The organism is Acinetobacter sp. RF15B, assembly GCF_007558235.1.
Taxonomy (GTDB): domain Bacteria; phylum Pseudomonadota; class Gammaproteobacteria; order Pseudomonadales; family Moraxellaceae; genus Acinetobacter; species Acinetobacter lwoffii_C.
The window spans coordinates 1-115,343 of record NZ_VLSR01000004.1; the positions used below are offsets into that span (position 1 = coordinate 1).

Genomic DNA, 115,343 nt, shown 5'->3' on the forward strand with positions numbered 1-115,343 from the left:
ATTTGCGAGATTAAAACATTTCCGTGCTATTGCTACCCGATTTGATAAGCTTGCACGAAATTATCAGTCTATGATTTACATTGCTTGCATGTTTATTTGGTGTAAAGCCAAATGAGGACACGCCCTAGAACTTTTCAGCTCTTGGCCACACTGATATTCAATGACAGGCTTCAGGGCTTTCCGGGCCATACTGGTATCGCTACAGGCAGAACTCATCAGGGTAGCAGCAATCATTGGCCACAATAATTTTACTTTCATGTTCAATTCATTTAATTGAGCAAGTAAAGACAGCGTATGTCCTGTCTTTTGCAGGCTTTAGGTCTTAGGCGAGTGCATGAATCTTACTAATCCATTGAGTCTTTTCAGTCTCAGACATAAATGAAGCTTCAAAAGAATTAATCGCCAACTGTTTCAATTCCTCTTGGCTTAAATCCAGCGCTTCAGTAATGGCAATAAAATTATCATTCATATAGCCACCAAAATAGGATGGATCATCTGAATTGACAGTGACATGCACACCCTGCTGCAATAGACGACGGATATTATGCTGCTGCATATTCTCTACCACACAAAGCTTCAGGTTGGATAATGGACAAACCGTTAGTGGCATTTTTTCAGCGATCAGGCGCTGCATCAGTTCCGGATCTTCTTCTGAACGCACCCCATGGTCGATACGGTTGACTTTTAACAGATCCAAAGCCTCCCAGACATATTCTGCCGGCCCTTCTTCACCCGCATGCGCCACCACCAGAAAACCAGCTTCACGGGCTTTGGCAAAGACACGTTCAAATTTAGCAGGCGGATGCCCGACTTCACTGGAATCCAGCCCTACAGCAATGATTTGATCTTTATAAGCTAAAGCCTGCTCCAAAGTTTCAAATGCAGCCTCTTCACTTAAATGGCGTAAGAAACACATGATTAAATGTGAGGTGATCCCCAGCTTGGTTTTTGCATCCTCACAGGCTTTTTGCAAACCGTTGATTACCGTTGCAAAGGCAATACCACGGTCAGTATGGGTTTGCGGATCAAAGAATATTTCGCTATGCACCACATGATCTTCTGCACATTTTTCAAAATATGCCCAAGCCAGATCATAAAAATCCTGCTCATCAATCAGCACATTTGCGCCTGCATAATAAATATCTAAAAATGATTGTAAATTATGGAAATTATAAGCCTGTTTAACTTCCTCAACCGATTGATATGGAATGGCAACTTTATTACGTTGCGCAATTGCAAACATCAGCTCAGGTTCAAATGTTCCTTCAATATGCACATGCAGCTCCGCCTTAGGCAAAGCACGGATCAACTCAAGATGATTCATCACGATTCCTCATAAATCCCGAAAATAAAAAAGGGCGCAAACCGAGTTTACACCCTTTCCAAATATAGAAAAATTAACCGCCAAACATCGCAAATTTAATGGCCCACAGCACAGCGACAATCCATACCATATAAGGTACGGTCTTCGCTTGACCGGTCAGGAGCTTGATCAATGCATAGCTGATAAAACCCATTGCAATACCATCTGCAATTGAGTAGGTAAATGGCATAAATACAATGGTTAAAAATGCTGGTACTGCTTCTGTAATATCGTTCCAGTCAATATGTACGATGCCCTGAATCATCAATACACCCACAAACAATAAGGCAGGTGCAGTGGCAAATCCGGGCACTGATTGTGCCAATGGAGCAAAAAACAGACAGGCAATAAATAACAGGCCAACAATTACTGCGGTTAAGCCGGTACGACCACCCGCTGCGACACCTGCAGAAGACTCGATATAAGGGGTTGTAGACGATGTACCCAATGCAGCACCGGCAACAATGGCGGACGAGTCGGCAAATAATGCTTTTTTCAAACGTGGCAACTTGCCATCTTTTAGCAGGCCTGCGCGATGAGAAACGCCAACCAACGTACCAGTTGAGTCAAACAAGTCGACTAAAAAGAAGACAAAAATGACACCAATCAAGCTTGCGGTAAACAAGCCTTCAAAGTCCATTTGCATGAAGGTTGGAGTAATCGAAGGTACCGCACCTACAACGCCTTTAAACTCGCTTAAGCCCATTGCAGCAGAAATAGCAGTTAATACCAAAATACTGATGATAATTGAACCACGCACCTTAAAGTGATGCATGACTACCACCATCAGAAAACCAAATAAAGCCAGCAATACTGAAGGTTGCTTTAAATCTCCCAAACCGACCAGAGTAGCCGGATTATCAACAATGATTCCCGCATTCTTGAGGGCAATCAGCGCCAGAAATAGACCAATACCCCCACCAATCGCCAGTTTGAGCGACATTGGAATCGCATTTACAATTGCCTCTCGAATCTTGAACAGGCTGATCGCAATAAAGACCAGCCCCGAGACAAATACCGCACCCAATGCGGTTTGCCAAGGCACTCCCATTCCCAGACAGACAGAATAAGTAAAGAAGGCATTGAGTCCCATACCCGGTGCCAGTGCAATCGGATAGTTTGCGATTAAACCCATCACAAAACAGCCAATAGCCGCTGCAAGACAGGTTGCAACAAAGACAGCCCCATGATCCATCCCGGTTTCGGATAAAATCATTGGATTGACAATAATGATGTAACACATGGTTAAAAATGTAGTTACACCAGCCAGAACTTCTGTACGGAAACTGGTTTTGTTCTCACTCAGCTTAAACAAACGTTCCAGCATATTTTCTGAAGATGGATTAGGAGTCGCCATGACCTAGCCCCTATGAAGTAAATTTTATGCTTTGAGCATGCCGCCAGATTCATGAGATTTCATTAAATACCTCATTAATCTTAAAGATCTGTGAGCAATAAATATGCCAGCATTACTCTCTGACGGATCAAAATATTTCAACAGCAACAGTAGAAGGACCGCGCCATAAACACCCAAAAACAACTTAAACAAAAAAGCTGCATAACTTTTATGCAGCTTTTTCCTCATCCGGATCAGACATTTAAAAAGCTAAAAGCCGACCCAAATTTATATTTTTCAGATTATAACACATTGATTTCTTATTACTTCTTTGATTTTATAATTTATTAAAATTCAAACTATCCAGCTTAAGTCTTTTCTTAATTTTGTCTTATTTATTATTTATTTATTTTTAATTAGTTTAACTTTATTGTTTTAATAATGAATGAAAAATTCCGATCTAATCCCGATGACGATTAGAATCCAGTAATTTTTGTGAATGCTGAACCTCCTTTAAAATTTGATGGATTTCTGTATATTTTTTCAACTGTGCCTGCTGATGCACATAATAGCTCAGTAGACTGACAATGATTATAAAAATAGGAATCGTGCAAGTTTTCATTTTCTGTAACCACTTTGTTACCCGATCACAGCAATACTAACAAAAACCTAACAAATATGTGACTTAGTTTACATTTAACCCGATAAAGCGTGAGTTTTGCAACCCTGCTTTCAATTATTGGATTAAAATTTTACTGAATACTTATCTAATTAAGTTCGTTATTTCTATCTATTTCTCGTATTTCATACCATACATTAATAATATTAAAATGATGAAGATCAAATATTTATTTATATTTTAGAATTTAAATACCTGTAAAATCCATTCCAATATAAACCATTAAAACCCTATTCATTTTATCTGTATTGAGTCTCCAAAAAAATCCTTCAAATACAGTACATAATTTCCTATATTAATAATATTTATACAGTATTAAGGATATTGTTCTTGGCACTGTTTGATCTAACGATATTTAACAGCTTCCTATAAATCAGCTATTTATTTAACTTAAGCTCACTCCACTTGATACAAATACCGTTAAAGTAGAGTGAGCCGATTCTGAAATTAGCGATCTAATTGTTCATCACGTTTAAAGACCAATTCGCCTTTTAAAGAACTGTCCGCATCAAAATAATAACCTTCACTATTAAAAGCTTTAAGCTCTTCAATCCGTTCAATTTTATTTTCCAGAATAAAACGAGCCATGAGACCACGGGCTTTTTTAGCATAAAAACTAATGATCTTATATTTTCCATTTTTCTGATCTAGAAATACCGGCTTAATGATGTGTGCCTGAATCTGGCTTTCCTTGACGGACTTGTAATACTCATCTGAAGCAATATTGACCAATAACTCTGAATTGGCCGCTGCCAGATCAGCATTAATCTGATCAGTAATGATACTGCCCCAGAAGTCATACAGGTTATGACCGCGTGTGTTTGCCAGTTTGGTTCCCATTTCAAGACGATAAGGCATCATTAAATCTAGGGGGCGTAACAGGCCATATAACCCGGACAACATGCGTAAATGTATCTGGGCATGAGCAAGCTCGGCATCACTCAGATTATAAGCATCCAGGCCGGTGTAGACATCGCCTTTAAAGGCAAAAATCGCCTGTCGGGCATTCGACAAGTTAAAATCGGGCTGCCAGTCACGAAAACGCTCTACATTTAACTGGGCAATTTTTTCACTCACACTCATTAATGTGGCGATTTCTGAAGCAGATAACTTACGACTAAGGTCGACAAGCTCTTGTGAATGCTCAAGCAATCTTGGTATGGTAAAAGAATCTGTCGGTAAATTTGAAGCATAATCGAGGGTCTTTGAAGGAGAAATGAGTGCAAGCATGGTTAACCTGGTTAAAAAGTGATTAATCACACTATATCAGCCAACTTATTTTAATTCCAATGCATGTTTTTACTGACCACAATCGTTAAAATAAGCCACACTCCTGTAATGAATCGATTCTCCCATGTCCGAGCAAATTTTCCTTCAGGGTCCTGTGGGACAACTTGAAGTTTTTGTGGATTATCCTCAAGGTGAAGTGAAAGGATTCGCGGTTGTTTGCCACCCTCATCCATTGCAAGGTGGTACTCCACAGCACAAAGTTCCAGTTCTGTTAACACAAATGTATCTGGAACGCGGCTGTGTAGTTTATCGTCCAAGTTTCCGTGGCTCTGGTCAAAGTGAAGGTCTGCATGACGATGGCTATGGCGAAACGGATGATGTATTGGAAATTATCCGGTACGCACGTGAGCAGCACACTGGCCTACCCTTTTATGCAGGCGGTTTTAGCTTCGGTGCCCATGTTATTGCGAAAAGCTATGCTGCACTGCCTGTAGAGCTACAGCCAAGTCAAACCATTTTATGCGGCTTACCCACTGCAACTGTTGCAGGTATTCGTCACTATGAAACTCCGCATATTAAAGGAGATATTTTATTCATTCATGGCGAAGCGGATGATATTACCCTATTATCCGACATGATGGCATGGGCCAAACCACAACGTCATCTAGTGACGGTTTTACCCGGAGCAAACCATTTCTTTACCGGCTATCTCAAACAATTGCGGATCGCTATGGCCCGTTTTCTGACTTTAGGCTAATTTTAAAAAACCTCATATCAGATGAGGTTTTTTATATCTTTCCAGCATTTTATGATCCGGCTTCTCGATTAGTCTTTCCATTCAAAACCACTAAAGCCTTCCTGTTCTTTTAATGAAGCTTCTACAGCCTGCGCCAGCTGATTCATCAAGCTCCGCTCGGCAATACGCTCTAGCCAGTCCTGTTCCTCATCAGGATAGGATGCAATCTCACAAATAAAGTGTCCTTCACTGTCCTGGGTCTCACAGCTGACAGAAAGCGGCAGTTCATGATCTTCAACCGCAACCGCAACCTGCCCTCCACTTTGTGGCAAGGTCTGAAAACCATATTTACCCAGTTCACTAGCAAGCAATTGCGCGATGTATTGCTGAGTTTTATGATGATCCTGTAATTGCTGCTGACCTTGAGCATGGGCCATAAATTTTAATATTCGCATCACTACTTCCAAATGGCTTTTTTCTTGTATGGGTTTAGCATAAGCCAATATAAATAAAACAGCCAAGCAAAAGCTTGGCTGTTTTACACAAATTCAGAAATTATTCTGTTACGTCAATCGTCAGACCTGCTTGAGCAGTTAATTGAGTAAAGGTCGGGAAGCTGGTTGCCACCGTTTCAGTCCCAATAATCTTGATCACACCCGAATTACGCAGACCTGCAATCGAGAAGCTCATGGCAATGCGATGGTCATGATGTGATTCAATTTCCCCGCCTTCAAAGATAGCTGACCAGTCGCCTGACTTGCCTTTACCTTCGATAATGATGCCATCTTCTGTTGGCGTACAGTCAATCCCCATTGTTTGCAAACCATCAGCCATGACCTGGATACGGTCTGATTCTTTTACCCGTAGCTCAGCAGCACCCGTCAGGATAGTGCGGCCTTCAGCACAAGCTGCAGCGATGAATAGCGCAGGGAATTCATCAATCGCCAGAGGCACTTGATCTTCCGGAATATGAATTCCTTTTAAGGTACGTGTACCACGAATACGAATATCCGCAATCGGTTCACCGCCTGCGATACGTTCATTCTCAACAGTGATGTCCGCACCCATCTGTTTCAGAATTTCAATGATTCCGGTACGTGTCGGGTTAACTCCCACTGCTTCAAGAGTAATATCCGCATTTTCAGTAATAGCAGCACCCACCATAAAGAAAGCCGCAGAGGAAATATCGGAAGGTACTTGAATATCCGTACCGACAAGCTTTCCGCCACCTTGTAGGGAAATACGGTTAGCTTCGGTTTTTACTTCATAACCAAAAGCACGCAGCATACGCTCGGTATGGTCGCGCGTTGGTTCAGGCTCTGTGACTGCGGTTTCACCCTCTGCCCACAGACCTGCCAGCAAAATGCCGGATTTCACCTGTGCCGATGCCATTGGCAAGTCATACTGGATGCCTTTCAGGTTTTGGTTTCCGGTGATCGATACCGGCGGCGTACCGCGTTCACCTGTGGTTTGAATCTGGGCGCCCATTTCACGTAAAGGATTGGCAATACGCTCCATCGGACGTTTAGACAGCGATGCATCACCGGTCATGACTGAATCGAATTTTTGTGCAGCCAGTATCCCCGAAAGAAGACGCATCGAAGTACCCGAGTTCCCCATGTAGATTGCAGACTGCGGTGCTTTCAGACCGTGCATGCCCACCCCATGAATGGTCACTTCACCATTTTTAGGGCCTTCAATACTCACGCCCATATCACGGAATGCCTGCAAGGTTGCCAGTGCATCTTCGCCTTCCAGAAAACCAGTCACATGCGTGGTACCTTCTGCAATGGCACCAAACATGATAGAACGGTGTGACACAGATTTGTCACCAGGCACGCTAAATTTGCCCTGGAATTTTTTGGCACCCGGCTGAATGGTAAATTGTTGTGTCACTTTACTTTTCTCCATGAAAGGTTTCTTGACAAGCATATGATTGAAGTGCTGGCGCGCTGCCTGAGCATGTCCCAACAAACCCATTAATGTCTGGGAGTCTTCCTCTTCAATCAGTTTACGAATAATGGCGAGCTGTGCCTCAAAGCCATCCACGGCGTTGAGTATCGCTTTTTTATTGGCAAAAAAGATGTCATGCCACATCTGTGGGTCACTGGCGGCAATCCGCGAAAAATCCCGAAAGCCTCCCGCAGCATAACGAAAAATGTCTAAATTGTCTTCACGCTTGGCCAGCTGTTCGACCAAGTTAAAGGCCATTAAATGCGGCAAATGACTGGTATGAGCCAGCACTTCGTCATGCTTGTCCACATCCATACAAATAACTTCCGCATGAGCGGCCTGCCAAAGCTGAATCATTTTATCGACAGCCCAGTCTGCACTGGTCGGCAATGGCGTTAAAATGACCTTGTGGTTGGCAAATAAATCGACCTTCCCGGCATGTACACCGGTGTGCTCTGCACCTGCAATAGGATGCCCTGGCACAAAACCGGCTGGAAGCTGCTCACCATATACCGCCTTGGCAGCAGCGACTACATTGGCTTTAGTACTGCCAACATCTGTAATGATGACATTTTCAGCCAGATGAGGCTGAATGGTTTCCAGTACCTTTTGCGTAGCACGAACTGGCAAGGCCAAAACAACCAGATCTGCACCTTGAACTGCCTGTACCGGATCAGTATAACCCGCAGAAATCAGCCCCAGTACTTTGGCATCTTCTAGGGTTTTTTGTGAGCGTGTCGAAGCCACGATGTCATTCGCCAAATGCTCGGCACGAATGACCCGCGCCAGGCTTGAACCAATCAGTCCAAACCCGATAAATGCAACTTTTTCAAACAGTGGCTGCGACATGGTTTAAGCTTTAGCCTCTAAGCCGAGTACTTTGGCAAGTGCGCTCAGGAATTTGGCATTTTCTGCTTCGGTTCCAATCGATACACGCAAATGATTTTGAATCCCTACTGGGCGTACAATCACACCCTCTTTCAACAGGCTATTGAATATTTGTGCCGGATCAGCCTGTATATCAACCAGAATAAAGTTGGCGCGTGAAGGTACGTAGTTCAGACCTAAAGCCTGAAAACCTGCTTCAAGCTGAGCCATGCCCGCTTTGTTCGCTTCACGAGATTTTTCAATAAACGCTTCGTCTTTCAGGGCCGCAACAGCAGCGACCATCGCTAAATGGTTAACGTTAAATGGCTGACGAATACGGTTCAGATAATCCGTTACTTCAGCAGAAGCCAGAGCAAAACCTACCCGCAGTGCAGCCAAGCCATAGCACTTAGATAAAGTACGACTCACGATCAGGTTTGGATACTGTTTCAGGAATTTCAGACTATTGAAGTTTTCCGGGAAATATTCCACATAAGCTTCATCAAGCACGACGATGACCTTGGCAGGCACTTTTTGCATAAAGCTTTCAAATTCAGCTTCTTCAAACCAGGTGCCTGTCGGGTTATTCGGGTTTGCGATAAAGATCAGCTTGGTATTGTCTTTAATAGCCGCAGCCATCGCATCAAGATCGTGCGAAAAACCTTTTGCCGGGACTTCAATCGCTTCTGCATTAATCGCCTGGGTCACCAGGGCATAGACAGCAAATGCATGCTGGCTATACACCACAGAATCTTGTTCAGAGACAAAAGCTCGGGCAAAAATTTCTAACAGGTCATTTGAACCATTACCTAAAGTGATCTGGTCATGATTAAAACCAAACTGTGCCTTGATCTGGTCTTTTAAAATAAAACCGCCACCATCCGGATAACGGCCAATTTCAGCAATTTCAGCAGCGACAGCTTCTTTGACTTTATCTGAACAACCCAACGGGTTTTCATTAGAAGCCAGTTTCACGATGTCGGTGATACCCAATTCACGCTCAAGCTCACTGATTGGCTTGCCTGGTTGATATGGCTTTAATTTAGAGATGCCTTCATTGGCTGGGACAAATGACATTTTTGAATTCCGATTTACAGATGAAACAGTGACCAATACCCTCGCACTGGCCACAAATGGTTGACTTAAAGTACAGCTTGAGGATATGAACCTAATACCCGAACTTCTTTAACTAGTGGGCGAATTTCTGCAATTGCCGCTTTGACATTTTCCTGTTCAATATGTCCTTCCAGATCAATAAAGAACACATAGGCCCATTTTTCCGGAAGTGCCGGACGGGTTTCAATACTGGTCAGGCTGATATTGTGCTTGGCAAACGGAGTCAGAATTTCCAGCAATGCACCTGCACGGTCATGAGCAGACACCAGTAATGAGGTTTTATCATTACCACTTTGCGGTACTTTTTCACGGCCAATTACCAGGAAACGTGTGGTATTTTCCGGGTTGTCCTCAATATTGCCATGCATGATTTCAAGGCCATAAATATTTGCCGCAATCTCGGACGCAATTGCAGCCGAATGCCATTCATTGCGAATACGGCGTGCTGCTTCGGCATTTGAGCTTAAAGCCACACGCTCTACACCGGGATAATGCGCATCCAGCCACTTACGACATTGCGCCAAAGTCTGCTGATGGGCATAAATCTGCTTGATGCTATCTTTACGGGTATTTTCAGAAATCAGGAATTGATGATGGATTGGCAGTTCCACTTCGCCAATCACATTCAGGTTCGATGTTTTAAAGCAATCCAGCGTATGGTTCACTACACCTTCAGACGAGTTTTCAACTGGTACCAGACCATAATGGGCACCTCCCGCTTCCACTTCACGGAAAACTTCATCAATGGTCGGCAATGGACGCACCACCGCATCATGTCCAAAATGTTTAAGTACTGCCGAGTGCGTATATGTTCCTACCGGCCCCAAAAAGGCAATACTTTGTGGCGCTTCAAGGGCTAGACAGGCTGACATAATTTCACGGAACAGGCGTGCCATGGTGGTATCTGACAATGGACCTTCGTTACGCTCCATAACATTACGCAATACCTGCGCTTCACGTTCCGGACGGTAAAACAGTGGATTCTCTTCCAAAGCGAACTTTGCTTTCGCTACTGCTTCAGCCAAACGTGCACGGCGGTTAATCAATTGCTGGATTTGCTGATCAACAGAATCGATATCTTCACGAATGTTAGCCAAATCTAGAGAAGTCGTGGTGTCTTGATCGTCGTTGATCATTATTATATCGCCCTTCATAAACCTTATCTGTTCCAGTATAACAATAGTCAGCTGCAAATGTTACGCAATATAACTTTATTGGATTAAGTTTTAAAAACAGTCATTTGTTTTTAACCGCTTATCGGTTTTCGTCATATCTGGTAACACTCATGGCAGCCTTTTCACCGCATTTACATTATTAAATTGTAAATTTGGTCTGCCCATCTTAACTGATTTTAAGCAAGATGAAATATCACTATTTCTGAATCTTGATAACTTTTTTAAGCATAAGAAAATTAAAAATAAAGCAAACTCACCTCACCCATTCCTGCCCCAGTGACTTGCTGGACTGTTCACAATATTAAGCACATGCTCATCAAGGTATTTACCCATTTTTGCTTGATTTAGCTTAACTTTTTTACAGTAAAATACTGATCGCTTACAAAGCAGAGACGTTTTTTTAACCTTAAGTCGCTAGTCTGATTTGAAACGAGGATTGGGGTGTTTATCATGCCAAAAAGAATAGCTGTACTGGTGACGAACAATTTTGATGATCAGGAATATCTGGAACCTGTGGAAGCCTTACGCGCAGCCCAGCATAGTATCTGTAATATTGAACTACGTGCAGGCAAGGTGGTTTATGGCTTGCATGGTGGTCTAGCCGTCACTATTGACCGTAGTATTGAACAGATCAGTATTGATGATTTTGATGCCTTACTCATTCCCGGGGGTGAGTCTCCACTTGCACTGGCCCATGATGTTCGGGTGCTGCATTTTATTCAGGCTTTTAATCAGGCCAGAAAAACCATTTTTAGTCTGTGCGATGCTTCATTATTACTCAGTGAAGCCGATGTATTAAAAAACCGGATGATCACCAGTATTCGTGCCCATGCACTGCGCGTACAGTATGCAGGAGCAACTTATTATGATGCCGAACTGGTCAACGATAATAATCAGCTGATTTCATCACGGGTTCCCAACGACTTGCCCATTTTTATTCACGAATGCCTGAATGTACTTAAATCTTAAAACAATAATATATTGATACTTTCCAGATTTTCACATCCTGTTTTCCCCTTGAATTTTTAAATATTTCCCCTATAAAAAAAGAGTTCGTGTCGAACTCTTTTTTCACTTGAAACTCACCGTCCCAGCAGACCTCGTGCCACAATTTCCTTCATAATTTCATTGGTCCCCCCATAGATTCGCTGAATACGCGCATCCACAAAGAAACGGGAAATTGGATATTCCGTCATATAGCCATAACCACCGAACAACTGAAGCAGATTATCAGCCACTTTCATCTGCATATCGGTCGAGAAGCTTTTTAAGGCTGCTGCGGTTTCAACATCCAGTTTGCCCTGTATATAAAGCTCGACATTCTGATTATAGAATGCAGCAGTTGCCAGCTCATCAATTTTGGCCTGAGCCAGCACAAAACGGGTATTCTGGAACTGGGCAAGAGCCTGACCAAAAGCCTGACGCTCTTTGACATATTGTGTGGTGACATCAATAGAACCGCGTATTGCACCCAAGGCAGTTGCTGCAATGGCAGTACGTTCACGTGGCAATTCCTGCATTAAATAGGCAAAACCCTGACCTGGCTGGCCCAGCAACTGATCTTTGGGCACTTTGACCTGATCAAAGAACAGCTCTGAAGTATCCTGAGAGTGCAAACCAATTTTTTCCAGATTGGTGCCTTTTTTAAAGCCCTCCAGATGGGTATCGACTAATAGCAGTGAAACTCCTTTCGCACGTGCCTGCGGGTCGGTTTTTACCGCCAGCACCACCAGATCTGCATGTTGCCCGTTTGAAATAAAGGTTTTGGAACCATTTAATAAATAATGATCATCTTGCAAAATCGCATGCGTGCGTATGGCTTGCAAGTCTGAGCCGGCACCCGGTTCGGTCATCCCAATGGCACCCACCACTTCACCCGTCACCATTTTAGGTAACCAGTATTTTTTCTGTTCTTCTGATCCAATATGCAGAATATAAGGCGCAGCAATATCTGAATGACACGATAACCCAGTGGAAATTGCGCTATAGCCTGCCCGTGCAGACTCTTCGATCAGCATCAGGGAATAATGCGTCGGCACTCCATAACCGCCATACTCTTCCGGCACATCTACGCACAGGAAACCATTTTCGCCCATCGCATGCCAGACAGAACGCGGTATCATGCCTTCGCGCTCCCATTGCGCATAATGCGGAGCAACATGTTCATTCATAAAACGTTTAAAGTTATCGCGAAATAATTCCAGGTCAGCATCATAGGCCAGCATTCTTTTATCCTTATGGCGTTTATCATTATATCCCGAGCACAGACTAGCTATTTTTAAAGCCACTGTCATGTGCTGAAGCTGACTTTTTCCCAAACTCCTGAGTCAATAAGTTTTTCCCATAAAAAAAAGGAAGCCGTAGCTTCCTTTTCTATCCAGACAGCGCATTAATTTGCTTGTGGGCCGTCCTGTAGCATTTGTTTATCAATTTCAGCCGGATTTGCCAGCGCCCAATCCAGTTTTTCTTTATCCAGCTGGCCCACCCATTTTGCAACCATTAAAGTTGCCAGAGAGTTACCCACCAGGTTGGTCAAGGCACGTGCTTCAGACATAAAGCGGTCAATACCGAGGATTAAGGCCAGACCGGCAACTGGGATATGACCTACCGCAGACAGCGTTGCAGCCATAACAATAAAGCCGGAACCTGTGACCCCTGCTGCACCTTTTGATGAAATCAAGAGTACCAGCAGCAAAGTGATCTGATGTGAAAGATCCAGCTGGGTATTGGTCGCTTGCGCAATGAAGATTGCCGCCATGGTCAGGTAGATTGAGGTCCCGTCCAGGTTAAACGAATAACCTGTTGGAATAACCAGACCCACCACAGATTTTTCTGCACCTGCCAGCTCAAGTTTTTTCAGCATACGTGGCAGCACCGATTCTGAAGATGACGTTCCCAGAACAATGAGCAGCTCTTCACGGATCAGACGGATCATTTTCATGATGCTAAAGCCGCCAATACGTGCAATCGTACCTAGAATAATAAAGATAAACAGGAGACAGGTAATATAGAAGCAGATAATCAGCTGTGCCAGCTGCGCCAGTGAACTGATGCCGTATTTACCGATGGTAAAGGCCATCGCACCGAAAGCACCAATTGGAGCAAGCTTCATCACCATATTCACGATGTTAAAGAATACATGCGAGATCTGATCAATGAATTTCAGAACTGGCTTGCCTTGGGTGCCCAGCTTATGCAATGCAAAACCGAACATGATGGCAAATAACAGAACCTGTAAAATTTCGCCTTCTGCAAATGCACCCACGACTGTATTTGGAATAATATTCATCAGGAAGTCGATGGTAGACTGCGACTCACCTGAGGCTACATATTTACTAATCCCACTGCTATCAAGTGAGGCAGGATCAACGTTCATGCCCACACCCGGCTTGGCAATATTAATCACCAGCAGACCGATAACCAGTGCAATGGTCGATACGATTTCAAAGTAAAGTAAAGCAACCCCACCGGTTCTACCGACTGACTTCATACTTTCCATACCCGCGATACCACTCACGACCGTACAGAAAATCACGGGTGCAATGATCATTTTGATCAAACGAATAAATGCATCACCTAAAGGTTTTAGCTGCTCACCCAGGCCCGGAACATACTGTTCTACGCCATTGATGATTTGTGTACCACTTGGTGAAAAATGTCCTACCAAAATACCTGCGATAATGGCTACAATCACTTGGAAATAAAGTGATTTATAAATTGGTTGTTTCGCCATAACAAATCTACTTGAACGATGTTTCAATAAAAACAAACAAAAAAATGCACTTTTTTAAGCGCACGACCTGCCCCCTCTGGCAAAAGAGTGAAATTCAACCAAATATTCATTCAGTCAAAATAGCGTTTCACAATTGTGAAACGCCAATGCTCTCATCTGATGCTTAGCATCCGACGAAAGTATGAGAACGGGAGAAAGAGATTAAGAAAAATTAAACACACTCTAAGGATTGGTTAAATTTTACCGAATAATTAGCCTGAATGTGTAGAGGTAAATACACATTTGGTCACTTTTTGGGCGAGACCCAATTAGACCTTAGTCGATAGTGAACTATATATTCCGGTTTATCGTATACTGAAATCCATCTCTAGATGAGTTGACATATTCTTTATCTTAATGATCATTTTTCAGGGCATGCCGAGTAAGTTATGAATAGCAAAAGAAATATTTATAAAGATTTTGAACATCCTTTTGCCCAGTTTGTACGGATTATTGGGAAAGGAAAAAATGGCGCACGCTCTTTAAGTTATGAAGAAGCCTATCAGGCTTTTAGCATGATTTTGAAAGATGAAGTACTGGATGTTCAACTGGGAGCCTTCTTAATGTTGCTTCGGGTCAAAGAAGAATCGGTAGATGAGCTGGCCGGATTTGTAAAGGCCACTCGTGATCAGCTTCATTTTAAAGCCCTGGAAGTTGATCTGGACTGGTCCTCTTATGCAGGTAAGCGCAAGCATTATCCGTGGTTTATTCTGTCTGCCTTAACTTTGGCCAAACATGGCTACAAGATAGTCATGCATGGTGCTTCCGGGCATACAATGAACCGGATCTATACTGAGCAAGTCCTGACTTACTTAGGCTATCCAATCTGTCAGGATGATCAGGACGTGGAGCAACAGCTTCAGCAACAGCATTTTGCTTATCTTCCCCTCGAAGCTATTTCACCAATTCTGGCCGATTTAATCACATTACGTAATATTATGGGCCTACGCTCCCCGATTCATACTTTGGCACGCCTGATTAATCCCTTTAACGCCAAAGCCACTTTACAGGCCATTTTCCACCCGGCTTATCGCAGTTCACATCAACAGGCTGCATTTAAACTGGGCTATCAGAACAGTGCAGTCATTAAAGGTGAAGGGGGCGAGTTCGAACGCAATCCGGATGCCAGAACTTTAATCTGCGGGATTAAAAATGGCGAACTTTACGAGCATGAATTGCCCAAATTGACTGATAACCGCAGTCCAACTGAGGAAGAGCTGGATCTGGAGGTTTTCAAAGCAGTTTGGGAAGGCAGGCAGCAACATGACTATGGGGAAATGGCGGTGACTGAAACCATGGGGATTGCGCTCTATACCATGGGTGTATGTGATAGTTATGCGGCCGCTATGCAGCAAGCGAAAACTCTGTGGGCGCAGCGCCATCCACTATAAAGTTTTTCCTTAATTTAACGGCGAATCGGCTCGTATGCTAAGCCTCTGCTGTAATCTGAACCGGCTGACATAAAGTGTGATGCCAACGTATAGAAACAGCAGCAGGTTCGCCGGTAAGTTGATCTTTCGGCCGCCCCATTATTCAGCTCAAAATAAATTGTGAGTTGAAGATCCTGTTTATGACCTTCTCATGAATACTCTAACGAGCAAAGAACATCAGGTACGGCTTCCCCTTCAGCACACCCTGATAAATTCCAATCATCTTGACGAAACAATCAGCATTTTTTTATTCAGTATCCTCTGGCCGAAATTGCGGCTGCTTACAGGCAGCAAAATTTTGATACTCTAGCCTGATGCCGAGCAGCTCCTGCATAAGCTGTAAGGCAGTGCCCGTCCATTTCTGGATACAGACGACCTGGAGCAGGAAGAGCTGAATTATTATGACAATCATCTGAACTTTGAATTAGCTGATGAGATTAGCCAGTTTGAAGATGGGCAGCCGGTCAACATCTTGCATGGAAAGTTAAGTCTGGATTTCTGCGCCCATGAAAAAAGCATTGTGATGTTCACAATGCTTTTTTAGTTTTCAACACTTCTTTAAAATGTCGGGCCAGATTATACAAAACGGATCGGCTTGAATTCTGGTTCATTTTTGTGATGATCATCATCACATTGCTCACCTTCCTCTTTGGTCCCGCGGTCAATATAGCCACTACGTTCAGTTTCCGGCAGATGCTTAATTTCCCAGGCATAGACGGCTTGCATACAGGTCTGGCGCTGTTCTTCGGTTAATGCCACACCATTTGGCCATTTTCCAATCTCAATTGCTGTTCTCAGGCGCTCAACAATTTCAGGATTGAGTACGGCAAGCATTTGTTCAATATTCATGTTTAATCCTGCTTAAAATAATCAAAGTCCTGGTTCCAGCCCAGTTTGGTTCGACACGCATTATAGAAGTCATAACCTGGTGGATGCAGAAGATTCAGTTTAAATGGATGCTTACGAATATGGACGCTATCGTCAATATTCAAAGACACGCTGTGTTGTCCATCCGCACTTACCATCGGCAGTACGCGATTTTCACGAATTAGTAATTTCACTTCGCTATGCCCCCCCACCACAATCGGTCGGGAAGATAAAGTATGTGGATGCATGGGCACTAACACAATGGCATCCATACTTGGATTCAAAATGGGTCCACCACCAGACAAGGCATAAGCAGTTGAGCCGGTTGGAGTCGCTACGATCAAGCCATCACTGTGCTGACGGTAGACATACTGTCCATCAATATTCAGCTCAAAATCGATCATATGTACCGACTTACCCGAGTGTAAAACAATATCATTCAGGGCAATGGCATCGTAAATAATTTCGCCTTTGGAGCGGATTTCCACTTCTAGCAGAAAACGGCGTTCGGTCTGAAAATCCCCTTTTAACACCTGATCCAGCTTAAAGATCACTTCTGTAGGCTTGATATCAGTGAGAAAACCCAAACGTCCACGGTTTACTCCGATGACCGGGGTATTGTACTTGACCAGTGCACGTGCTGCATGCAGCAGTGAACCATCACCGCCTACCACAATCACCAGATCGACCACTTCACCCAGTAAGGCCCGGCTAACCGTTTGCGTATTCTGATAAGGCACCAGCTCAGCAGTGTCAGCATCAAATACCGGATGCAGACCGAGGTTCAGTAGATGATCATGGATAAGACATAAGGTTTCAACCACAGATGATTTATCAGGACGTCCTATTAACCCGATATTTCGAAATGTCTTATGGGAAATTTGCACCAGTATCGTCGCTCCATTACGAATCTTCGCTATCATAACATTAAGCCATACCCGGTTGACAATTTATAAAGCAGGCTGATTATGTCTTCGTTTCTTTGATATATATTTAAGATCCGTTGACACTTCATCTAACTGTGCAACCTTAAGAGAGATATCGCGCAAGATTTTTTAGCTGATATCAGTCCTGAGTTCAAAGATTTAGCCATTTTAAAGGCATGACCCCATAAACGAGATAGCAGCAAAAAATAGATTTGTCCTGAAAGGCCATAGCGAAGACGCTCTCGGCTTTCGTTATAAAACCTGGCAAGTCTCGTTATTTCTCTCATTTCATGCCTGGTGTGCTCGGTTTTAGTTACAGCACACTGCATGTATAAAGTGTCAACAGTCTCCAATTAAGGAGAAATTGTGGTTTTAGATTTTAATTTTAATCACAATACTTGAATAATTATTGCAAAATAATGAAAAGCTTCGCATGATTAGCACAATTTCACAGGATCTTATCATTATTTATGAAGTCTGAACGTGGCCTGGGTCTGCTCGCCTTACTCTTCTCCATTCTCGTCATTTCCGCCTTCGTTGCTTTTAGTATCTATTTGATTCGTCTAGATAATATAGTACGTGACAAGTTTGAAGGCCAGCGCTGGGATATTCCGGCCAAAGTATTTGCACGCCCGATGGAAGTTTATGTCAATGCGCCAGTCAGCCAGCAGGACGTACAGCAAGAATTAAAACTATTAGGTTATAAAAACTCTGACAGCTATGCCAAATCGGGCAGCTTTGTCAGTACGGGGAATATCTTATATGTACATACCCGTGGCTTTGATTTTGGTGACCGGGTTGAACCGGAACAAGTCCTAAAAGTCAGCTTCAATGGCGAACAGATCAGTGATGTCAGTGCAACCAAGCCTTCCAGCTCGGGAATTGCCCGTTTAGAACCTTTATTAATCGGTGGTATTTATCCGCAGCATAATGAAGACCGGGTTCTGATTAAGCTTAATAAGGTTCCTAAACCGCTGATTGAAGCACTCATTGCCACAGAAGACCGTAACTTCTACCATCATCATGGGGTGTCGCCGCGTGGTATTGCCCGTGCGGTGGTCAGCAATATTACCGGGGGTAAACGTCAGGGGGGTTCAACCCTGACCCAGCAACTGGTCAAGAACTTCTATCTCACCCCTGAACGCACCTTAAAGCGTAAGGTGAATGAAGCCTTTATGGCCATGCTGATTGAGTTGCACTACAGTAAAGATGAAATTCTGGAAGCCTATTTAAATGAAGTAAATCTGGGCCAAAACGGTAGTTATTCTATTAATGGTTACGGTCTGGCCTCACAGTTCTATTTTGGCCTTCCTCTACGTGAATTAAATATCTCCCAGCAAGCATTTCTGGTCGGTCTGGTCCAGGGCCCGAGTTTATATAACCCGTGGCGTAATCCAGAAGCTGCTAAAAAGCGTCGTGATATTGTCTTGAACAATATGCAGGTCATGGGTTATCTGACTCAGGAACAGTATGAAACTGAAACGGCACGTCCGCTGAATGTGATTGCCAAGCCGACCTTAGGTCCGGCGCGCTTCCCGGATTTTCTGGACATTATACGTCGTCAGCTACGTACAGATTATCAGGAAGCCGATCTGACCAATCAGGGCCTGCGGATTTTCACGACACTTGATCCACTGGCACAAACGCGCATTCAGGAGAGTTTCAAAAATACAGTAAGCAGTTTAAGTAAATCTAATCCGCGTCGCCTGAAAGATTTACAGGGCGCTGTTTTGGTGGCACATCCTGAAAATGGTGAGCTGGTCGCAGCTGTCGGGTCTACTCAGGATTTTACCGGCTTTAACCGTGCGCTGGATGCCAAGCGTCAGGTCGGTTCTTTATTGAAACCGGTTATTTATCTCACTGCTCTGGAGTCTAACCGCTATCACTGGGCCAGCCCGATTGAGGATAGCCAGCTCAGTATCCAAAGTGATGGCAAAGCCTGGACTCCTAAAAACTATAGTGGGCGTGAATATGGTGTGGTGCCGATGGTACAAGCCCTGTCTCAATCCTATAACCTGTCTACAGTACGTTTAGGACAAGAATTCGGTCTATCCTCCTTTATCAATCATCTGAAAAAATTTGGTGTGAGCTCGGATATTCCGTCTTATCCATCCATCTTTTTAGGTGCGGTCGATCTGTCACCGATGGAAGTGATGAACATTTATAGCAACTTCGCGACTGGCGGATTTAAATATCCGGTCAAAGCGATTCGTTCAGTGGTGGATGCCAATGGCAAATCTCTGGATCGCTATAGCCTGGATGTACAGCCGACGATTAATCCGGCATCGGCCTATGCGCTGAATTATGGCTTGCAGCAGGTTATGAATAGCGGGACTGGCCGTGCAGCCTATAACAGCCTGCCACGTAGCCTGAATCTGGCCGGAAAATCGGGAACCACCAACGACACACGTGACTCCTGGTTTGCAGGGTATTCCGGTAACTATATGGCTGTGGTCTGGTTGGGCTTAGATGATAACAAGACAACCGGTTTAACCGGTTCTTCAGGTGCCCTACCGGTTTGGACCAATGTGATGAAGCAGCTGCGTCAAAAACCGGTTAATCTGGCACAACCGAATGAGATTCAATGGCACTGGCTAGACCGCTATACAGGACAGTTATCTGCACAAGGTTGTGAAGGTGCCATGTATATTCCAATCTCCAGCCATGCCATACCGAATCAGGCTACGGCGTGTGGTATATCGCACTATGCCACTGAACCTTATACCATTGACTCAGAACCTGCTGAAACTGAAGAAATGGATGAAATCAGCCGCTATATACAAGAAACTGAAACAGAAATAGAACGTGATCTGTCTAGCGAAACCCGTATTATCTCGAGTGGAAGTTATAGTCAATAATTGAGCCTGTCATCATGTTAGATAAAGTCATTCCTGGTCTGCTCATTCTCGGTCTGGTGGGCTGCCAGACCATTTCCGAACCGGAGCAGCCTCTTACCCCGCCTAAGCCGGCACAGGAGCAGCCGAAAGTTGCCACACCGGATGGTGTGGTGATTCGTCCTTATGACCGCCCGGAAATTAAACGTCAGAAGATTATCCTTCCTGAGCAGAAACCACAGGCACAAAAATTTAATGATGGCCGCAATCTGCCTGCCTTTAAAAAGCTGATGCAACAAACCCAGCAAGCGTATAGCAAGCAGCAGTTTGCTCAGGCTGAAACCACTGTATTGCAAGCCCAGCGTCTGGCACCTCAAGCGCCTGAAACCTATCTCTATCTGGGAATGATTGCCAACCGCACCAACCAGCCCGCCCGCGCCGATGCTTTTGCTTTGCGTGGTCTGAGTTATGCCCAGTCCAAGGCCATGAAAAAGCAGCTCTGGCAAGTTCGCCTGAAAGCGGCTCAACAGCAGAAAAATAGCACAGCCATTCAGCAAGCCCGCCAGGCCCTCAGCAAATATTAGGGCCTGCCTTGTCAACTACTGAACGCTGTATGTGAATGTGTTATATATGGCGAATTCCGGCAATGCCATAAGCATGTTGAGCTTGTGCATAGCTCAGATCTTCCGCTTTCATCCCGCCAAGGGCAAATACCGGAATTTGTACCTGTTCTGCCATCTCCTTGAACTGTTCCCAGCCGAGTGCAGGGGTATCGGGATGTGTCGCTGTGGCCAGCACTGGACTGAGTAAAGCCGCCTCACAGCCAATCTGCTGCGCCTGGATTAATGCCTTCAAGTCATGACAGGCAGCAATATAGCGGTAACCACAGTGAAGCTCCCCTTTTTGCAAGGCCATTAATTGCGACTGTTTTAAATGAATGCTGCGAATGGTGTGCTGCTGTAATTCATTCAATTGCTCCCACATAGCCTGATTAACGATCAATTTAGATAGCTGCTCAATCGGCAGTTGTTGCAGTTGCATTACTCGCTCAGGACTGGCCTCTACCCGCCAATACAGCATTTGATTGGCCTCAAGATGATTTAAAACATTCAGGTTGTCAGAAATTTTTATTCTCTGTGGCCATTGCAGCTTTTGAATCATGGCCTGATTGGCTTTAGGAAAATTCAGCTGGCTGAGCTGTTCACGACGATACCAGCCCCAAGGTGCTTTGATGTGCGCCAACTGTTCAGATGACACCGAGCTATGGAAAATATGTAAATTGACAATGACATCTTCATATTCATGCAAAATAAAATCAAATGCATGCCAGACATCTAGATCAATTCCCACCTCTTCAAGAACCTCACGTCGACATGCCTCAAGCGGTGATTCACCTTGCTCTACTTTACCGCCTGGAAATTCAGACTTGTTCCCCTGATGTTGCTCGGCTTCACGCCAGCCAACCAGGATCTGATTTTGATAAAACAAGATTGCAATTGCGACATGAATGGTAGGTTTAGACATAATATGATGAACCATGAAAGTTTTACAGATTGTAAGCAAATTAGAGCTTTTTATAAATTATTCAATATTCCGTTGACAGACCAATTTGATAATGATTATCATTTAAACCAATCCAAAATACACCACGGAGTCGATGGAATGAATGCACCATTTAGCTTGTTTACTCGCAATACCGAAACTCACCATACCTTGCCCATGCTGCACTCAAATAATCTTTTTGCTCTTGGCCGTGAAATCCGAATCATGCATGCTGGTGAGGAATACCGTTTGCGTCTGACTCGCAACAACCGACTCATTCTTACGAAATAATTAGCATAGTTCAATAATAACCAACGTGGGAACAAGCAGTATGAATCAGCGCCTACTGCTTTTTTATTGGCATGACTTTAAATTCTGCGCCTGACCTGCAAAGCTTAATGACACTTTCAGCCCGCCCAAATCTGAGGCTGCATAATCTATTCTGGCCGCATGCAGCTGCATAATCTTTTGACAAATAGACAGGCCCAAGCCTGAACCTTGCGTTTGAGTGCCCAAGGCACGATAGAAACGCTCACCCAAACGTTCTATGACTTCAGCCGTCATGCCCTCACCTGAATTTTCGATCAGCAACTGGATCTGCTGTTGCTGGATATTGGTTCGAATGTCCACCTGTCCTTGGACTGGTGTGTAACGGATGGCATTATCCAGCAGATTGCGGATACAACTAAAAATGAGTTCTGCATTGGCTTCAATCACGGCATCTTCAAGCCATAAATTCCAATGGATGTTTTTTTCCTGAGCCACTGGTTGTAAGGCTTGCAAAGCATCCTGAACCAGAAGTTTAAGATTGACAGCCTGTTTGGGTAGTTGCTCTGCCCGCTCCGGATCGAGTCGTGCCAGCAAGAGCAGATTTTCCAGTACCAGCGTGCCGCGATTGACATCATTTTGGATCAGCTGCAAGGCATGAGCTAATGATGCATCATCCTGATATTGACGTTTCAGCACCTGTAAGCGCATCTGAATCGCAGAAAGTGGCGAACGCAGTTCATGGGAAGCATCTGCGGTAAAACGCTGTTCGGCAGTCAGTGATTTTTCCAGCCGGCCGAGCATGGCATTCAACTGACGTACAATCGGCTGCAGCTCCGTAATTTCAGGTTCCGGACGATGGATCGGGCTGAGGTCCTGAGCAGATTTGAATGCAATGGCCCGGGAAATTTTATTTAATGGCTTTAACTGACGTTTGATCGCAATATATAAAATTAACCATTGTAATAACCATAACACCAGCAAAATACCAAGAAAACTCAAAGTCGTTTGCCAGAGTTCTTCAAAGCGCACCGACAGCGGCTGTACTACCTTAACCTGCAAGCCGTCATCTTCAGCGTTAAGAATCCGAATAAAATGGCCTTGTTCATAAGCAAAGTGAAAGCCGTTTTTCTGCACAAGCGGTATTTCAGTTAATAGTTCATGCTCAACCGAAGTGGTAAGAATCTTCTGATCCAGTAATAACGCATACTGGATGTCAAACTGCTCACTTATTTCATCCACCTGGGTATCTTTCATCTGGGTCAGATCGCCCAATAGAAGCTCGGAAATCTGCTGCATCAGGTCATCATGCAGCTGGATCGCCTGATAACTGGAGATTCCCAAAGAGAGCAACCACGCCAACAGCCCCGCCAATATAGAACTGAACAGAGCGTGTTGAATCAATCGGGTTTGCAGGGAAATAGGCGCTGACATAATTATGTTTCCGGTTTATACATGCGATAACCCAAACCGCGAAGGGTTTTAATCATCTGGCTGCCGATTTTTTTACGCAACTGGTAAATAAATACTTCAATGGCATTGCTTTCAATTTCATCACCCCAGGCATAAAGCGACTCTTCCAGCTGTTCACGGGTGACAATATGTTCAGGCCGCTGCATCAGTTTATACAGAATCTGGAATTCCTTTGCCGTCAGGCTAATATTCTGACCGGCTTTGTGCAGGGTCTTGGCCTGAGTGTCGAGACTGAGATCCTGCCAGTGCAGAATATGATTCGGCGTTTGCTGCCGAAGTCTGAGCTGGGCGCGCACCCGGGCCGACAACTCTTCCAGACTAAAAGGTTTGACCAGATAATCATTGGCGCCTAAATCCAGCCCTTCTACCCGATCATCAATACTGTCTTTGGCGGTAATAAAAATCACCGGTGTATCCTGCTGTTTATTGCGCAAACTTTTCAGAATGTCGTCTCCATTAGCATTCGGCAGACCACGATCCAGTAAAATGCAGTCATACTGGTGCTGCTCAATCGCCAGAATCGCATGATCACCGCGCTCGACCCGGTCAATCACATAGCCATCCATCTCCAGCCAGGTCTGGATACTGTCTGCCTGAGAGGAGTCATCTTCCGCCAAAAGAATACGCATACTCTGCTCCATTTGCTTCCTTGTTCTATCTTGCCTTGAAAAAGTTCCAGACTCAAAAAAACCACATGCTTTTTGGTAACTTGCATGTGGTTTTTTGTTGCTGTGTTCAAGCTGGTTCCAGCAAATCAGGCGATATTAGAAACGAACCTGATCAACCTCAATTTCAACACGTTTGGCCGGTTTATAATCAATGTCAATTTCACCTGTGATGATTACCGGTGTTTTGGCTGAAATTGGTTTACCCTGCCAAAGTTCGTCATCAATCTCAACCGTAATGGTTCCGGTGCTGTCACGGAACTGGTATTTTTCATCACCGACTGCTTTGACCACATACCCTTTCAGCTGGACCTTGCTGTCATCTTTCATGGCCAGCGCCTGTTTGACCGTAGTCGATTGAGCAAAAGCGGCCTGATTCACAGCGGTGTCACTACTTGCTATCGTAGCGGTGGCAATAGAACCCATCAATGCAGCTGCCAGAACTGTATTTATCATCATTTTCATTGCAGTTACCTCTTTAAAGTTGCCTTATTTCGATGATGCTATTAAAACAGCCGAAGATGAATTGAATCTTAAGATGGCTTCATTTTTAAAATTAAGTTAAAGGCACGACTCTCAGGACTTCTTCCAGTGTGGTCACACCTTCCAGAATCTTACGCGCCCCGGCAATTCTGAGCGGCTCTACTCCTTCCTTTTTCGCCTGCTGACGCAACTGGTTCAGGTTCGCATCGGCCCCGATCAGCTGTTTGGTGGCCAAACTCAGTGGCATAAACTCATAAATCCCGATACGGCCTTTATAACCGGTATGGCGGCATTCTTCGCAGCCCACCGCCTTAAAGACAAATTCCGGCCGCGGCAAAGGATAATCCGTGGCCAGATGTTGCCATTCCTGCTCGTTCAGGAAGCTTTCCTGCTTGCAATGCGGGCAGAGTTTTCGTACCAGACGTTGAGCGAGAACACCCAAGATCGTTGCGGCGGTCAGAAAGGGTTGTACGCCCAGATCATGCAGACGGGTCAGACTCGACGGCGCATCATTGGTATGCAAGGTGGACAGCACCAAATGACCGGTCAGTGCCGCCTGAATCGCCATATTGGCAGTGTCCTGATCACGAATCTCCCCGACCATGATAATGTCAGGGTCCTGACGCATCAGTGCACGCACCCCGTCCGCAAAACCCAGATCGATGCCGTTATTGACCTGCATCTGGTTAAAGCTCGGTTCCAGCATCTCGATCGGGTCTTCAATGGTACAAACGTTGACCTGCTCCGTCGCCAGCTGCTTCAATGTTGAATATAAAGTGGTGGTTTTACCGGAACCCGTCGGCCCGGTCACCAGAATAATGCCATGACTGTGGTTGGTCAGATTATTCCAGTCATTGAGCAAATGCCCTTCAAAACCGAGTTGCTGAAAACTCCTGACCAGCACTTCCGGATCGAAAATACGCATTACCAGCTTTTCCCCAAAAGCTGTTGGTAAGGTCGACAGACGCAGTTCAGTTTCCTGTCCTTTGGGTGTCCGGGTTTTCAGGCGGCCATCCTGAGGCTTGCGTTTTTCCGCCACATTCATCCGTCCCAGAATTTTGATCCGGGAAATGACCGCGGTCAGTGTATTGGCCGGCATGTTATAAATGGTATGCAGTACACCATCGATCCGAAAACGAATCTTGCCCGTATCTTTGCGTGGTTCCATGTGAATATCACTGGCGCCCTGTTCAAAGGCAAATTGCAGCACCCAGTCCACCAGTTTGACAATATGCTGGTCATTGGCATCCGGGTTTTGTGAATCGCCCAGTTGTAATAAGGCTTCTACGCCTTTATTTTCCCGGTCATAGGCTGATGATTTCTGTGAGCCGCTAACTGCGCGACTGACCTGATAATATTCAGTAATATAACGTTGTAGCTGTTCCGGATTTAGCAGTACCCGTTGTATTTTTTTCGGGGAAATATTCTGCTCGAGATTCGACACCCATTCAGTTTTATAAGGCTGATCCGTGGCAATCAGGACTTTGTCTGCCTGAATCTCAACGGCCAGAATATGGTTACGCAGGGCATATTCCTGTGACATAACATGGGTCAATGCCTGTACGTCCGCTTTTAAAGGATCGATGATATAGAACATTAATCCGGTTTTTTCTGCCAACCACTGACATAGACGGTTTAATGTAAGGGTACTTTGAGGATGAGACTGATCGACCAGATTAAAATGCGCAATCCATTGCAAAGGATGCCATTTAATCTGTTCACGCTGGCGATGGGTGGTCTGAACCCGCATTCGGTCGCGTTCAGCTATTTTGCCATCTTTTAATAACTGGTCTAAGCACCAGCCTGTATCAATTTCAAAATCAAAGTTCATGTTTTATTGCTCCCCAAAGCAGTATTCACTATAACAAGTTTTTCTTGTTTTTCGCATTTTGTGTCTGCATGTCATGGTTGAGCGGCAGATTTTCACAGCAATTCTTCTTCACATCTGCTGATTATTTCAAAATATAATTTTTTCCTGCTTGTTCATAGTTTAGTTTATCGCCTATATTTCAAACAGATCGTCTTTTAAATGACTGAGACCAATATGGATTTTAGTGTGGTGCCTCTCAATAGCAGCGGTTCTTTTCAGGAACTGCTGACTATCCTCACTTCGGCGCTTGGTTGTGGTTTGCTGATTGGCCTGGAACGTGAGCGGCATAAACAGCGTGAACAGCACCCCAGCTTTGCCGGATTACGCTCTTTTGCCCTCTGTGCCTTGTTGGGTGCGCTGTGTTTTTTATTTGGCATGAATATTGGTCTGACAGGCGCCCTGTTAGTCGGTGGAATGGTCATGTTTTCCCTTCGAAACCAGCTGCAAGATCCCGGTATTACCACAGAACTGGCCTTTATGATGACCTATTTTATTGGAGCCATGTGCCTGTGGAATATTCCGCTGGCCGCAGGACTGGCGGTCTTGGTCACGATTATTCTGATGGCCAAACATTCCATGCATAATATTGCCGGACAATGGATTAGCGAAGCTGAATTTAGAGATGGCATACTCTTACTGGCACTCATTCTGATTGCTTTACCGCTGACACCTGATAAGCCCCTATGGGGCGAAGTCCTGAATCCGCATCTGATTTTAAGACTGTTGACTTTGATCTTAGTGGTACAGGCTCTTGCGCATATTGCGAAACGCCTATTGTCAAGTAAAAATGCCTTGATGCTGTCGTCTATTGCTTCGGGCTTCGTTTCTAGTACTGCGACTATTGCGCATTTGGGTTTACAGGTACGTAAAACTAAAGTGGATGCCAAATCGAATGCGGGTGCTGCACTGATGTCCTGTATTTCAACCCTAGTGCTACTGTTGGTTGTGGTAGGGGGTGTATCCTTGAGCTGGCTGAGAATTCTGTTCTTGCCTACCTTGGTCGCTGGGGCAATTCTGGCAGCCTGTGCATTTTTATTACTGCGCAAGGCTAAACCGAGTCCAAATCTGGAATCTTCGGACAGCCGGATGTTTAGCTTAAAGGAAGCAGTAATTATTGCGGTGACTTTAACCCTGATTCAGGCTGGAGTTTATGGACTGGAACAGCTGTTGGGAAATGCCGGCTTACTGGCCGGCACCTTGCTCGCCTCGCTGTTTGAAATTCATGCTGCCATGGCTGGTGTCACCGTTCAGGGAGATCCTTCAAATAGCCACTTGATTTATGCTCTGCTTTTGGGACTCGGTGCTCATGCACTGGCAAAATCGGTCAATGCAGCGCTGACTGGCGGTATTAAATTTGCCCTGTATTTTGTTCCGGTACAAATCCTGCATATGGCAGTGTTGATTGCTCTGATGTGGTGGATGGTTTTTTAATGCACCACCACAAACTCGATATTGAGAACCAATTGCTTAGGTTCTAAGTCATACAGGAGCTTATAGCTCCTGTATGACTATACAGCTTTGCTGAAAGTTAAACTTCACATCTAAGTCAGCAAACTTCATCCCATAAATCCGTTCTTCATCATCCTGATAGGCGGGCCTTGGGTCCAGAGATAATACCTCCTCCAGCTCTTGAAAAGTCTGGGGTAAGATTTTCTGAGCCGCCAGTAAAGCCTGCTTTTGCTGTTCTGCCTTATCACTCCAGATCACAACTTTACGGGCTGGTTCTTCCTGGGCATAACCACTTTGCGCATCAACCAACGCATCCGAATATTGAATATAAGGCTTAATATCAATAATTGGCGTCCCATCTAGCAGGTCACTGCCCGTAACATACACACGGACATTTTTACCCACTTTTTGCACGTCTTTCAGTTTTACAACCGATAAACCGAGTGCTGCAGGACGATACATGCTCCGGGTCGCAAATACCCCAATTTTTTTATTCCCTCCCAGACGCGGTGGCCGTACCTGCGGGCGAAACTGGCTATGCTGCTGGTTCTTGTTCGCATGAAACTGCCAGACCAGCCACAGATGACTAAATGCGTCAATTCCTTCAAATGCCAGCAAGTCATTATAAGGGCCAGTCATTTCAATATAACTCTCCACCTGAACCAGATTAGGCTGACGAGGAATACCAAATTTTTCTTTGTAAGGAGAACGCATATAGCCAATAATCGGCATTTTCAACCCAGTCATAATAACTTTTTCTGATAAGCTCAATTAAATATATTCAGTTTATCGAGAATGATTTTAGATTAGAATAGCAAGCTGTTCTAATTTGATAATTTATTGAGACCTTTAATGGCTGCTTTTAACGTCGAAAAGATTACTCACGTCCACCACTGGAATGATACTTTATTCTCTTTTAAAACGACTCGCGACACTGCACTGCGTTTTAAAAACGGTCAGTTTGTGATGATCGGCCTTGAAATGAACGGCAAGCCGTTAATGCGTGCATATTCGATTGCAAGCGCAAATTATGAAGAAGAGTTAGAGTTTTTCTCTATTAAAGTACCCGATGGCCCGCTGACCTCGATCCTGCAAAAAGTAAAAGTGGGAGATGAAATTCTGGTGTCTAAAAAGCCGACAGGTACACTGGTTCTGGATGACCTGAACCCGGGTAAAAACCTGTATCTGCTTTCTTCTGGTACAGGGCTTGCACCGTTCCTGGCAACGATTCGAGATCCTGAAACGTATGAGCGTTTTGAAAAAGTTATCGTGGTTCACGGAACCCGCTTCATTTCTGAACTGGCTTATCAGGACCTGATTCTGAACGAACTTCCGAACCATGAGTTCTTTGAAGAGCTGGGTATTCGTGAAAAACTGGTTTATTACCCAACCGTAACCCGTGAAGAATATCCGAACCAGGGCCGCGTAACGACTGCGATTGAAAGCGGTGAGCTGTTTGAAAAAATCGGGCTACCACGTTTCAATCCTGAAACTGACCGTGCGATGCTTTGCGGTAGCCCGGCCTTCCTTGATGATGTTGCCGCACTGCTAGACCAGCATGGCTTAAAAGAATCTCCTCGTATGGGTGTTCTAGGCGATTACGTAATTGAACGTGCTTTTGTTGAAAAATAAGATTTCGATTCTTTAGAAGCATACTCAAAAAAAACCGAGCTGTTTAGCTCGGTTTTTTCATACAGATTAAACCACTGTATAATTTTTTCTTTCATTGATCGCTTGTTTAACTATCTGATAGCCTGCAGTTAATCCTAAACTGGCCATAATGACTGCCACAATGATATCCGGCCATAAACTGCCTGTACCCAACACCCCAATTGCAGCCAGAATCACCGCGACATTACCAATCGCATCATTTCGGCTACACAGCCAGACTGATTTCATATTGGAGTCCCCATCACGAAAGGCATAGAGAATTACTGCGGTAGTGACATTGGCAATCAAGGCGGCCACTCCAATTACACCCATCGTAATAGCTTCAGGCGGAATACCCTGAAGATAGGCATAAATAACCTTGCCAATCACGACAATACCAAATAAGGCCATGGTCACTCCTTTTAGCAGCGCGACGGTTGCACGCCAATACAGACTTGCACCTAATACCGCAAGTGAAATGCCGTAATTGACCGCATCTCCAAAAAAGTCCAGCGCGTCTGCCCATAATGCCGATGAATGTGCATAGGTCCCACCTATCAGCTCCACCACGAACATGGCAAGGTTAATGAACAGGGCAATCCACAATGCCGTTCTAAATTTGCTGTTGGGCTTGGGAGGAGCAGGTTCATGACTACAGCTACAGGCCATTATAATCTCCAGTGTTTTTATCTAAAAAAATAGGTTAGATTAATTAGAAACTATGGAGTAACTCCAAGGTCAAGCCCGGGATAAAAATGTCTTTATATTTAATTTCAGAAGTCGCCCAAAAAGCTGGTTTCAGCACCGATACCGTTCGCTTTTATGAAAAAAAAGGCCTGATTCAGCCGAATTTTCGAGCAAGCAATCAGTATCGTTATTATACGGAAGATGCTCTTAAACGCTTAATTTTTATCAAGCGTTGTCGTGCCTTAGGTATGTCCCTAAAAGAGATCGAACATCTGATTCAACTAGAACAAAATCCGGATCAGGACTGCTGTGCAGTCAATCAGCTTATCGACCAGCATCTCTCAGATATTTCTAATAAAATCAAAGAGTTATATATATTTAAACAGCAATTGAAGGCACTGCGGGAAAGCTGTAATACCCCGACCACTATCGACCATTGCCAGATTTTAAAAATGCTGGAAGCAGGTGAAACTAGCTGAGTTTACTTTCCATTTTTAAGGTAATGACTGCTATATATTTAGCTCAAAATTCAAGCACCACTGGCCAATTCCGAGTTATTTACTAGGTTGAATCCTGTTTTTAGATGATTAGAATAAAGCCATACTTTTTCTATGTCTTTTGATCAAGCATGAGCATCACGACCGTTACAGAACTTCTCTCACCTGCTGGCTCACTCAAAAATATGCGCTACGCTTTTGCTTATGGTGCAGATGCAGTCTATGCAGGACAGCCGCGTTATAGTCTGCGTGTTCGTAACAATGAATTTGATCATGACAATCTTGCGATTGGCATTCAAGAAGCCCATGAACTGGGTAAGAAATTTTATGTGGTGGTCAACATCCAGCCTCATAACTCTAAACTGAAAAGTTTTATCCGTGACCTCGAACCTGTCGTAGCCATGCAGCCAGATGCTCTGATCATGTCGGATCCCGGTCTGATCATGCTGGTACGGGAACATTTTCCGCATATGGATATTCACCTGTCTGTGCAGGCCAATGCGGTGAACTGGGCAACCGTCAAATTCTGGAAGATGATGGGACTCACCCGTGTCATTCTGTCACGTGAACTGTCCATTGAAGAAATCGCAGAAATCAAACAGCAAGTTCCAGATATGGAAATTGAAGTTTTCGTTCATGGGGCATTATGCATGGCCTATTCAGGACGCTGCATGTTATCCGGTTACATGAACAAACGGGATGCCAATCAGGGTGCCTGCACCAATGCCTGCCGCTGGGAATATAAAGTACTGGATGCCAAGGAAGATGAAACTGGCGATGTCATTCCGGTGAAAAACCTGGATTCAGGCTGCTGCTCCAAAGATGCCGACGAAGCACATCTGCAGGCACAACACCAGTTCAATGAGCCAGTGCTGTTACAGCGCAACGAAGAAGAGATGTTTGCCGCCGAAGAAGATGAACACGGCACTTATTTCATGAATTCCAAAGATCTGCGTGCCGTACAACATGTCGAACGTCTCACCAAAATTGGTGTACATTCCTTAAAAATTGAAGGCCGGACCAAGTCTTATTTCTACTGTGCGCGTACTGCACAGATTTATCGTAAAGCGATTGATGATGCACTGGCAGGCAAACCCTTTGATCCATCACTGATGACTCAGCTTGAAGGTCTGGCGAATCGTGGTTATACCGAAGGTTTCCTGCGCCGTCATGTGCATAGCGAATATCAAAACTATGAGAATGGTTCGTCCAGTTTCGATCATCAGCAGTTCTGTGGCGAAGTGCTGGAACATAATGGTGACTACATCAAAATTGATGTAAAGAACCGTTTTGTGGTGGGTGATTCATTGGAACTGATGACTCCTCAAGGCAACATTACCTTTACTTTAACTGAGATGAAAGACAAAAAAGGTAATCTGATTGAAGATGCCAAAGGCTCAGGTCATATCGTCGAGATTCCGGCCCCAGCAGATGTAGATATGCAATATGCCCTGCTCATCCGTAATCTGCCCAGTTCGACTGTAGACATTTCAGCCTCTTCACTGGCGTATCGGGCGAGTTAAGCATGGCACTACTGATTACCGATAAATGTATCAATTGCGATATGTGTTTAGCAGAATGTCCGAATGAAGCGATTTATGAGGGTGACAAAGTCTATGAAATTGATGTCAACCGTTGTACCGAATGTGTCGGTTTTTACGAGCATCAGACCTGTGTGGATGTGTGCCCAATTGAATGCATCATTCCACATCCTGAACACCGTGAAACAGCGGAACAGTTGCTACAAAAGTTTAAGGGCTTAAACCTGTTTAATGCCTAATACAGATCACCTTGGGGAGAGCATAATAAGAAGGGTTATAAAACAAAAATAAAAAGATAAGAAACAGCCTAATGTGCTTGGGGACACATGCAGCTGATTCAATAATAAAAAGATAAAAAAAGGAACTCTGGAGTTAGCATCCAGAGTTCCAATAAAAAAGAACAATAACAATATTGTTCGTGATCTGGCACCGGGAACTTGGGGATTCCTGGTGCCATTTTCTTTATTGTCCTGAGCGTATCATATAATCGAAAGCAGACAGCGAGGCTTTTGCACCTTCACCAGTGGCAATGATAATCTGCTTGTAGGGAACTGTAGTACAGTCACCCGCAGCAAACACACCTTGCATGCTGGTTTCATTGCGCTCATTAATCACAATCTCACCGCGGTTACTTAGCTCAACTTTGCTGCCTTTCAGAAAGTCGGTATTTGGCAGCAAACCAATCTGTACGAAGATGCCCGCCAGTTCAACGACATGCTCTTCATCTGTAGCACGGTCCTTGTATTTCAGGCCGGTGACCTGTGAACCGTCTCCCAGCACTTCAGTAGACAGCGCATTCTTGATGACGCTGGTATTTGCCAGACTGTTTAACTTGTCCTGCAAAACCTGATCAGCACGCAGTTTGGTATCAAACTCAATCAGGGTGACATGCTCAACCAGACCTGCCAGATCAATCGCTGCTTCCACACCCGAGTTACCGCCACCAATCACAGCAACACGTTTGCCTTTAAACAGGGGGCCATCACAGTGCGGACAGTACGCCACGCCACGGGTCTTGTATTCCTGCTCTCCCGGAACATTCATCTCTCTCCAGCGTGCCCCTGTGGATAGCACTACAGTTTTTGAGGCAAGTTTTGCACCATTTTCAAGGGTGACTTCTACCAGACCATTAGAGGTTTCATCGGCACCTTTAATCGCAGAGACACGCTGCAGGTTCATGATGTCCACATCGTATTCACGTACATGGGCTTCCATTTCTGCCGCAAACTTTGGACCCTGGGTTTTCTGGACAGAGGTAAAGTTTTCAATATCCATGGTATCCATGACCTGACCGCCCATGCGTTCAGCCACGATCCCGGTACGAATGCCTTTACGGGCAGCATAAATTGCGGCGGTATTCCCCGCAGGTCCTCCACCAATCACCAGTACATCAAAGGCTTGTTTGGCATTCAGTTTTTCTGCATCTTTGGCTGCTGCATTGCTATCCAGTTTGGCAATGATTTCTTCCAGCGTCATACGACCCTGACCGATATGATTATTGTCCTGGAATACCATCGGCACTGCCATAATTTTGCGCTCTTCCACTTCATCCTGGAAGAAGGCTCCATCAATCATGGTGGCAGTGGTACCCGGGTTATAGATGGCAATCAGGTTGAGTGCCTGCACCACATCCGGACAGTTATGGCAGCTTAAAGAGACAAAGACATCGAAGTCAGACTGGATATTCAGGCTTTTAATATTAGCCAGCACCTCATCAGAGACTTTCGGGGCATAACCCGAGGTTTGTAACAATGCCAGAATCAGGGAAGTAAACTCATGGCCCATTGGCAAACCTGCAAAGAACACCCGTGGCTGATCACCGGCTTTGGCAATTCCAAAGCTGGGTACCCGCTTGTTCTGACCATCAAAACGGGCAGTCACCTGATCAGACAGAGCGGCGACTTCTTCTACCAGTTCTTTGATTTTGGCAGATTTATCCGATTGATCTAAAGTGGCCACCAGCTCAATAGGCGCTTCAAGGCGTTCAAGTAAGGTTTTGAGTTGGGCGGAAGTATTTTGATCCAACATTGCTAACATCTCCAAGGGAGTAAATCTTTATTTAATGACGCTATTTTAAGTCAAATAACAAAATAGAGGAAACAGTTTGTTTTTATATTAATGATCGTTTTTTTAGATCGAAATATCAGGATACGTTTTTTTCAGTTGAGTATGGAAGTTCTAGGTTTCGCATGATTCATTCCTAATAAAAAGACAAAAATGCCCCTGATACGGCGCATTCTTTACTTAGAACATTCGCTGTTCAATCTTTAAGGAACGGTTTTTGATGAGATGGGCCAAGAAAAATAAAATCAGGCTCAATAGGGCGGATAAAATCGCAACCGCAATAATAACGATATGAGCAAATTGACTCAGCTGCTCGGCCTGCTGTACCTGAGTAGACACACTCTTTGCCAGCGGTGTCAGACTTTTGCCATAAACCTGCTGTTGCATGGTCCAGATTTGCTCGGGTTTAAAACCATATTGCTCAAATTTGGCATCCTGCTTTTCTGCCTCAACCAGATTTAACACATAGGGTTTGGCCGCCGACAAATCTACGGGTTTATGCAATAGTGCAGTTTGGGCAAGTAAATAAGATTTTACTGGGCCTGCAATATCGGCATCTGTAAGATAACGTGCAATTTCACTGTCATTAAGATTGCTATCGTAATAGACCACCTGCTTATAGGCATCAGCACGATCACTTTTCAGGTCATGCTGCCAATAACTCAGACCTGACCAGATCAGAATAAAAGCAATCAGCCAGCCCACAAACTTCAGCACAAAGGACTGGAAACGCACAAAAAAGAAACGGAACTTTTTGAGCAAACCGATCACAAAAAATGCGCCAATAAAGGAAGCAAAAGTTTTGAGAATCAGCCAGCCAAACCAGCTCAGCAGACTAAAGAAATAATCCGGGCTATCCCCAATACTTGCTAAATTGGCATCTACACTGACCGGTAAATGCAATTGCTGAATCTGGGTAGTCAGACCAAAAAAGCCATAAACCAGTTCTTGCTGAAAGAACAGGCCAACCACTGAGGCGATAAATATAGTCGAGCTGGTTAGCCCTAACAGCATCAAATTACGTTGACGCTTTTTTAAAGCCACTACCCCTTGCTGGATGTCACGAGGTTTTAGCACATAGTCTTCTACGGGAGGCAAGCTCTACTCCTTCATAGATCAAAGCCTCACATCTGTTTTAGTCAGACTTTGATCCGCTGCTACTTGATTCAATCACCAATTGATTCAGATTATCCTGTAACGCCTTTAAACGCAGCGTAGCTTCGTTGCGTTTCTGTACACCTTCCTGTTGAATCTGAATCACATCATTCACAGTTTTAATGAGGGTGTTTTGCACATGTTCAAGCGTTTCAATATCAATCACCGAGCGTTGATTGGCTTTTGCGGTATCCACTGAGTTCTGGTGCAACAGGTCAGCATTACGGCGTAACAGTTCATTGGTCGCATCATCAATGGTATTGGCCAGCTGCACACTGTTCTTTTGCTCATTCAAGGAGATGGCCAGACTGATCTGGTTTTTCCAGGCTGGCAAGGTAATATTTTTAATGGCGTAAAATTTATCTACCAGCATCAGGTTATTGGACTGGATAATCCGGATCATCGGCAAGGTTTGCATGGCAGACTGTTGCAGGACCTGTAAATCACTAATGCGTTTTTCCAGATTATTGGCCAGATGATTCAGGTCATAAATCTTCTGGGTGGTATTCTGATCCTGTTCTAATGCAGTCAGTTGCGCGATTTCCTGCTGCAACTCCTGTTCACGTAAACGCCCGGCTGCAATATGAATCCCCAGCTGTTTATATTCATCCTGCACGCCATCAAACATTTTATCCAGCGTATCGACGCGTGATTTCAGGCCAGACTGAGAGGTTTCAATCTCCTTGACCAAAACATCAATCTGTTCTTTGGTAGTATTGAAATGAGTATCAAAATTACCTTTCACCCCTTTAAATTTGCTAATGATATTGCCCAGAAAACCTGAACTTTTCCTTTTATTTAAAATGCTGCTGGTATTGAGCTGCTGCGCCACTTGTACGACCTGATTCAGCTTTTGGCCAGTTGCATCCAGGTCTTTATTTTGCACCAGATTCAGCAGCTCATCGGTATAGCTCGAGGTTTTACTGGCAATATTCTTGCCATATTCAGCCACAGTGTTATGACTCATTTGCTGCAGCTCTTTACGTACTGCCAAAACTTCCTGAAAGTCTGCAGGCTGCAAGCCGAGCTCTCTGAGATTCATTTGCTGAAATTTTTCTTCGGCCAGTTCAGTAGAGCTTTCGGCAGGTAAATTTACTACATCAGATTTGGTCATGGTTCACCTTATATTGTTATGTATCCGAGGGCTTCTCGAGTGACTTTTTTAACGTTTTAATCAGCCGGTTGCGGCTATTATCAAGTTTTTCCAGATCGCTTGTCGAGTGTTTCATCTGGCTTTGTTTGACATGATATTGCCAAGCCGGGATCAGCACTTGCTGTGCTTCCTTAAACCGGTCTAGCAAAGTATAAGACAGCTGCTGGGAAAGCTGCATCTGGGTAATGGCAATATCATTACTACTTTGCAGCGTACGCAAAGTATGCACTTTTTTAGAAAGCCGTTCTGAAAAATTATCCAGAGGATGCTGGTTCTGCACAAACTGCGGATATTCTGACAAAAACTCTTCTGCTGCCAGAATATGTCTGGCCATCTGTTCACGCAAACCCAGCAACTGCTGAAAACGCGCCTGAGATTTCTGAATCTCGACCTGTAGCTTGGTACTCAAATGAGCGGCTTGATCCAGCAAGGCATCCAGTTTTTTATAATATTCAATCTGACTGGAACCATAATCCAGATCCACCCCCAACCATTTTTGCAGGGCATTAAATTTACGCTTTTTCAGATATTTTTTTGACTCAGAAAGCATCTGAATCAACTGCTCAATGGTTTGGCTCAGTTGCCGGGTTAAATGAGGATCAACCCCATTTAATAAAACAGATTGGGCCTGGATGAGCGGCTCTGCATAATGATTCAATTTATACTGATCATTCAGAAGAGGTACAAGTTCATTACGCTTGATCTTCAGCACCTGAGCAGGATCAATCGGCATGTCAGTCAAGGCTGGTAAAGCTTCAAATCTAGACATGAGCGTAGGTCTATCCTTTCTTAACAATGGGTATAGGGGGATATATTGAATGTAACAAAGAAAGAAGCAGAATTGTGTTTATTTATCCAGAAATTCGTTACAGCGCTTTAACTAAATTCATGTTTTATCTTTATTTTATTATGGTCTTATCAAGCTGGCACAGCGCGTCTACTTATCGTCAGCAAAGTAAAAAATATGTTTTAACTGCATCAAAACCAAGGCTTTTCTCCTTAAAAAATAAAACAGTTATAAAAAAGCCATATCACTATGGCTCTTTCTGCAACCCATCCAGAATTATAAAAAATCGCCTTCGCGTTCTGGCTGATACAGCACTTTTTCAATTTTCACTTTCATCATATGACCGTCGGGCTGTGGCCATTCAATGGTTTGCCCTTCAGCCAAACCTAAAATCGCAGTTCCTACAGGGGCAACCACATTAAGCTGACCTTTCTCACCTTTGAACTCGTGCGGGTAAACCAAGGTAATTTCTACAGACTCGGTAGATGGTGCAATCGTCAATAATACGCGAGCATGCATCGTAACGATATTGCTTGGAATCTCATCCGGCTTCATGACTTCTGCACGTGCCAGTTCATCTTCCAGCGACATCATGGTCTCGCTAAGCTTCATCTGATTATCCAACATCGTTTCCAGACGATGCAGGTCCTGTTCAGATATTATAATCACTGGTTTATCCATCTTAATTACCTTGTTAAACAAATAAGTGAAGAATCTATAAAATTGAAAAAAATATATTCAACGATTTTTTTAATAGTGATTTGAAATATATCTATCAAGTTCAGGACCACATAACAAGCATAATTATGTCGTCTCGAGCATTTTTTAAATCACCGGATTAAAAGCTTGCAGCCACTTCCCTAGTAGCAGGTTGAATTCTTCAGAAAAAGGAAAGTCCAATCACGTTTAAAAGATACAGGAAATAAAAAATTTTCCCTAATAAAAAAAGCCCCCTTGAGAAGGGGGGCTTTTCTCAAGTCAGACTTATTTTGCGTAAACAGGGAATTTCGCGCAAACAGCTGCAACTTTTTCTTTCACTGTATTAATCACAGCCTCGTCACCTTTGCTGTCCAGGATATCTGCAATCCAGCCAGCCAGGTCACGAACTTCTGCTTCACCGAAACCACGAGTAGTTACTGCAGGTGTACCAATACGGATACCTGAAGTTACGAATGGAGAACGTGGATCGTTTGGTACAGAGTTTTTGTTCACAGTAATGTGAGCTGCACCTAACCAGGCATCAGCATCTTTACCGGTGATGTCCTGTTTGATTAAAGATAACAAGAAGAGGTGATTTTCAGTACCACCAGATACTACATCATACCCACGTGCGATTAATACTTCAGCCATTGCTTTAGCATTTACCACAACCTGTTGTTGATATTCCTTGTATTCAGGTGCCATTGCTTCTTTAAAGCAAATCGCTTTAGCCGCTATCGCGTGAACTAAAGGACCACCTTGGTTCCCCGGGAATACCGCAGACTGTAGTTTTTTCTCGATTTCTTCATTGGCTTTTGCAAGGATTAAACCTGAGCGCGGGCCACGAAGTGTTTTATGCGTAGTCGTCGTAGTTACGTCAGCAATTTGTACCGGGCTTGGGTAAACACCAGCCGCAACCAGACCTGCAACATGCGCCATGTCGACAAACAGGTAAGCGCCAACTTTATCCGCGATTTCACGGAAACGCTGCCAGTCCACGATTTGGCTATATGCAGAGAAACCCGCCACGATCATGCGTGGTTTGTGTTCTACCGCCAAACGTTCAACTTCTTCGTAATCGATTTCGCCAGTTTCCGGGTTTAAACCGTATTGAATCGCGTTATATGTTTTACCAGAGAAGCTAACTTTTGCACCATGAGTCAAGTGACCACCGTGAGCCAGGCTCATACCCAAAACGGTGTCGCCCGGGTTAAGTAGTGCAAGGTAAACCGCAGAGTTGGCTTGTGAGCCGGCATGTGGCTGTACGTTAGCATAATCAGCACCAAAGAGTTCTTTAGCACGGTCAATGGCCAATTGTTCAATTACGTCTACATATTCGCAACCGCCATAGTAGCGTTTGCCTGGGTAGCCTTCCGCATATTTGTTAGTCAGTTTTGAACCTTGTGCTTCCATAACTGCTGGTGAGCAGTAGTTTTCTGAAGCGATTAGCTCAATATGAGCTTCTTGACGAGCATCTTCTTGCGAAATTGCTTGAGCTAATTCTGGATCAAAGTCAGCAATAGAGATATTGGCAAACATTAGCGAGGTCCTATTAATTTAGGGCTTTTAAGCCGTGCTAAGATTGGCGCGTATTGTAGCATGAAGTTTGAGATTTTCGATCATGAACTTTATGCAGTTTGCAATAAAAATGGCTCATACCTAAAAAACATGAGCCATTCAGATAAAAATAAGTTATTGAATTGGCATTAGAGATTTTACATCTGAAATAATACTAGGAATATTCAGTGCATAGACACTACTATGATCCCATTTAGTCGCATTTGACTCATCCGTAATATAACGTACTGAAGTTTGTTTCTGCATAGCGAGTGCAACTAAAACATCTGTTGCTGCTTTAGGAACGGTACTATCTGCTGAACCCTGATAAATAATCACTGGCGTAGAAACTTTAACAAGTAAAGGCTGAGAATCTTTTTCCAAAAAGTTCTTTACGACTGGAATACTCATAAAGTTAGTTTGAGTACGAGGATAATTATTTACTGAGTTATTATTTGCTTGTGCATAAGCATACATTGCTCTACCAAATTTCTGACCTAATACATCATAGCAATCAGTTTCTGCATTTTTCGCGATTTCATCGGTTGGCGTTTTAAAAATCTGGCTATATTGCAGATTCGGGTTCGGGTTACGCAAACCGGCAGTAATCAGTGCAGTAAAGGTATCTAAAGACGCTAAAGTTCCAATTTTTTTATCCAGATTTGTTTCTTGTCCTGCCTGTTGTTCACCTCCTGTCAAAATCAGATTGAAATTTGAAGCCGGTGCTAAAGCTACCGTACCTTTATAGGTCATCTTAGAAGCACGAGCTGCATATTGCGCAGCCCTGGCCACCTTGAGAATGCCCTACAGCAACCCATTGACTGGATGCTTGTGAACCTAAATAATTTCGTGCAGCCACCACCGCATCAGTAATAGAATAAGCTTCACTTTTCAGATTCAAGAAAGGATGATGTTCTTTTCCACTCGGCTCTCCCAAACCTTCATAGTCAGGTGCCACTACAATATAGCCAGCTTGGAGAAACCCGCCAATCATGGCTTTAATATAATCATTCAGCGCTTTGCGACTCGGCGCACACTGATCAGCTACACCGGTAGTTCCATGTGCCCATGCCACAATTGGCCAGCCTGTAGCTGGAGGTGTTCCCTGGGGTGTGAAAACTAATGCAGTAGCTTGTGTTTCCTTACCATTAATTCCTAACATCTTATAAGTCATGATCACACTTTCGTCAGCGATCCCGGAGAAATCTGTCTGAGTGTAGGCTACAGGTGTGGCCACGACTGGATTAACGATATTATTTACTGGAATAACAGGTTTGGACTCGTAAAAATGATCATTATCACTATCATCGTTACAAGCAGTTAAGGCTACACTTAATGTGAGAAGAGCACAGGTCAATACTTGACGTTTCATCGATCTTATCCTTATCGTATTTATTATCATCTCTAATGAGTTTTTCTGGTTTTATCTTTAACAAACGATAAAACCACATATAATTTCCCAACTTATCTAAACAATATCAAGCAAAGAATGCGTTAATTTTTCTATTAAATTCGCGCCAGTTTAGATTTATGATGAAATCAGCAAACTTTAAAATAGAGAGTTGCTCCTCTCCAGAACCATACAAATAGTCGTCATAAGTTAAAAAGTTTGCAATTAATACAGAAATAAAGCAATTCGATTGTCAGTTGCAAAATAATAATGTTAGATTTTACTCTCCTCTCTTTTCAGGAACATTTCCGACATGCAGGCCATTATTCTCGATACTGAAACCCACACCCTGAATGGTCAACCGATTGAAATCGCCTATGCGCCTGTAGAGATTGTAGACCATAAACTCAGTCTGGATAAAAGCCGACTGTTTGATCAGTTATATTCATGTGATGAGCCGATTTCTTTTGCAGCGATGGCTGTGCATCATATTTTACAATCTGATCTGGATGGACAGCCACATTACAGCAGCTTCGAGCTTCCAACAGAAACCACTTATATTATCGGGCATAATATTGATTACGATATTCGTGCTCTGGAAAAATGTGGTGTAGATTCATCCAATATTAAAGCTATTTGTACCCTTGCCCTTGCTCGTCGGGTCTGGCCAGAGGCAGAAGCCCACAATATTTCCGCACTCATTTATATGATTACCAAAGGTAGTGAGCGGGCCCGTGAGATGATTCGTAAAGCGCATCGCGCAGATATGGATATCATTCTTACCGCAAATATTCTGATGCATATTGTGCATCACCTGAAAATTAACAGTCTGGAAGAACTGTATGCCGCTTCAGAAGATGCCCGTATTCCGCGCAGCATTAATTTTGGTAAGCATCGGGGTACAGCGATTGCTGAATTACCAGCGGACTATGTGCAATGGTTATTACGCCAGGATGAACTCGATCCTTATTTGCGTAAAGCGCTGGAAAATGCAGCTGTGCTGACTTTATAACGATCAGCTCATCCTTAAAAGCGTAATATATCCTTAATATCATTGTAATTTTCACCTTCTATGCTGGTGCTTATTTAAGCAGAAGATAGATCAAGGATGTTACTTTTTAATAAGACTCAACGTGGGATGGATGTGTTACAGAATCGGTCCCTTCCCCTCACTGCACGTCAGCGCCAACTATTAGTGTTAATCGGTAGCCAAGCGTTTGACTCTTTAAATGAAGCTTCCAGACTGCATATTGCCCGGCCTGAATTATTGCTGCAGCTCTGTCAAATGGGCTTAATCACGCCGGCCGACAAGCAGGCTGTCACTCAACATCAGACCGGAACTCTTCCAGAAGCCGGGACAAAAGTAGGTTTGACAGAATCAGAGATTCATTACCGACCTTTAAGTCCTTCTCATTCCCGGGTGGCTAATGATCATGCTCTTCTATCGATAAATGAAGTGGCGACTTCTGATGACCCGATCGCCCCTTTAGAAAACTTGAATAAAAGCGCTGAAATTTTCCTTCCTGAACTACAGGCACTTTCATTTGAAGATCTGAAATATATGATGATGGATAGTTTGCAAAAACATTGTGGTTTAATGGCTAAAGAGCAAATTCAACATATTTTAAATGCTTCGAATATCCAGCATTTAAAACGCTGTCAGATGCGATGGATTACCACATTACAAGAAAGTCGAATCCATCCCCAAGAGTTAAATTATAAATTGCAGCAGATTAATTTGAGTTATCAAAAACTCCAGTCTACTGTTGATTAAGAATATGACAGGCTCCCCTATCATTTAGTCTTTTAATCTCTTAACTCATCCTTCAAAGCAATCAGATTTAAGTGAGACAAGAATATATATTTTTGATTTTATTTAGTAATTATTTTAAGAGCAAATTCAAATGCTCAAAACCCATACTTAAGCGTGATAGAAAAAACAGTTATTTACCCGCATATAACCAAGGTTTACATTCAGTTGGATCAGCTATATGCAATATTATCTAGAATTTGATGCCTTCGACAATCCAATGCAGCTCAGTAAAGTAGGAAACTGGGTCATCACTTTTATGAGTCCGCCTGAAGAAATAGAACATATCGCACTCGCTATTAGCTCTGTATTGCCACGGCAGCTCTGTGAGCACTTGCAACCACGCCGGGTGCTGATCCAGAAAAGCCAGATCAAGCATCATTGGCTAATACAGGGTATTGAATGTTTTGATAGCACGCTTCAGCAGGAACTCATCCTGCGTGCCGAACAGGCTACGGCACAACATATTCTAAGCACTATTTTAAAAGAATTTGAAAAATATGAGGTTAATGTCCAGCTTAAATCTTTTTAATTGAAGATTGATTAAAATCAAAGCGCGAATTTGAACCGCTGGATGGAATATGATTGTATAGGTTTTAAACTAAATACTGGCTCACCTGATTTCTGTAAAACCTTCTTATACCAAATAAAAAACTCACCCTTATAGTGAGTTTTTTATTTCATCCAAGGTGCTAAGCTTAGAGCTCTAACGCAAACTATTGGAGACATGAGATATGTACTCCATTTATTATTCAACTACACGGTAAATACAACTGGACTGCTGACTTTCAAATAATAGCTCAATACTTGGCAAAATCTTCTCGCCCTCTACCACAATATGATCAATTTTTTTAACCAGATCTGTAGGAGCTTGATAATCTGTAAGTGAGCGCAATAATGCTTTGGCATCAATAATTTTACTGTATTGATCTTTAACCTTGATATCTATCATCTTTGACATATTATTTCCCTCTTTTATTTTCCTAATGTTTTTATAACACACTCGAACTGGCTGTTAAGCCTAAAAATGTTAGCGAATTTGGCAATGTAAACTTATTTAAACAGGAAAAAGTATAGCGAATCATTCTTTTAAAATAGGTTAACTTGTATGACAAAAATTAAAAAAATCCAATTAAAAAAGCTCGCATTTCTGCGAGCTCTGTGTTGGATGGCTAGTGCTAGATTTATTGTTTAATGTTAGACATCAAACTCAACTAACTGTCATTGATCCGTCCAACTAATTGGTAGCGTCGTTTGTTTTTTGACCTACCGTGAAGTTAATATAACACTCTTTTTTAAGGCTACAATAGTCTTTTACACTTCACCAAAAACGGCAATACAAGATTTTAATTGTGAATTTTTAAAAACGGATTATTATATTTCTGGTCTATTTTAAAGTTTATTTCTGGCTCTTATTTACGCGATGCCAGACACAGAAGTATCAACTGATTAGTTGAGTACAACACTAGCTATTTATTTGAAAATAAATATTTTTTTAAAAAACTGATCCTCTTTCTATCATTTTCTTTGCTTATTCTTTACTGCTTTAATATTTTCATTTTTTATCCCTAAAAGACTGAATTGAACCTTTATTCTGAAAAAACCCTCTAATCATTTTAGCTTAGATACTTGCTTTGCGCGTCGAGAACAAACTCTTTAGTCCTGTGCTATTTTTAAACCCAATAAAAAGCCCAATATATAATTGGGCTTTTGCTTATTCATCAATTTCGATAGGTTCACCATTTTCAGGCCGTCTGTGCTGCTTCGCATCATCGGCAGGATCAACACTTGATCCATCTTTGGTAATCGTATTGTAGAGCTCATCTTCTTTTTTATCATCAATAAACTCTTCATCTTCAAAATTTAAAGGCTGTTCATCATCCTCGAAATTTAAAGGTCTTTCTTCCTGCTGAATATTTACAGGCATATTTTCATTTTCATCATTTATAGAGTTTTCATCTTCTTTCATGGCCTTTCATCCCTTATTAAAGTTGAAAAGATTATGCTCAAATAGTCAACAAAGTTATTCAATAGAGAAGCTTTAATATTTATGTAAGCTTATATAAAATTTCTTATTCTAAAAGATAACACTTCATCCTAAAAAATCATTTAAGGAGGGTTGTAATAGTAGAAGGATGAACCAGCTTAGCCACAAGCATCGTTACACTAATGTTAGTTTGATGGTCGATCACGATAGCAATTCGATTGGTGTAACCATCCGCTGTCACTGGCCGACCCAAGGCAATCATTCGCACAATTTCAGTATATGCCTTTGATTTAATGTCTGTTTGGCTTAATTTCTTTGCTTGCTCGTTGTATGGTCTGATCTGCCTTACAGGTTTTCATTGGAGTTGAATGCTGTGGTGTCTCATTTTCAGGAGTGTGAGCACAAGTTGTTCAAAGGGCACTGAAAAAAACAAACAATATCGGATTAAGCCTGTTCATCTATTTTGCATAAGTTCTGTACTTCATATAAAGGCAGGTAGAGCAATCAGAATCAAAACCATTGCAATATTTGTAAAACGTGGGGAAAATTAGAGGCGCTGCTATAAAAAACCTCAAGATGATGAAAACTCGTCACCTTAAATAATCCGCCCTTTGCTCGATAGAAATTTTATTGTTGTTTTTCTTTAAACTTGCAAGAAAAATACAATACAATACGTATCATTACACTTAAATATAATTCTTTTTTCATGCTAATTTATAAATTTAGAAAGCGCCTCGATCTGAATTTAAGAAAGTTAATACTTTTATTAGCGATTTTTAGTGTCTCTACACTTTTTATTATTTCTCTAATTATCAGCTATCAGATTGTCACAAACCAGCTGATCAGCAACTCACTGGCCTTAAACTCGAATTATGCCAATAAAGTATCTTTAAATACCAATAACTACTTTAAAAACATGCTACTTGAGCTTGAGTACAGCTCTAAAGTTTTAAGTCAAAAATTCGATAACCATGAACTGAGAGAGAGTGAAACCAACCGGTTAAAATATCAGTCTGACCATTATAATAGCGTGGTCATTAGTGATCCTCAGGGAAGACTGATTAACTATTCCCCAAATGTACTTAATATTGATAAAAATCAAATACAGAATACTCCTGGGGTGTTAAATTCCCTAAATAAAAAATCAGCCTATATTTCCTCACCTTATTATTCTGTTAAAAATAATATGATTGTATTCATTTCTCAGCCTATTTTTGATAGCTCAAATGCTTATAAGGGTTTTATTGGTTCAGCCATTTATCTCAGAGAGAAGAATATTATTAATAAAGTTTTAACAACAAATCATAATTATAAAAATAGTTATATTTATGTGATTAACCATAAAAATGAAATTATTTTTCATCCTGATGCGAATAGAATCGGGCAGACGGCAACAGGTAATACCGGCATAGACTATATGCATACCCATAAAAATGGTCAGATCCGTTTAATCAATAGTCAAGGCATAGATAATCTGGCTGGCTTTTCCCATATTCCGGTTACAGACTGGATTGTGGTATCGCAACAACCTACTCATGAATTGCTCAAACAGGCAAATTCGATACTTTATAAACTGGCAGCGGCCTTCTTTTTCTTCTATGTACTCATATTTTATATCGTCTGGAAATTATCGAATTATATTGCCTCACCTTTAAATCAACTGGCCAATATGGCAGGTTTATTAAATCAGCCTGAAATAAGCTCCAAAATTAAAGAGATCAAGCCTTGGTATTATGAGGTCACCAAATTTAAATTTTCCCTCTTGTCCAGTATGCGAAAATTTTCCCAGCAAATTACCCAGATGGATAATCATATTAATACCGATCCTTTAACCGGGCTGATGAACCGTCGTGGAATGAATGACTTTATTACCCAAAAAATAAATACCGCTACCCCTTTCTCGATACTTCTGATTGATGTCGATCATTTTAAAAAAGTGAATGATACCTATGGTCATGATCAGGGAGATATTGTTTTAAAGCAGGTTGCCAGTCTGATGCAACAAAAATTTCGGAAAGATGATCTGTGCTGTCGATATGGCGGTGAAGAATTTATCATTATTATACCAAACAGTAATCCGCAACAGGTTTATGAAAGTGCCGAGCGCTTCCGTAAAGAAGTCGAAGCGCATAAAATTGACAATATCGGCAATATAACGATTTCTATAGGGATTGCGTCCTGGCCACTTAGTTCTAATAATATGCAGGAAGTTTTTAAAATAGCTGATAACAATTTATATAAAGCTAAAAATGAGGGACGCAATTGTGTATATTTCTGATTTTATACGTTTGGTCTTTTCTCCTTCATAAATGGAAGATTTATTTATATCCAAATATTTATAATATGATCATCAGCATTGAACAATACCATGCTGATGATCATAGGATACTTAGTAGAAGGTTACTCTCTTTTTCGAAAAACGTTCGAGCTGCTTTAAGAAGCCTTCAAAATAATCTTTTTCTTTTTCCTCGCTGCGATAACCCGCATATAAAGTACGACGCAAACCTGCAGGTGCTACACAATCCAAACGACGTGAAGTTACCCAGCCCTTCTGCTCGTATTCATTGACCACCCAATCTGGCAACGCTGCAATACCCCGGCCGCTGGCCACCAGCTGAATAAGCATTTGGGTCAAATCCGTGGTACGGATCTGCTTGGGTAAAATATTGGCAGGAATAAAAAGACGCGACATGATGTCCAGACGGTGCTTATCGACAGGATAAGTCACCAGAGTTTCTTCAGCCAGCTCTTGTACCGTAATCTCTTTGGCGCGTACCAAGGGATGCGTATTGGAGAGCACCAGCCGGGATTCATATTCAAAAATTGGAAAGTATTCGATCCCTTTGAGTGCAATCGGATCGGCGGTAATCAGCAGATCAAACTCCCCGTTCTGTAATAATTCATGCGGATTCGCTTCAAAGCCCGAAGCAAAATCCAGATCGACGTCAGGATATTGCATACGGTATTGATTCAATAAAGGCATTAACCAGTCAAAACAGCTATGACATTCTGAAGAGAAAATGATTCTTCCGGTCTGCCCATGCACAATACGGCTAATATCACTCTGAGCAATTTGCACTTGTGGAAGAATTTCATCAGCCAGTTTCAGCAACCGCTGCCCAACATTAGAAAAACTCACAGGGCGACTACGGCGGTTAACCACTTCGACGCCAAACCATTGATCAAGCTCACGCAACTGATGCGATAGAGCCGATGGGGTTAGGCACAGGTCCCCAGCTGCTGCAACGAGCGACCCATGCTCTCGTAAAGCGGTCAGTGTTTTTAAATGTCGTAGTTCTAGCATGCGTAATACCCAAAATATAAAAATGGCTTATTCCATTCCGGAAATAACTGAGCCCTTCCGATCTGGTTTAATTTAAATCATCTTAAAATAAAATCAATGAATTTTTCTCACTTTAAATAATGGGATGATAGTTTTAATAAAATCTCTCCGGTTTTAAACAGCAGCTATCGCATGATCACACTAATCCCTACTCAGGGTTATCCCTACATCCATATTAAATATGCGCTGAAATTTACCCAAGGACCATACTGATTCGCCACAGAAAACCTCAATCCAAGCCTGATCTTTTTATAAAACAAGTTATTCATCTGAAGTGAAATATCCAGGCATCCCCCAAATGCATATATTGCCTAACGAGGTACATGACATGAACAGCCATTCTGCTTAGGGCAGCACACAGTAAAATAGAAGACTCAGGACAATTCTAGAATCATCCTGAGTATGGTGATTTCATTTTTTCATAGACTGGTCATCAGGCATCACGATTTTGTCTGGAATGATTCATCCAGCGATACAGTACCGGTAACAACACCAATGTCAGTAAAGTAGAGGAAATAATTCCGCCAATCACCACTGTCGCTAGCGGTCTTTGTACTTCGGCCCCTGTACCGGTAGCCAGTGCCATCGGCACAAAACCCAGTGAGGCAACACAGGCAGTCATCAGTACTGGTCTGAGCCTTAAGATTGCCCCCTGCCATACCGCTTCATGCAAGGAATATTGATCTCTTAATTCCTTGATAAAGGTCAACATGACCAGCCCATTCAACACTGCAACCCCAGAGAGGGCAATAAAGCCAATTCCTGCTGACATTGAAAGGGGAATATCGCGCAGCCATAAAAACAGTACGCCGCCTGTCAGAGCAAATGGAACACCGGTAAACACCAGCAGACTTTCCCTGACGTTGTGAAAGACGGCCATAAGTAAAATAAAAATCGTAATTAAGGCCAATGGAATTACGATTTGCATTCGGGCCTTGGCTGAAGCCAGATTTTCAAACTGTCCACCATATTCAATCCAGTAACCGCTGGGCAAATTGTATTCTTTGAGCCGGGCTTGCAGCTCAGAGACAAAAGAACCTAAATCACGGCCTTCAACATTTGTTGTGACCACAATTCGACGTTTACCATTTTCCCGACTGACCTGATTAATGCCTTCAATGGTCGAAACCTGTGCAATATCAGAGAGCACAATACTGCCCCCATTGGCAAGTTGTAAGGGCAATTGCGCAACAGCTGCGACATTACGCTCCTGATCACTCAGGCGGATGACAAAATCAAAGCGGCGGTCTCCTTCGAGAATCTCTCCGACACTGCGCCCGCCAATACTGGCAGCCACCACATCCTGAATAGATCTGACACTGAGTCCATATTGGGCAGCCAGAGCTTTATCAATTTCAATATTGAGTAAAGGCAGACCTGAGGTTTGCTCCACTTGCACTGCGCTACTGCCTGCAATCTGCTGAATAATTTTGGCGATTTTTTCAGCTTCGCTATTGAGCAGCTGCATATCATCACCAAAAACCTTCACTCCGACATCACTACGCACTCCGGAAATCAGCTCATTAAAACGCAGTTCAATCGGCTGAGAAAACTCGCTGTTATTTCCCGGTAGTGTGGCAAGATAAGCGACCATTCGAGTTCTCAGCTCATCAATGGTCTCTTTCGGATCAGGCCATTCTTCATGCGGGTTCAACATGATATAGCCATCGGAAATATTCGGTGGCATCACATCGGTGGCCACCTCAGCCGTACCGGTACGGGCAAATACCGTTTTAATTTCCGGAAAATTTTTCAGTAACAGTTTTTCGGTATTTTCCTGCATGCGCAAGGATTCTTCCAGCCCCGTACTAGGTGAGCGTAACTGCTGTACGGCAAAATCCCCTTCGCTTAATTGTGGTGCAAACTCGCTGCCAATTTTAGTAGCAAGCAAACCCGTCAGTACCAACAGGCAAATCGCAAAGGTCAACACCACGGCCTTATAGTGATAAGCACCATCCAGCACGTTTTGATAACGTGTCTTGAGCCAGATCATCCAGCGGCTTTCTGTTTCCTGAATATCTCCCTTCACCCATAGCGCCACTGCCGCAGGTACAAAAGTAATGGACAGGATGATGGCAGCCACCAGCGCCAATACCACCGTTAAAGCCATAGGATGAAACAGTTTTGCTTCTACACCACTTAAAGCAAAAATCGGCAGATAGACCACCAAAATGATTAACTGGCCAAAGATCAGGGGACGGCGTGCCTGTCGTGCCGCCAGAAAAACTTCCTTAAAGCGTTCACTTTGGCTAAGAGGACGTTTGAGCAGTTGCTGGGCATGGGCCAAACGGCGAATACAGTTTTCAACAATTACCACGGCTCCATCGACAATGATGCCAAAATCAAGAGCGCCCAGACTCATCAGGTTGGCACTGATATTTTTTTGTGCCATCCCGGTTAAGGTAAACAGCATCGACAATGGAATAACGCAGGCGGTAATTAAAGCTGCTCGAATATTTCCCAAGAACAGAAACAGGATGATGATGACCAGAATGGCCCCTTCCAGCAGGTTTTTCTGTACGGTCTGAATGGCTTTTTCAACCAGTGTGGTACGGTCATACACCGTTTCAATACTGATCCCTTTAGGCAGGCTGCTCTGCACCTCCTGAATCTTGGCATGCACCGCCTGAGAAACCGTCCGGCTATTTTCTCCCATTGCCATCATGGCAATGCCCAGCACCGTTTCCTCACCATTATAAGTGGCGCCACCGGTTCTTAAATCATGTCCAATAGCTACCTGGGCAATATCTCCGACCCGAATCGGATCGCCATTTGGGCTGGCGATCATGGTATTTTCAATATCAGAGAGTTGGTTGAGTGTACCCGGTACACGTACCGTCAACTGCTGCCCATTGTCCTCAATGAATCCAGCTCCCCGGTTTTCATTATTCTCCTGCAATGTTTGCTGAAGCTGGTCTAATGAGATTTTCAGCTGCTGCATACGGTTCAGATCTGGCGACACCACATACGTTTTTTCAAAGCCGCCTATGCTGTTGATCTCTGCAACACCCTGCACACGCTGCAATTGAGGACGCACAATCCAGTCCTGAATCTCGCGTAAATCCATCGCCGTATATGCACTTCCATCCGGCTTTATGGCATTCGGGTCGGCTTTAAGTACCCATTGATAAATCTCTCCCAGACCTGTGGAAACGGGAGACATGGTCGGGGCAATTTGCGCAGGAAGTTCAGACTGCACTTCCTGTACCCGCTGGTTGATCTGCTGACGGGCCCAATAAATATCGGTGCCATCTTTAAAAACGACAGTAACCTGCGATAAGCCATAACGCGAAATGGAACGGGTCAGTTCCAGATCAGGAATCCCGGCCATGGCATTTTCAATGGGATAGGTAATCCGCTGTTCGACTTCAAGCGCCGTAAAACCATTCGCCTGAGTATTGATTTGAACCTGGGTATTGGTAATGTCAGGTACCGCATCAATTGGTAATTTCTGATAGCTGTAAATCCCGACTGCAATCCAGGTACAGGCAAAGAGAATGACCCAAATGGCATTTTGAATTGAGAACTGGATGATTCGTTCAAACAGTCCTTCTGCTTTGGGCAGATCAGAATTAGTGTTCATGGCCTGCCTCATCTTTTTCCAGTTCAGATTTCAGCAAGAAACTGCCTTGGCTAATATACTTTTGTCCTTCACTCAGACCCGAAATCACTTCCAGCCATTCGCCATCACTGGAAACTTGTCCAAGTACGACGTGCTGGGCCTTTAAATGCACCTGACCTTTTTCTTGCGACTCAACAATGAAAATACTGTCCTCGCCTTCAATCTGTTGCAGTGCAGATTTTTGAATACGCAACGCAGTTTTTGCAGATGGTTCGCTAATCAGCACATTCACCAGGACATTCGGCCGCAGTTCGTCAGCTTGGACATTCAGCTTGGCGCGTACCACCAGACGCCCGGTTTGCACATCGGCCTGAGGGCTTAAGCTTTGAATGACGGCGGTATAGCTTTGCTCGGAGCCATTGCTCTTAAAAGCAATCGTTTGGCCTGGTTGCAACTGGCCTGGAAACTGATTTGGCAGATTAAATTCAAGCCATAAGTCTTTTAACTGTTCAATCACAAATAACTGGTCGGCCAGCTGGACATTTTCACCGACCACAATATCCTTCTGGCTGATCACGCCCGAGATTGGTGCTCGAATCAGAAAACGGCCATTATTATTGCCACTTGCGCCCAAGGCATTTAAACGTGCCTTGGCAGATTGCACACTAATCTGGGCCTGACGATAGGCACTTTCGGCACGCTGGTAATCCTGTTTTGCTGATATTCCCTGTGACCAGAGCTGCTGTTCACGCTGATATTCCTGACGGGCCAGTTCCAGAGTGGCTTCCGCCATTCTCAGATTCGCCTGCTGGTCGATCAGCTCAGGTACAGAAAGTACCGCCAGTATTTGCCCTTTTTTTACATTCTGTCCTAAAGCTACATTTACCTGCTCGACATGACCACTAAAGTTCGGAGAAATATGTGCCTGCTGGTCGGTATTGACCACCAACCGGCCCGGCAATGTGGTCAGCTTTTCAACCATCCCGGTAGATACCACCGCAATTTTCAGGCCTTGTTCGGCCATTTGCTGGGCGGTCAGCTGTATTGCCCCATGTTCGCCTTGCTCTGCATGCGCTTCATCAGAACCCTCTGCATGCGCATGTTGACCATGATCTTCCTCATGCGCATGTGGATCAGAGGGAGTATTTTTGCTGTTAAACCAGATCGCGATGCCGACCAGAATCGTCACCCCAATCAAAATCACAATCATGAGAGGCTGGGATAATTTTCCATTTTGCTTCATGTTCATTTTATCGCGCCCCTGCATTGATTAAATTTTGTGATACGGCAATGGCATTTTTATTCAGCTGGGTATGGGCATCTGAACGGCTGATCTCCTCATAGCTGGTGCCGATACTGAGCGCCTCAGCAGTCAAGGCACTTTGCCAGGCCTGACGCAGAATCTGTAATTGTCCTAAACGGAGGTTTTGCAGCTGAGTAGTCGCCTGCTGGACATCTGTAGTAGATAGTTTTCCTGCCTGAAAACCTTGCAAGGTACGGCTGTGAACTTTACTTGCCAAGGCAATCTGTTCAGTCGTTGCATCAAACTGACTGCGCAAGCCTTTCAGCTGATGCATGCCATTGGCAATATCCAGGATTTGCTGCTTCAGCTCCTGTTGTTGCTGTTGATTGAGCAAGATCTGTTGCTGCTGGGCCATAGGAATCGTATATTGCTGACGATTAAAAATATTCAGCGGCACATCAACGCCCAGTACTAAAACCGTTTCATTATTTTCATCCGGCGACTTGCTACGATTCATTCCCACATTCAAGGTCGGGTTCGGACGCGCCTGCACTTTTAAATTTTCAATCTGATTGTTCGACTGCTGGAGATTCAAGGCATACAGCTTTTCCAGCCAGCCTTGTGCAATATAACGCTGTACCACTTGCTCACTGTGCTCCGGCCAAGGCACCCCCTTTTTATTCGGCTGAATAGCTGCGGCCGTTTCTCCCCACAAATTAGAGAGCTGACGCTCAGCCACCTGCTGATTCAAAAGCGCTTGCTGATACAGCCGTTTTACATCTAGCGCTTCAATCTGGGCACGTTCAAAATCGACCAGTGCAATACTGCCCGCCTGATAACGTTTCTGGGCACTGTCCAGATTAGCTTTACTTACGGTTAATTGTGAGGCATAGACAGACTGTTCAACCTGAGCAAGCAGCAATTGTGACCAGGCAAATTTCACAATCAGCTGGCTTTGTGCTTGCCATAATTGCTGCTGTAACTGGATTTGCTGATTTGAGGTCTGTGCCATACGCTGCTTCAGCTTGCGCTCGCCAAAAAGGTCTAGCGGCTGGCTGATGCCAATACTGAACTCCTGCTCCTGATCTGAACCAAATCCGGACTTTTCGAGGCTTAAACTTGGATTTTGCCATAACCGGCTTTGCTGAATATTCAGTTGAGAAACTTGCTGGCCTTGTTGCCACAACTGATCCTGAGCCTGATAGTTTTGTACTTTTGCTAAAGCCGATTCAAAACTGCTGACCGTTTCAGCAGAACTATATTGCACGCAGACTGCACAGACAGCGACCACCAGATAACGGCTCAAGAATGCCATTTTTTGTAAAGACATAATTTTCCCACTTATTGAAATAATAACAGTGGTGGGAATATTTTAGGCTACCCCACCTTTAGCGGGGATAATTCGGGAGGCGGGCTTTGCTGAAAAAGATCCGGTGCCTGATAGCTGTTTTTCCAATAAAACTCTGGAATTACCTGAGTCTCGAACACGGGCAAAACGATCATAACTTTTGCATCTTGCACCAATAAATGTGTCATCGACGGTAAATGATCCTGATGATCTTCACCCAGTTCAAAATCGTTCCCGATTTGCTTTAAATGATCTAGCTGCGAATGATACGAAGGTTGTCGGTTATCACTGGTACACAAAGTATTTTGATGGTGACCGAAATGATAACGCTGTAGCGATGCCTGTTCTTCATGGGCACAAAAGGCTGCTGCCACATTCCAAAGACTTTGGAACATGAACAATCCAACCAAGACTGTAATCCATGTTGCAAGACGCATAAGAAAGCCAGATAAAGCGATTCATCTGCCATTATAGAGCCTATCCTCTGTCTATCAAGACTTTATTCAATTCATCCAGAATAAGTAGCTTAATTCACCTAGATGCTCAGATTGGCTGAATATTTTTATACCTGCTAGATTATAAATAAGCCAGCCCTGGAGCGGACTGATACTGCCTGTTCAAAGCTCCATCAAGCCTGTCAATCATCCAGGTTGATCAGACTCAATCCTGGATTTTTGTAGTTTACCTGCTCTGAAATCTCAAACCGAAATAGCCCTTATCTTGCTCATGCTGATCCAGCACCTCGCTACCGACAGTTTCGATTGAGGACTTTATTTCTCAAAGATTTCTTTTAAATCACGCGGCATGCCTTGGGCAGATTTAAACTCTCCTTTACTATCGCGCCAGACCATAGACGGCGTTGAGAAAAACCCATATTTCTCCATCAAGCCTTCATTAAAGTCAATTTTTTCTGCAATCTCTTTAGGAATGCTGCTCGCCGGTTTCAAGCGATTCTTGGCTTTATCCGCATTCATCTTGGCAAACACGGCGGCCGGATCTTTGGACTTCAACAAGGTGGTAATCTGAGCTCGACTTTCTTCACGGATTACGCCGACCTGAATATGACGTAACTGGACTTTGCCAGATTGAACCCATGGACGTGCCTCTCGCCAAAGTTGATAACAATAAGGACAATTAGGATCTGAAAATACATAGACAATACGTGGCGCTGTTTTTTGCCCATCCTGAATCCAGGTGGCTTTTTCCAGAGTCTTCCATACATCATCCAGAACCGCCTGTTTGGCATGTTGATTCATGGCTTCAATCGACAGGTTTTCTCCTTTGGCATTATATAAGTCACCCTGGATGTAATACTTCTGGTCATTAGAAATAAATACCGTTCCAGGATGCTGATTGCTATGCCCAACCCAACCGGTCATACCGCTGGGTGCAGGAATTTGCTTCACAAACTGAAAGCCTTCCTGCGTAATCTGTGTTTTAAGGTCTGTCGCGGCTGAAGCAAAGGCTGTACTGCCTGCGAGCAACATAAAAATAAACGTGCGTTGTGTCAGTCTCATCATAAAATTCACCCGGTCAAGTTAAGGTTGTAGAGAAATTTTGCTTAAATAGTGCTGCAACATTGCAGGACTTAACTCCCCCATATGCCGTTCTACCAGCTGGCCCTGTGCATTAAAGAACAAGGTACTCGGTAAGCCGAACATATGCAGCTGTTGAGGCAGCTCGCCATATGGATCAAGTAATACATGCTTAAAATCAAGCTGATAACGTTTTAAATAATCTCGGACTGTGACGCCATCTTCACCCTGATTCAGCATGATGAAATGAATGTCAGGATATTGATCATGAGCCCGCTGTAAAACCGGCATTTCTCGATGACACGGCGGACACCAGCTGGCCCACATATTAATCACCGTAGGCTGTCCGGCGAACTGCTGGAGTGCGATCTGCTCTGCTGTTTCCCCGGTTTGATTCAAAGAAGAAAAGCTTAAATCCGGGAAATGTGTTTCCTGTTTCACACTGGCTTGCAGCGCTATACCTGTACCTAAAAGCAGCGTAAAAATAAAGATAAAGCTCAGCCTTGAGGTATAAGCCAAACCTTTATTTTTCCAGAAAAACCAGCCCAATCCGAAGAGAGCACCGCCAATTAAATGAAATCCCTTGTCCTGAATTTTAAAGATGTCGATCATGGAAGTGGAATATGCATCCCAATGCAGCATGATAAAAACCATTCGTGCTCCGATCAGCCCGATCAACACACTGGTCCATAGGGAGTCCTGAAACACCTGAAAGATCGCTGGGTTCCAATTCAGTTTCCGGCTAACCAGATGAGCGACAATCGACACTCCAAGTAGGGCGACTAAAAGAATGATCAGTGTCCAAGGCAACATCAACGGACCAAGATGTAAGGCTTCAGAAGAAATCATCGCTGTCCTCCTGCCTGCAGCTGTTTTAATCGTGTCAGTAGCTGCTCTGCACTAAATGTGCCGGTCAGTCGAAGTCTGCGCTGCTCCTGCTGCGACGCATCCAGCATGATCATGGTCGGCGGCCCCAGAATCTGCCACTGTTTTAATACGTCATCCTGACTTGGATGATAATGAGTAAGATCCAGCTTAATCCTCACAATATCCTGCAGCGCCCTCTGTACATCTTCACGCGGTAGTACTTCATGCTCAATAGGCTGACAGGCTACACACCAGTCGGCATAGACATCAATAATGACGGCTTGTCCTTGAGACTGGACAAGTACGCGGCTCAGTTCCTCTGCCGTGCTCACCTTCTGCCATTCCAGTACGCGTTCTGCCTGAGTGATATTAAGCTGGGCAACAGCCTGGTTAAGCTGCCAAATACCTCCGGCAGCAAACAGAAGACTTAACACCGCCACTATGGTTTTCGGAATTGCCCGTGATAAATGAGGCAGCATTTTCAGCAAGCAATAGCCTGCAAGTAATAACAGGGTCAAGCCCAACAGGCTGAAATACACCACTCCCGGAATGAAGGGACGTATAAAATAAATCGCTAGAGCCAGCATCACAAAACCAAAGCTGAATTTAAGACGATCCATCCATACACCGGGTTTAGGTAAATATTTTGACCCAAATACTGAAGCAATAAATATCGGCAAGCCAAGACCCAAGCCAAGTACAAATAAATAGCTGGCGCCCATCACAGGCTGATTCAACTGAGAAACAAATAACAGGGCTCCGGCCAACGGCGCACTCATACAAGGGCCTACAATCAAGGCCGCGATCATGCCCATCAAGAAGGCACCAAATAATGTGCCGCCCTTTTGACGCTGCTGCCACTGGTCCAGACGCTGTAACAGCCCCTGTGGCAAGGACAGTTGAAACGCCCCGAACAGGTTAAAAGCAAACAGAACAAAGAGAAGCGCAAAAAAGCCAATGAATGCCGGACTTTGGAACCACCGCTGGAAGCTATAACCTAATTGCGCCACTGCCAGTCCCATCAACGCATAGACAATTGCCATACCTACAACAAAAGCACCTGCAATCAATGCCGCCCGGTAACCGGTTTTACGCTGAACCAGAATTCCCGAAAGAATAGGAATCAGAGGCAAGGAACAGGGTAGAAAAGCCAACAGGATGCCGAGCCCTAAAAACACCAGTAAATTAATCAACAGATTCTGGCTCGAAAGCAGGCTAAAAAAGAACTGGTCATTATTCCATTGAGATTGCATAGGGCTTGTGGCCTGATCAGCCGGTGTCTGAAGTTCTGTCTGAGGGCTGATTTCACTTGCGGCCGGTGTCAGCGTTTTATCAGCGACTGGTTCAGTCTGCGGCAGCAAGACCGGAATTTCAGATATTTCTTCGATATCTTTATTACTTAAATTTTCTGCTGCTGGCGCTGGTTTTTTTTCTTGAACCAGCCCCGGTTCAGCAGCTGGTTCAGGTTGCAACACAGCATTAGCAGTAGAGTCCAGATTTAACAGCTTTTTGGTTTCAGTGATTCTCTGGGCCGGCAACAACCCTTCAGTATCAGTTTGAATCGTGCTGCGCTGTACCGGATAACATAAGCCGCTTTCTGCACAACCTTGCCACTGAATACTCAGCGTTTGCTGGGGCTGTACTTTAATCTGCGTTTTGACTTGCCCATAATGTACTGGAGTCAGACCAAAATTGGGATCATCCTTATCTTGAGGTGCCGGCAAATTCAGCTTGAGCGGTGTTTGCCCCTGACTGACTTTCAACTGATCATGATAAAGATAATAACCATCCGCAATCTTCCAGGTGAGTTCGGCTTTATCTTGGCTGGTCGATACCGCCTGGAACTGAAAAGCTTGATCAGGCGGCAGATAGTCAGCATAGGCACTATTTAGTCCTATGCACACCATGATCCAAAATACTCTGCAAATCCAAGCCATCATCCCTATCTCGTTTCATTTCATCACGGCCATTATCAGGAATCTAAAATTAAGGGAGCATTAACAGGTAGAATCATTTATAAAATAGACACAGTATCGGAAGGAAAGAGTATGTTCGTCGTCCTGGTAGAAGATGATCCCTATATTGCGCAGAGTATTTGTGCTGCTCTGGATTTTTTAAATATTTCTGTAGAGCACGTCAGTACAGCACGTACAGCGGATTATTTTGTCCGCCATAGCGCCGTAGATCTGTGTCTGCTCGACTTGGGACTGCCGGATCAGGATGGCCTGAAGTTACTAAAACAGTGGCGCCAGGACCAGATTCATCTACCTGTGCTCGTGCTGACAGCACGTTTACATACTCAGCAATGTGTAGAAGCCTTAAACCTGGGCGCTGATGACTATCTGACCAAGCCTTTTGAGCTGGATGAACTGATTGCCCGTATCCATGCCCTTAGCCGGCGCCATCGGGGCTTTTCATCGAATATCTTGCAGTTTGCAGACCTCAGCTTGAATCGCGATACCCAGGAAGTGTTCTATCAGCAGCAGGCCATTCAGCTGTCCAGACGTGAATACAGTTTACTGGAGACCCTGATGAGTCATCCCAACCAGATTCTGAAAAATGAGCAGCTACTGGATAAACTCTATGGTTATCAGGACAGTATTGAGAGCAATGCCTTAAATGTGCATATTTATCATCTGCGTCAAAAATTAAATGCTGATTTTATCCAGACCATCCGTGGTGTGGGTTATATGTTTAAAGCTCCCGGGGAAAGCTGATGCGTAGCTACAGTTTGAAATGGCGTCTGGTCATCAGCTTATTACTGGTCTTTTTGTGTTTATGGAGTATCGTTTTTGCCTGGCTGTATATTGACCTGCAAAAACGCCTGCAAGAGACGCTGGATCAACGCCTTTCTGCATCGGCACATATGGTGGCGCGCCTGATTCAACAACTTCCCATACAAGCCATTCATCATGAACTGATACAGCAACCCAATAAATCGGCAGATGCTGAAAACCTGATTGCCTGTGAAGTGTCTCTGTTCAGCTCGGATATTTCAGTGGGCCAGCAGGTTTTGGCCAAAACCCGGGGAGCGCCTGCCAACCTGAGCCAACAGCCGTCTGGATTCAGCACCTGGCAATCTGGCGGTATTGAATGGCGCAGCTATGTACTGCGTAAAGGTGATATACAGATTGTCGCCGCTGAGCGCATGTTCCTGCGTGAATCCTTGTTACAGCAGATTTTACGATCCGTACTTATTCCTCTGATGCTTTCCTTATTGATCTGTACCATCCTGATTGTACTGATTATTCGTAGGGAATTTAAAAGCCTGGATGACATCGCCCAGCATTTAAGTCAAAAGAATTTAACCCTGACGGCGGCAACCCAATATTTAACCGATCTTGACCCTAGACATATTCCGCATGAAGTGCAGCCTTTCGTCGACAATTCAACACAACTGATTCAAAAGCTGCATCATAGTCTGGAAAATGAAAAAGTCTTTACGGCCTATGCCGCCCATGAATTACGCAGTCCTTTAACTGCCATTAAAACCCATGTCCAGCTGGCCCAGTTGATGGCACAGCACGAGGCATCGCCCAAGTTACAGCAAAATTTACAGCAGGCCGATACCAGTATCCGCAGATATGCCGAGCTTCTGGAGCAGCTTTTAACGCTTTCTTCTCTGGAACATAATAAAATAGAAGAATTAGGCTCAACAGAAGTAGCAAGCGTATTAAGACAAGTTATTCAAGACCTGCAACCAGCTTATCCTGCGCTTCAGACAAGCCTGAATATCGACTGGGAAAGCCTGACCAGCATTCAGCTGCCAGACTTTGCCCTATATACGGTTTTAAAAAACCTGATGGAGAATGCGGCTCTGCATGCACATGCCGATGTTATTTCTATATACATGCAAGATAAATCTATTATTTTTCAAGATAATGGCAGCATATTGGATCAAACTGAAATGGAGAATCTGGGACAGCGCTTCTGGCGTAAATCTTCCCAGCAGCCCGGTCATGGCTTAGGTCTGTCTTTAGTTAAAACGCTCTTAAGAAAATATCATTACCATCTGGAATTTCAGGCTGCTCAGCCACATGGTTTAATGGTTAAATTAAGTCCATTGTCTGACTAAATACATGATCAGAAAAAACTCAGGATTTAGGCCTGATCAATTGCAGAGATAATGAAGTACACATTCATCCTGAAGATGAGCAGCGAGAAACTGATCAGCAAGACTATTTTTGCATTTTTCCACGCCCGTACTTAATATGCCGCTTATAGCAATTAATATTAAAAAGCCTAATGCTTTATCTTCTTAGCATCATACTTCTGCTCTTTCTTATCCATTACTACAGACTTCACCAGACGACCTCGATAACCAGTGAGTTTCTTCTATATCTGTTTATTTTTCTTATCATAATCTGCATCAGAAGTGCCTGGCGTGTTCTGACTTAAAAAAAAACACTTAGCACCATCCAAAATCCATGCCTGACATCACAACACGGCGCGAATAGAATGCCTGCATATGACAAACTAACACGATGATATTCTGGGTATAGTCTTTTCACCTCACTAAAGCCGGTTTTAATTATAGGTATGGTCAAGGCACTAAGAGTTTAAGCACAGATAAAATGACTTTTAGAATCGGTTTCCCCTCAAACATCTAACCTAATCTGTGATTGCTATTTTTATAGGCTCTAAGCACGGCCTTTATATGCTCTCACCATCTGATCGCTGATATCTTCTGGATAACAAAGCGGCTTATCCCCACCTGCCCGGTTATAAGCACTACGCTTACCGCATCGACTCCCATTTTTTGCAGTATTGTATGGACAAGGACAATTTCCCGGATAACTTTCAATCGATTGCTGAATCATTTTTTGCTTAATCGCTTCAGTACTTTGTCCATTTTGTTTCGCTTCCGCCCCAAAAGCCAAACATAGTCCTAATAAAACTAGAATTTTTTTCATCATATTCACCTCTTAGACAGATTCTATACAGAGTGAATACTTATGTGAATTATTGACTTTTAAGTATTTCTTTAATTCATTACAGTCATCTTTGAAACCATAAAAAAACCCGCCATATATTAGCGGGTTGTTTCTCCAAACAGTCCTGTCTTATAGACGAACCAATTGCACAATTTTTTCAGCCAGTTCTTCAACCGCTTCTTGAACATAAGTCACATCAGCGCCTTCGCTCACTTCAGTGATAACCACCACACCCGTTTCACGAAGCAGCGCAACCTGCTCTGCGGTTAAACCTGATTTGGCAATAGCCACCACACCTTGTTGAATTAACAGGCTTTCCAGGGCTTGGGCACTTTCCAGTGCTTGGGCGGATACAGATACTATCGCAGGCTTCTGACCTAAACGTGCAGCACGATCTTCAGCAGTAACAGGATTGGTATGAACTACCCATTCAACCGCTTCCTCAACCATGCCGGCACCGACAGTTACGTTACTTAAGCGGTCAATAAAGATAAACGAACCGGTATGACGACTGTCCTGATAACGGTCAAAGACCACAGGCGCATCAAACTCGATGACGACATCAGCAATCGTATTCAGATTAAGCTGCTCTACCTGAGTTTTTTCCAGTGTATTCACGTCCACACGGTAATTAATCTGTTCCACTTTGGCAGGAACGATTTGTGTACCCAGCTTCACATTATAAAGCTTGCCCTTTACCAAAGGCTGATCATTCATCCATACCACCGAAGCACGAACTGAACGTGATGCCAAAGGTGTATCCCCTGCTTTGACCAGCATGTTGCCACGAGAAATATCAATCTCGTCATTCAGCGTCAAAGTAATGGCCTGACCTGCAAAGGCACGTGGCAAGTTACCATCAAAAGTCACAATTTCTTTTACCGTCGACTTTTTACCCGACGGCAAGGCCACAATCTCATCCCCTACTGCGATTTCACCGAGCGCGATTGTACCGCAGAACCCGCGAAAATCCAGATTTGGACGATTGACATACTGTACAGGTAAACGGAATTCCTGTTTGTCTGCCTGATGAGAAACCTCCACCGACTCAAGCGTCCCCATTAAGGTCTGTCCGGTATACCACGGTGTGTGTTCAGACTTGTTCACCACGTTATCGCCATTCAAGGCCGAAATTGGGGTAAATACGATATTCGCCGGTTTGCGATCCCCTAACTGATTCACAAAACTGGTGTATTCGGCCTGAATCTCGTTGAAACGTGCTTCAGAAAACTCCACCAGATCCATTTTGTTAATGGCAACAATAATGTTCTTAATACCAAGCAGGCTAGCAATAAAGGTATGACGGCGCGTCTGGGTCTGTACGCCATAACGGGCATCAATCAGGATAATCGCCAGATCCGCAGTCGACGCACCAGTCGCCATGTTACGGGTATATTGCTCATGTCCCGGCGTATCCGCGATGATGAACTTACGCTTTTCAGTCGAGAAATAACGGTAAGCCACATCAATGGTAATGCCCTGCTCACGCTCAGCTTGCAGGCCATCAACCAGCAAAGCCAGATCAGGTGCATCGCCAGTCGTACCAACTTTTTTTGAATCCCGGGTTACCGCTTGCAGATGATCTTCATAAATCAGCTTTGAATCATATAACAGACGACCGATCAGGGTCGACTTGCCATCATCTACATTACCGCAAGTCAGGAAACGCAGCAGGTCTTTATTTTCATGTTGCTTTAAGTAAGCCAGAATATCCTGGCTGATCAGTTCTGATTGATGAGACATGGCTCAAACTCCACAAATGCTTTAGAAATCAGTTTTAATCTTTCACGCACCTCCATCTTTCTTTCATAAAAAGGATGGTTATTCCCCCTCTTGCACCAAAAGAGGGTTAGGTGGGAGATTAATTAGAAGTAGCCTTCCTGTTTTTTCTTTTCCATCGAGCCCGCTTCATCATGGTCAATCATACGTCCCTGACGTTCAGAGCTGGTTGCCAGCAACATCTCCTGGATAATCTCAGGCAAGCTATCGGCTTCTGACTCGACTGCCCCGGTTAATGGATAACAGCCCAGTGTACGGAAACGTACCGATTTCATTTCTGGAACTTCGCCTTCTTTCAGTGGCATGCGTTCATCATCTACCATGATCCAGGCGCCGCCACGTTCAACTACCGGGCGTTTCGCTGCATAGTACAATGGAACAATTGGAATCTGCTCCAGATAGATATATTGCCAGATGTCGAGCTCTGTCCAGTTCGACAATGGGAATACACGAATACTTTCGCCCTTGTTGACTTTACCGTTATACAGATTCCACAGTTCTGGACGCTGGTTTTTCGGGTCCCAACGGTGTTTGCTGTCACGGAATGAATATACCCGTTCTTTTGCACGTGATTTTTCTTCATCACGACGCGCGCCCCCAAAGGCTGCATCAAAGCCATACTGATCTAGTGCCTGTTTCAAACCCTGAGTTTTCATGATGTCAGTATATTTGGAACTGCCGTGATCGAATGGGTTGATGCCTGCGTCGCGACCTTCTTTATTTTGATGAACGATCAAATCAAAACCATGGGTTTTTGCCATGTTGTCACGAAAGGTGATCATGTCTTTAAATTTCCAGCCCGTATCTACATGCAGTAGAGGAAATGGAAGTTTTGCAGGGTAAAACGCTTTTAGGGCTAAATGCAGCATAACGGCTGAATCTTTACCGATTGAGTAAAGCATAACCGGATTTTCAAACTCGGCAGCAACTTCGCGAATGATGTGAATACTCTCAGCTTCAAGCTGTTTAAGATGAGTAAGTCTTTCCTCATTTAATGACATGGACAACCTGCGGATTACACGTGTACTTAATGACACTTTATAGAAATTTATAATTATTATAGAGAGTAACTTTTTATAACGATTGCTTGTTTTATGATATTCATATCTCAAAAGCTCATATAAAACTTCACTAATATCAACTATCAATTTTAGTGAATCCAAATTTCAAGCTAAACTAGCACCATTCCATCAGCCTCCTCCTCAGTATATTTTCTTATAGTTTTTTTAAAAAAATATAATAGAAAAATCAACTAAAGTGGGGTTCACAAGCGATAGAAAAAAAACTAGAGTTGCAAGAATTTACTCTCTGAATTTTATTCTTTTATATGCCCTATAACGCTTTCGATCTTGCAACCTTAAAAGCCTCTCTGGAAAAAGCACGGCTTGCTGGTTATCTCTATCAGCATCAATCCTCTATTTTGGTATTACAGGAACCATTGACTGAAGATGGCAGCCCTTTAAATATTTATCTGCAGCATGAACTGACGGCAGACCAGATCGGTATCCAGTTTGGTTTGCGCCAACAGGAAGGACATTGGGAGTATCTGCTCGGTATTACCTACAGTAACCAGAATGCTGCTTATGAGATTGGTGCCGGTAATCTGAAAGGTGATCAAAAGGCCTTTAACCTGCTCTATGCTTTTTATAATTACCCTAAAGCCTTTTATCTGGTGGCTTTACCACTCTCTGCAAATACCCAGACACTGGAACAGGCTTTGCAGCAACAGTTATTTAATCAGCCTGAACTTCAGTTTTTGGAAAGCGCAGTCAAAACCAATCCGATGGGTGAGCAGGTGAAATGGATGAAATCTTATCTTTTACAGCAGGCGCTGGACATGAAAGTTCGCATCCAAACTGCCCTACTTTAAGTGCTTCTACAAACGCTTCTCCCCTCCAGAATAGGATCATCATACTCACTTTCCCTACTCTGTCTTTTATACGTCCCCTCATGCTTGAATTTTCTTGTTTTGACTTTCATCTGTCCATTCGTCTAATAAATATTATAAAAATGAATTTATGATTAAAAACTTTGCGCTTGATCTTTTTCTATGCTTAACTCTCCTTAAGTGCATAACATTAAATACTAGCCTTTTTCAATTTTTATTCTAGTATTTTATGTAATCTATTGGATACAATTTGAATGATAACTGTTATCTTTTATCCATTATATATTTGACCATAACCATAAATATTTGAGACAACAGCAATGTGGGAACTGTTCACTCATCCTTCAAATATCGTATTCAGTATTAGCTTAAGCCTGATGCTGATGTTTGCAGCTTTGGAGTGCGTGCTATTGATTCTAGGAGGTGGCTCGCAGAATATTCTGGAGCAGTTCTGGCCTCATGACGCCGTACAGGCCGATATTGCAGTTGAACAGAATCCGGGAATATTGTTTAAAGTATTGGACTGGCTTTATATTAGCCAGTTACCTTTTTTTATCTGGCTGATTATTTTTCTGACCTGTTTTGGTTTGAGCGGCTTCTTGATTCAAGGCATTTTTGAATATTTTAGTAATCAGTTGTTCAACGTTTGGATTATCACCCCTGCCTGTCTGTTGCTATGCATGCCTGTTGTACGCTGGTGGGCAATGCTGGCCACTAAAGTTATTCCTCAGGAGGAAACCACAGCCCTCTATAGTGACGAGCTACTTGGATGCAAAGCCGTTATTATTTTAGGTGAAGCGAAGCTAAATTCTCCTGCACAGGCCAAGGTGCGTGATCCATATGGTCATACGCATTATGTACTGGTTGAACCAGAACAGAATCATATTCTTCAGCAAGGTCAGATAGTTGTGCTAACCCAAAAAACTAAAAATGGCTTCCAGGCCATAGAGTATTAGGGTCTGTTGGCAATTCATCTATGTTTGCAACCAGAAAGATATATTTCGCAAGATTTTTAGTTAAGACAAGGCGTGAGGCAGGAAATCCAGTCTTCTAAATACATGATTCATCACCAGATAGCGGCAAGAATATGCTCGTTCCGAAAGGCAGTAGCTCGTTTCCTTCTGCATCCTCTTTTGCGGTTTTTATTTAATCCCTTGCTTTATGCAAGCTATTTTTATTTTTCTCTGCATCTCTAACAGTAAAGAATACAGAACACTACATAAATTCTCCCGGAGCCAGGTTTTTTCTATTACAGTATTTATCCTGATTTTGTTTTTTATAGTAAGCCTCATGTCTTATTTTTTAGATAAAAAAAAATTGAATACCCTACTGATGTGTATAACAACTCTGCCTTTATTTGCATGCAACCCCTTATCTCACTCCAAGGCACCGGTCTTCATTAAAAACCATCCAATTAATGTGCTTGTTGCGAAATACCAAGCAGAAAACCTTCCACCTTCTAAAATGATCAAAATTGATCAAATGCGTATTATGCATATTGATCTCGACTACGTTTTCGATACTGATAAAGAGCAGCAACAACGCAATATTAAAGCTTTGATTGCACGTATCCAGCAAATCCAACCTAATACGATATTTTTACAAGCATTTGCCGATCCGGATGCCAATGGGTCGGCAGATCAGGTTTATTTTAAAAACAGGCATATTCCAACACGAAATAATTTATTCCCTACAGTTCTTAGCGAAATTAGACAGTACACTCAGGTTAAACAGATCTATGCATGGCTTCCGCTGATTGCTTGGGAGTTTCTGGAAACTGAGTCTCTTCAGTATGTGACTCATAGCCAGGGAGCTAGCTCAGGCTATATTCGTATCAGCCCTTTTGACCAAAAAAATATGAACTTAGTGGCAGAGATTTTTATTGATTTTATTCAGAATAATCCAGTCGACGGCATTTTATATCATGACGATATTACCCTCAGTGATTATGAAGATAACTCTCAAATCGCTAAAAAAACCTATGGCTCTTGGGGATTTAAAGATTTATCTATTTTAGGTCAACCACAACATCCTGAACAGTTTAAATTTGCACAATACAAGACCGCTTATCTTGACCAGTTTGCAGCAGGCATTAGCCAGATTTTAAAAAAACAACAACCTCACCTGCTGACCGCACGCAATATGTATGCCCCCGTTGTACTCAATCCGAAAAGTGAACAATGGTTTAGTCAATCTCAAGCCAGTACACTGGTGCATTATGACTATAATGCAATTATGGCCATGCCCTATATGGAAGAAAGCACGAATCACCAGCAATTTTATTTAGACCTTATTGCTCAGGCAAAAAAATACGACCCAACTTTGGATCGTACGATTTTCGAGCTTCAAGCAGTCAACTGGAGAAATAATCAAAAAATCTCCACTCAAGAACTCGCTAAAACCATGGAGTTACTAAAACAACATGGTGTTAAACACTTTGGCTATTATCCTGACGATTTTGTACAGCAACATCCACATGCGTCCACTTTGCAGTCGGTATTTCCAGCTGATCACTCAGATCATAAGCCCTAAGTTCACCTTCTTCACTGTAGTGTAAGGTAATATTTTTTGCTTTCTGTAAACGCCTGATATCATAAGCATTTACACTGAAACTTTGAGCCAGATCCGAGGTTGTGACGTTCTTCGGAGATAATCGCTTTTCCTTATTATGAAAACGATACCAGTTATAACCTGCCCAAAGAAACAGACATGAAATGAACGTCGCGACAAGTCCTATCAACTGAAATAAATTTAAGGATTCTTTGGGCATTTCGGCCACAACCAGCTGGTCATAGACCAAACCGCCTTCCACCCACCAAAAGAACAAGGTCAGCAACGGCATAAACAACCACATCCATATCACCCAGCCGAATGCCAATAAGCTATAACCTACCGCCTTATTACGAACATATTCAGGTTGATCAATATAAGCAGGAATATCGAGTAATGCTTTGTCGGTAACGACTTTAAATACTTCCTTTTTTTGCATCTCCGGCCTCCCTTCTAAAGCCACGATCCGGACTCACCCATCGCGCACGTTTTTGAGTTTTTAATAATGTTTTAGGCACCGCAACCACTGTGGTCATCATAGTCAAAACCCAGAAGAATAAAGGATACCAGATGACCCAAAAATAGTTTCTTAAAACACGGCCACGGTCATAGCGGTTATCAATCATCAGACTGACAAAAAACTGAATAAGACAGGTGACCCCTAGAATTACTCCATACCACTGTGGAACCAGTGACTGGATGGCCCACTCACCCGGCAAAGGAAAAAATAGCCCATACAGGTAAAGCAATATAATACCAAACATAACATAGGCCCAGACGATACTAATCATCGACTCGATCACAACCGGCCACATACGGCGCAAACGCCAGTTAAACATTTTTGGAGTATATGCCAATAGCACTTCAATCCCACCTTGAGCCCAGCGCAGGCGTTGTTTCCATAAGCCTTTAAAGGTTTCAGGCATATAAATATAGCCGAGTGCATTCGGCACATACTGCAGATCCCAATGATCAAACTGCAAACGCCATGACACATCGATATCTTCCGTAATCATGTCATCACGCCAATATCCAATACGGTCTAAAGCCGTTTTACGAAATGCAACCAACACTCCGGATACAGTAAAAATACGACCATATGTACGTTGTGCACGCTTAATGAGACCAATAATAGATGAGAATTCACCCACCTGAATTTTCCCCAAAATACTTGAACGATTAATAATTCTTGGATTTCCCGTCACCGCACCCACACGCGGATAATGGGTTAAATGATGCATCATCCATAGCACTGCATGTGGATGCAGCAACGCATCTCCATCGATACACACCAAATATTCATATTGACTCACCATGGCACCGGCCTTTAATGCATAAGCTTTGCCTTGATTCTCAGCCAGATGGACAACGCGTAACCGTGGATAGGTCTGCTGCAATTCATCTAGAATTTCAGCCGTTTTATCACTGCTCCCATCATTGATAGCAATCACTTCAAAGTTGGGATATTGGGTTTGCATTGCATATTTAATGGTTTCACGGACTTGTTCTTCTTCATTAAAACAAGGGATTAAAATACTACAGGCATGTTCACTCGGTTCAGGAATCTCCTGTTGTTTATATTCACGTTTTAGAAAAAACCATAGTCCGCCTGCAATCCATAGCCAAGCCATAAAAAGTGGATATAAAAATGCAAAACCAAAATAATAGTCATTAAAACTCAAATTCGATAACCATTGCATTACTTTTTCTCCAAAACTTTTTGAGTAAATGGATCACGGTAATTCAATGGGCTGTCATTTAAACTCAGCTCAGGATAAAGGTTTTGATGAATTACCCGGGTATGATTAAAACTGTAATTATTCACACCGACTTTTTGGATCGCTAAACTTCTAAGTTGCTGATAAGATTTTTTGAGTTGTTTCACTTGTTGTTTTGTCAGTTGATCGGGGATGTTAAAACTGGCAATTAAATGCTGCTGTTCTTTATCATTAAAAGTCTTAACCTGCTTTAAGAGCGCGTTAAACACTTCAGGTTGCTGAATAGGATCTAATTCAATATAAATAAAATCGGCATAATCCAAGCTGTAGTCAAGGAGAGCTTTTAAACCTTCAAGCTGCGTTTGATCTAACTTAAATTTCAAGGCAGTCTGATAGTTATTACTAATATTGGCATAGTATTTTGCTTGAGCTTTGGTGCGTTCTTTGATTTGAAACACCTGTTCCACCTGCGCCTCGCATTCTGCCTCCCAATTTTTCTGACGCAGCGCACAGGCCAGCATAGAACCGGTATCCAGCATTAAGCCTTCTATCGAGGTATTGTTCTTCACCAAGTCAGCCGTCATCGCAGCCAGGTCTAAGTTCTGTTCAGTTTCCAAGCTCACTGGAAATTCGGCATAGACACGATTCCCAATCCGTGTCCGCGACTGCCACACTACACGGTTAAGCATATCTTGCTGCATGTGTAATTGGCGGTTTGGAAAATAGGCAACATCGATTTTTCCATCACCATTGCGATCAGATACCGCTTTAAGAATAAGCGTATTGGTTTTTAGAGCATCAATGCTATCCAGTAACTGTCCGAGTTTCTGATTGAACTGTTCATTATTGCCAGAGTGCATTTCAGCCAAGTCAAAACGCAGAAAGCTCTTGCGCTGCTTATAGGGTGCACGCACATAATTCAAAAACTCCAACATTTCCTGATTAATCATTTCAGGCATCGGATTATCCATGATCAAAGCACGTTGGTAGGTTTTCACCGAGTCAGCGAGTGGCGCGACACTTCCCAAGCTAAATGACATTGGGAAACCAGCTTTAGCTGCCAGCTCTTCACTTTCTGCCGTCACGGCGCCATAAGGCCAAAAAATCGCGCGGGTATTTATACCTAATTCGCGATCTAACACCTGTTTTGATTTCTTTAAGTCTACAATAACACGACTGCGATATTCATTATCTGTTTCATAACGCTTTTGCTTTTCCAAATATTCACGCGTAATTGCCGCAGGTTGCATATTTTTCTGGGGATTGGCCAAAATACCGTGATGCATATTATCTGAGTGCGATACGAATTCAGCATAGCCCGATGCAACCATTTCGCGCATCTGTGACCAGGTCATTAAGTTGCCTGCCCCATAGGCTTCATAGGCATCCTTGGTATTTCCATTAATCCAGCTGGTCGGTATCGCAAATACCGCTGGCATTTTATATTGTTTTAAAAGTGGAAAAACACGGGTATAGCTACTTAATGCACCATCATCAAAAGTTAAAAGTAGCGCTTTATTGGGTAAGGTTTTTTTGCCTTGCCGCGCCAACCAAATATCTTCTAAACAAATCGGTTGCCAACCTTCACGTTTGATCCATTCAAAATATTGCGCTAAATTTTTCGTACTAATGGCATAAACATCACGGTCACCGCGCTTTGCTACATCATCCCGAACATCATGGAAAGTTAGGGTCACAAACTGATTATCTTGCAACTTGATTTGTTTTGGCTTTTGTAATTCTGCATGAGCATTTATTGGTACTACAACTGTACTGGTTAAACTCAAGGCTATCAAAATATTGGTTAATGTTTTCATTAGAAACGCCCCTCAAAGCCAATCACACCATAAGTTCTTTCCTCTGAGTCACCATCATATGGATGTACTCCCCAACCAATGCCGTAATGAAGCTTCCATGTTCTCGACAGTTGCCATTCATGTTGGTAATAGACGTTATAAATTGCGTCTGCCGAATAATCTTTCTGTTTATAGGTTCCTGCACTTGCTTCAAAGTGCTGACTAAAGTGACGATCATAATTCCGCCATGTCATCCAGTCATGGGCTAAACCCAGCTCTAAGCTGTAATTGGATTCAGGATTAAAATAGTCTGCGGCAATATCATCATTTTTCCCATAATAACCACGCAGACTTGCCTGGGTAATATGATGGGGTGCCTGATAAACTTGCTGCATAAAGTATGCAGCCGCTTCTTGCCGTGTGTTGCCATCATCAATATCCGTTAGCTGATAGGTTGCTCCAGCCTTGCGAGATTCGTTTTGTTGCCAGTTAAAACCAACGTTATAAGATTGACCATCAAAACCACGTCGGACGGCTTGCAAAGGAATATCTGCCTGACTGTTATACGCCATATGATAATTCCAGTGATCATTAAGCCACTGCGACCACTCAAGCTCAGCTCCGAACCGGTCGCCATCTGTGGTCTGTGATAGGGCAATGCTGGCGTGTTTTCGATTTGAAGCCCATTCCACCCCAAGTCCAATACGGCTATCATCCACTTCACCATCATCAAAATCAGACCAGCGATAGTCATGGGTGGCGTAGGTTCGATAGTTATCATACAACCACGGGCTGTTGAGACGTGTCTGATGGTCACGCTCACGAGCACCCTTTAACTGCACCAGTAAATCCCGGCTGTCCGATTTACTTTTTGAAAGGGTACTTTGGTGCTGAATAGTGGGACGGTTACGATCATTTAATTCCTTTTGACTTAGCTGTACGCCAGTATCCAAAGGTGAGCGTTGCATCAAATCTGCATTTTGCGCACGCCACCACTGAATATTGCCTAAGGCCTGGCTATTTTGCATATGGTTAATACGTGTGGCCTGATCAACCGGCTCTACTCCTCGCAATTGAGCTAAATTACTCTCGGACAGCTCCGGTTTTTCTCGCCAACGCTGAATTAACGCCAGGTTATTTCGATAGCTCACATTATTCGGCGCCTGCGCGACCAACTGTTCAAAATATCGTTCAGCCATGGCATGTTCATTACGATAAGCGTAGTTCAACCCTTTTAAGCCCAGGTACTCTAAACGATCATCATGTGTGGTTCGATTTACACCTTTTGCCGCACTATAATTAAAGGTTGGCAATAAATGATCCATTTGAACAATCAGCTGATCTGCTTGTTTAAATTTTTCTTGTTCAATAAGGGAGTAATACAAGCCCGCATACACATCATAATCAGGATAGTTTTTTTCTGATAACAGACTGCCATAGTAGACTTCAGCCTGTTTGGGCTGACGTAATTTCAAATAACTGTCTGCCGCAGCATGGCGCACATAGGCTGGCATATCCAAAATCGGCAGATTCACTTTTTGCAATTCAGCCAAAACTTGTTTTGATGCCTGTCGAGCATTTAAGGCATAGCTATAGTCATAATAAAACTTGCGCCTAATCGCCTGATCTTCCGGAAGCGCAGCTTCATAATGCTGCATGTCTGCAATGACGTGATCTAACTTGCTGTAAGCCAACATGCCCTGATCACGATAAGTCAGCATACGCTGCGACTGAATTGCATTTTGAATGCGCTGAGAAAACTCATGAAGCTTCAAACTATGCTGCAGGTTTGGACGTAATGCACTTAAGTGATGATTTTGAATATATTGTTCAGCTTCTGCATAATCGCTATTCGCCATCAAGGCCAAAATATATTGCTCTTGTATATCGCCATCGACCTGCTTGTTTAGCGCAGCCTTCGCCGTTGCAAGTGCCTCGATCGGCATGTCGAGCAGCCGGTATGCATATGACATTTGCGCTAAATAGTCAGGACTCAGTTGATCCTGTTTGACTTGCGCCAGCAGTTGCTTTGCCTGAACAGTTTGACCCGATTCTGCATTTAACACACCCTGCCATACTAACCATTGTTGCTGTTGGCTTCTTTGATAAAAGGTGTCTGCCCACTTTTCAGCCGACTGGAATTGTTTTAAATCGCGTTGCCCTTTAATAACACTCAGCCATGCATATTCAGGAAAACTTTGAACATGGATGTTCGATAAATGATGCAGATCAGCCAATGTTAATTTTTGATGTGCATGTGCACTTACTATATAGTCTGCGAGAAGGTTTTGATTTTTTGGCTGTTCAACCAATAAAGCACTTAATTGACTTAGTCCCTTTTCAACCTGACCTCCCCGAATCAAAATGACACTTGCTTCCCTCAGTTGATCAATACTATCTGCTGCCTTTACACATGTAATCGAAGAAGTACTTGCTATAATACAAGTCACCCAGATTGACTTTTTATAATTCATATCCTTTCACACTATTTTAGTAAGTATCAATACACAACAAAATTATGTTAACTATGTCACACTATATTTCATAAAGTAAACAAAATATACAATATTTACAGTGATTATGGTTCGGATTTAAGATTTTTTTCACCTAGAACCACAATACTTCTATATGAAGATAAAAAAATCCCCAGTTAGGGGATTTTTTTAAAGAAGTTTTAACTTAAGCTAAACCTTTCTCTTTCAATACTTCCAACATAGTAGAACCGAGCTCAGCCGGACTACGTGTATACGCCATTCCTGCACGTTCAAAAGCTGCAAATTTTTCTTCTGCAGTGCCCTTTCCGCCTGAAATGATCGCACCGGCATGCCCCATACGCTTGCCTTTTGGTGCTGTTACACCCGCGATATAACCGACTACCGGCTTAGTGACATTCGACTGGATATATTCTGCTGCTTCTTCCTCAGCAGTCCCGCCAATTTCACCAATCATAATAATGGCTTCAGTTTCAGGATCTTCCTGGAACAGTTTTAAGCAATCAATCTGGTTCATGCCCGGAATTGGATCACCTCCAATACCGATACAGGTTGACTGCCCCAAGCCTAGCTTCGTGGTTTGCGCAACGGCCTCATAGGTCAAGGTACCTGAACGCGAGATAATTCCGATTTTACCTTTCTGGTGAATATGGCCTGGCATAATTCCGATCTTGCATTCTTCAGGTGTAATAATCCCTGGACAGTTTGGACCAATCAGGCGTGTACCATTGCCATTGGTTTCAAGATAACGCTTAGCCTTTAACATATCGAGTGTTGGTACGCCTTCAGTGATCACCACAATCAAACCAATACCAGAATCCACCGCCTCTACAATTGAATCCAGTACGAAAGGCGCAGGAACATAAATGACAGAAGCATCCGCATTGGTTTCACGAACCGCCTCACGCATGGTATTAAATACTGGTAGATCCAGATGGGTCTGACCACCCTTGCCTGGGGTTACCCCGCCCACCACTTGGGTACCATAAGCAATCGCTTGTTCTGAATGGAATGTGCCGTTTTTGCCAGTGAAGCCCTGTACCAATACTTTCGTGTCTTTATTAACTAATACGCTCATGTTAGATACCCCTTAAGCTTTCACAGCAGCAACGATTTTTTCTGCAGCATCAGCAAGGCCTGTTGCAGAAATTAATTTCAAACCAGATTTATCCAGTAATTGTGCTCCTAATTCTGCATTGTTCCCTTGCAGGCGAACAACCACAGGCACTGTCACACTCACTTCCTGAACTGCTGCAATAATTGCTTCAGCAATCATGTCACAACGTACAATTCCACCAAAAATATTGATCAATACTCCTTGTACAGAGCTATCTGCCAAAATAATCTTAAAGGCTTCAATCACGCGATCTTTGGTTGCGCCGCCACCGACATCAAGGAAATTAGCCGGCTGTCCACCATAGAGCTTGATAATATCCATGGTTGCCATCGCAAGACCGGCCCCATTGACCATACAACCAATATTGCCCTCTAGTGCCACATAGTTCAAATCAAATTCAGAAGCTTTTAATTCACGCTCATTTTCCTGTGAGGTATCACGTAGTGCTGCAATCTCAGGCAGACGGTATAAAGCATTTGAATCAATACCAATCTTAGCATCCACACAAAGAATATCGCCATTTTCACGCACAGATAGCGGGTTAATTTCAAACAGGGCAAAATCATTTTCTATGAATGCGTCATAAGCTGCACTCATAATTTTGACAAACTGATTGATTTGCCCATCTTTAAGTTTTAGTGCAAAAGCGGCTTGACGTGCCTGAAATGGCAATAGACCAACCAGCGGATCTACCTCAACTTTAATAATTTTTTCCGGGGTTTCTTCTGCGACTTTTTCAATATCAACACCACCTTCGGTGGATACCATAAAAGTGACTCGGCGGCTTGAACGGTCCACCACAGCCCCTAAGTACAACTCACGCTCAACGGGATATACATCTTCTGATACCAGAATACTGTTTACCGGCTGTCCATTAGCATCCGTCTGATAAGTCACCAGACTTGAGCCAATAATCTGATTAGCATATTCGGCTGCTTCTTCTGCCGACTTTACCACTTTAACACCACCTGCCTTACCACGACCACCCGCATGAACCTGGGCCTTGAGGACTGCAAACTTTCCACCTAATTGCTCAAATGCCTGTACGGTTTCATCAGCATTAGTGGCAAGTATGCCTTCCTGTACTGGCATACCATATTTTTTTAATAACGCTTTGGCTTGATATTCATGTAAATTCATTGATTAACCTTTTACTACTTATTTGACTTGTTATACATCGACCCATATTTCTTGATTCACAATCAAGATTGGTGTTTTAGAACTCAATGTTGTTTCTTATCTTTATTCTTAGATGATTATTCATATAAAAACAACCACCAAATGCAAAAAGAGCGGCTTAAGCCGCTCTTTTTGGTATTACTTACGTTTACGCTGAATCGCGTGAATCGCTCGTCCATCCACTGCTAAAGCTGCTTCATGTACAACTTCAGAGAAGGTTGGGTGACCAAAAGTCATCAATTGCAGATCTTCAACACTCGATACAAACTCAAGTGCGATCATACCTTGGTGAACAATATCAGACGCAGCCGGCCCAATCACATGCATACCCAGTAAACGGTCGGTTTTGGCATCCGCAACAAATTTGACGAAACCAGCATTTTCACCTGCCGCCATGGCACGACCATTCGCAGCGAAGCCAAATTGGCCTGTCTTCACTTCGTGGCCTTGTTCTTTCGCTTGCTCTTCGGTTAAACCTACCCACGCCGCTTCAGGGTGTGTATAGATAACTGAAATGATAGTGTCGTAGTTGACTTGTGCAGCATGACCGTGGATACGTTCAACTGCCATAACACCTTCTTCCATGGCTTTATGTGCAAGCATTGGACCACGTACCAAGTCACCAATTGCGTATACGCCTTCAATAGAAGTTGCACACCAATCGTTTACTTCAACCAAACCACGTTCAGTCAGTTTGATCCCACAGTCATCAGCCAACAGGCCTTCAGCATAAGCACGACGCCCTACACACACGATCAACTTATCGAAAGTTTGAGTTTTTTCTTCGCCACCTTGTGTGTATTTAACTGTAACTTCACGGCCATTCACTTCGGTGCCAGACACTTTCGCGCCAACACGGATATCCAGACCCTGTTTAGTTAACAGTTTTTGATAGTCTTTTGCCAAGGCTTTATCCGCCATTGGTAAAAAGGCATCCATTGCTTCAAATACAACAACTTCAGCACCCAGACGACGCCAGACAGAGCCAAGCTCCAGACCGATAACACCTGCACCAATCACGCCCAAACGCTGAGGTACTTCCTGGAACTCAAGTGCACCAGTCGAGTCAACAATAAGGTCTTGATCAACAGGCGCTACCGGAATATTGACCGGCACAGAACCGGTTGCCAAAATGACATACTTCGGTTCTAAAATTTGAGTTTCACCTTCGTGCGACACAAATTCAACTTTTTTGCCTGCCAGCAATTTACCCGTACCTTTTAACCATTCGATACCGTTGCCTTTCAAAAGACCGTCGATACCCATGGTTAATTGGTTAACAATTTTGTCTTTACGAGCAAGAAGTTTTGCAAGGTCAAATTTCACTTCACCAGTCGTAATACCGTGATCATCTAAGTGATGCACTGTATCTTCATAACGGTGAGAAGAATCAAGTAACGCTTTAGATGGGATACAACCCACGTTTAAGCAGGTACCACCTAGAGATGGCTTGCCTTTATGAATACGTTTTTCGATACAGGCAACTTTATAGCCAAGTTGCGCTGCACGGATTGCAGCTTCATAACCACCAGGGCCGCCGCCAATAACAACAAGATCAAATTGTTGAGACATTTTTATCTCCAAAAATGGGCTTAGAGGATCGCCCTAAGCCCATGCTTTATTTTTTAGAATTAAAGGTCAAGGATCAGTTTAGCTGGCTCTTCTAACAATTCTTTGATTGTTACCAAGAAGCCTACTGCTTCCTTACCATCAATCAGACGGTGGTCATAAGAAAGTGCCAAGTACATCATTGGTAGAATTTCAACCTGACCATTCACCGCCATTGGTCGCTCCTGGATTTTGTGCATACCCAGAATTGCTGTTTGTGGTGTGTTCAAAATTGGCGTAGAAAGTAATGAACCGAAAGTACCACCATTAGTAATGGTGAATGTACCGCCAGTCATATCTTCGATACCCAGTTTACCGTCACGTGCCTTAGCAGCATATGCACGGATACCACTTTCAACTTCAGCATAGTTCATGCGATCGGTATCACGAAGTACAGGAACCACTAGACCACGGTCAGAAGATACTGCTACACCGATGTCGTAGTAACCATGGTAAACGATGTCTTCACCATCAATAGACGCGTTTACTGCCGGGTAACGTTTAAGTGCTTCAGTTGCTGCCTTAACAAAGAATGACATGAAGCCCAGACGCGCACCGTGGCGTTTTTCGAATGCATCTTTATATTGAGCACGCATGTCCATTATTGGTTTCATGTTTACTTCGTTGAACGTCGTCAACATTGCTGTTTCTTGAGTTGCAGCAAGTAGACGTTCAGCAACACGCTTACGTAGACGCGTCATTGGAACACGTTTTTCAATACGTTCACCAACAGCTACACTTAATGGTGCAGCAGCAGGAGCAGCTGGCTTCGCCTGGTGATTTGCCACGTCTTCTTTAGTGATACGACCACCACGGCCTGTACCTTCTACATCGCTTGCAGCAATACCAGTTTCAGTCAAGGCTTTACGCACTGCAGGCGCTTGGTCTTGTACTTGCTGACGCTCAACAATTGGTGAATTACCTGCTTCAGTATTCGCCGCAGCTTGTTCAACTTTCTCTTCAGACTGAACTGCCTGAGTTTGAGCAGCACCAGAAACAGCGCCTTCTTCAAACTGTGCAATCACTTCAGCTGAAAGTACTGTATCACCTTCGTTTTTCACGATTGATGCAATAGTACCGTCTGCAGGAGCAACAACTTCTAAAACAACTTTATCTGTTTCAATATCGCAAATCACTTCATCACGTGATACTGCTTCACCTGGTTGTTTGTGCCAAGTTGCGATCGTACCGTCCGCAACTGACTCTGGGAATACCGGTGCTTTAATTTCGGTTGCCATTCTTTAGAATCTCCTGATTATTCAGCATCGATCGCAAGCGCGTCGTTGATGAGCTGAGCTTGTTGTTTTGCATGCAAATATGGTGAACCACATGCCGGTGCAGCAGAAGCTTCACGGCCTGCGTAGCTAATACGTACTTGTTTACCTGATTTCATTACATCATCGTATAAACGAGGTGCGATGAACAGCCAAGCGCCCTGGTTTTTCGGCTCTTCTTGTGCCCAAACAATTTCTTTGATGTTTGGATAAGCAGCAAGGACTTCCGCCAGACGTGCTTCAGGATATGGATACAATTGTTCAATACGTACAATCGCAGTATTGTTCAATTCTTTTTCACGACGTTTTTCCAGTAAGTCGTAGTAAACCTTACCACCACATAACACGAGACGAGTTACATCTGCCTTGTTGATGTTGTCGATTTCGTCAATCACTGTCTGGAATGTGCCAGTTGCCAGCTCATCCAGGGTAGAAACCGCCAGCTTATGACGCAGCAATGACTTCGGTGACATGATGATCATTGGTTTACGGATCGGGCGGATCGCCTGACGACGTAAAGCATGGAAAATCTGTGCAGGGGTAGTCGGTGTCATCACTTGCATGTTTTCTTCAGCACATAACTGCAAGAAACGTTCCAGACGTGCAGAGGAATGCTCAGGACCCTGACCTTCATAACCGTGTGGAAGTAGCATAGTTAAGCCACACACACGCTCCCACTTGGTTTCACCAGATGAGATAAACTGGTCAATCACCACTTGTGCACAGTTTGCAAAGTCACCGAACTGCGCTTCCCAGATAATCAAGCTCTTTGGAAGAGTTGTTGCATAGCCGTATTCAAATGCCAGTACTGCCATTTCAGACAATAATGAGTCATAAATTGCAACACGCGGCTGGTTCTCTTTGATATGGCACAATGGAATATAAGTTGAACCATCCACCTGATTGTGCAGTTTCGCATGACGATGTGAGAAAGTACCACGACCTACATCTTCACCAGTTAAGCGCACCAGATAACCATCATCCAGAAGAGAGGCATAAGCTAAAGTTTCAGCAGCACCCCAGTTCAATGGTATTTCACCAGTCTGCATTTTCAGACGGTCATCAATGACTTTAGACACTTGGCGTTGCATGACAAAACCTTCTGGAAGCTCACGCATTTTTTTGCCAAGTTCTTTTAGGCGCTCAAGTGAACAGGTCGTGTCCCACTCGTCTGTGTAGTCATGACCCAGATAAGGTGTCCAGTCCACAAACATTTTTTTGTTCGGCTCAAGAACCAGAGCGTTAGCAACATGATTGCCCGCTTCCAGATCAGCACGATAGCTTTCAATTAACTGGTCTGCTTCTGCACGGTCAAGCACGCCTTGTTGTACCAGCTGATCTGCATAAAGCGTACGAGTTGTCGGCTTCTTGTTGATCACTTGATACATCATTGGCTGGGTTGCAGCCGGCTCATCCGCTTCGTTATGACCACGACGACGGTAACAGAACATGTCAATCACGACATCTTTACGGAAAGTATGACGGAAATCATGTGCCAGTTGAGAAACGAAAATCACCGCTTCAGGATCATCACCATTGACATGGAAGATCGGTGCCTGAATCATTTTTGCAATGTCAGTACAGTATTCTGTAGAGCGCGCATCACGTGGGTCAGAGGTTGTAAAACCAACCTGGTTATTGATGACGATATGAACCGTACCACCTACTGTATAGCCACGCGTTTGTGACATCTGGAAGGTTTCCTGGTTAACGCCCTGACCTGCAAATGCCGCATCACCGTGAACGATAAGCGGTAATACATCATCACCACCAATGTCTTTACGACGGACTTGGCGTGCACGCACCGAACCTTCAACCACTGGTCCAACAATCTCAAGATGCGACGGGTTAAATGCCAGTGCCAAGTGAACTTCGCCACCCGGAGTCATGACGTTAGAAGAGAAACCTTGGTGATATTTAACGTCACCAGAACCTTTCTTGTGGATTGATTTACCTTCAAACTCACCAAACAGGTCAGCCGGGTTTTTACCCATGATATTGACAAGAAGGTTCAGACGGCCACGGTGTGGCATACCAATAACCACTTCTTTACAGCCTACTGAGCCGGCACGCTGAATAATCTCATTCACCATTGGAATGAAAGATTCACCACCTTCAACACCGAAACGTTTCGCACCAACAAATTTATTACCCAGATATTTTTCCAGGCCTTCAGCAGCAGTCAAGCGCTCCAGAACATGCTTTTTCTGTTCTGCATTTAAACCATACTGACCGCGCGCACTTTCCAGACGCTGCTGGATCCAGCGTTTTTCTTTAGTGTCCACGATGTGCATGTATTCAGCACCGATTGAAGAGCAATAAATTGCTTCCATCGCCTGAACCATTTCACCCAGAGTCGCTTCTTCTTTACCGATAGCGAGATTGCCGGTATTGAACACAGTGTCCAGATCAGACTGGGTTAAACCATGCGCAGCAAGATCCAGATCTGGAACAATTTCACGCTTTGCCAAACCTAATGGATCGAGTTTTGCTTTCTGATGACCACGATTACGGTAAGCAGCAATCAGCTGTAATACGCCAATTTGACGACGTTCATGCTCTGAGCTTACTGCTGATTGGATAACAGGCTGAATACGGCTTGAATTGCGACCTAAAAGTAGGAATTGCTCACGTACATTACTGTGTGGTTGATCACCTTTTGGGAATTTATCGAAGTACGCTCTCCAGTCAGCACCTACTGAGTCTGGAGCAGTGAGGTACTGCTCATAAAGTTCTTCAATATACGCTGCACTATCAGCGGAAAGTTCAGTGTCAAGACGCAGAGCGTCAGCAACTTCTTGCATTTGTGGACCCATTTCCTATTGCAAAAACATTTTCAGGATGCTTTTTAAGCAAAACCCAGGATTTTTAATGTCAAATTTGTAATATGACATTAGTCCCCCATAAGGCATAAGCCATGAGGCGTTATCACCACACCAAGTAAACCTTGATATGTTTAATGAATAATAACGCCCCTCAGCGGCATCATCACTCATTGAATACCCGATCGTGACCGAGCAATTTTTTTGCAAATCGACTTAGGAAAAACAAGGTTTTAACGCATATTTTTGCTAAAGCGACTTTTATATAACCTTATATAACACTCTCTTTCAGTTGCAGTGTTTAAAAAATGTACCCAAGTGGCACACTTTTTCGATTTAAACTTAGGCTAAATGCTAACATGTTATCAGTTTTCAATTGATTTTTTTGACACATACCTCCTATAAATTGGCTAAATACAGTGTAGAAGTTTTACTCTACTATATGGTGCTGTATTTAAAAATCAGATTCAACGTAGACTTAAGTCCAAGACTTTCCTAACGAATCAAGATAAATAAAAAGAGAGCAAATCTTTCAATCCACTCCCTTTACACCAGCAGTTATATAATAACATCCTTCTGTTTATTTTTCAGGTCACTTTTACATCTAAAAACCATAAATGAATAAAATAATCAGATGCATGTTCATAGTTGAGGTCAGCACCTGATATTTTGCGCCTTTTTTCTCTAACCCACATGATGTATTTTAAGCATTACATCCCTGTTTTTCTATTTATCATTTTTACATCCAGCTCAAATATATAAAAAAAGCACACCAGTAGGTGTGCTTTTTTTGGGAACTGATTGCTTAGCCTATTAGCCTGCCATATCTAAAAGCATATTACGGATGTGACCGATTGCTTTAGTTGGGTTCAGACCTTTCGGACATACCGATACACAGTTCATGATACCTTTACAACGGAACAATGAGAATGGGTCGTCAAGACGAGCCAAACGCTCCTGAGTACCTGTATCACGCGAATCAATAATGAAACGGTATGCATTCAACAATGCTGAAGGACCCAGGAACTTGTCCGGGTTCCACCAGAATGATGGGCATGAAGTTGAACAACATGCACAAAGAATACATTCATACAGACCATCTAGATGCTCACGCTCTTCCGGAGACTGCAAACGCTCTTTTGGTGGCGCAGGCTGGTTGTTGATCAAGAACGGGTGAATCTTGTTGTACTGATCGTAGAACTGATTCATGTCTACCACCAGGTCTTTTACGACAGGAAGACCTGGAAGTGGACGAATAGTAATTTCATTTGGCAGATCATTGAGGTTCCAAAGACACGCCAAACCGTTTTTACCATTAATATTCACACCATCAGAACCACAGATCCCTTCACGGCATGAGCGACGGAATGTCAAAGATTCGTCCTGAACTTTTAATGCAAGAAGCGCATCAAGCAACATGCGGTGCTTATCAGTCAATTCAAGCTTAAAAGTTTGCATGTACGGTGCTTTATCCTTATCAGGATCGTAGCGGTAGATATGAAATGTACGAGTACCTCTACTCATCTTAAATCTCCTGATTAGAATGTACGTGGTTTCGGTGGAATAGCCTCTACCGAAAGTGGCTTATAACGTACTGGCTTATACTCAAGACGGTTATCCGCAGAGAACCACAAAGTGTGTTTCATCCACTCATCGTCACGACGGCCATATGGATACTCTGGGTGATCCGGCGACTCTTCAAAGTCCACTACGGTGTGGGCACCACGACATTCTTTACGTGCAGCAGCTGAAATTAATGTCGCTTTTGCAACTTCATACAAGTTTTCAACTTCTAGCGCTTCAATACGTGCAGTGTTGAAAACTTTAGATTTGTCTTTCAAGTGAATGTTGCGAACACGTGGCTCGATCGCAAGAATCTGTTTCACACCTTCTTCAAGAAGCGCAGTGGTACGGAACACACCTGCGTGGTCTTGAACGATGTCACGAATTGCATCGGCAACTTCTTGAGCATTTTCACCACTGGTTGATTCGTCCAGTTTACGAATACGCGCAACTGTTTCTTCAAGCACATTTGGTGGAAGTGGCTGATATTCATCACCGTGATGTTTAGTCACATAATCAATGATATGTTCGCCCGCAGCTTTACCAAATACAACCAAGTCAAGCAGTGAGTTAGTACCTAGGCGGTTGGCACCATGTACAGACACACATGAACACTCACCGATGGCATAGAAACCTTTTACCGGTTTAACAAAGTTACGCTCACCCGCATTAGTCGAGTAAACATCTGTGTCTTTGTTGTAGTTCGCTTGCAGCTCTTGAGTCTCACGACTCTCAGGAATAACTACCTGACCGTGAATATTCGTTGGAATACCACCCATTTGGTAATGGATTGTTGGCACTACAGGAATTGGCTCTTTAGTGATGTCAACGTTCGCGAATTTCTTACCAATCTCGAATACAGATGGCAGACGCTTCATGATCGTATCAGCACCCAGGTGAGTCATATCAAGAAGGATATAATCCCCTTTAGGACCACAACCACGGCCCTCCTTGATTTCCTGGTCCATAGAACGTGATACGAAGTCACGTGGCGCCAAGTCTTTCAAGGTTGGAGCATAACGTTCCATGAACGGTTCGCCGTCTTTGTTACGAAGGATTGCACCTTCACCACGACAACCTTCTGTTAACAATACGCCCGCGCCCGCAACACCTGTTGGGTGGAACTGCCAGAATTCCATATCTTGTAATGGAATACCTGCACGCGCCGCCATACCAAGACCGTCACCAGTGTTGATATACGCGTTAGTAGATGCACGGTAAACACGACCCGCACCGCCAGTTGCAAACAAGGTTGCTTTGGCTTGGAATACTGCAATTTTACCAGTTTCCTGGTCAATTGCTGTTACACCCAGTACATCACCTTCTTCATTACGGATCAGGTCAAGCGCGATCCATTCTACGAAGAATTGAGTGCCCATTTTCACGTTGCTTTGATAAAGCGTGTGAAGAAGCGCGTGACCCGTACGGTCAGCTGCAGCACATGCACGTGGAACTGCTTTTTCACCGTAGTTGGCAGAGTGACCGCCGAATGGACGTTGGTAAATTGTACCGTCCGCGTTACGGTCAAATGGCATACCTAAATGTTCTAATTCGTATACCACTTGAGGTGCTTCACGCGTCATGAACTCGATCGCGTCCTGGTCACCTAACCAGTCAGAACCTTTCACCGTGTCATAGAAGTGATAGTGCCAGTTATCTTCTTGCATATTACCAAGAGATGCACCAATACCACCCTGTGCTGCCACAGTATGTGAACGCGTCGGGAATACTTTAGTCAGTACTGCTACTTTCAGACCCGCTTGAGCAAGCTGGTAAGAAGCACGCATACCAGAACCACCACCACCAACGATAACTGCATCGAAAGTTTCATGTGGAATATTTGTGTAATCGTCTTTAGGGGTTATAGCGCCCATGATTGTTTCCTATCAATTCGCCCAAAAAATCTGGATCGCCCAGATCGCATATGCAAATACAGCAATAATCATTGCTGAAGTCAGTACAAGGCGTAAACCTGAAGCTGATGGACCCATCTGACGAGTAGTTACATAGTCAGTAAATACTTGCCACATACCAATCCACGCATGCGCAACAAGAGATAAGACAGACAATAAAGATAAAACCTTCATTGGAGTTGTCATCATAAAGCCGTACCACTGTTCAAAAGTAAAACCGCTGTTGCACAGGATCCAACCTAGAATAACAACAGTATAAACAGCAAGAACAACGGCACTTATACGCTGGATAAACCAGTCGCGTGAACCTGAACCCGTTAAACCAGTAGCACTTTTCATTAGAGTACGATCCATACAAATGACGCAACGATACCGATTGCAGACAAGATTAATGCGATAGTAGCTGCTGTGCGACCACTTTGCAGTTCTTCTGCAACACCAACGTCAGCAAGTAAATGCTTAACACCAGCGATAAAGTGGAAAATTAAACCGGCTACAAATACCCATACGATGAAGCGCACAATAAAACCGTTAAAGATTTCCTGTACTTGTGCAAAACCCTCTGGTGAAGACAATGATTTGTCTAAAATCCACAAAAGGACCGGTACGAGTAAAAATATGATGACACCTGAAAGACGGTGTAGAATTGATGCAATAGCCACGGGTGATTTTAAGTTTACTTCTAAAACTTGACCCATGGACAAATTGACAGGTCTGTTGCTTTTCACAGCGGGCATCCTGTAGTTAAAAACTCCATCCGGAGTTTGTTGGAATTAATTCGAAGGAAAGCTGGCATTGTCAGGCAAATACATGCCGAACGTAAAACGACACTGAATTATAAAACGTCAACTATTAAAACACAAACAGCTCACTCAGGCTTTTTAGGCAAAAAACCCTTAAATAAGAATCATTAACAAAAACTCCTCAATGAACCCACCAAAATATAGCTTAGTATTTCATGCTTATATAATTGTTTTTAAATAATTAAGTAGACAAATTCGTCCTGTTGCCTGATTTATTCTTATACCGTTTGAATTTAGACTAAAGATGAAGATTCTTGTCTTAAATTGTAAAGTAGGGACTTCTTTTTTGAGTTAAATCAAATATCTGCATTTATAAAACAAATAACAATTATGACCAAAATGAATGATATACAAAAACCCCTCATTAAAAGAAAGACCTAGCCAACTTGGTTTATTGATAGTTTTTTCAACCCTTTTAAGCATTTTAGATTTAAAAAATCACTTACCCAATCTCTATAAATAAGGTTTCCAACCTCTTCCAAATAAATATCAGCTACTTTTTAACCAATTAAACTGAGAATCAGGTCTCAATCTTGAACTTTTATTTATAATCTCTTGATCCTTTAAATAATTTTGAAAAATTATCTAAGTTATGAGATTTAGATAGGTTTCAGGAGAAGCTGGCAAATTCAAGTAATTTTAATTGCTCTTTTTAAGTTTTAAAAAAATGCTGATAAATAACTGCTACAGGTGATTTTTTTCTGCACCTTCTCTTGAATTTGACTTATTATAGCGCCTTGGTACTGTGATTCTATTGGACTTTTTACCTCTTGGTGAATTAACTAAACCGCTGTGCAAGCGTCATTTTTTCATCCATAAGTATAATTGACAAAATTTCAGTAGCCACTAATCTTATAGCAAATTTTTGACCCGTCCGTTTTGTACATTAAAAGATTGATAGCAAATCGGATATACATTCACCAGGACAGGAGATCTATTGAATGTCTGAAGCAACTGGCAAGAAAGCCGTTTTACAGCTTGATGGCAAAGAAATTGAATTACCAATTTACAGCGGCACATTGGGCCCAGATGTAATCGACGTTAAAGATGTGTTGGCTGCAGGTCACTTTACTTTTGATCCTGGTTTCATGGCGACCGCTTCTTGCGAATCTAAGATTACATTTATTGATGGTAACAAAGGTGTACTTTTACACCGTGGCTATCCAATCGACCAGTTAGCAACTAAAGCTGATTACCTTGAAACGTGCTACCTGCTTTTAAATGGCGAGCTTCCAACAGCTGAGCAAAAAGAAGAGTTTGACGCTAAAGTTCGTAACCATACTATGGTTCACGACCAAGTTAGCCGTTTCTTCAACGGTTTCCGTCGCGATGCTCACCCAATGGCGATCATGGTAGGTGTGGTGGGTGCGCTTTCTGCGTTCTATCACAACAACCTGGACATCGAAGATGTTAACCATCGTGAAATTACAGCGATCCGCTTAATTGCCAAAGTTCCCACTTTAGCAGCGTGGAGCTACAAATACACCGTTGGTCAACCATTCGTTTATCCACGTAATGACTTGAACTATGCTGAAAACTTCCTGTACATGATGTTTGCTACACCAGCAGACCGTGACTACAAGGTTAATCCGATTCTTGCAAAAGCAATGGACCGTATCTTCACGCTTCATGCTGACCATGAACAAAATGCTTCTACGTCTACTGTACGTTTAGCGGGTTCTACTGGCGCTAATCCATATGCATGTATCGCTGCTGGTATCTCTGCACTTTGGGGTCCTGCTCATGGTGGTGCAAACGAAGCCGTTCTTAAGATGCTTGACGAAATCGGCACTGTAGAGAACGTTGCTAGCTTCATGGAAAAAGTGAAGACTAAAGAAGTTAAACTCATGGGCTTCGGTCACCGTGTGTACAAAAACTTCGACCCTCGTGCCAAAGTTATGAAAGAAACTTGTGACGAGGTTCTTGGTGCGCTTGGTATCAACGATCCACAGCTAGCTCTTGCGATGGAACTTGAACGTATTGCGTTGTCTGACGAATACTTCATCAAGCGTAACTTATACCCTAACGTAGACTTCTACTCAGGTATCATCCTTAAAGCGATCGGTATCCCGACTGAAATGTTTACTGTAATCTTCGCGCTTGCACGTACTGTAGGCTGGATCAGCCACTGGTTAGAAATGCACAGCGGACCTTACAAAATCGGTCGTCCTCGTCAGCTTTACACTGGCGAAGTTCAACGCGACATTAACCGTTAATTCGGGCAGCGTTAAACGACAAGAAACCACCCTTTCGGGTGGTTTTTTATGCTTGATAAATACCAATATGACTTTTATTACGTGTGGTGACTTGTTTTAAAAATTTATGAGGTTGAGTATGCCGCTTTGTATACGGGTAATATTGTAGAGTCAACCCAAGCGCTATGATTTTTAGTCGGTTAGATCAAACCACAATGTAATGCTTGTAAAAGCAATTGATGTTGATTGATCCAGTCAACCATACATAGATAAGATGGAAAAGCTTTAACTAGCGCATGATAGAAGTGCCCGCTCCTGCTATAAAAAAAATGAAGTTATGGAGTTGTGATTTTTTATAGCACACTGCAATAAATGCAATTTCAGACCGACATAGGCCACTTGATCATCGCCTTTCATTCAAGCTTTTTATTTTAGATATTGTCAATAAAGCACTTCACCTTCAAAACACCATTAATGCTGCAGAGTTGTTGTGTAAACCCAAGCACAAGATAGTCAGCTTTAAGTTTGCGTTGTAACTTATCTATGAGTCTAACCATCTTGTTTAATTTCATTTCTTAACCATGCTTCATGGTTATCATAATGCAATCAACTTAAGCTACTGCTTGAGCTCCCCCCATGGGAACACCTCCCTATAAATCCTGATCCAGCATATGGATCAATAATGTGACCAAAATCCTCCAACCTTTTTGTTAATTTGATTACTCGACCGACATCCTGTTGCTGTATAGATTTATTTTCTTTATCAGGCAGGATAATCATAATCTCACCCTGTTGAAGGCAGTACCTACTCCATTGCAAACTATATTAAACTAAAAATATCTAATTTCTGGATGCAGTTTATAAACAGCTTCTTATTAGATATCCAAACAATTGATAATAATTACTCAAGGCAACAGTTTGAGTAATCTATGGCATACTTAGCCCAAGACTTCAGGAAATATAAACATGAGAAGAACAACAGCAATTTTAGCTTTGGCTGCAAGCGCTTTAGTAATGAGCGCCTGTCAGACCACACCGCATGAGTTCAATGGACAAAATGGTTATAAGGTTCTGGAGCGTTCGGACAATACAGCAACTTTGAGCTATATCCTTTCGGGACGACCTAGTCAGGACGAAAATAGATTACAAGCGGCCTGCAAACAAGTTTTAGGCGCCAGTAAAAATTATAATATTCAAATTTTAAGCACCAATGAAGTTGTTAATCCAGCAAACAAACAAGCTGACTTTGGCCGTCAAATTGGCAGCAGCCGTGCCCAAATCAGTTTAAGTAATACTCCTAGCTTATATAACAGTGAAGATTATGGCACCCGCCAGGCCCTTGAAGCTCATCCGACCACCGTGAGAGTGATACGCTTTAGCTGCTCCTAAAAAGATCTTTAAATAAAAAGGGCTACAGGCCCTTTTTATTGAATAGCTGGTCAGTTATTTATTTGGTTCGATAAAAACTGACATTACGAAATTCTGGTGACTCATCCAGATCCGGCCAGGTCGTTGCACTTCGTTCATCCAGTTTCACATATTGTGGATGGCTGAAGTTTTTCACCCGACTGTCTGCCACCCAGACTTCTGGAGCAAATTTTAAAAACTCATCCAGAAAAAAGCGGTTGCACTGATCATAGAGCACATCAGCAGCCAATAGAATATCCACCTGCTCAGCTTTATACAGATCATCCAGATATTCCAGCTCTACATTATTGAGCTCAGCATTGGCACGACAGGCATCTAAACTCACCTGATCAATATCACAACAGATTACCCGTTTTGCCCCTGCCATTTTCGCCGCGATTGCCACCACACCTGAACCTGCACCAAAATCCAGCACGACCTTGTCTTTAACATGATGCGGTTCGACTAAAAGCCATTGCGCCATTGCCAAGCCTGATGCCCAGCAAAAGATCCAATATGGTGTCTCATTCCAAATCCGACGAATCACTTCATCATCCAGTTTATCGGTTGGAAATACAGGTGGAATCAACCAGAGGGAAATCGGTGTTTCAGGCAATTGCTGTGCATGTAATTCACAATTTGGAATCACATCATGCAAAGCTTTAAGCAAGTGTTCAGGGGGGTGAGGAAATTGGAAAGTACAGCTCATATTAAGCCTTGGGGATGATTTTATTTGAATTTATAAACGTATTGGATACGCGACACCGTCATCTGCTGCTGTGCGAGACACACCTCAATCGAATTAACACTGTTTCTGCGACAGCATTAATCAAAAGACAGAATATATCGAGTTCAGCAGATGACAAATGGTTTTGGTTACTTTTGCCGAAAGAAAAGTAACATACGAGCTTCTTACATTCATAAGTCACAACGGTAACACTCCGTTGTGACTTTAATATCTTTTAATTAAAAGTTTAACCCAAAGCCTTTTCAGCAGCTTCTACAGTTTGACGAATCAAAGTTGTAATGGTCATTGGACCCACACCACCTGGAACTGGTGTATAAGCAGATGCCACTTCTTCAATACCTACCAATTGAATGTCACCAACACCGCCACCCTCACGTGGATGGAAACCGGCATCTACCACCACAGCACCCGGTTTGATCCAGTCTTTTTGAATCAACTCCGCTTTACCGACTGCACCCACGACAATATCGGCTTGCTTCACAAAGTCAGCCAGGTTTTGAGTGCGTGAATGACAGATAGTGACGGTTGCATTGGCTTGAAGCAACATCATCGCCATTGGTTTACCCAGAATCGCAGAACGTCCCACGACCACCGCATGTTTGCCTGCGATCTCAATCTTGTTTTCTTGTAAAATTGTCATAATGCCAGCAGGTGTTGCTGAACCATAAGCGGCTTCACCCATTGCCATACGGCCAAAGCCCAGGCAAGTTACACCATCTACATCTTTGGCAAGTGAAATTGCATCAAAACAAGCACGCTCATCAATTTGCGCCGGTACTGGATGCTGTAACAAAATACCGTGAACATCTGGATTTGCATTGAGTTTTTCAATTTCAGCCAGTAACTCTTCAGTTGTAGTTTCTTTAGGCAGCTCAACTTTGAGTGAATCCATACCGACACGACGGCAAGCGTTGCCTTTCATACGTACATAAGTTGCAGATGCACCATCGTCACCCACCAAAATAGTTGCAAGAATTGGAGTACGACCTGTTTTTGCTTTCAGCGCTTCCACGCGAGTTAACAAGTCAGCTTCAATTTGCTTTGCCAATGCACGACCGTCTAGAACTAATGCCACGGTACTTCTCCCAAATGTTGATATGAATCAATTTCGCACATTCTACATGAATATTTTAAATATTTTCCGCTATATGCTGTTTTTCTGCGCATACAAATGAATGCACTATTGTTTTTTTTTCAGAGCTTGATAATATACGCATCAACAAGACGCGGCGGGGTGGCAGAGTGGTCATGCAGCGGACTGCAACTCCGTGGACGCCGGTTCGATTCCGACCTCCGCCTCCATCTTGTTAAAGCCCGAGTGGTGAAATCGGTAGACACAGGGGATTTAAAATCCCCCGCCCACAAAGCGTGCCAGTTCGAGTCTGGCCTCGGGCACCATTCTTAAGTCTTCTAAGATGGTGTATATAAAGAATCCAGCATTAAGCTGGTTTTTTTATGCCTGAAATTTCAAATGGGCTGTTATTTTAATTTATTCTCCTTCATTTGCACTGAGAAGATGCTAAATATCCTTGCAAACCAGCATCCAACTCTTGCTGTAAATGAACAGGTTCAATAATCTTTAGATAGGGTATCCAGTAACGAACCAAAGGATGCAGTTGTTTTTGATGCCGAATCTGGCAAGAGATTAACAACTCCCCCGCTGCAGACTCTGTTAAAATAACTTGCTCGGGAAAAAGCTTACGTTGCTTAAAATACAGCGCAACATCTGGATGTACAGATAGGGTAACTTCCTGCTTATCGCACCCAAACCAAATACTGTCTTCATTATCCAATTGCTGTAAAATATCAGGTTCAAGTTCAAACTGAGCCAGTTGATGGCTGGTAATTATACGTTCAATCCGGCTTAAACGATAAACTCGCAACTTTTGCTTGCGTACCGCTGCTACATACCAATTACCATGATGATGAATCAGCCGGTAAGGCTTTACCACCCTCACTTTACTTTTATAAATAAAAGCCACTTGTACACATTTCTGAATGTGGGCTGTTATTAATTTAAAGTGTTCAGCATATTGGCTTACATCTTCAAAATGATAACCTTTAGCTGAAAAAACCAGGCTAGCACGATTATCAAATAGCTCCTTTAAAAATGAAATGTCCAGAGAAGGATATAATTCACTGATTCCAGATAACTGAGCAAAGTTTTGAATATCCTGTAATTTAAAACGCCCTAAATAAGAGGGTTCAAGATAGTAACGCTTGCTTTGTGTATCCTGAATTAAGGGTAAATAGGAATTGAGCCGGTCAAAATCACGTTCAATCGTTCGTGTACTCACCTGAAACTCGTGCGCCAGCTCTTGTACATTTAGTTGGTGACCAAGATTTAATTTAGTTAAAATTCTAGCTAAACGCTCTGCAAGACGCTCATGTGTCGAAGGATTGCCCTTCATAAATACCCTCTTTGCAATCAGCAATATAGCGCATAAAATGCGTAAAATTATTAAATTATACAGCTAAATATAAACTTATTTTCAAATACTTGTTTCAACTTAAGGCTAATACCCACTCAATATGCTGACTTAACAGAAGCTACAACACAGCTTTTTTACCTTTATGATTAAGTCGCTCAACATAACGCTCTAAATGAAGCATTGCAGGATAAATTTTAGGCACATCCGAATATAATATCTGATTACGGATAATCGCTTTATGAAGACGCCTTAAAGCGCGAAAACTATGCACATCCGTGAATGGCACCGATACAATCTTCATTATATATCTCCTTTATTACAGGATGTTTCACATAAACTAGACAAATTTAGTCAAGTTAAATTTAAAGTTAATGTAACCCTCACTTCTGACAGGTTGTGTCGGACAGTTAACGTTTTTTTACTTTTTGGCAAATTTATTTATATTTTTTCAATTAATTTGAGGGATTTATCTTATTTTATTTCAAAGAAAAGCCGGATACATTCCGGCTTCCTATGTGAGGATGTTGATAAATGATATATCTACCTCAATAACAGTCCTGTACAACAGGTCAATCTTTCCTTTTAAAAAAGGAGAAAATTTAAATGATTTTCACCACAACTTTCCCGACATGCTCTCCCGTATCCATAGCTGTATGCGCATCCTGAATCTGGTCAAATTTAAAGGTTTTGTAGATCATCGGCAGACATTCACCTTTTGCCCAGAGTGGCGCCACATAATCCCGTAAGCCTTTGGCAATTTCAGCTTTTTCTGCAGTATTACGGGCACGCATGGTTGAGCCAGTAATGGTCAGGCGTTTCATCATAATTTGGCCCAGCTTCACTTCTTTGGCTTTGGCACCCCCCAGAAATGCAATATAGACCAAACGGCCATCACGGCGCAGCAAGTTCAGATTTTTTTCTAGATACGGCGCACCCACTATATCCAGCACCACATCTACACCACCATTGTCAGTCGCCTCATTAATGACTTGTTCAAAGTCCTGAGTTTTGTAGTTAATGGCTGTAGTGAGGTGGGAAATCGCCTGAACTTTTTCATCCGAACCGACTGTGGCAAACGATTCCAAGCCCAATGATTTGCACAGCATCAATGCCGTGGTACCTATACCGCTGGCACCCCCATGCACCAGTACCGTCTCACCTGCTTTGGCATGTGCCATTTGAAAGACATTGGCCCACACGGTGAAAAAGGTTTCTGGAATGGCTGCTGCCTGTGTAAAGCTTACACCTTCCGGGATGGTCAAGGTCTGGCTTTCTGGTACGACACAATACTCCGCATAACCACCACCATTGGTCAGACCACAGACTTTACCACCAACTTTAAACTGGCTTACCTCACCACCGACTGCAATCACTTCACCCGCGACTTCAAGGCCCGGGACGGGTGTTACGCCTTTCGGCATTGGATACAAACCTTGACGCTGCAAGATATCTGGACGGTTAATACCAAAAGCATGAACTTTCACCAGAACTTCATCTGCTTTGGCTTCGGGGATCGCAACCGTTTCATAAGCCAATTTATCGATACCGCCCGGCTCGGTAATAATGACCTGCTGCATGGTGGTGGGTGTCATATGTTCTTCCTTTTTCAATGATTGACTATTCAAGCCTCTAAAACTATTTGAACATATAAATGCAGCAGATTGAACAGCAATGGACTTATGTATAATCATGTCCATATTTAGGCGCAGGATAATAGACCTACTATGGCAGACATCATTGAATACACTGAAAACAACTATACTGACTTTGAGTGGTATGACGGCCTTGCAATTATCCGGTTTTATGCAGACTGGTGTGCGCCCTGTGTGCAAAACGCTCCTGTCTTTGAACAATGGGCGAAGACTCAAATGCACGCCGAGCCAAACATCAAGTTTGGTAAGGTCAATATTGATCAATCGCCTATTCTGACTTTGCGCTATCAAGTATATGGCTTACCTTCGACTTTAATTTTTTATCAAGGCAACATTATCCAGCGTATTGCCGGGGTTAAGAGCATGACGCAAATGCAGAGCTATTTAGAGCAAGCCAAAATACTCACCTCCTGACCCTTCCAGACTATATAACGGCTCTTTCAAGAGTGACGTGTCCAAAAGAGCCTGATCAATTCAAGTCGAATTATCCCGCCATTTAAAAATGGATAAAAATAAAATCTTTCATTTCATCATGTCGCTATGACCATCATATAAATTTCATAAATATTTAATATGTAATTAAATTTTTAGTTTATGACAAATCAACAGAAATGTAACCAAGCTGTTTTAAGGTGAGAAACGTTTTTGAAGCCTCTATATAGAGAAAGCACTTTATGAAAATTACACACTTAACAACAGCTATTTTATTAGCTTTAACTTTAAGCGCTTGTTCAAGTGACGATGAAAATACATCAACGCAACCGCCAGTCAACCCAGAAGAGCCTACCGTTCCAGATCCTGAGCCTGAAACACCAGAACAACCTGTGCCAGTTCCTGAAGTTTACCTGGATGAAAACTTCGACCAAATGACGGAGATTCCTGCAACCTGGTCAATGCCAAGATCAAATGCTGGAACAGTCTATTTAAGCGAAGGTAGTTTATTTTTAGATGGTCGTGCCAACGACACGCAAATGACCTCGGTGATGCTGCCACAAGAATATCAAAAGTTGCGTAATTATCGTATCGATATGGAGTTTGCCTATGTGGAACGTAATAATGGCGGACGCTGGGGAAGTATTATTTACCGTGCTGCAGATCACTATGCTGAACCTGCATTTTCACCCTATTACCAATTTGCGATTCGTGGCGATGCCACAGGTGCAAGCGGTCTAGAACTTGCTTTACGTCAACCGACCAATGCCTGGAATGTCCTACACAAATCCGCGTATAAAGAAAATATAGATCCGACCAAGACCTATAAAGCCACGGTGATTGTGCATGGTAAACGTGTACGCCACTATATCAATGATGAGCTGGTACTGGATACTTCGCTACCGTATAGTCTCGATCAAGGCGGCATTGGATTATCTACAGCAGGTCTGCTGATGCGAGTAGAGCGTCTAAAAATTACCGAGCAGCTTGATGCGCTACCTGAATCAAATAAAGTGACCGATATCATCGATCATCGCCTCCCTGTTTCAATGGCTCCTACGCTGGCTCAACCGGCTCCTCTTACCGGAAATGCCTCGGTCAATGCCACCCATATTGCATATCAGCTAGATGAGCAACTCAATTTATTGAATGCAAATAATCAAAAAGTCATGCATTTACGTGATTATCTGAATGATAGCAACCGCCGTACCTTACCTCTTTTAACCGTCAAAAATGAAAATACCATCACGCAATTAAAAGCACTGTCTACAAACTATGATTTGGCAGATTTCACTTTTGTGTCTGATCAAGCAGATTTATTACGTAAAGTTCGTCTTGCTCTTCCAAGCTCTCGTACTGCATTGGATTATTCACGTCACACTGGATTAACCCATAGCCGTAAAGATATGGTACAAATTGCACACAATACCAACTCTTCACTTTCTAAAATTGTAATTTTACCGCCGCATTTAGTGAAACAAGAGGTGGTGAGTCATTTACAGCGTTTACTGATTACCCCTTGGGCAAGCACAAGCACGACTACTCCAGTTTCAGCCGCACAAATTTTAACGACTGGTGTGAATGGGATTTTGACCACTCAGCCTGATACTTTCCAGAACCTTATGAAGAGCATGGCACCCAATACCTTATTGCGTAAGCCGCTGATTACCGGGCATCGTGGTATCCCTGCACTGGACGACGAAAACACGCTAGAAAGTATGTTAAAAGCAATTGAGGTCGGTGCAGATGCCGTTGAATACGATGTCTATATCACCAAAGATGGTCATGTAGTCTTAATGCATGATGACACCACTACACGCACCACCGGTGTTGCGCGCAAGATTGAAGAAATGACTTTGGCAGAAGTCCGGGAATTACGCACTTTAGGCAAACAGCGTCAAATTCCAACAATGGATGAAGTACTTACAGAGGTGAAGAAATATCCACATGTTGTGAACTTTATTGAAATTAAGAGTCCAAAACCTGAAATTGTGCCTGCCATTAAAGCACTACTAGATCAACATGATGCCTATGACCAATCGATCGTCATTAGCTTCAGTGGTGCCCAAATCCTTCATATGAAGAATGTGTTACCCGGCGTATCCACCGGTTTCTTAACCAATACTCCAACCGCTCAGAGCGACATTGTGAATACCCGTCGTATTCTGGATGCCACCCAACAGTACTCCTCGACATTTAACCCATCTTTCGGAGGATTAAGTAAAGAGCTCATGACGCTTGCCAGTCAACGTGGTGTGACCTTCTGGCCATGGACATTCCGGTTGAATAAAGAAGATTTTAACCGTATGTATGTTCAAGGCACTCATGGCCTAACCACTGACTATGCACATGATTCCTCTAATTTAATTGTCAAGCTAAAGACCCCCGCAGAAGTTACTGCCACAGTGGGCAAACCTGTAGAGATCTCTGGTCAAACCACAACTCAAGTGGGAGAAAAAACCACCTATATATTTAAAGAAATGCTGGTTTTACCTCAATCCGCTAAATATACTCAAGCGGGTCAAGCCGTGACATTTAGTGAAAAAGGCACCGCCTATGTAATGCCTCGCTACAATTACACCATGGCACCGAATTATAGCTATACGCTATATGCAGCACCTGTAAAAGTGACTATTCAATAAATTCCGACATCTTGAGATGACCTGTTATTGAGAACATCACTCATCCACCTCTAAAAAAACCCACTCTATTGCAGTGGGTTTTTTAACTGAGTTCAATGGAATCATTTAAGTATTAAACCTCAGCTATAATTTCTCGTGTTTATAAACTATTTGATACCTTCTTATTTCAGCCAGTGTTTGCATATAATTTAAAATACTTGCTTCATGATAATCATCTGTTAATACTTCTTTGTCCTGACAACAGGCTCTTAATATATTTAATCAGATTTTTTATATTTTTTGATTTATCTGCATAATTTAATATGATGATGGGGCTAAATGAGCAGTAAATCTGGCAGAAAAATCGGGGTTTATTTCTGCATTAGTGTCAAATATTAATAGCTTCCTATTCTAGGAATAAAAAAATATAACCCATTGAAAAACAATTAAAATTTTTTGATTTAAAGCGTGTGTTTTAATACTCTCTCTAATATCTTACCTCATTTATTAATCATTTTAACTGCTAAGGCCTAATCACAATTCTAATGAGACCCTTAAAGTTCATAAGGAATTATGATAATATGCAGTTTCTTTGATGTGTGTTTCTTATAAATCCAACTTAAATTCAACTTTTCAATGTGATTTAGCACATATCTTCATCTTTTAATTCATGTCCTATTTTGAGTAGATTTTTTATTCATCTATACAGTTAGGATTGTATCTATTTTTATCTATGATCCTGAATGACCAAACTCAAAATTGGAGGTGAATGCATAAGTTAAAACTAATGGAGATAGCGATGAACCGAATTGCAATTATAGGTGCTGGTCCCAGTGGTATGGCCCAATTAAGAGCATTTCAATCAGCAAAGGCCAAAGGTCTAGAAATTCCAGAAATTGTATGTTTTGAAAAACAAAGTGATTGGGGTGGGCAATGGAATTATACCTGGCGCACAGGTATAGATGAGCATGGCGAACCTGTCCACAGCAGTATGTACCGTTATTTATGGTCGAACGGCCCTAAAGAAGCTTTAGAATTCGCCGATTATACTTTTGATGAACATTTCAAAAAGCCAATCGCGTCTTATCCCCCCCGTGAAGTTCTCTGGGATTACATTAAAGGGCGTGCAGAAAAAGCCAATATTAAAGATCAGGTGAGGTTTAATACCGCAGTACAACAGATTAGCTATGATGAACATAGCCAGCAATTTACAGTTTCTGTAGAAGACTATCAGAACCAATGTCATTACTCAGAGCAGTTTGATTATGTCATCGTTGCCTCTGGACATTTCTCTACCCCACATGTTCCTGTATATGAAGGATTCGACCGCTTCCATGGGCGAGTTTTACATGCTCACGATTTCCGTGATGCTCGTGAGTTTAAAGGAAAATCTGTTTTACTTGTGGGCAGCAGTTATTCAGCTGAAGATATTGGTTCTCAATGTTATAAGTATGGTGCTAAACAGATTTACACATGTTATCGCACCAAGCCTATGGGCTTTAAATGGCCTAGAAACTGGTCAGAAAAAAAGCAGCTTGTTCGCGTAGATGAAGATACAGCCTATTTCGGAGATAACAGCTCAGCAAAGGTTGATGCCATTATTTTATGTACTGGCTATCTGCACCATTTCCCCTTCATTGAAGACAAGTTGCGCTTAAGAACCCATAACTGCTTGTACCCTCTGGGCTTATATCAAGGGGTGGTATGGGAGAAAAATCCGCGCTTATTTTATCTAGGCATGCAGGATCAGTGGTATACCTTTAATATGTTTGATGCCCAAGCCTGGTATGTACGCGATATTATTTTAGGCAAGATCGCCTTACCTGAGGTTGCAGAAATGCAACAGCATACCCAAGCCCTGCATCAGAAAGAGAAGCAATTAATAACCGAGGAACAGTCTGCGAAGTTTCAAGGCGACTATATCAAACAGTTAATTGCACAAACCGATTATCCATCTTTTGATATTGATGCAGTACATAATATTTTCATGCAGTGGAAAAAGCATAAAAAAGAAAATATTATGGGCTTCAGAGATAAAGTATATCGCTCGGTGATGACAGGAAAAATGGCTCAACCGCACCATACCCCTTGGTTATATGCGCTTGATGACTCATTGGAAAGTTATTTAGAAGACCCTAAACAGCAAGAAGCCATGTAGGGCCAGAGCATATCAAAAGCCATCTGTATAAATACGCAGGTGGCTTTTATTGGCTGGTATGTATTAAAGCTTTTATTCTAAAAATATTTAAAAAAAATAAAAAATGACTTTATATTAAATTTCTCTCATAACTCAAAAGGCATCTTCTTTTGAGCAGCTTTTGTACCAAGCGTGACTAAAGGCAAACAGGACACTTCATAAGCTGGATTTTAATAGACCTTTTATTTATCCATTAAATCTACTTCATAATTTTTAAAGTTTTTGATTGGGATTTGATACAGAAAATAGTAGGCAGTCACCGCAAAAATAGCAGTTTTTTTTTTGAGAAAATACAGATCACGCCAAAATATAGATAAGGTATTGATTTTATAAATAATAATGGTGCGCTCAGCGGGACTCGAACCCACGCCACAGGCTTCGGAGACCTGTACTCTATCCAGTTGAGCTATGAGCGCGCGACGCACATCATAACAAAAAAATCAGTAAGGTAAAGCACCTATCTCTAAGTTATTTAACTTTATGCTTATGCTTTATACAATATTCCAAAAACGCAACATAGAATCCCAAGTGGATGACTTGGCTTATTTTGCAAGATCACTCACAATATCTTAACTTTTCACCATTTGAGATATCCATGACTGATGCACTGACATTGAGGGATTTATCGAAAACCTATAGAAATGGTTTTCAGGCACTGAAAGGAATTAACTTAAATGTACCGGAAGGTGAGTTTTATGCGCTGTTGGGTCCCAATGGTGCAGGAAAATCAACCACGATTGGCATCATCAGCTCATTAACAAGAAAAAGCTCTGGCACGGTTGAGATTTTTGGTTATGACCTCGACACCCAGCCCTCTAAAGCCAAACAGTGTCTAGGTGTAGTTCCACAGGAATTTAACTTTGCCCAGTTTGAAAAAACCTTTGATATTCTGGTGACCCAAGCCGGATATTACGGTATCCCTAAAAAAATCGCGCAAGCCAGAGCAGAAGAATATTTAAACAAACTCGGCTTATGGGATAAACGTTCGACCCAGGCACGTATGCTTTCAGGGGGAATGAAACGCCGTTTAATGATTGCCCGTGCGATGATGCATGAACCCAAATTACTGATTCTGGATGAACCTACTGCGGGTGTCGATATCGAACTCCGCCGTTCCATGTGGGATTTCCTGAATGAAATGAATGAAAATGGCACTTCTATTATTCTGACCACTCATTATCTGGAAGAGGCAGAAATGTTGTGTCGTCGTATAGCCATCATTGATCGCGGGGTCATTAAAGAAGATACCAGCATGAAAAACTTCCTCAACCAGCTCAATGAAGAATCCTTTATTTTCGATCTGGCCGCCCCAATTGAGCCCCTCAGTCTGGATATTATTGGCGTCCGTTTTAATCTGATTGACCCGTTGACTCTGGAAATCACCCTGGATAAGGCCCATACCATGAATGATCTGTTCCAGTTACTCGAATCACAAAACATCCAGGTTCGCAGTATGCGTAATAAATCCAATCGTCTGGAAGAGCTATTCGTAAAAATGGTTGAAAAAAATCTGGATGGAGCGGCAGAATGAACATGAATCAGCTAGGTATCGCCTTATATACCATTCTGTATAAGGAAATCCGCCGCTTTATGCGGATCTGGCCACAGACTTTATTACCCCCAGCCATTACCATGAGCCTGTACTTTGTCATCTTCGGCAATCTGGTCGGTTCAAGAATTGGGGAAATGGGCGGCCACAGCTATATGGAGTTCATTGTGCCCGGCTTGATTATGATGGCCGTGATTACCAACAGTTATGCCAACGTCTCTTCCAGTTTTTTTAGCTCAAAATTCCAGAAAAGTATTGAAGAGCTGATCATGAGCCCCGTACCTCTGCACATTGTGTTATGGGGTCATGTGCTGGGCGGTGTCACCCGCGGTGTACTGGTCGCCATAATTGTCAGTGTAATGAGTCTGTTTTTTGCAGATTTATCTATTACCAACTGGTTCGTCACCATTTATACTGTACTGATTACCTCCCTGCTCTTTTCTCTGGGCGGTTTTATCAATGCAGTCTATGCCAAATCTTTTGATGATATTTCAATCATCCCGACATTTGTATTGACGCCGCTGACCTATTTAGGCGGGGTGTTTTATGCAATTTCAGCCCTCGGTCCATTTTGGCAAAATTTATCTTTGATTAATCCTGTGGTGTATATGGTCAATGCCTTCCGCTATGGCATTTTAGGTCATAGCGATGTCAATGTTGCCGTTTCACTGACAGTAATCAGCTTATGTTGTGCAGCACTGTATATGCTTGCCTATCATTTACTCTCCCGTGGTTCAGGAATGCGTGAATAATGAGTGTAGAACAATCTCTTCTTGGTAAAGACACCAACTACCCGACAGAATATCAACCCGATGTCCTGTTCCCTATTTCACGCGCACCTGCCCGTGAAAACTATGCCCATGTAGATGCCATTCAGCAAGGCAAAGACTGGTGGCATGTCTTTGAAATTTCATGGTTAAATGCAGTCGGCATCCCGCAAGTAGCCATTGGCCGGATTGCCCTGCCGGCATCTTCACCCAACCTGATCGAATCTAAATCTTTAAAACTCTACTTTAATAGTCTGAACTTTACGACGTTCAACTCAAAAGATGCCTTTATCCAGACGGTAGAACAAGATTTATCCCGCGTGGCTGAAGCGGAAGTGACGCTAGAACTGTTTCAGGTAGATGAGCTTGAAGTTTCCAAGCCGGAAGGCATTTCTATTGATGATCTGGTGCCAGAACGTCTGGAAAATCATCCGAATGCCAACCTACTGGCTTTGGATCTGGAAAACCCACAAGAAGGCGAAATCCAGCTTTACTCTCATTTGCTCAGAAGTAATTGCCCGGTGACTGGCCAGCCAGACTGGGGAACAGTTTTTATACGTTATCAGGGCAAAAAACCTTGTTATAAGAGTATATTGGCTTATATTATCTCTTATCGTCAGCACAATGGTTTTCATGAACAGTGTGTGGAACAGATGTTTGCCGACATCTGGCAACAGCTGAAACCAGAAAAGCTGATGGTTTACGCCACCTATACACGTCGTGGTGGATTGGACATCAATCCTTGTCGTGTATCGGATTCAACATGGATGCCTCGCCCTATACGTTTAGCGCGACAATAAAAAACATTGAGGTTTAACAATGCCATTTTTTGGTTTTATTCCTTCTGCAGAACTATTAAATACTATTCAGACTGCACAGAAAAATAAAAACTCAAGTGAACCGCTTTATCCTTTACGTGACAAAACCGCATTGATGATTAATGATGAAATCCTCGATGCGATTCTCACGGAACTGGTACGCCGTTTTCCTGCCAGCGACAAGCGTGATACGGCAGAAAAACTGGCAGGTTATATCAAGTCGACTGTTGCAGTTTTACTCAAGCAGTTGCTGGGTAAAGCATCAAATGAGGTGGTGAAAGAGTCGATTGCCTTCTCTGAGCGTAGTCTGTTCAAAGACCCGGCTGGCCATATGCGTATCGGTGAAACGCTTGATGCCAGTCTGGTCACTAATCTGAAGCACCAGTTTGCCGAACTCAAAGCTGGCAATACGGTAGACAAGCAAACGCTGAGTAATCTGTATAAACAGTTTGCTGAAGCCACTGTACGTCACTTTATGGTCGACTTTAATAAAACCCTCGATTTGGGGATGATCAAACGCAAAGCAGCAGATATTGGCGCTGCTGCCGTAATTAAAGCCGTTAATATTGCCGCTGATAAAATCATTCTGAATTTAACCAAAGAAGAATTGCAGATTATGGCGGAATATCATGACACCTTGTTCTATACCGAGTAATGTCTCAGCCTGAACATGCTCCCTTTAAAAAGCCTGACTCCGGTCAGGCTTTTTAGTCTCCATGAAATAGCTTGTTACAGTTAAAGGCCATAAAAATGAAATGTGCTTTAAAAATAGCCAACCTTTCTTTCTTTTTACCACACTTTATATGACTCATATTCGCGGCAATGTTATCTTTATTCACAGCTTTAAGCCGGAAAATTGAGAAAAACAAATTCTTCTATTTTTGCGGCATGATTCAAATGACATAGCCACAAACTCACCAGAAATTTGGAAATCATAGCAAGATGTTGAAATTTGATTTATATAAAAAATTGAAACAATATGCAATTCTATTTGCCACCTTGGGCCTGAGCAGCAGTATTGTTTCTGCCAATGACTTTCAACATCATCCTTCCTATGCCAGCTTTAAACAAAGTACCATGCAAAAATACGGCCTGACCGCAGGGCAAATCGATTCCGCGATGGCTGGGACAAAAAATCTTCCGAATATTATCAATATCATGAATCGTCCGGGCGAAAGTAAGCCATGGTATGCCTATAAAACCAATTTTCTGGCTGAGTCTACCATTCAGCGTGGCGTACGTTTTAAACAGCAGTATGCAGATACCCTTAACCGTGCTGAGCAGCAATTTGGAGTACCTCAGGCGATCATTTTAGGCATTTTGGGAGTAGAAACCGGTTTTGGGAGCAACAAAGGCTCATTTATTACCCGTGATGCCCTAGCCACTTTAGGTTTTGGCTATGAGCGTCGTGCACAGTATTTCCAGGATGAGCTGGCGGCTTTAATCGCCTGGTCCTATACAGATGGCATTCCAACTTCATCAGTGGTCGGTTCCTATGCCGGTGCGATTGGCTACCCACAATTCATGCCAAGCAATATTCCAAAATTTGGTGTGGACTATGATGGCAATGGTCATATTGACCTGCGTAATTCTGCTGTGGATGCAATTGGTTCCATTGCCAACTATCTGGCCCAATATGGCTGGCAACGCAACCAGCCAGTGGCCTTTCCGGCGCGTTATAGTGGCTCCAATCCTGAGGCAGTGATTGCCAAGGATTTAACCCAGCCTGTACCTTATGGAGTACTAAAAAGCCAAGGAGTCAGCCCGATGAATCCGATCGTAAAAATTGACGATCTGGACATGGTGAACCTAATTCAATTACAAGAAAGCTCTGGGCCAATTTACTATATTACTTATCCTAATTTTCAAGTAATTACGACCTACAACCGCAGTCGCATGTATGCGACCGCTTTATGGCTTTTAGGTACAGAAATTACGAGCCGATAACAGTAATTTTTGCTACAAATTATTAAAGTCAAGTTTTTTATAAGAAAATATGAGCAATAAATAGGCGTTTTTAATACAATGTTACAATATTGATTATTTTTCAATCAATCACTGTGTATTTTACGTTCTTTTTTTCAATATTTTAATTAAATACTAGACAGCTTATTGTCAGCATGAATATCATCCTTTTCGTTAAATGTAGTTGCATAAGTTAAATGTCAGGCAGGTTTGGTTGATTTTTCAATAACTTAGACAAATCAATCTAAATATGCTGTTAGGAGTTGATTCGATGCATTCTTCTTTTTTGAAGTATTTTATGGCTATTGCCGCGACGGTCACACTGGCCCAGTCACAGGCAGATATGGTTCCGTCATCTTCATTCAATCATGAAAATGACAATTCTCGTCTAGCTGCACGAGTGTTAAATAAAGAAGCTCAAAGCTTCAATTCAAATTTCACCAATTTGAACAGCCTTTCAATCACTGAACGTTCAGGCGATAAAGTTCGTCGTGAAACCATTGCAGCAAAAATTGAAATACCTGCAGAAGAGCCTTCAGTGATTGAAAAGCTGAATACTGTTGCTTCCAAGACAGTACGCAAGTTTAGCCAAACAGGTACTGCATCCTGGTATGGCCGTCAATTCCATGGCCGTAAAACAGCAAGCGGTGAAACATTCGATATGAATGCTTTAACAGCCGCCCATCGTAGCTTGCCGTTGAACTGTTATATCCGTGTCACGAACAAGAACAATGGTAAAAGTGTCGTTGTGAAAGTAAACGATCGTGGTCCATTCCATGGCAACCGTGTTCTTGACCTTTCTTACGGTGCAGCAAAGCAGCTGGGAATCACCAGTGCCGGAACTGCAAACGTAAATATTGAACGTGTTGCCGGTCCAAATTCTTAAAATTTAACTTGCAATACATTTAACAAAAGCCGCAGTAATATGCGGCTTTTTTTATTGATACCCAAACCCTAGACCTTGGTTTTTTTCCGAAACTTCAACTTGATCAACTTGCCTGCTATCGATTTCATTTTGACCAACGCTTGCTTCTGTTCTATATTCAGATTTAATTAGAATATGTTCAAGGATGGAGCGAAAAATGAAAACAGTATCGGAATGGTTTGCTGAATATAGCGAAAGCCACCAGAATAAAACCAATAAGCTGATTCACTGGGTGTGTGTCCCGACTATTTATTTTTCGATTATCGGTATTCTGGCGCATTTTAGCGCTTTACTAACGGCTGTGCTCTTGGCTTTAGCGTTTATCTTCTATGCTCGCCTTGATATTGTACTGGCTGTCGCGATGGCAGCACTGACGCTGGTCATGGCTTGGCTGATCTGGATTTTACCGATGGGCAGCGGATTCTTTATTGCCCTCTTCGTTTTTGCCTGGATTGGTCAGTTTTATGGTCATAAAATTGAAGGTAAAAAGCCTTCTTTCTTTAAAGACCTGCAATTCCTCCTCATTGGCCCAATCTGGTGCATGGATGCATATTTAGGTAAATTCCTACCATCCTGGAGATCTCGCCAATCTGAGGCCTTACAGCCCACATGAAGCGTATGTAATATCATTACACTTATAAATCCGGGAAAGTGCTATTCCGTAATCGGTTTTCCCGGTAAATTCAGGCCCTCCCAATAGCTTGTTGCGTGACTTCAAAACCCTTTAAAGCAAATTATTTTGTACGCCGGGTTTAAAGTCAGTAAATGATCGAGTCAACCCCTAAATTTTTGTTCAGGCCCAAAAAAGCCCCATCAAATGGGGCTTTTTTAAATTCTTAACCGAATTATTGTGCAGCAGCCTGAGCAGCAGCAACTTCTTCAGCGAAAGAAAGCTCAGCTTTCTTCTCGATACCCTCACCCACCTCGAAACGAACGAATTGAGCTACAGTAGTAGCTGTTGCTTTCAGAACGTCAGCAACTTTCTTGTCGTTGTCGATTACGTACATTTGACGCTCAAGAACAACTTCGTTCAGGTATTTCTCAACAGAACCTACCACCATCTTTTCAACGATGTTTGCTGGTTTGCCAGATTCAAGTGCTTTCGCTTCAGCAATTTCTTTCTCTTTCGCGATCAGATCAGCTGGAACCTGTTCAGCATTTACGGCAACCGGATTGAATGCAGCAATGTGCATTGCCAAGCCTTTACCAGTATCCGCATCACCTGTGTAAGATACAACAACACCGATACGCAGACCGTGTTTATAAACAGCCAGTTTTTCGCCTTCAAGGATTGAAGCACGACGTACCTGGATGTTTTCACCGATTTTTTGAACAAGAGCGATACGTGCTTCTTCAACAGTCGCACCATCTTCAAGTTTAAGTTCAGCAATTTTAGCAGCGTCAGTTTCATTGGCAGCAAGTGCAGCTGCTGCAACTTTGTTAGAGAAATCAGCAAAGTTTGCGTCTTTAGCAACGAAGTCAGTTTGGCAGTTTACTTCTAGAAGGATTGCCTTGTTACCTTCCTGAACAATGGTAATCGCGCCGTCAGCAGCAATGTTACCTGCTTTTTTAGCAGCTTTTGCCTGACCAGATTTACGAAGGTTGTCAATCGCCAGTTCGATATCACCGCCCGCTTCTGTCAATGCTTTTTTACATTCCATCATTGCAAGACCTGTACGATCACGCAACTCTTTAACCATGCTTGCTGTAACTGCAGTCATGTTTATCTCCTAAATACGGTAGAAAATGAAATCTTTTAGAACAGAAACGGCCCAGAGGATTCTCATGGGCCGCCTGCATACTTAACGCTTACTTTGCCACTGTCACATGTCGCAAAAATGACAAGCTAGCGTCAAACGCATTAAGCCTCAGAAGCTGGAGCTTCTTCTGCTTTAGCTTGTGCATTTGCTTGTGATTGAGCGTATTCTTTACCAGCAATAATCGCATCAGCCATAGCAGAAGCATAAAGAGTTACTGCACGGATCGCATCGTCGTTACCCGGAATAACGTAGTCTACGTTGTCTGGGTTAGAGTTTGTATCAACGATACCAATTACAGGAATACCAAGGTTTTTGGCTTCTTTAATTGCAATCGCTTCGTGGTCAACGTCAATTACGAATAATGCGTCAGGTAAACCACCCATGTTTTTCACACCGCCTAAAGCACGCTCAAGTTTTTCCATCTCACGGCTACGCTCTAAAGCTTCACGTTTAGTCAGCTTAGCGAAAGTACCGTCTTGAGATTGAGTTTGAAGGTCTTTTAAACGGTTGATAGATTGGCGAAGTGTTTTCCAGTTCGTCAACATACCACCTAACCAACGGTGGTCTACATATGGCTGACCAGCACGTTGCGCTTGTTCACGGATGATTGCAGAAGCTGCACGTTTAGTACCAACGAACAAAACTTTGTTCTTTTTGCTAGCCAAGTTGTTAGCAAAGTTCAAAGCATCATTTAACGCAGGAACAGTGTGCTCAAGGTTAATGATGTGAATTTTGTTGCGCGCGCCGAAGATGTATTCGCGCATTTTTGGGTTCCAAAAACGTGTTTGGTGACCAAAGTGTGCGCCTGCTTGAAGAAGGTCGCGCATGCTTACGTTGTAATCTGCCATTTTCTTTACCTTAAAGTTTGGGTTAGGCCTCCATATATCCGCATTCTCCACCCCGTAGGGCACCCAGAGTAATGTGTCGATATATGTGCGGATTTTAATACACCATTCATCTAGCCTCGCAAATATATTCACGAAAAAGCATTTGATAAAATGGGCGGCTATTTATACCATAGCTACACACAAATTTCCAAAAGTTTTTAGAGATCATGAACACGACTTATCAAGCTCCCCCTCGTTTAATCAAATCCGCAGAAGATATCGAGAAGATGCGCGTGGCTGGACGACTGGCAGCAGAAGTTTTGGATATGATCAAACCGCATATCAAACCCGGCGTCACCACCCTGGAACTGGATACGATTTGTCATGACTATATTGTCAATGTGCAAGACGCAATTCCGGCCTGTCTGGGCTATGGTGCGGCTCCTGGTCGTCCTGCTTTTCAGCACACCATCTGTACTTCGGTGAACCATGTGGTTTGTCATGGGATTCCTTCGGAAAACAAAACCTTGAAAAAAGGTGACATCCTGAATATTGATGTAACTGTCATCAAGGATGGTTTCCATGGGGATACCAACATGATGTATATCGTCGGTGGCGAAACCTCTATTTTGGCCAACCGTCTCTGCAAAGTGGCACAGGAAGCCATGTACCGGGGTATCGCTGTAGTTAAGCCGGGTGCAACCATCGGTGATATTGGCCATGCAATTCAGCAATATGTTGAATCTGAACGCTTTAGTGTAGTGCGTGAATATTGTGGTCATGGCATCGGCACGACTTTCCACGATGAACCGCAGGTACTGCATTATGGTCAACCGAATACCGGCATGATTCTTGAAGAAGGCATGACTTTTACGATTGAACCGATGGTAAATGCCGGCGTTTGGCAAACCAAACTACTGGGAGATAAGTGGACCGTAGTCACCAAAGACCATAAATTATCAGCACAATATGAACACACTCTTTTAGTAACAAAAGATGGCGTTGAAGTCCTCACCGCTCGTCCCGAAGAAGATTTGTCACGTTTTACCGCATAACTACAAGTCTTAAACAGAGCAATGGCCACTTTAAAGTGGCCATTTTTATTTTACATTTCATCTATTAATCAAATATTAAACTTATAAATAAAGCACATCGGGCTTTGCCTGAGCGTTTTTAACTCAAGATAAACTTTGACAACTCCTCTATTTTTTCATCAAGTTTTTCAAATTCTTTTGCCCTATGTTGAGTATTTTGAGCTAAGATAATATGCTTTTTATTTTTTAATCCCCATAAGAAGGAATACTGCCGTGGACGTACGTCTCTCTGATCGTGTAAATGCCATCAAACCGTCCCCAACCCTTGCTGTGACGAATAAGGCTGCTGAATTAAAAGCTGCCGGTCATAATGTCATTGGTCTGGGCGCAGGTGAGCCAGATTTTGATACACCGCAACACATCAAAGATGCAGCAATTGCAGCGATTAACAACGGTTTCACCAAATACACCGCTGTTGACGGCACGCCAGGTCTTAAAAAAGCAATCATTGCTAAATTAAAACGTGACAATAACCTTGACTATGCAGCGAACCAGATTCTGGTATCTTGTGGCGGTAAACAATCTTTCTTTAACCTGGCGCTTGCCCTGTTAAATAAAGGCGATGAAGTAATTATCCCTGCGCCATTCTGGGTTAGCTATCCAGATATGGTCATTATCGCTGAAGGTGTACCAGTAATTGTGAAATGTGGTGAAGAGCAACGTTTCAAAATTACCCCTGCACAATTAGAAGCGGCCATCACTGAAAAAACCCGTCTGGTGGTATTAAACAGCCCATCTAATCCGACAGGCATGATTTATACCAAAGCTGAGCTTGAAGCTTTGGCTGAGGTATTACGAAAATATCCAGACGTATTTATTGCCTCGGATGACATGTACGAGCCAATCCGCTGGACTGACGAGTTCTATAACATCGCAACAGTTGCACCAGATCTTTATGAGCGCACCATCGTATTAAACGGTGTGTCTAAAGCCTATGCAATGACTGGCTGGCGTATCGGCTACGCAGCGGGTCCTGCAAAGCTTATCGGCGCGATGAAAAAAATCCAGTCTCAATCAACTTCTAACCCGACTTCGATTTCACAAGTTGCGGCAGAAGCTGCATTGAACGGTCCTCAAGATGTACTTGAGCCAATGGTTGAAGCTTTCAAACGTCGTCATGACCTCGTGGTCAATGGCTTGAATGACATCAAGGGTATTTCTTGCTTACCTGCTGATGGTGCTTTCTATGCTTATGCCAACATCAAACCGTTGATTCGTGCTAAAGGCTTGAAATCTTGCACAGAATTTTCTGCCTGGTTGCTGGAAGAAACGGGTGTTGCAGTTGTTCCTGGCGATGCATTCGGCCTGGGTGGCTTCATGCGTATCTCTTATGCAACTGCTGATGAAGTACTGGTCGATGCGCTTGCACGTATTAAGAAAGCGGCTGACTCTATTGAAGGCGTTGATGAAGCGATTGCTTCAATTGAAGCTGAAAAAGTTGCAAAATAATCTAAATTATTAGATTAAAGAGACCCGCGGTCATGATATGAGCGCGGGTTTTTTAATTTTAAACATTTACAGCTGTTAAAGCATCACGATATTTTTCTGGGACTTGAGCATCAGTCCATTTTACACCCCACTGCATCATGGCTTGCAACATAGGTGCCAAAGCCTTCCCCTTTTCAGTCAGTACATATTCAAAACGCTGCTGCCGGTCAACATAGGCCTGTTTAACTAAAATCCCTTCATTCACCAGACGCAACAGACGATCAGATAATACATGACGGGTCAGGCCCAGATTCTGCTGAAACTGTTCAAAGCGGGTCATGCCTAAGAAGGCATTACGAATAATTAACAAGGTCCAGCGATCACCAAAAATTGCCAGACTTTTGGCAATCGGACAGTTTTGCTCAGTTGCTTCAGTCCATTTCATAAATGTAAGTCCGCAGAGAATTATTTTACTGACTCTACTTTAAACAATTGACTCCTCTCGACACAAGTTCTACTTTAGAACTTGAAAATTTGTAAATAACAATCTAATCATATTGATAAAACAGTGAAGTAAAGGAATAACCATGAACCCTAAAGAAATGACCGGACTACAACTTCTGCAAGCCATGGCCGCCGGCCATATTCCTCCTGCCAGTATTAGCCAGACGATCCCCATGAAACCGACCGTAATTGAAAGTGGACAGGTCACCTTTGAAGTACAGGCTGATCAACGTCATTTAAACCCTTTAGGTGGTGTACACGGCGGCTTTGCTGCAACCGTACTCGATACCGTAACAGGTTGTGCTGTTCACAGCGCTTTAGAAGCAGGCATTGGATATGGCACTATTGATCTGAATATTAAAATGTGTCGCCCTGTTCCACAAAACCAACCGCTGACTGCTGTTGGTAAGCTGATTAATATGAGTAAAAATCTTGCGATTTCAGAAGGAGAAATTATGGATGAAGATGGCAAACTTTATGCACACGCAACAGCCACATGTATGATTATTCGTTAAAGGTTTATAGCATATTATGCTTTAAAGCACCCCCACTCTATCTGCCAGTTTCACAGATTTCGGTCGGGTTAAAGCACGATATTCAAAATAATGTTTCAAGATATGCGCCAGACTCAACTCCTGAGTTTGGCCAGTCGATGCCTGCCAAACTTTAGATTGATTCGATCCAGTCAAAAAATTACCTGAAATTGCATAAATATATAAATCTTTTTGTGAGACTTCAGGAACATGCAGGAATATTTCAAAACTGAACTGCGGTTCTTTTTTAGCCAACCATTTTTCTGAAAACCACAGTTGCAAGAGATCCCCGAGATATAACTGCTGATTCGCTAAGGGCCATAAACAGATTTCAGCACCTGTGACAGGAGTAAAATATTGGCTCGAATCTTGAATAATATCGAGATAATGCTCTTGATAGAAAGACAACTGCGCGAAAATTTGGGGGATTGTGAGCGTATTCATTCGCTTTCTCCAGTTTAGCCATTTTTGTGCTGGCAAGTCGGTTTAAATCCACACTGTTTGACCATTTGATCAAACGACTTTATGGATTCAATCTAGCAACTGGATATTCTCCTGACAAGTATTTTTCAATATTTTTATGCAATTGTTTAAATTAAAATCAGATAAATATGATTTGTCATAAATATGAAAGTTTTTTCTTGACCCTTGTCAAAATGTCTCTATAATCGCATGCAGATTCTCCCATAGCTCAGTCGGTAGAGCGACGGACTGTTAATCCGCAGGTCCCTGGTTCGAGCCCAGGTGGGAGAGCCAAATTCAAGAAAGCCCGCAGCATTAAAGCGGGCTTTTTTATTTTCTATTTTATGCCCTTCCTTCTTTTAGCGACCTTAAAATCATCAACTCGCTTTGCTAAGCTGCCTATATGGCAGTACACAAAAATTCTATTTAAACGAACCTGTCCTTAGCTTTCTAAGCTGCCTATATGGCAGTACACTCTTTATTAGGTGTGCCTGGTGTAATGGTCGATTTCTAAGCTGCCTATATGGCAGTACACTAATTGTGATAGGATTTTTGCACGAGCATATTTTTCTAAGCTGCCTATATGGCAGTACACTTGAGACAATCAACGCTTTAGAAGCTTGGTTATTTCTAAGCTGCCTATATGGCAGTACACATGTATCCACAGTACCCAAACCGCCTGTATCTTTTCTAAGCTGCCTATATGGCAGTACACAAGATGACCTAGATACAGAACTACCCTTCTGATTTCTAAGCTGCCTATATGGCAGTACACTTGGGCTGCATCATCATCGATTACCTGCAACTTTTCTAAGCTGCCTATATGGCAGTACACCTCTCCAAACTCGGAAAACAGTTTCATTGCTTTTTCTAAGCTGCCTATATGGCAGTACACCCAGCATGCGATAGCGATAACAATGAAAATAATTTCTAAGCTGCCTATATGGCAGTACACTATTTGCTGCACAAGTCTTGTCTTCATTAACTTTTCTAAGCTGCCTATATGGCAGTACACAAGATGACCTAGATACAGAACTACCCTTCTGATTTCTAAGCTGCCTATATGGCAGTACACACTATCCGATTGATTACCACCTAAACAAACTATTTCTAAGCTGCCTATATGGCAGTACACAATGGATCGGAATGGGAGCCGGGGCCGGGGCCTTTCTAAGCTGCCTATATGGCAGTACACAGTTTGCCACACCAGATCCGATGTTAAATACATTTCTAAGCTGCCTATATGGCAGTACACTCTTCGCTCTTGCGGAATGGATAAAAGTATTGTTTCTAAGCTGCCTATATGGCAGTACACATATGGCACGGTAACCTTCGAAAAGAACGTCTTTTCTAAGCTGCCTATATGGCAGTACACGTGCATTACAGAATGGTGAAGAGCTTGATATGTTTCTAAGCTGCCTATATGGCAGTACACCTAACCCTATTGTAAATGGTGTTTTTCCAACATTTCTAAGCTGCCTATATGGCAGTACACAAGTAACAGACACTACTTATCTAGGCGATGTCTTTCTAAGCTGCCTATATGGCAGTACACTTACACAATTAAAAACAGCTCAAAATGATTATTTTCTAAGCTGCCTATATGGCAGTACACTCACGTAGTCATAAAATTGAATTTGCTGTTTTTTTCTAAGCTGCCTATATGGCAGTACACTATAAGGCATTTGCTTAATATCACGTTTAAAGTTTCTAAGCTGCCTATATGGCAGTACACTTGTAAATTTAAGCATAGATAATTGATTATCATTTCTAAGCTGCCTATATGGCAGTACACAAGTAAATAAAATCGCAACGGAATTAAAACGATTTCTAAGCTGCCTATATGGCAGTACACAGCTATCTTTTAAGCCTTGTTTTTTAAATGTTTTTCTAAGCTGCCTATATGGCAGTACACCATCGCTACCAAACGCCACACAACCATCGAAATTTCTAAGCTGCCTATATGGCAGTACACACAACCAAAATACCTAAAACCAGATAAAAAACATAGTATTATCTTAAATATACCCCAATAGCCCTCTTATTCCTATCTATCTATAAGTTTCTGATTTTTATATTTAATTAGAGCATAAAAATATTTTGGGTTAAATAAAGCCTCTATTTAATCAACTTCAGCCCAAAGAAAAAGCGGGAACTTTGTCCCGCTTGCATCATGTCAAACTTATGCTGCCTGTACGGGCACACCACTATGAAAACGAAAAAGCTCATCTGGACTTAAAATCAGATTCTTTTCTACTTCCCGGATATGCTCAATACGGCTCTGGATATTCTCTTCGGGATTTTTCCATTTTGCGGTTTTTGCCACATCCATCGCCAGTGCCAGATAATCCTCATAATGGCGGGATTCGGATTTCAGCAGATAACGATAATAACGGCCTAGCTCTTCATCGACCAAAGGTGCAAGTGCATAGAAACGCTCACAAGAACGAGCCTCCACAAAGGCACCAATGATCAATACATCAATCAAGGCTTCTGGCTCATAGGTCCGAATTTCTTTACGTAGGCCACCTGCATAACGCCCCGCACTAAGACCAATCCATTGCTGGCCACGTTTACTCATAAATTCCAGCACTTGCTCATAGTGCAGCATCTCTTCACGGACCAGCTGTGCCAGTTTCACCTGCAAATCCACAAAGAAACTGTAGCGAAACATCAGATTCAT

The 115,343-nt window shown here is 42.9% G+C and carries 95 protein-coding genes, 4 tRNA genes, 3 pseudogenes and 1 CRISPR repeat array (1 of these 103 running past the window's edge); of the genes and pseudogenes, 39 read left to right on the forward strand and 63 right to left on the reverse strand.

The window, feature by feature from the left end; genetic code table 11:
* A pseudogene (locus E2K74_RS03770) lies at nt 1–115 on the forward strand (IS5/IS1182 family transposase); the annotation flags it as partial.
* Here E2K74_RS03770 and E2K74_RS14635 read toward each other — a convergent pair.
* From E2K74_RS14635 to yaaA, 4 genes are all read right to left on the reverse strand, one after another.
* Nucleotides 76–258, reverse strand: coding sequence for a hypothetical protein (locus E2K74_RS14635; protein WP_162536299.1), 183 nt, complete (start codon nt 256–258; stop codon nt 76–78). The pseudogene E2K74_RS03770 and the gene E2K74_RS14635 overlap by 40 nt on opposite strands.
* Before the next feature lie 64 nt (nt 259–322).
* Entirely contained in the window at nt 323–1,324 is a 1,002-nt protein-coding gene (locus E2K74_RS03775; protein WP_151206382.1) for an adenosine deaminase, read from the reverse strand.
* 73 nt (nt 1,325–1,397) lie between these two features.
* Nucleotides 1,398–2,720, reverse strand: a complete 1,323-nt coding sequence (locus tag E2K74_RS03780; RefSeq protein WP_151206383.1) for an NCS2 family permease — start codon at nt 2,718–2,720, stop codon at nt 1,398–1,400.
* Between the two features lie 1,105 nt (nt 2,721–3,825).
* Entirely contained in the window at nt 3,826–4,608 is a 783-nt protein-coding gene (yaaA, locus tag E2K74_RS03785; protein WP_151206384.1) for a peroxide stress protein YaaA, read from the reverse strand.
* Nucleotides 4,609–4,732: 124 nt separating this feature from the next.
* Between yaaA and E2K74_RS03790 the strand changes: the two genes are divergently transcribed.
* Nucleotides 4,733–5,365 (forward strand): alpha/beta hydrolase, encoded by a 633-nt coding sequence (locus E2K74_RS03790; RefSeq protein WP_151204465.1) that lies wholly within the window; start codon nt 4,733–4,735, stop codon nt 5,363–5,365.
* A gap of 68 nt (nt 5,366–5,433) precedes the next feature.
* On the opposite strand, the gene E2K74_RS03795 is transcribed toward E2K74_RS03790, so the two are convergent.
* The 4 genes from E2K74_RS03795 to pheA all read right to left on the reverse strand — a co-directional run bounded on the left by E2K74_RS03795 (nt 5,434) and on the right by pheA (nt 10,416).
* Complete coding sequence (locus tag E2K74_RS03795) at nt 5,434–5,799, reverse strand: hypothetical protein (RefSeq protein WP_151206385.1); 366 nt, start codon at nt 5,797–5,799, stop codon at nt 5,434–5,436.
* A gap of 100 nt (nt 5,800–5,899) precedes the next feature.
* Nucleotides 5,900–8,146, reverse strand: a complete 2,247-nt coding sequence (locus tag E2K74_RS03800; RefSeq protein WP_151206386.1) for a bifunctional prephenate dehydrogenase/3-phosphoshikimate 1-carboxyvinyltransferase — start codon at nt 8,144–8,146, stop codon at nt 5,900–5,902.
* Between the two features lie 3 nt (nt 8,147–8,149).
* A complete protein-coding gene (hisC, locus tag E2K74_RS03805) occupies nt 8,150–9,241 on the reverse strand; it encodes a histidinol-phosphate transaminase (protein WP_151206387.1) in 1,092 nt (363 codons plus the stop codon).
* Between the two features lie 65 nt (nt 9,242–9,306).
* Nucleotides 9,307–10,416, reverse strand: a complete 1,110-nt coding sequence (gene pheA, locus E2K74_RS03810) for a prephenate dehydratase (RefSeq protein WP_151206388.1) — start codon at nt 10,414–10,416, stop codon at nt 9,307–9,309.
* Between the two features lie 489 nt (nt 10,417–10,905).
* Between pheA and E2K74_RS03815 the strand changes: the two genes are divergently transcribed.
* Entirely contained in the window at nt 10,906–11,424 is a 519-nt protein-coding gene (locus E2K74_RS03815; RefSeq protein ID WP_151206389.1) for a DJ-1/PfpI family protein, read from the forward strand.
* A gap of 113 nt (nt 11,425–11,537) precedes the next feature.
* Here E2K74_RS03815 and E2K74_RS03820 read toward each other — a convergent pair whose 3' ends face one another.
* Both E2K74_RS03820 and E2K74_RS03825 read right to left on the reverse strand, forming a co-directional pair.
* Nucleotides 11,538–12,680 carry an acyl-CoA dehydrogenase family protein gene (locus E2K74_RS03820; RefSeq protein ID WP_151206390.1) on the reverse strand — a complete coding sequence of 381 codons (1,143 nt, stop codon included), beginning with the start codon at nt 12,678–12,680 and terminating at the stop codon, nt 11,538–11,540.
* A gap of 164 nt (nt 12,681–12,844) precedes the next feature.
* The gene (locus E2K74_RS03825) at nt 12,845–14,188 is read right to left on the reverse strand and encodes a dicarboxylate/amino acid:cation symporter (protein WP_151206391.1); all 1,344 of its coding nucleotides are present in this window, start codon (nt 14,186–14,188) and stop codon (nt 12,845–12,847) included.
* 428 nt (nt 14,189–14,616) lie between these two features.
* Between E2K74_RS03825 and E2K74_RS03830 the strand changes: the two genes are divergently transcribed.
* On the forward strand, nt 14,617–15,618 hold the full coding sequence (locus E2K74_RS03830; protein WP_151206392.1) for a glycosyl transferase family protein: 1,002 nt from the start codon (nt 14,617–14,619) through the stop codon (nt 15,616–15,618).
* 615 nt (nt 15,619–16,233) lie between these two features.
* Here E2K74_RS03830 and E2K74_RS03835 read toward each other — a convergent pair.
* A complete protein-coding gene (locus tag E2K74_RS03835; protein WP_151205149.1) occupies nt 16,234–16,506 on the reverse strand; it encodes a YeaC family protein in 273 nt (90 codons plus the stop codon).
* Between the two features lie 2 nt (nt 16,507–16,508).
* On the reverse strand, nt 16,509–17,447 hold the full coding sequence (locus E2K74_RS03840; RefSeq protein ID WP_151205150.1) for an NAD(+) kinase: 939 nt from the start codon (nt 17,445–17,447) through the stop codon (nt 16,509–16,511).
* A gap of 473 nt (nt 17,448–17,920) precedes the next feature.
* Here E2K74_RS03840 and mrcB point away from each other — a divergent pair, with 473 nt between their 5' ends.
* Both mrcB and E2K74_RS03850 read left to right on the forward strand, forming a co-directional pair.
* On the forward strand, nt 17,921–20,308 hold the full coding sequence (gene mrcB, locus E2K74_RS03845) for a penicillin-binding protein 1B (protein WP_151206393.1): 2,388 nt from the start codon (nt 17,921–17,923) through the stop codon (nt 20,306–20,308).
* Nucleotides 20,309–20,322: 14 nt separating this feature from the next.
* Nucleotides 20,323–20,868 (forward strand): tetratricopeptide repeat protein, encoded by a 546-nt coding sequence (locus tag E2K74_RS03850; protein WP_151206394.1) that lies wholly within the window; start codon nt 20,323–20,325, stop codon nt 20,866–20,868.
* 40 nt (nt 20,869–20,908) lie between these two features.
* On the opposite strand, the gene E2K74_RS03855 is transcribed toward E2K74_RS03850, so the two are convergent.
* A complete protein-coding gene (locus E2K74_RS03855) occupies nt 20,909–21,808 on the reverse strand; it encodes a thiamine phosphate synthase (RefSeq protein WP_151205559.1) in 900 nt (299 codons plus the stop codon).
* Between the two features lie 138 nt (nt 21,809–21,946).
* On the opposite strand from E2K74_RS03855, the gene hemP reads away from it, so the two are divergent.
* Complete coding sequence (gene hemP, locus E2K74_RS03860) at nt 21,947–22,117, forward strand: hemin uptake protein HemP (RefSeq protein ID WP_151205563.1); 171 nt, start codon at nt 21,947–21,949, stop codon at nt 22,115–22,117.
* Between the two features lie 63 nt (nt 22,118–22,180).
* Here hemP and E2K74_RS03865 read toward each other — a convergent pair whose 3' ends face one another.
* The 4 genes from E2K74_RS03865 to E2K74_RS03880 form a co-directional block, all read right to left on the reverse strand.
* Nucleotides 22,181–23,527: an ATP-binding protein gene (locus E2K74_RS03865; protein ID WP_151206395.1), complete on the reverse strand. Its 1,347-nt coding sequence runs from the start codon at nt 23,525–23,527 to the stop codon at nt 22,181–22,183.
* A 2-nt stretch (nt 23,528–23,529) separates the two neighbouring features.
* On the reverse strand, nt 23,530–24,195 hold the full coding sequence (locus E2K74_RS03870; RefSeq protein WP_151206396.1) for a response regulator transcription factor: 666 nt from the start codon (nt 24,193–24,195) through the stop codon (nt 23,530–23,532).
* 135 nt (nt 24,196–24,330) lie between these two features.
* Nucleotides 24,331–24,696: a NirD/YgiW/YdeI family stress tolerance protein gene (locus tag E2K74_RS03875; protein WP_151205562.1), complete on the reverse strand. Its 366-nt coding sequence runs from the start codon at nt 24,694–24,696 to the stop codon at nt 24,331–24,333.
* A 91-nt stretch (nt 24,697–24,787) separates the two neighbouring features.
* The gene (locus E2K74_RS03880) at nt 24,788–26,545 is read right to left on the reverse strand and encodes a GspE/PulE family protein (RefSeq protein ID WP_151206397.1); all 1,758 of its coding nucleotides are present in this window, start codon (nt 26,543–26,545) and stop codon (nt 24,788–24,790) included.
* Nucleotides 26,546–26,758: 213 nt separating this feature from the next.
* Here E2K74_RS03880 and E2K74_RS03885 point away from each other — a divergent pair, with 213 nt between their 5' ends.
* On the forward strand, nt 26,759–28,015 hold the full coding sequence (locus E2K74_RS03885; RefSeq protein ID WP_151206599.1) for an MgtC/SapB family protein: 1,257 nt from the start codon (nt 26,759–26,761) through the stop codon (nt 28,013–28,015).
* Between the two features lie 60 nt (nt 28,016–28,075).
* On the opposite strand, the gene tsaA is transcribed toward E2K74_RS03885, so the two are convergent.
* On the reverse strand, nt 28,076–28,780 hold the full coding sequence (gene tsaA, locus E2K74_RS03890) for a tRNA (N6-threonylcarbamoyladenosine(37)-N6)-methyltransferase TrmO (RefSeq protein WP_151206398.1): 705 nt from the start codon (nt 28,778–28,780) through the stop codon (nt 28,076–28,078).
* 105 nt (nt 28,781–28,885) lie between these two features.
* On the opposite strand from tsaA, the gene E2K74_RS03895 reads away from it, so the two are divergent.
* Nucleotides 28,886–29,665: a ferredoxin--NADP reductase gene (locus tag E2K74_RS03895; RefSeq protein ID WP_151204652.1), complete on the forward strand. Its 780-nt coding sequence runs from the start codon at nt 28,886–28,888 to the stop codon at nt 29,663–29,665.
* Nucleotides 29,666–29,731: 66 nt separating this feature from the next.
* Here the strand turns inward: E2K74_RS03895 and E2K74_RS03900 are convergent, their stop codons facing one another.
* Entirely contained in the window at nt 29,732–30,352 is a 621-nt protein-coding gene (locus tag E2K74_RS03900; RefSeq protein ID WP_151204653.1) for a cation transporter, read from the reverse strand.
* A gap of 86 nt (nt 30,353–30,438) precedes the next feature.
* Here E2K74_RS03900 and E2K74_RS03905 point away from each other — a divergent pair, with 86 nt between their 5' ends.
* From E2K74_RS03905 to E2K74_RS03915, 3 genes are all read left to right on the forward strand, one after another.
* Nucleotides 30,439–30,849, forward strand: coding sequence for a Cd(II)/Pb(II)-responsive transcriptional regulator (locus E2K74_RS03905; protein WP_151206399.1), 411 nt, complete (start codon nt 30,439–30,441; stop codon nt 30,847–30,849).
* A 149-nt stretch (nt 30,850–30,998) separates the two neighbouring features.
* A complete protein-coding gene (yegQ, locus tag E2K74_RS03910) occupies nt 30,999–32,390 on the forward strand; it encodes a tRNA 5-hydroxyuridine modification protein YegQ (RefSeq protein WP_151206400.1) in 1,392 nt (463 codons plus the stop codon).
* A 2-nt stretch (nt 32,391–32,392) separates the two neighbouring features.
* Nucleotides 32,393–32,647 (forward strand): YfhL family 4Fe-4S dicluster ferredoxin, encoded by a 255-nt coding sequence (locus E2K74_RS03915; RefSeq protein ID WP_151204656.1) that lies wholly within the window; start codon nt 32,393–32,395, stop codon nt 32,645–32,647.
* A 223-nt stretch (nt 32,648–32,870) separates the two neighbouring features.
* On the opposite strand, the gene ahpF is transcribed toward E2K74_RS03915, so the two are convergent.
* The 7 genes and pseudogenes from ahpF to E2K74_RS03950 form a co-directional block, all read right to left on the reverse strand.
* On the reverse strand, nt 32,871–34,436 hold the full coding sequence (gene ahpF / locus E2K74_RS03920) for an alkyl hydroperoxide reductase subunit F (RefSeq protein ID WP_151206401.1): 1,566 nt from the start codon (nt 34,434–34,436) through the stop codon (nt 32,871–32,873).
* Nucleotides 34,437–34,652: 216 nt separating this feature from the next.
* On the reverse strand, nt 34,653–35,570 hold the full coding sequence (locus E2K74_RS03925) for a hypothetical protein (protein ID WP_151206402.1): 918 nt from the start codon (nt 35,568–35,570) through the stop codon (nt 34,653–34,655).
* A gap of 37 nt (nt 35,571–35,607) precedes the next feature.
* Complete coding sequence (locus E2K74_RS03930) at nt 35,608–36,741, reverse strand: toxic anion resistance protein (RefSeq protein ID WP_151206403.1); 1,134 nt, start codon at nt 36,739–36,741, stop codon at nt 35,608–35,610.
* A 16-nt stretch (nt 36,742–36,757) separates the two neighbouring features.
* A complete protein-coding gene (locus E2K74_RS03935) occupies nt 36,758–37,549 on the reverse strand; it encodes a tellurium resistance protein (protein WP_151206404.1) in 792 nt (263 codons plus the stop codon).
* 294 nt (nt 37,550–37,843) lie between these two features.
* Nucleotides 37,844–38,248: a nucleoside diphosphate kinase regulator gene (rnk, locus tag E2K74_RS03940; RefSeq protein WP_151204661.1), complete on the reverse strand. Its 405-nt coding sequence runs from the start codon at nt 38,246–38,248 to the stop codon at nt 37,844–37,846.
* A 303-nt stretch (nt 38,249–38,551) separates the two neighbouring features.
* Nucleotides 38,552–39,805, reverse strand: a complete 1,254-nt coding sequence (glyA, locus tag E2K74_RS03945) for a serine hydroxymethyltransferase (RefSeq protein WP_151204662.1) — start codon at nt 39,803–39,805, stop codon at nt 38,552–38,554.
* A 153-nt stretch (nt 39,806–39,958) separates the two neighbouring features.
* A pseudogene (locus tag E2K74_RS03950) lies at nt 39,959–41,195 on the reverse strand (alpha/beta hydrolase).
* A 331-nt stretch (nt 41,196–41,526) separates the two neighbouring features.
* Between E2K74_RS03950 and E2K74_RS03955 the strand changes: the two are divergent.
* From E2K74_RS03955 to E2K74_RS03965, 3 genes are all read left to right on the forward strand, one after another.
* Complete coding sequence (locus E2K74_RS03955; protein WP_151206405.1) at nt 41,527–42,225, forward strand: exonuclease domain-containing protein; 699 nt, start codon at nt 41,527–41,529, stop codon at nt 42,223–42,225.
* Nucleotides 42,226–42,321: 96 nt separating this feature from the next.
* Nucleotides 42,322–42,987, forward strand: coding sequence for a hypothetical protein (locus E2K74_RS03960; protein WP_151206406.1), 666 nt, complete (start codon nt 42,322–42,324; stop codon nt 42,985–42,987).
* A 217-nt stretch (nt 42,988–43,204) separates the two neighbouring features.
* Nucleotides 43,205–43,555, forward strand: a complete 351-nt coding sequence (locus tag E2K74_RS03965) for a hypothetical protein (protein WP_151206407.1) — start codon at nt 43,205–43,207, stop codon at nt 43,553–43,555.
* 216 nt (nt 43,556–43,771) lie between these two features.
* Here E2K74_RS03965 and E2K74_RS03970 read toward each other — a convergent pair whose 3' ends face one another.
* Both E2K74_RS03970 and E2K74_RS03975 read right to left on the reverse strand, forming a co-directional pair.
* Nucleotides 43,772–43,984, reverse strand: coding sequence for a hypothetical protein (locus E2K74_RS03970; protein ID WP_151204667.1), 213 nt, complete (start codon nt 43,982–43,984; stop codon nt 43,772–43,774).
* 753 nt (nt 43,985–44,737) lie between these two features.
* A complete protein-coding gene (locus E2K74_RS03975) occupies nt 44,738–44,938 on the reverse strand; it encodes a hypothetical protein (RefSeq protein ID WP_151206600.1) in 201 nt (66 codons plus the stop codon).
* 778 nt (nt 44,939–45,716) lie between these two features.
* Between E2K74_RS03975 and E2K74_RS03980 the strand changes: the two genes are divergently transcribed.
* The gene (locus E2K74_RS03980) at nt 45,717–47,288 is read left to right on the forward strand and encodes a sensor domain-containing diguanylate cyclase (protein WP_151206408.1); all 1,572 of its coding nucleotides are present in this window, start codon (nt 45,717–45,719) and stop codon (nt 47,286–47,288) included.
* Nucleotides 47,289–47,399: 111 nt separating this feature from the next.
* Here E2K74_RS03980 and E2K74_RS03985 read toward each other — a convergent pair whose 3' ends face one another.
* From E2K74_RS03985 to dsbD, 8 genes are all read right to left on the reverse strand, one after another.
* Nucleotides 47,400–48,314, reverse strand: a complete 915-nt coding sequence (locus E2K74_RS03985; protein WP_151206409.1) for a LysR family transcriptional regulator — start codon at nt 48,312–48,314, stop codon at nt 47,400–47,402.
* 472 nt (nt 48,315–48,786) lie between these two features.
* Nucleotides 48,787–51,936, reverse strand: coding sequence for an efflux RND transporter permease subunit (locus E2K74_RS03990; protein ID WP_151206410.1), 3,150 nt, complete (start codon nt 51,934–51,936; stop codon nt 48,787–48,789).
* Nucleotides 51,926–53,164: an efflux RND transporter periplasmic adaptor subunit gene (locus E2K74_RS03995; protein WP_151206411.1), complete on the reverse strand. Its 1,239-nt coding sequence runs from the start codon at nt 53,162–53,164 to the stop codon at nt 51,926–51,928. Before E2K74_RS03995 ends, E2K74_RS03990 begins: the two co-directional genes overlap by 11 nt.
* A 1-nt stretch (nt 53,165) precedes the next feature.
* A complete protein-coding gene (locus E2K74_RS04000; RefSeq protein WP_151206412.1) occupies nt 53,166–54,488 on the reverse strand; it encodes a TolC family protein in 1,323 nt (440 codons plus the stop codon).
* 47 nt (nt 54,489–54,535) lie between these two features.
* Entirely contained in the window at nt 54,536–54,943 is a 408-nt protein-coding gene (locus E2K74_RS04005; protein WP_201798531.1) for a cation efflux protein, CzcI-like, read from the reverse strand.
* Nucleotides 54,944–55,276: 333 nt separating this feature from the next.
* Entirely contained in the window at nt 55,277–56,023 is a 747-nt protein-coding gene (gene dsbG, locus E2K74_RS04010) for a thiol:disulfide interchange protein DsbG (protein WP_151206601.1), read from the reverse strand.
* A 21-nt stretch (nt 56,024–56,044) separates the two neighbouring features.
* The gene (locus E2K74_RS04015) at nt 56,045–56,890 is read right to left on the reverse strand and encodes a TlpA disulfide reductase family protein (protein WP_151206414.1); all 846 of its coding nucleotides are present in this window, start codon (nt 56,888–56,890) and stop codon (nt 56,045–56,047) included.
* The gene (gene dsbD, locus E2K74_RS04020; protein WP_227548006.1) at nt 56,887–58,845 is read right to left on the reverse strand and encodes a protein-disulfide reductase DsbD; all 1,959 of its coding nucleotides are present in this window, start codon (nt 58,843–58,845) and stop codon (nt 56,887–56,889) included. The genes E2K74_RS04015 and dsbD overlap by 4 nt, the downstream gene beginning before the upstream one ends.
* Nucleotides 58,846–58,956: 111 nt before the next feature.
* Here dsbD and E2K74_RS04025 point away from each other — a divergent pair, with 111 nt between their 5' ends.
* On the forward strand, nt 58,957–59,625 hold the full coding sequence (locus E2K74_RS04025) for a response regulator transcription factor (RefSeq protein WP_151206415.1): 669 nt from the start codon (nt 58,957–58,959) through the stop codon (nt 59,623–59,625).
* Nucleotides 59,625–60,983: an ATP-binding protein gene (locus E2K74_RS04030; RefSeq protein ID WP_151206416.1), complete on the forward strand. Its 1,359-nt coding sequence runs from the start codon at nt 59,625–59,627 to the stop codon at nt 60,981–60,983. The genes E2K74_RS04025 and E2K74_RS04030 overlap by 1 nt, the downstream gene beginning before the upstream one ends.
* A gap of 565 nt (nt 60,984–61,548) precedes the next feature.
* On the opposite strand, the gene E2K74_RS04035 is transcribed toward E2K74_RS04030, so the two are convergent.
* The 3 genes from E2K74_RS04035 to cysD all read right to left on the reverse strand — a co-directional run bounded on the left by E2K74_RS04035 (nt 61,549) and on the right by cysD (nt 64,622).
* A complete protein-coding gene (locus E2K74_RS04035; RefSeq protein WP_151206417.1) occupies nt 61,549–61,821 on the reverse strand; it encodes a hypothetical protein in 273 nt (90 codons plus the stop codon).
* Between the two features lie 150 nt (nt 61,822–61,971).
* Nucleotides 61,972–63,585, reverse strand: a complete 1,614-nt coding sequence (gene cysN, locus E2K74_RS04040; protein ID WP_151206418.1) for a sulfate adenylyltransferase subunit CysN — start codon at nt 63,583–63,585, stop codon at nt 61,972–61,974.
* A gap of 122 nt (nt 63,586–63,707) precedes the next feature.
* Nucleotides 63,708–64,622 carry a sulfate adenylyltransferase subunit CysD gene (gene cysD / locus E2K74_RS04045; protein WP_151206419.1) on the reverse strand — a complete coding sequence of 305 codons (915 nt, stop codon included), beginning with the start codon at nt 64,620–64,622 and terminating at the stop codon, nt 63,708–63,710.
* A 326-nt stretch (nt 64,623–64,948) separates the two neighbouring features.
* Between cysD and E2K74_RS04050 the strand changes: the two genes are divergently transcribed.
* The 3 genes from E2K74_RS04050 (at nt 64,949) to pgaB (E2K74_RS04060) (ending at nt 68,041) form a co-directional block, all read left to right on the forward strand.
* Nucleotides 64,949–65,491 carry a hypothetical protein gene (locus E2K74_RS04050; RefSeq protein WP_151206420.1) on the forward strand — a complete coding sequence of 181 codons (543 nt, stop codon included), beginning with the start codon at nt 64,949–64,951 and terminating at the stop codon, nt 65,489–65,491.
* A gap of 338 nt (nt 65,492–65,829) precedes the next feature.
* Nucleotides 65,830–66,465, forward strand: a complete 636-nt coding sequence (locus E2K74_RS04055) for a YqiJ family protein (RefSeq protein ID WP_151206421.1) — start codon at nt 65,830–65,832, stop codon at nt 66,463–66,465.
* Between the two features lie 205 nt (nt 66,466–66,670).
* Nucleotides 66,671–68,041, forward strand: coding sequence for a poly-beta-1,6-N-acetyl-D-glucosamine N-deacetylase PgaB (gene pgaB, locus E2K74_RS04060; protein WP_227548002.1), 1,371 nt, complete (start codon nt 66,671–66,673; stop codon nt 68,039–68,041).
* On the opposite strand, the gene pgaD is transcribed toward pgaB (E2K74_RS04060), so the two are convergent.
* The 13 genes from pgaD to sdhC all read right to left on the reverse strand — a co-directional run bounded on the left by pgaD (nt 67,938) and on the right by sdhC (nt 86,278).
* On the reverse strand, nt 67,938–68,498 hold the full coding sequence (gene pgaD / locus E2K74_RS04065; protein WP_151206422.1) for a poly-beta-1,6-N-acetyl-D-glucosamine biosynthesis protein PgaD: 561 nt from the start codon (nt 68,496–68,498) through the stop codon (nt 67,938–67,940). The two genes, pgaB (E2K74_RS04060) and pgaD, sit on opposite strands and share 104 nt — an antisense overlap.
* Nucleotides 68,476–69,759 carry a poly-beta-1,6-N-acetyl-D-glucosamine synthase gene (gene pgaC / locus E2K74_RS04070; protein WP_151206423.1) on the reverse strand — a complete coding sequence of 428 codons (1,284 nt, stop codon included), beginning with the start codon at nt 69,757–69,759 and terminating at the stop codon, nt 68,476–68,478. The genes pgaD and pgaC overlap by 23 nt, the downstream gene beginning before the upstream one ends.
* A complete protein-coding gene (gene pgaB, locus E2K74_RS04075) occupies nt 69,759–71,594 on the reverse strand; it encodes a poly-beta-1,6-N-acetyl-D-glucosamine N-deacetylase PgaB (protein WP_151206424.1) in 1,836 nt (611 codons plus the stop codon). The genes pgaC and pgaB (E2K74_RS04075) overlap by 1 nt, the downstream gene beginning before the upstream one ends.
* The gene (gene pgaA / locus E2K74_RS04080) at nt 71,594–74,047 is read right to left on the reverse strand and encodes a poly-beta-1,6 N-acetyl-D-glucosamine export porin PgaA (protein ID WP_151206425.1); all 2,454 of its coding nucleotides are present in this window, start codon (nt 74,045–74,047) and stop codon (nt 71,594–71,596) included. The genes pgaB (E2K74_RS04075) and pgaA overlap by 1 nt, the downstream gene beginning before the upstream one ends.
* Before the next feature lie 205 nt (nt 74,048–74,252).
* Nucleotides 74,253–75,143: a succinate--CoA ligase subunit alpha gene (gene sucD / locus E2K74_RS04085; protein WP_151202958.1), complete on the reverse strand. Its 891-nt coding sequence runs from the start codon at nt 75,141–75,143 to the stop codon at nt 74,253–74,255.
* Nucleotides 75,144–75,155: 12 nt separating this feature from the next.
* On the reverse strand, nt 75,156–76,322 hold the full coding sequence (sucC, locus tag E2K74_RS04090; RefSeq protein ID WP_151206426.1) for an ADP-forming succinate--CoA ligase subunit beta: 1,167 nt from the start codon (nt 76,320–76,322) through the stop codon (nt 75,156–75,158).
* A 177-nt stretch (nt 76,323–76,499) separates the two neighbouring features.
* A complete protein-coding gene (lpdA, locus tag E2K74_RS04095) occupies nt 76,500–77,933 on the reverse strand; it encodes a dihydrolipoyl dehydrogenase (protein ID WP_151206427.1) in 1,434 nt (477 codons plus the stop codon).
* 59 nt (nt 77,934–77,992) lie between these two features.
* Complete coding sequence (odhB, locus tag E2K74_RS04100; protein ID WP_151206428.1) at nt 77,993–79,207, reverse strand: 2-oxoglutarate dehydrogenase complex dihydrolipoyllysine-residue succinyltransferase; 1,215 nt, start codon at nt 79,205–79,207, stop codon at nt 77,993–77,995.
* 17 nt (nt 79,208–79,224) lie between these two features.
* Nucleotides 79,225–82,047, reverse strand: a complete 2,823-nt coding sequence (locus tag E2K74_RS04105) for a 2-oxoglutarate dehydrogenase E1 component (RefSeq protein WP_151202964.1) — start codon at nt 82,045–82,047, stop codon at nt 79,225–79,227.
* A gap of 831 nt (nt 82,048–82,878) precedes the next feature.
* Nucleotides 82,879–83,589 (reverse strand): succinate dehydrogenase iron-sulfur subunit, encoded by a 711-nt coding sequence (locus E2K74_RS04110; protein ID WP_151202966.1) that lies wholly within the window; start codon nt 83,587–83,589, stop codon nt 82,879–82,881.
* Between the two features lie 14 nt (nt 83,590–83,603).
* Nucleotides 83,604–85,502 carry a succinate dehydrogenase flavoprotein subunit gene (sdhA, locus tag E2K74_RS04115; RefSeq protein ID WP_151202968.1) on the reverse strand — a complete coding sequence of 633 codons (1,899 nt, stop codon included), beginning with the start codon at nt 85,500–85,502 and terminating at the stop codon, nt 83,604–83,606.
* Between the two features lie 12 nt (nt 85,503–85,514).
* The gene (gene sdhD / locus E2K74_RS04120) at nt 85,515–85,880 is read right to left on the reverse strand and encodes a succinate dehydrogenase, hydrophobic membrane anchor protein (protein WP_151203043.1); all 366 of its coding nucleotides are present in this window, start codon (nt 85,878–85,880) and stop codon (nt 85,515–85,517) included.
* On the reverse strand, nt 85,880–86,278 hold the full coding sequence (gene sdhC / locus E2K74_RS04125) for a succinate dehydrogenase, cytochrome b556 subunit (protein WP_151206429.1): 399 nt from the start codon (nt 86,276–86,278) through the stop codon (nt 85,880–85,882). Before sdhC ends, sdhD begins: the two co-directional genes overlap by 1 nt.
* A 1,007-nt stretch (nt 86,279–87,285) precedes the next feature.
* On the opposite strand from sdhC, the gene gltA reads away from it, so the two are divergent.
* Together gltA and E2K74_RS04135 are read left to right on the forward strand one after the other, a co-directional pair.
* A complete protein-coding gene (gene gltA / locus E2K74_RS04130) occupies nt 87,286–88,560 on the forward strand; it encodes a citrate synthase (protein ID WP_151202972.1) in 1,275 nt (424 codons plus the stop codon).
* 945 nt (nt 88,561–89,505) lie between these two features.
* On the forward strand, nt 89,506–89,928 hold the full coding sequence (locus E2K74_RS04135) for a hypothetical protein (RefSeq protein WP_151206430.1): 423 nt from the start codon (nt 89,506–89,508) through the stop codon (nt 89,926–89,928).
* A gap of 58 nt (nt 89,929–89,986) precedes the next feature.
* On the opposite strand, the gene E2K74_RS04140 is transcribed toward E2K74_RS04135, so the two are convergent.
* Nucleotides 89,987–90,655, reverse strand: coding sequence for a class I SAM-dependent methyltransferase (locus E2K74_RS04140; RefSeq protein WP_151206431.1), 669 nt, complete (start codon nt 90,653–90,655; stop codon nt 89,987–89,989).
* A gap of 265 nt (nt 90,656–90,920) precedes the next feature.
* On the reverse strand, nt 90,921–91,769 hold the full coding sequence (folD, locus tag E2K74_RS04145; RefSeq protein ID WP_151202978.1) for a bifunctional methylenetetrahydrofolate dehydrogenase/methenyltetrahydrofolate cyclohydrolase FolD: 849 nt from the start codon (nt 91,767–91,769) through the stop codon (nt 90,921–90,923).
* A gap of 153 nt (nt 91,770–91,922) precedes the next feature.
* On the opposite strand from folD, the gene E2K74_RS04150 reads away from it, so the two are divergent.
* A tRNA-Cys gene (locus tag E2K74_RS04150) sits at nt 91,923–91,996 on the forward strand.
* 10 nt (nt 91,997–92,006) lie between these two features.
* Nucleotides 92,007–92,092 (forward strand) — tRNA-Leu (locus E2K74_RS04155).
* A 101-nt stretch (nt 92,093–92,193) separates the two neighbouring features.
* Here E2K74_RS04155 and E2K74_RS04160 read toward each other — a convergent pair.
* The 3 genes from E2K74_RS04160 to E2K74_RS04170 form a co-directional block, all read right to left on the reverse strand.
* The gene (locus tag E2K74_RS04160) at nt 92,194–93,105 is read right to left on the reverse strand and encodes a helix-turn-helix transcriptional regulator (RefSeq protein WP_151202980.1); all 912 of its coding nucleotides are present in this window, start codon (nt 93,103–93,105) and stop codon (nt 92,194–92,196) included.
* Between the two features lie 139 nt (nt 93,106–93,244).
* A complete protein-coding gene (locus tag E2K74_RS04165; RefSeq protein WP_151206432.1) occupies nt 93,245–93,427 on the reverse strand; it encodes a hypothetical protein in 183 nt (60 codons plus the stop codon).
* Nucleotides 93,428–93,725: 298 nt separating this feature from the next.
* A complete protein-coding gene (locus E2K74_RS04170; RefSeq protein WP_151206433.1) occupies nt 93,726–94,718 on the reverse strand; it encodes an NAD(P)H-quinone oxidoreductase in 993 nt (330 codons plus the stop codon).
* A 132-nt stretch (nt 94,719–94,850) separates the two neighbouring features.
* On the opposite strand from E2K74_RS04170, the gene E2K74_RS04175 reads away from it, so the two are divergent.
* The 3 genes from E2K74_RS04175 (at nt 94,851) to E2K74_RS04185 (ending at nt 99,989) form a co-directional block, all read left to right on the forward strand.
* Entirely contained in the window at nt 94,851–95,192 is a 342-nt protein-coding gene (locus E2K74_RS04175; protein ID WP_151206434.1) for a thioredoxin family protein, read from the forward strand.
* A gap of 260 nt (nt 95,193–95,452) precedes the next feature.
* The gene (locus E2K74_RS04180) at nt 95,453–97,852 is read left to right on the forward strand and encodes a glycerophosphodiester phosphodiesterase family protein (RefSeq protein ID WP_151206435.1); all 2,400 of its coding nucleotides are present in this window, start codon (nt 95,453–95,455) and stop codon (nt 97,850–97,852) included.
* 778 nt (nt 97,853–98,630) lie between these two features.
* Nucleotides 98,631–99,989: an NAD(P)-binding domain-containing protein gene (locus E2K74_RS04185; protein WP_151202990.1), complete on the forward strand. Its 1,359-nt coding sequence runs from the start codon at nt 98,631–98,633 to the stop codon at nt 99,987–99,989.
* 379 nt (nt 99,990–100,368) lie between these two features.
* Here E2K74_RS04185 and E2K74_RS04190 read toward each other — a convergent pair.
* Nucleotides 100,369–100,444, reverse strand: a tRNA-Arg gene (locus E2K74_RS04190).
* Between the two features lie 179 nt (nt 100,445–100,623).
* Between E2K74_RS04190 and E2K74_RS04195 the strand changes: the two genes are divergently transcribed.
* The 7 genes from E2K74_RS04195 to E2K74_RS04225 all read left to right on the forward strand — a co-directional run bounded on the left by E2K74_RS04195 (nt 100,624) and on the right by E2K74_RS04225 (nt 106,665).
* Complete coding sequence (locus E2K74_RS04195) at nt 100,624–101,559, forward strand: ABC transporter ATP-binding protein (protein ID WP_151202991.1); 936 nt, start codon at nt 100,624–100,626, stop codon at nt 101,557–101,559.
* The gene (locus E2K74_RS04200) at nt 101,556–102,329 is read left to right on the forward strand and encodes an ABC transporter permease (protein WP_151206436.1); all 774 of its coding nucleotides are present in this window, start codon (nt 101,556–101,558) and stop codon (nt 102,327–102,329) included. The genes E2K74_RS04195 and E2K74_RS04200 overlap by 4 nt, the downstream gene beginning before the upstream one ends.
* The gene (gene queF, locus E2K74_RS04205; RefSeq protein ID WP_151206437.1) at nt 102,329–103,144 is read left to right on the forward strand and encodes an NADPH-dependent 7-cyano-7-deazaguanine reductase QueF; all 816 of its coding nucleotides are present in this window, start codon (nt 102,329–102,331) and stop codon (nt 103,142–103,144) included. The genes E2K74_RS04200 and queF overlap by 1 nt, the downstream gene beginning before the upstream one ends.
* Before the next feature lie 19 nt (nt 103,145–103,163).
* Complete coding sequence (locus tag E2K74_RS04210; RefSeq protein WP_151202996.1) at nt 103,164–103,817, forward strand: hypothetical protein; 654 nt, start codon at nt 103,164–103,166, stop codon at nt 103,815–103,817.
* 287 nt (nt 103,818–104,104) lie between these two features.
* On the forward strand, nt 104,105–105,109 hold the full coding sequence (gene mltB / locus E2K74_RS04215; RefSeq protein WP_151206438.1) for a lytic murein transglycosylase B: 1,005 nt from the start codon (nt 104,105–104,107) through the stop codon (nt 105,107–105,109).
* A gap of 289 nt (nt 105,110–105,398) precedes the next feature.
* On the forward strand, nt 105,399–106,013 hold the full coding sequence (locus E2K74_RS04220; protein ID WP_151202998.1) for a septal ring lytic transglycosylase RlpA family protein: 615 nt from the start codon (nt 105,399–105,401) through the stop codon (nt 106,011–106,013).
* Nucleotides 106,014–106,209: 196 nt separating this feature from the next.
* Entirely contained in the window at nt 106,210–106,665 is a 456-nt protein-coding gene (locus E2K74_RS04225) for a DUF962 domain-containing protein (RefSeq protein WP_151206439.1), read from the forward strand.
* A gap of 232 nt (nt 106,666–106,897) precedes the next feature.
* Here E2K74_RS04225 and tsf read toward each other — a convergent pair whose 3' ends face one another.
* Together tsf and rpsB are read right to left on the reverse strand one after the other, a co-directional pair.
* Entirely contained in the window at nt 106,898–107,773 is an 876-nt protein-coding gene (tsf, locus tag E2K74_RS04230) for a translation elongation factor Ts (protein ID WP_151203000.1), read from the reverse strand.
* 140 nt (nt 107,774–107,913) lie between these two features.
* A complete protein-coding gene (rpsB, locus tag E2K74_RS04235) occupies nt 107,914–108,660 on the reverse strand; it encodes a 30S ribosomal protein S2 (protein WP_151203001.1) in 747 nt (248 codons plus the stop codon).
* A gap of 206 nt (nt 108,661–108,866) precedes the next feature.
* Here rpsB and map point away from each other — a divergent pair, with 206 nt between their 5' ends.
* Both map and E2K74_RS04245 read left to right on the forward strand, forming a co-directional pair.
* On the forward strand, nt 108,867–109,694 hold the full coding sequence (map, locus tag E2K74_RS04240; protein ID WP_151206440.1) for a type I methionyl aminopeptidase: 828 nt from the start codon (nt 108,867–108,869) through the stop codon (nt 109,692–109,694).
* Nucleotides 109,695–109,946: 252 nt separating this feature from the next.
* The gene (locus E2K74_RS04245) at nt 109,947–111,182 is read left to right on the forward strand and encodes a pyridoxal phosphate-dependent aminotransferase (RefSeq protein WP_151206441.1); all 1,236 of its coding nucleotides are present in this window, start codon (nt 109,947–109,949) and stop codon (nt 111,180–111,182) included.
* A gap of 109 nt (nt 111,183–111,291) precedes the next feature.
* Here E2K74_RS04245 and E2K74_RS04250 read toward each other — a convergent pair.
* Nucleotides 111,292–111,606, reverse strand: a pseudogene (locus E2K74_RS04250) (winged helix-turn-helix transcriptional regulator); the annotation flags it as partial.
* Nucleotides 111,607–111,748: 142 nt separating this feature from the next.
* On the opposite strand from E2K74_RS04250, the gene E2K74_RS04255 reads away from it, so the two are divergent.
* A complete protein-coding gene (locus E2K74_RS04255) occupies nt 111,749–112,180 on the forward strand; it encodes a PaaI family thioesterase (RefSeq protein WP_151206442.1) in 432 nt (143 codons plus the stop codon).
* Between the two features lie 21 nt (nt 112,181–112,201).
* Here E2K74_RS04255 and E2K74_RS04260 read toward each other — a convergent pair whose 3' ends face one another.
* Nucleotides 112,202–112,642 carry a hypothetical protein gene (locus tag E2K74_RS04260; protein ID WP_151206443.1) on the reverse strand — a complete coding sequence of 147 codons (441 nt, stop codon included), beginning with the start codon at nt 112,640–112,642 and terminating at the stop codon, nt 112,202–112,204.
* A gap of 236 nt (nt 112,643–112,878) precedes the next feature.
* Here E2K74_RS04260 and E2K74_RS04265 point away from each other — a divergent pair.
* A tRNA-Asn gene (locus E2K74_RS04265) sits at nt 112,879–112,954 on the forward strand.
* Nucleotides 112,955–113,047: 93 nt separating this feature from the next.
* Nucleotides 113,048–114,635: direct repeats of the CRISPR family, unit length 28 nt; unit sequence TTTCTAAGCTGCCTATATGGCAGTACAC.
* A 207-nt stretch (nt 114,636–114,842) separates the two neighbouring features.
* On the opposite strand, the gene E2K74_RS04270 is transcribed toward E2K74_RS04265, so the two are convergent.
* Nucleotides 114,843–115,343, reverse strand: partial view of a tRNA-(ms[2]io[6]A)-hydroxylase gene (locus E2K74_RS04270; RefSeq protein WP_151206444.1) — the 3' portion only. The gene runs 153 nt beyond the window's last position; only the last 501 of its 654 coding nucleotides appear in the window; the start codon falls outside the window, past its right edge — the gene reads right to left on this strand; its stop codon occupies nt 114,843–114,845.

What these genes read in the sequence shown, in the direction of transcription:
- E2K74_RS03800 (WP_151206386.1), bottom strand. Translation starts at nt 8,146, where the DNA reads ATGTCGCAGCCACTGTTTGAAAAAGTTGCATTTATCGGGTTTGGACTG.
- E2K74_RS03775 (WP_151206382.1), bottom strand. Translation starts at nt 1,324, where the DNA reads ATGAATCATCTTGAGTTGATCCGTGCTTTGCCTAAGGCGGAGCTGCAT.
- E2K74_RS03870 (WP_151206396.1), bottom strand. Translation starts at nt 24,195, where the DNA reads ATGCGTATTCTTTTGGCGGAAGATGACTCCTCTCAGGCAGACAGTATC.
- pgaD (WP_151206422.1), bottom strand. Translation starts at nt 68,498, where the DNA reads ATGCAAAAAAAGGAAGTATTTAAAGTCGTTACCGACAAAGCATTACTC.
- E2K74_RS04160 (WP_151202980.1), bottom strand. Translation starts at nt 93,105, where the DNA reads ATGAAGGGCAATCCTTCGACACATGAGCGTCTTGCAGAGCGTTTAGCT.
- dsbG (WP_151206601.1), bottom strand. Translation starts at nt 56,023, where the DNA reads ATGAGACTGACACAACGCACGTTTATTTTTATGTTGCTCGCAGGCAGT.
- E2K74_RS04140 (WP_151206431.1), bottom strand. Translation starts at nt 90,655, where the DNA reads ATGAGCTGTACTTTCCAATTTCCTCACCCCCCTGAACACTTGCTTAAA.
- E2K74_RS04225 (WP_151206439.1), top strand. Translation starts at nt 106,210, where the DNA reads ATGAAAACAGTATCGGAATGGTTTGCTGAATATAGCGAAAGCCACCAG.
- mltB (WP_151206438.1), top strand. Translation starts at nt 104,105, where the DNA reads ATGTTGAAATTTGATTTATATAAAAAATTGAAACAATATGCAATTCTA.
- E2K74_RS04260 (WP_151206443.1), bottom strand. Translation starts at nt 112,642, where the DNA reads ATGAATACGCTCACAATCCCCCAAATTTTCGCGCAGTTGTCTTTCTAT.
- E2K74_RS04015 (WP_151206414.1), bottom strand. Translation starts at nt 56,890, where the DNA reads ATGATTTCTTCTGAAGCCTTACATCTTGGTCCGTTGATGTTGCCTTGG.
- E2K74_RS03960 (WP_151206406.1), top strand. Translation starts at nt 42,322, where the DNA reads ATGTTACTTTTTAATAAGACTCAACGTGGGATGGATGTGTTACAGAAT.
- E2K74_RS03895 (WP_151204652.1), top strand. Translation starts at nt 28,886, where the DNA reads ATGGCTGCTTTTAACGTCGAAAAGATTACTCACGTCCACCACTGGAAT.
- dsbD (WP_227548006.1), bottom strand. Translation starts at nt 58,845, where the DNA reads ATGGCTTGGATTTGCAGAGTATTTTGGATCATGGTGTGCATAGGACTA.
- E2K74_RS04110 (WP_151202966.1), bottom strand. Translation starts at nt 83,589, where the DNA reads ATGAGTAGAGGTACTCGTACATTTCATATCTACCGCTACGATCCTGAT.
- E2K74_RS03885 (WP_151206599.1), top strand. Translation starts at nt 26,759, where the DNA reads ATGGATTTTAGTGTGGTGCCTCTCAATAGCAGCGGTTCTTTTCAGGAA.
- tsaA (WP_151206398.1), bottom strand. Translation starts at nt 28,780, where the DNA reads ATGACTGGGTTGAAAATGCCGATTATTGGCTATATGCGTTCTCCTTAC.
- pheA (WP_151206388.1), bottom strand. Translation starts at nt 10,416, where the DNA reads ATGATCAACGACGATCAAGACACCACGACTTCTCTAGATTTGGCTAAC.
- E2K74_RS03930 (WP_151206403.1), bottom strand. Translation starts at nt 36,741, where the DNA reads ATGACCAAATCTGATGTAGTAAATTTACCTGCCGAAAGCTCTACTGAA.
- E2K74_RS04180 (WP_151206435.1), top strand. Translation starts at nt 95,453, where the DNA reads ATGAAAATTACACACTTAACAACAGCTATTTTATTAGCTTTAACTTTA.
- E2K74_RS04220 (WP_151202998.1), top strand. Translation starts at nt 105,399, where the DNA reads ATGCATTCTTCTTTTTTGAAGTATTTTATGGCTATTGCCGCGACGGTC.
- E2K74_RS03905 (WP_151206399.1), top strand. Translation starts at nt 30,439, where the DNA reads ATGTCTTTATATTTAATTTCAGAAGTCGCCCAAAAAGCTGGTTTCAGC.
- hisC (WP_151206387.1), bottom strand. Translation starts at nt 9,241, where the DNA reads ATGTCATTTGTCCCAGCCAATGAAGGCATCTCTAAATTAAAGCCATAT.
- E2K74_RS04000 (WP_151206412.1), bottom strand. Translation starts at nt 54,488, where the DNA reads ATGTCTTTACAAAAAATGGCATTCTTGAGCCGTTATCTGGTGGTCGCT.
- mrcB (WP_151206393.1), top strand. Translation starts at nt 17,921, where the DNA reads ATGAAGTCTGAACGTGGCCTGGGTCTGCTCGCCTTACTCTTCTCCATT.
- E2K74_RS04200 (WP_151206436.1), top strand. Translation starts at nt 101,556, where the DNA reads ATGAACATGAATCAGCTAGGTATCGCCTTATATACCATTCTGTATAAG.
- E2K74_RS04035 (WP_151206417.1), bottom strand. Translation starts at nt 61,821, where the DNA reads ATGAAAAAAATTCTAGTTTTATTAGGACTATGTTTGGCTTTTGGGGCG.
- E2K74_RS03830 (WP_151206392.1), top strand. Translation starts at nt 14,617, where the DNA reads ATGAATAGCAAAAGAAATATTTATAAAGATTTTGAACATCCTTTTGCC.
- E2K74_RS03820 (WP_151206390.1), bottom strand. Translation starts at nt 12,680, where the DNA reads ATGCTGGCCTATGATGCTGACCTGGAATTATTTCGCGATAACTTTAAA.
- sucC (WP_151206426.1), bottom strand. Translation starts at nt 76,322, where the DNA reads ATGAATTTACATGAATATCAAGCCAAAGCGTTATTAAAAAAATATGGT.
- odhB (WP_151206428.1), bottom strand. Translation starts at nt 79,207, where the DNA reads ATGGCAACCGAAATTAAAGCACCGGTATTCCCAGAGTCAGTTGCGGAC.
- E2K74_RS03795 (WP_151206385.1), bottom strand. Translation starts at nt 5,799, where the DNA reads ATGCGAATATTAAAATTTATGGCCCATGCTCAAGGTCAGCAGCAATTA.
- yaaA (WP_151206384.1), bottom strand. Translation starts at nt 4,608, where the DNA reads ATGCTTGCACTCATTTCTCCTTCAAAGACCCTCGATTATGCTTCAAAT.
- gltA (WP_151202972.1), top strand. Translation starts at nt 87,286, where the DNA reads ATGTCTGAAGCAACTGGCAAGAAAGCCGTTTTACAGCTTGATGGCAAA.
- E2K74_RS03835 (WP_151205149.1), bottom strand. Translation starts at nt 16,506, where the DNA reads ATGAATATTGAACAAATGCTTGCCGTACTCAATCCTGAAATTGTTGAG.
- E2K74_RS04105 (WP_151202964.1), bottom strand. Translation starts at nt 82,047, where the DNA reads ATGCAAGAAGTTGCTGACGCTCTGCGTCTTGACACTGAACTTTCCGCT.
- E2K74_RS04005 (WP_201798531.1), bottom strand. Translation starts at nt 54,943, where the DNA reads ATGCGTCTTGCAACATGGATTACAGTCTTGGTTGGATTGTTCATGTTC.
- E2K74_RS04185 (WP_151202990.1), top strand. Translation starts at nt 98,631, where the DNA reads ATGAACCGAATTGCAATTATAGGTGCTGGTCCCAGTGGTATGGCCCAA.
- E2K74_RS04135 (WP_151206430.1), top strand. Translation starts at nt 89,506, where the DNA reads ATGAGAAGAACAACAGCAATTTTAGCTTTGGCTGCAAGCGCTTTAGTA.
- E2K74_RS14635 (WP_162536299.1), bottom strand. Translation starts at nt 258, where the DNA reads ATGAAAGTAAAATTATTGTGGCCAATGATTGCTGCTACCCTGATGAGT.
- E2K74_RS03985 (WP_151206409.1), bottom strand. Translation starts at nt 48,314, where the DNA reads ATGCTAGAACTACGACATTTAAAAACACTGACCGCTTTACGAGAGCAT.
- E2K74_RS03840 (WP_151205150.1), bottom strand. Translation starts at nt 17,447, where the DNA reads ATGATAGCGAAGATTCGTAATGGAGCGACGATACTGGTGCAAATTTCC.
- sdhA (WP_151202968.1), bottom strand. Translation starts at nt 85,502, where the DNA reads ATGGGCGCTATAACCCCTAAAGACGATTACACAAATATTCCACATGAA.
- E2K74_RS03790 (WP_151204465.1), top strand. Translation starts at nt 4,733, where the DNA reads ATGTCCGAGCAAATTTTCCTTCAGGGTCCTGTGGGACAACTTGAAGTT.
- tsf (WP_151203000.1), bottom strand. Translation starts at nt 107,773, where the DNA reads ATGACTGCAGTTACAGCAAGCATGGTTAAAGAGTTGCGTGATCGTACA.
- E2K74_RS03915 (WP_151204656.1), top strand. Translation starts at nt 32,393, where the DNA reads ATGGCACTACTGATTACCGATAAATGTATCAATTGCGATATGTGTTTA.
- glyA (WP_151204662.1), bottom strand. Translation starts at nt 39,805, where the DNA reads ATGTTTGCCAATATCTCTATTGCTGACTTTGATCCAGAATTAGCTCAA.
- cysN (WP_151206418.1), bottom strand. Translation starts at nt 63,585, where the DNA reads ATGTCTCATCAATCAGAACTGATCAGCCAGGATATTCTGGCTTACTTA.
- E2K74_RS04170 (WP_151206433.1), bottom strand. Translation starts at nt 94,718, where the DNA reads ATGACACCCACCACCATGCAGCAGGTCATTATTACCGAGCCGGGCGGT.
- sdhD (WP_151203043.1), bottom strand. Translation starts at nt 85,880, where the DNA reads ATGAAAAGTGCTACTGGTTTAACGGGTTCAGGTTCACGCGACTGGTTT.
- E2K74_RS04195 (WP_151202991.1), top strand. Translation starts at nt 100,624, where the DNA reads ATGACTGATGCACTGACATTGAGGGATTTATCGAAAACCTATAGAAAT.
- E2K74_RS03880 (WP_151206397.1), bottom strand. Translation starts at nt 26,545, where the DNA reads ATGAACTTTGATTTTGAAATTGATACAGGCTGGTGCTTAGACCAGTTA.
- E2K74_RS04055 (WP_151206421.1), top strand. Translation starts at nt 65,830, where the DNA reads ATGTGGGAACTGTTCACTCATCCTTCAAATATCGTATTCAGTATTAGC.
- cysD (WP_151206419.1), bottom strand. Translation starts at nt 64,622, where the DNA reads ATGTCATTAAATGAGGAAAGACTTACTCATCTTAAACAGCTTGAAGCT.
- E2K74_RS03995 (WP_151206411.1), bottom strand. Translation starts at nt 53,164, where the DNA reads ATGAACATGAAGCAAAATGGAAAATTATCCCAGCCTCTCATGATTGTG.
- E2K74_RS03965 (WP_151206407.1), top strand. Translation starts at nt 43,205, where the DNA reads ATGCAATATTATCTAGAATTTGATGCCTTCGACAATCCAATGCAGCTC.
- yegQ (WP_151206400.1), top strand. Translation starts at nt 30,999, where the DNA reads ATGAGCATCACGACCGTTACAGAACTTCTCTCACCTGCTGGCTCACTC.
- E2K74_RS03825 (WP_151206391.1), bottom strand. Translation starts at nt 14,188, where the DNA reads ATGGCGAAACAACCAATTTATAAATCACTTTATTTCCAAGTGATTGTA.
- E2K74_RS04030 (WP_151206416.1), top strand. Translation starts at nt 59,625, where the DNA reads ATGCGTAGCTACAGTTTGAAATGGCGTCTGGTCATCAGCTTATTACTG.
- pgaA (WP_151206425.1), bottom strand. Translation starts at nt 74,047, where the DNA reads ATGAATTATAAAAAGTCAATCTGGGTGACTTGTATTATAGCAAGTACT.
- E2K74_RS04210 (WP_151202996.1), top strand. Translation starts at nt 103,164, where the DNA reads ATGCCATTTTTTGGTTTTATTCCTTCTGCAGAACTATTAAATACTATT.
- pgaB (WP_151206424.1), bottom strand. Translation starts at nt 71,594, where the DNA reads ATGAAAACATTAACCAATATTTTGATAGCCTTGAGTTTAACCAGTACA.
- E2K74_RS03955 (WP_151206405.1), top strand. Translation starts at nt 41,527, where the DNA reads ATGCAGGCCATTATTCTCGATACTGAAACCCACACCCTGAATGGTCAA.
- E2K74_RS04165 (WP_151206432.1), bottom strand. Translation starts at nt 93,427, where the DNA reads ATGAAGATTGTATCGGTGCCATTCACGGATGTGCATAGTTTTCGCGCT.
- E2K74_RS04255 (WP_151206442.1), top strand. Translation starts at nt 111,749, where the DNA reads ATGAACCCTAAAGAAATGACCGGACTACAACTTCTGCAAGCCATGGCC.
- E2K74_RS03815 (WP_151206389.1), top strand. Translation starts at nt 10,906, where the DNA reads ATGCCAAAAAGAATAGCTGTACTGGTGACGAACAATTTTGATGATCAG.
- E2K74_RS03990 (WP_151206410.1), bottom strand. Translation starts at nt 51,936, where the DNA reads ATGAACACTAATTCTGATCTGCCCAAAGCAGAAGGACTGTTTGAACGA.
- E2K74_RS03980 (WP_151206408.1), top strand. Translation starts at nt 45,717, where the DNA reads ATGCTAATTTATAAATTTAGAAAGCGCCTCGATCTGAATTTAAGAAAG.
- E2K74_RS03780 (WP_151206383.1), bottom strand. Translation starts at nt 2,720, where the DNA reads ATGGCGACTCCTAATCCATCTTCAGAAAATATGCTGGAACGTTTGTTT.
- E2K74_RS04025 (WP_151206415.1), top strand. Translation starts at nt 58,957, where the DNA reads ATGTTCGTCGTCCTGGTAGAAGATGATCCCTATATTGCGCAGAGTATT.
- queF (WP_151206437.1), top strand. Translation starts at nt 102,329, where the DNA reads ATGAGTGTAGAACAATCTCTTCTTGGTAAAGACACCAACTACCCGACA.
- sucD (WP_151202958.1), bottom strand. Translation starts at nt 75,143, where the DNA reads ATGAGCGTATTAGTTAATAAAGACACGAAAGTATTGGTACAGGGCTTC.
- map (WP_151206440.1), top strand. Translation starts at nt 108,867, where the DNA reads ATGAACACGACTTATCAAGCTCCCCCTCGTTTAATCAAATCCGCAGAA.
- rpsB (WP_151203001.1), bottom strand. Translation starts at nt 108,660, where the DNA reads ATGGCAGATTACAACGTAAGCATGCGCGACCTTCTTCAAGCAGGCGCA.
- E2K74_RS04050 (WP_151206420.1), top strand. Translation starts at nt 64,949, where the DNA reads ATGCCCTATAACGCTTTCGATCTTGCAACCTTAAAAGCCTCTCTGGAA.
- ahpF (WP_151206401.1), bottom strand. Translation starts at nt 34,436, where the DNA reads ATGTTGGATCAAAATACTTCCGCCCAACTCAAAACCTTACTTGAACGC.
- E2K74_RS03900 (WP_151204653.1), bottom strand. Translation starts at nt 30,352, where the DNA reads ATGGCCTGTAGCTGTAGTCATGAACCTGCTCCTCCCAAGCCCAACAGC.
- hemP (WP_151205563.1), top strand. Translation starts at nt 21,947, where the DNA reads ATGAATGCACCATTTAGCTTGTTTACTCGCAATACCGAAACTCACCAT.
- lpdA (WP_151206427.1), bottom strand. Translation starts at nt 77,933, where the DNA reads ATGTCTCAACAATTTGATCTTGTTGTTATTGGCGGCGGCCCTGGTGGT.
- E2K74_RS03865 (WP_151206395.1), bottom strand. Translation starts at nt 23,527, where the DNA reads ATGTCAGCGCCTATTTCCCTGCAAACCCGATTGATTCAACACGCTCTG.
- E2K74_RS03935 (WP_151206404.1), bottom strand. Translation starts at nt 37,549, where the DNA reads ATGTCTAGATTTGAAGCTTTACCAGCCTTGACTGACATGCCGATTGAT.
- E2K74_RS03875 (WP_151205562.1), bottom strand. Translation starts at nt 24,696, where the DNA reads ATGAAAATGATGATAAATACAGTTCTGGCAGCTGCATTGATGGGTTCT.
- pgaC (WP_151206423.1), bottom strand. Translation starts at nt 69,759, where the DNA reads ATGCAATGGTTATCGAATTTGAGTTTTAATGACTATTATTTTGGTTTT.
- sdhC (WP_151206429.1), bottom strand. Translation starts at nt 86,278, where the DNA reads ATGCCCGCTGTGAAAAGCAACAGACCTGTCAATTTGTCCATGGGTCAA.
- E2K74_RS03855 (WP_151205559.1), bottom strand. Translation starts at nt 21,808, where the DNA reads ATGTCTAAACCTACCATTCATGTCGCAATTGCAATCTTGTTTTATCAA.
- E2K74_RS03850 (WP_151206394.1), top strand. Translation starts at nt 20,323, where the DNA reads ATGTTAGATAAAGTCATTCCTGGTCTGCTCATTCTCGGTCTGGTGGGC.
- E2K74_RS03970 (WP_151204667.1), bottom strand. Translation starts at nt 43,984, where the DNA reads ATGTCAAAGATGATAGATATCAAGGTTAAAGATCAATACAGTAAAATT.
- pgaB (WP_227548002.1), top strand. Translation starts at nt 66,671, where the DNA reads ATGCAAGCTATTTTTATTTTTCTCTGCATCTCTAACAGTAAAGAATAC.
- rnk (WP_151204661.1), bottom strand. Translation starts at nt 38,248, where the DNA reads ATGGATAAACCAGTGATTATAATATCTGAACAGGACCTGCATCGTCTG.
- E2K74_RS04175 (WP_151206434.1), top strand. Translation starts at nt 94,851, where the DNA reads ATGGCAGACATCATTGAATACACTGAAAACAACTATACTGACTTTGAG.